The 114,143-nt window shown below is 64.0% G+C and carries 99 protein-coding genes and 1 tRNA gene (2 of these 100 running past the window's edge); 38 read left to right on the top strand and 62 right to left on the bottom strand.

Annotated elements, in window-relative coordinates:
- The 4 genes from fabG to glyA form a co-directional block, all read left to right on the top strand.
- On the top strand, positions 1 to 440 hold the 3' portion of the coding sequence (gene fabG, locus BerOc1_RS06005; RefSeq protein WP_071544830.1) for a 3-oxoacyl-[acyl-carrier-protein] reductase. 304 nt of this gene lie to the left of the window's left edge; 440 of the gene's 744 nt are visible here — the last part of the coding sequence; its start codon lies off the left edge, out of view; its stop codon occupies positions 438 to 440.
- Positions 441 to 476: 36 nt separating this feature from the next.
- Positions 477 to 710 (top strand): acyl carrier protein, encoded by a 234-nt coding sequence (locus tag BerOc1_RS06000; RefSeq protein ID WP_071544829.1) that lies wholly within the window; start codon positions 477 to 479, stop codon positions 708 to 710.
- 106 nt (positions 711 to 816) lie between these two features.
- A complete protein-coding gene (gene fabF / locus BerOc1_RS05995) occupies positions 817 to 2,055 on the top strand; it encodes a beta-ketoacyl-ACP synthase II (protein ID WP_071544828.1) in 1,239 nt (412 codons plus the stop codon).
- A gap of 552 nt (positions 2,056 to 2,607) precedes the next feature.
- On the top strand, positions 2,608 to 3,846 hold the full coding sequence (gene glyA, locus BerOc1_RS05990; RefSeq protein ID WP_071544827.1) for a serine hydroxymethyltransferase: 1,239 nt from the start codon (positions 2,608 to 2,610) through the stop codon (positions 3,844 to 3,846).
- A gap of 168 nt (positions 3,847 to 4,014) precedes the next feature.
- On the opposite strand, the gene BerOc1_RS05985 is transcribed toward glyA, so the two are convergent.
- The 19 genes from BerOc1_RS05985 to BerOc1_RS05895 all read right to left on the bottom strand — a co-directional run bounded on the left by BerOc1_RS05985 (position 4,015) and on the right by BerOc1_RS05895 (position 25,530).
- The gene (locus BerOc1_RS05985) at positions 4,015 to 4,716 is read right to left on the bottom strand and encodes a M15 family metallopeptidase (RefSeq protein ID WP_084641139.1); all 702 of its coding nucleotides are present in this window, start codon (positions 4,714 to 4,716) and stop codon (positions 4,015 to 4,017) included.
- 88 nt (positions 4,717 to 4,804) lie between these two features.
- On the bottom strand, positions 4,805 to 5,752 hold the full coding sequence (locus tag BerOc1_RS05980; RefSeq protein ID WP_071544826.1) for a hypothetical protein: 948 nt from the start codon (positions 5,750 to 5,752) through the stop codon (positions 4,805 to 4,807).
- Positions 5,753 to 5,917: 165 nt separating this feature from the next.
- Positions 5,918 to 6,658: a dienelactone hydrolase family protein gene (locus BerOc1_RS05975; protein ID WP_071544825.1), complete on the bottom strand. Its 741-nt coding sequence runs from the start codon at positions 6,656 to 6,658 to the stop codon at positions 5,918 to 5,920.
- 148 nt (positions 6,659 to 6,806) lie between these two features.
- Positions 6,807 to 8,447 carry a radical SAM protein gene (locus BerOc1_RS05970; protein WP_242652879.1) on the bottom strand — a complete coding sequence of 547 codons (1,641 nt, stop codon included), beginning with the start codon at positions 8,445 to 8,447 and terminating at the stop codon, positions 6,807 to 6,809.
- Positions 8,448 to 8,508: 61 nt separating this feature from the next.
- Complete coding sequence (gene ftsZ / locus BerOc1_RS05965; protein ID WP_071544823.1) at positions 8,509 to 9,762, bottom strand: cell division protein FtsZ; 1,254 nt, start codon at positions 9,760 to 9,762, stop codon at positions 8,509 to 8,511.
- Positions 9,763 to 9,828: 66 nt separating this feature from the next.
- A complete protein-coding gene (gene ftsA, locus BerOc1_RS05960) occupies positions 9,829 to 11,067 on the bottom strand; it encodes a cell division protein FtsA (RefSeq protein ID WP_071544822.1) in 1,239 nt (412 codons plus the stop codon).
- 40 nt (positions 11,068 to 11,107) lie between these two features.
- Positions 11,108 to 12,001, bottom strand: a complete 894-nt coding sequence (locus BerOc1_RS05955) for a cell division protein FtsQ/DivIB (protein WP_071544821.1) — start codon at positions 11,999 to 12,001, stop codon at positions 11,108 to 11,110.
- Complete coding sequence (gene murB, locus BerOc1_RS05950) at positions 11,998 to 12,879, bottom strand: UDP-N-acetylmuramate dehydrogenase (RefSeq protein ID WP_071544820.1); 882 nt, start codon at positions 12,877 to 12,879, stop codon at positions 11,998 to 12,000. The genes BerOc1_RS05955 and murB overlap by 4 nt, the downstream gene beginning before the upstream one ends.
- The gene (gene murC / locus BerOc1_RS05945; RefSeq protein WP_071547022.1) at positions 12,880 to 14,292 is read right to left on the bottom strand and encodes a UDP-N-acetylmuramate--L-alanine ligase; all 1,413 of its coding nucleotides are present in this window, start codon (positions 14,290 to 14,292) and stop codon (positions 12,880 to 12,882) included.
- Between the two features lie 54 nt (positions 14,293 to 14,346).
- Complete coding sequence (gene murG / locus BerOc1_RS05940; RefSeq protein ID WP_071547021.1) at positions 14,347 to 15,429, bottom strand: undecaprenyldiphospho-muramoylpentapeptide beta-N-acetylglucosaminyltransferase; 1,083 nt, start codon at positions 15,427 to 15,429, stop codon at positions 14,347 to 14,349.
- 2 nt (positions 15,430 to 15,431) lie between these two features.
- Positions 15,432 to 16,553: a putative lipid II flippase FtsW gene (gene ftsW, locus BerOc1_RS05935; RefSeq protein ID WP_071544819.1), complete on the bottom strand. Its 1,122-nt coding sequence runs from the start codon at positions 16,551 to 16,553 to the stop codon at positions 15,432 to 15,434.
- Entirely contained in the window at positions 16,546 to 17,850 is a 1,305-nt protein-coding gene (murD, locus tag BerOc1_RS05930; RefSeq protein WP_071544818.1) for a UDP-N-acetylmuramoyl-L-alanine--D-glutamate ligase, read from the bottom strand. Before murD ends, ftsW begins: the two co-directional genes overlap by 8 nt.
- A gap of 4 nt (positions 17,851 to 17,854) precedes the next feature.
- Positions 17,855 to 18,931, bottom strand: coding sequence for a phospho-N-acetylmuramoyl-pentapeptide-transferase (gene mraY, locus BerOc1_RS05925; protein WP_071544817.1), 1,077 nt, complete (start codon positions 18,929 to 18,931; stop codon positions 17,855 to 17,857).
- Positions 18,928 to 20,316, bottom strand: coding sequence for a UDP-N-acetylmuramoyl-tripeptide--D-alanyl-D-alanine ligase (locus BerOc1_RS05920; RefSeq protein WP_071544816.1), 1,389 nt, complete (start codon positions 20,314 to 20,316; stop codon positions 18,928 to 18,930). The genes mraY and BerOc1_RS05920 overlap by 4 nt, the downstream gene beginning before the upstream one ends.
- Positions 20,313 to 21,836, bottom strand: coding sequence for a UDP-N-acetylmuramoyl-L-alanyl-D-glutamate--2,6-diaminopimelate ligase (locus BerOc1_RS05915; RefSeq protein WP_071547020.1), 1,524 nt, complete (start codon positions 21,834 to 21,836; stop codon positions 20,313 to 20,315). The genes BerOc1_RS05920 and BerOc1_RS05915 overlap by 4 nt, the downstream gene beginning before the upstream one ends.
- Positions 21,811 to 23,772 (bottom strand): penicillin-binding transpeptidase domain-containing protein, encoded by a 1,962-nt coding sequence (locus BerOc1_RS05910; protein ID WP_071544815.1) that lies wholly within the window; start codon positions 23,770 to 23,772, stop codon positions 21,811 to 21,813. The genes BerOc1_RS05915 and BerOc1_RS05910 overlap by 26 nt, the downstream gene beginning before the upstream one ends.
- 52 nt (positions 23,773 to 23,824) lie before the next feature.
- Entirely contained in the window at positions 23,825 to 24,106 is a 282-nt protein-coding gene (locus BerOc1_RS05905) for a hypothetical protein (RefSeq protein WP_014322273.1), read from the bottom strand.
- Positions 24,103 to 25,083, bottom strand: a complete 981-nt coding sequence (gene rsmH / locus BerOc1_RS05900) for a 16S rRNA (cytosine(1402)-N(4))-methyltransferase RsmH (protein ID WP_071544814.1) — start codon at positions 25,081 to 25,083, stop codon at positions 24,103 to 24,105. Before rsmH ends, BerOc1_RS05905 begins: the two co-directional genes overlap by 4 nt.
- Positions 25,084 to 25,530 carry a division/cell wall cluster transcriptional repressor MraZ gene (locus BerOc1_RS05895; protein WP_071544813.1) on the bottom strand — a complete coding sequence of 149 codons (447 nt, stop codon included), beginning with the start codon at positions 25,528 to 25,530 and terminating at the stop codon, positions 25,084 to 25,086.
- Between the two features lie 278 nt (positions 25,531 to 25,808).
- On the opposite strand from BerOc1_RS05895, the gene pyk reads away from it, so the two are divergent.
- Both pyk and BerOc1_RS05885 read left to right on the top strand, forming a co-directional pair.
- Positions 25,809 to 27,251, top strand: coding sequence for a pyruvate kinase (pyk, locus tag BerOc1_RS05890; RefSeq protein WP_071544812.1), 1,443 nt, complete (start codon positions 25,809 to 25,811; stop codon positions 27,249 to 27,251).
- 7 nt (positions 27,252 to 27,258) lie between these two features.
- Positions 27,259 to 28,269: an HD-GYP domain-containing protein gene (locus tag BerOc1_RS05885; protein WP_071544811.1), complete on the top strand. Its 1,011-nt coding sequence runs from the start codon at positions 27,259 to 27,261 to the stop codon at positions 28,267 to 28,269.
- Between the two features lie 83 nt (positions 28,270 to 28,352).
- Here the strand turns inward: BerOc1_RS05885 and BerOc1_RS05880 are convergent, their stop codons facing one another.
- Complete coding sequence (locus tag BerOc1_RS05880; protein ID WP_071544810.1) at positions 28,353 to 28,844, bottom strand: CBS domain-containing protein; 492 nt, start codon at positions 28,842 to 28,844, stop codon at positions 28,353 to 28,355.
- Positions 28,845 to 28,984: 140 nt separating this feature from the next.
- On the opposite strand from BerOc1_RS05880, the gene BerOc1_RS05875 reads away from it, so the two are divergent.
- Positions 28,985 to 29,749, top strand: a complete 765-nt coding sequence (locus BerOc1_RS05875) for a DUF3108 domain-containing protein (RefSeq protein ID WP_071544809.1) — start codon at positions 28,985 to 28,987, stop codon at positions 29,747 to 29,749.
- Here BerOc1_RS05875 and BerOc1_RS05870 read toward each other — a convergent pair.
- Together BerOc1_RS05870 and BerOc1_RS05865 are read right to left on the bottom strand one after the other, a co-directional pair.
- On the bottom strand, positions 29,746 to 30,021 hold the full coding sequence (locus BerOc1_RS05870) for a hypothetical protein (RefSeq protein ID WP_071544808.1): 276 nt from the start codon (positions 30,019 to 30,021) through the stop codon (positions 29,746 to 29,748). The genes BerOc1_RS05875 and BerOc1_RS05870 overlap by 4 nt on opposite strands.
- Entirely contained in the window at positions 30,018 to 30,326 is a 309-nt protein-coding gene (locus tag BerOc1_RS05865) for a hypothetical protein (protein WP_071544807.1), read from the bottom strand. The genes BerOc1_RS05870 and BerOc1_RS05865 overlap by 4 nt, the downstream gene beginning before the upstream one ends.
- 118 nt (positions 30,327 to 30,444) lie before the next feature.
- On the opposite strand from BerOc1_RS05865, the gene rlmD reads away from it, so the two are divergent.
- The 3 genes from rlmD (at position 30,445) to BerOc1_RS05850 (ending at position 34,378) form a co-directional block, all read left to right on the top strand.
- Positions 30,445 to 31,827: a 23S rRNA (uracil(1939)-C(5))-methyltransferase RlmD gene (gene rlmD, locus BerOc1_RS05860; protein WP_071544806.1), complete on the top strand. Its 1,383-nt coding sequence runs from the start codon at positions 30,445 to 30,447 to the stop codon at positions 31,825 to 31,827.
- Positions 31,828 to 31,910: 83 nt separating this feature from the next.
- Positions 31,911 to 32,888 (top strand): ABC transporter substrate-binding protein, encoded by a 978-nt coding sequence (locus BerOc1_RS05855; protein ID WP_084641134.1) that lies wholly within the window; start codon positions 31,911 to 31,913, stop codon positions 32,886 to 32,888.
- 128 nt (positions 32,889 to 33,016) lie between these two features.
- Complete coding sequence (locus tag BerOc1_RS05850) at positions 33,017 to 34,378, top strand: class I SAM-dependent methyltransferase (RefSeq protein WP_084641132.1); 1,362 nt, start codon at positions 33,017 to 33,019, stop codon at positions 34,376 to 34,378.
- A 13-nt stretch (positions 34,379 to 34,391) separates the two neighbouring features.
- Here BerOc1_RS05850 and BerOc1_RS05845 read toward each other — a convergent pair whose 3' ends face one another.
- Entirely contained in the window at positions 34,392 to 35,639 is a 1,248-nt protein-coding gene (locus BerOc1_RS05845; RefSeq protein WP_071544803.1) for an HD domain-containing protein, read from the bottom strand.
- A 202-nt stretch (positions 35,640 to 35,841) separates the two neighbouring features.
- Here BerOc1_RS05845 and cbiM point away from each other — a divergent pair, with 202 nt between their 5' ends.
- The 5 genes from cbiM (at position 35,842) to trhA (ending at position 38,806) form a co-directional block, all read left to right on the top strand.
- Entirely contained in the window at positions 35,842 to 36,438 is a 597-nt protein-coding gene (cbiM, locus tag BerOc1_RS05840) for a cobalt transporter CbiM (protein ID WP_071544802.1), read from the top strand.
- Positions 36,439 to 36,480: 42 nt separating this feature from the next.
- A complete protein-coding gene (locus tag BerOc1_RS05835; protein ID WP_084641130.1) occupies positions 36,481 to 37,110 on the top strand; it encodes a NikL family nickel/cobalt ECF transporter subunit in 630 nt (209 codons plus the stop codon).
- 127 nt (positions 37,111 to 37,237) lie between these two features.
- Positions 37,238 to 37,540, top strand: a complete 303-nt coding sequence (locus BerOc1_RS05830) for a hypothetical protein (protein ID WP_071544801.1) — start codon at positions 37,238 to 37,240, stop codon at positions 37,538 to 37,540.
- Between the two features lie 45 nt (positions 37,541 to 37,585).
- Positions 37,586 to 38,038 carry an RrF2 family transcriptional regulator gene (locus BerOc1_RS05825; RefSeq protein WP_071544800.1) on the top strand — a complete coding sequence of 151 codons (453 nt, stop codon included), beginning with the start codon at positions 37,586 to 37,588 and terminating at the stop codon, positions 38,036 to 38,038.
- A gap of 126 nt (positions 38,039 to 38,164) precedes the next feature.
- Positions 38,165 to 38,806: a PAQR family membrane homeostasis protein TrhA gene (gene trhA / locus BerOc1_RS05820; RefSeq protein WP_071544799.1), complete on the top strand. Its 642-nt coding sequence runs from the start codon at positions 38,165 to 38,167 to the stop codon at positions 38,804 to 38,806.
- Between the two features lie 323 nt (positions 38,807 to 39,129).
- Here the strand turns inward: trhA and BerOc1_RS18800 are convergent, their stop codons facing one another.
- From BerOc1_RS18800 to BerOc1_RS05780, 9 genes are all read right to left on the bottom strand, one after another.
- Complete coding sequence (locus BerOc1_RS18800) at positions 39,130 to 39,972, bottom strand: hypothetical protein (RefSeq protein WP_071544798.1); 843 nt, start codon at positions 39,970 to 39,972, stop codon at positions 39,130 to 39,132.
- Between the two features lie 352 nt (positions 39,973 to 40,324).
- Entirely contained in the window at positions 40,325 to 40,426 is a 102-nt protein-coding gene (locus tag BerOc1_RS18795) for a MetS family NSS transporter small subunit (RefSeq protein ID WP_129586492.1), read from the bottom strand.
- A 9-nt stretch (positions 40,427 to 40,435) separates the two neighbouring features.
- Complete coding sequence (locus BerOc1_RS05810) at positions 40,436 to 41,920, bottom strand: sodium-dependent transporter (RefSeq protein WP_071544797.1); 1,485 nt, start codon at positions 41,918 to 41,920, stop codon at positions 40,436 to 40,438.
- A 345-nt stretch (positions 41,921 to 42,265) separates the two neighbouring features.
- Entirely contained in the window at positions 42,266 to 42,607 is a 342-nt protein-coding gene (locus BerOc1_RS05805) for a DsrE family protein (RefSeq protein ID WP_071544796.1), read from the bottom strand.
- A 124-nt stretch (positions 42,608 to 42,731) separates the two neighbouring features.
- A complete protein-coding gene (locus BerOc1_RS05800) occupies positions 42,732 to 43,142 on the bottom strand; it encodes a bacteriohemerythrin (protein ID WP_071544795.1) in 411 nt (136 codons plus the stop codon).
- Positions 43,143 to 43,183: 41 nt separating this feature from the next.
- Positions 43,184 to 43,630 (bottom strand): DUF1499 domain-containing protein, encoded by a 447-nt coding sequence (locus BerOc1_RS05795; protein ID WP_071544794.1) that lies wholly within the window; start codon positions 43,628 to 43,630, stop codon positions 43,184 to 43,186.
- An 82-nt stretch (positions 43,631 to 43,712) separates the two neighbouring features.
- Positions 43,713 to 43,789 (bottom strand) — tRNA-Pro (locus BerOc1_RS05790).
- Between the two features lie 195 nt (positions 43,790 to 43,984).
- Positions 43,985 to 45,004: an AmmeMemoRadiSam system radical SAM enzyme gene (amrS, locus tag BerOc1_RS05785; RefSeq protein ID WP_071544793.1), complete on the bottom strand. Its 1,020-nt coding sequence runs from the start codon at positions 45,002 to 45,004 to the stop codon at positions 43,985 to 43,987.
- Positions 45,005 to 45,059: 55 nt separating this feature from the next.
- Positions 45,060 to 45,428, bottom strand: a complete 369-nt coding sequence (locus BerOc1_RS05780; protein ID WP_071544792.1) for a hypothetical protein — start codon at positions 45,426 to 45,428, stop codon at positions 45,060 to 45,062.
- Positions 45,429 to 45,579: 151 nt separating this feature from the next.
- On the opposite strand from BerOc1_RS05780, the gene purM reads away from it, so the two are divergent.
- On the top strand, positions 45,580 to 46,641 hold the full coding sequence (gene purM / locus BerOc1_RS05775) for a phosphoribosylformylglycinamidine cyclo-ligase (RefSeq protein WP_071544791.1): 1,062 nt from the start codon (positions 45,580 to 45,582) through the stop codon (positions 46,639 to 46,641).
- A 370-nt stretch (positions 46,642 to 47,011) separates the two neighbouring features.
- Here the strand turns inward: purM and BerOc1_RS05770 are convergent, their stop codons facing one another.
- From BerOc1_RS05770 to rplM, 3 genes are all read right to left on the bottom strand, one after another.
- A complete protein-coding gene (locus BerOc1_RS05770) occupies positions 47,012 to 48,274 on the bottom strand; it encodes a radical SAM family protein (protein WP_071544790.1) in 1,263 nt (420 codons plus the stop codon).
- 167 nt (positions 48,275 to 48,441) lie between these two features.
- Positions 48,442 to 48,831: a 30S ribosomal protein S9 gene (rpsI, locus tag BerOc1_RS05765; protein ID WP_071544789.1), complete on the bottom strand. Its 390-nt coding sequence runs from the start codon at positions 48,829 to 48,831 to the stop codon at positions 48,442 to 48,444.
- Between the two features lie 12 nt (positions 48,832 to 48,843).
- Positions 48,844 to 49,272, bottom strand: a complete 429-nt coding sequence (rplM, locus tag BerOc1_RS05760) for a 50S ribosomal protein L13 (protein ID WP_071544788.1) — start codon at positions 49,270 to 49,272, stop codon at positions 48,844 to 48,846.
- A gap of 361 nt (positions 49,273 to 49,633) precedes the next feature.
- Between rplM and BerOc1_RS05755 the strand changes: the two genes are divergently transcribed.
- From BerOc1_RS05755 to BerOc1_RS05745, 3 genes are all read left to right on the top strand, one after another.
- Positions 49,634 to 50,824 (top strand): MFS transporter, encoded by a 1,191-nt coding sequence (locus BerOc1_RS05755; protein ID WP_242652877.1) that lies wholly within the window; start codon positions 49,634 to 49,636, stop codon positions 50,822 to 50,824.
- A gap of 412 nt (positions 50,825 to 51,236) precedes the next feature.
- A complete protein-coding gene (locus tag BerOc1_RS05750; protein WP_071544787.1) occupies positions 51,237 to 51,812 on the top strand; it encodes a methyltransferase domain-containing protein in 576 nt (191 codons plus the stop codon).
- Positions 51,813 to 51,952: 140 nt separating this feature from the next.
- On the top strand, positions 51,953 to 53,002 hold the full coding sequence (locus BerOc1_RS05745; RefSeq protein WP_071544786.1) for a hypothetical protein: 1,050 nt from the start codon (positions 51,953 to 51,955) through the stop codon (positions 53,000 to 53,002).
- A 189-nt stretch (positions 53,003 to 53,191) separates the two neighbouring features.
- On the opposite strand, the gene BerOc1_RS05740 is transcribed toward BerOc1_RS05745, so the two are convergent.
- The 10 genes from BerOc1_RS05740 to recA all read right to left on the bottom strand — a co-directional run bounded on the left by BerOc1_RS05740 (position 53,192) and on the right by recA (position 65,995).
- Complete coding sequence (locus BerOc1_RS05740; protein WP_165610790.1) at positions 53,192 to 54,574, bottom strand: surface carbohydrate biosynthesis protein; 1,383 nt, start codon at positions 54,572 to 54,574, stop codon at positions 53,192 to 53,194.
- Positions 54,555 to 55,763, bottom strand: coding sequence for a UDP-N-acetylglucosamine 2-epimerase (neuC, locus tag BerOc1_RS05735; RefSeq protein ID WP_071544784.1), 1,209 nt, complete (start codon positions 55,761 to 55,763; stop codon positions 54,555 to 54,557). The genes BerOc1_RS05740 and neuC overlap by 20 nt, the downstream gene beginning before the upstream one ends.
- Before the next feature lies 1 nt (position 55,764).
- Positions 55,765 to 56,817, bottom strand: coding sequence for a GNAT family N-acetyltransferase (locus BerOc1_RS05730; protein WP_165610789.1), 1,053 nt, complete (start codon positions 56,815 to 56,817; stop codon positions 55,765 to 55,767).
- Positions 56,801 to 57,478, bottom strand: coding sequence for a class I SAM-dependent methyltransferase (locus tag BerOc1_RS05725; RefSeq protein WP_071544782.1), 678 nt, complete (start codon positions 57,476 to 57,478; stop codon positions 56,801 to 56,803). Before BerOc1_RS05725 ends, BerOc1_RS05730 begins: the two co-directional genes overlap by 17 nt.
- A 286-nt stretch (positions 57,479 to 57,764) precedes the next feature.
- Positions 57,765 to 58,826, bottom strand: coding sequence for an N-acetylneuraminate synthase family protein (locus BerOc1_RS05720; RefSeq protein WP_071544781.1), 1,062 nt, complete (start codon positions 58,824 to 58,826; stop codon positions 57,765 to 57,767).
- A 27-nt stretch (positions 58,827 to 58,853) separates the two neighbouring features.
- The gene (locus BerOc1_RS05715; protein WP_071544780.1) at positions 58,854 to 59,972 is read right to left on the bottom strand and encodes a DegT/DnrJ/EryC1/StrS family aminotransferase; all 1,119 of its coding nucleotides are present in this window, start codon (positions 59,970 to 59,972) and stop codon (positions 58,854 to 58,856) included.
- A gap of 48 nt (positions 59,973 to 60,020) precedes the next feature.
- Entirely contained in the window at positions 60,021 to 60,824 is an 804-nt protein-coding gene (locus tag BerOc1_RS05710; RefSeq protein ID WP_084641122.1) for an SDR family oxidoreductase, read from the bottom strand.
- 84 nt (positions 60,825 to 60,908) lie between these two features.
- Positions 60,909 to 61,739, bottom strand: a complete 831-nt coding sequence (locus BerOc1_RS05705) for a Gfo/Idh/MocA family protein (protein WP_242652875.1) — start codon at positions 61,737 to 61,739, stop codon at positions 60,909 to 60,911.
- Between the two features lie 466 nt (positions 61,740 to 62,205).
- Entirely contained in the window at positions 62,206 to 64,845 is a 2,640-nt protein-coding gene (gene alaS / locus BerOc1_RS05700) for an alanine--tRNA ligase (RefSeq protein WP_071544778.1), read from the bottom strand.
- 91 nt (positions 64,846 to 64,936) lie between these two features.
- The gene (gene recA, locus BerOc1_RS05695; RefSeq protein WP_071544777.1) at positions 64,937 to 65,995 is read right to left on the bottom strand and encodes a recombinase RecA; all 1,059 of its coding nucleotides are present in this window, start codon (positions 65,993 to 65,995) and stop codon (positions 64,937 to 64,939) included.
- A gap of 228 nt (positions 65,996 to 66,223) precedes the next feature.
- Between recA and BerOc1_RS05690 the strand changes: the two genes are divergently transcribed.
- From BerOc1_RS05690 to BerOc1_RS05680, 3 genes are read left to right on the top strand one after another with little or no spacing between them, the layout of a single operon-like run.
- Complete coding sequence (locus tag BerOc1_RS05690; protein WP_071544776.1) at positions 66,224 to 66,991, top strand: substrate-binding periplasmic protein; 768 nt, start codon at positions 66,224 to 66,226, stop codon at positions 66,989 to 66,991.
- A 54-nt stretch (positions 66,992 to 67,045) separates the two neighbouring features.
- Entirely contained in the window at positions 67,046 to 68,110 is a 1,065-nt protein-coding gene (locus BerOc1_RS05685; RefSeq protein WP_071544775.1) for a tRNA(5-methylaminomethyl-2-thiouridylate) methyltransferase, read from the top strand.
- 36 nt (positions 68,111 to 68,146) lie between these two features.
- Complete coding sequence (locus tag BerOc1_RS05680) at positions 68,147 to 69,076, top strand: calcium/sodium antiporter (RefSeq protein ID WP_071544774.1); 930 nt, start codon at positions 68,147 to 68,149, stop codon at positions 69,074 to 69,076.
- A 36-nt stretch (positions 69,077 to 69,112) separates the two neighbouring features.
- Here the strand turns inward: BerOc1_RS05680 and BerOc1_RS05675 are convergent, their stop codons facing one another.
- Positions 69,113 to 69,883, bottom strand: coding sequence for a class I SAM-dependent methyltransferase (locus BerOc1_RS05675; protein WP_071544773.1), 771 nt, complete (start codon positions 69,881 to 69,883; stop codon positions 69,113 to 69,115).
- Positions 69,884 to 70,213: 330 nt separating this feature from the next.
- Here BerOc1_RS05675 and BerOc1_RS05670 point away from each other — a divergent pair, with 330 nt between their 5' ends.
- The 8 genes from BerOc1_RS05670 (at position 70,214) to BerOc1_RS19035 (ending at position 79,193) form a co-directional block, all read left to right on the top strand.
- On the top strand, positions 70,214 to 71,683 hold the full coding sequence (locus tag BerOc1_RS05670) for an alkaline phosphatase (RefSeq protein ID WP_071544772.1): 1,470 nt from the start codon (positions 70,214 to 70,216) through the stop codon (positions 71,681 to 71,683).
- A 72-nt stretch (positions 71,684 to 71,755) separates the two neighbouring features.
- A complete protein-coding gene (locus BerOc1_RS05665) occupies positions 71,756 to 72,907 on the top strand; it encodes a YibE/F family protein (protein WP_071544771.1) in 1,152 nt (383 codons plus the stop codon).
- A 57-nt stretch (positions 72,908 to 72,964) separates the two neighbouring features.
- Positions 72,965 to 73,402, top strand: coding sequence for a YccF domain-containing protein (locus BerOc1_RS05660; RefSeq protein WP_071544770.1), 438 nt, complete (start codon positions 72,965 to 72,967; stop codon positions 73,400 to 73,402).
- A gap of 134 nt (positions 73,403 to 73,536) precedes the next feature.
- Positions 73,537 to 74,271: a Bax inhibitor-1/YccA family protein gene (locus BerOc1_RS05655; protein WP_071544769.1), complete on the top strand. Its 735-nt coding sequence runs from the start codon at positions 73,537 to 73,539 to the stop codon at positions 74,269 to 74,271.
- 339 nt (positions 74,272 to 74,610) lie between these two features.
- A complete protein-coding gene (gene lpxK, locus BerOc1_RS05650; RefSeq protein WP_071544768.1) occupies positions 74,611 to 75,768 on the top strand; it encodes a tetraacyldisaccharide 4'-kinase in 1,158 nt (385 codons plus the stop codon).
- Complete coding sequence (gene rnr, locus BerOc1_RS05645) at positions 75,761 to 77,956, top strand: ribonuclease R (protein WP_071544767.1); 2,196 nt, start codon at positions 75,761 to 75,763, stop codon at positions 77,954 to 77,956. Before lpxK ends, rnr begins: the two co-directional genes overlap by 8 nt.
- Positions 77,957 to 78,132: 176 nt before the next feature.
- A complete protein-coding gene (locus tag BerOc1_RS05640) occupies positions 78,133 to 78,795 on the top strand; it encodes a LexA family transcriptional regulator (protein ID WP_071544766.1) in 663 nt (220 codons plus the stop codon).
- 233 nt (positions 78,796 to 79,028) lie between these two features.
- Positions 79,029 to 79,193, top strand: coding sequence for a hypothetical protein (locus BerOc1_RS19035; RefSeq protein ID WP_165610788.1), 165 nt, complete (start codon positions 79,029 to 79,031; stop codon positions 79,191 to 79,193).
- Between the two features lie 489 nt (positions 79,194 to 79,682).
- Here the strand turns inward: BerOc1_RS19035 and BerOc1_RS05635 are convergent, their stop codons facing one another.
- Positions 79,683 to 80,696, bottom strand: coding sequence for a diguanylate cyclase (locus BerOc1_RS05635; protein ID WP_071544765.1), 1,014 nt, complete (start codon positions 80,694 to 80,696; stop codon positions 79,683 to 79,685).
- A gap of 248 nt (positions 80,697 to 80,944) precedes the next feature.
- Here BerOc1_RS05635 and BerOc1_RS05630 point away from each other — a divergent pair, with 248 nt between their 5' ends.
- From BerOc1_RS05630 to ychF, 4 genes are all read left to right on the top strand, one after another.
- Entirely contained in the window at positions 80,945 to 82,360 is a 1,416-nt protein-coding gene (locus BerOc1_RS05630; protein WP_071544764.1) for a DUF4139 domain-containing protein, read from the top strand.
- 14 nt (positions 82,361 to 82,374) lie between these two features.
- Entirely contained in the window at positions 82,375 to 83,571 is a 1,197-nt protein-coding gene (locus BerOc1_RS05625; RefSeq protein ID WP_071544763.1) for a trehalose 6-phosphate synthase, read from the top strand.
- A gap of 38 nt (positions 83,572 to 83,609) precedes the next feature.
- Positions 83,610 to 86,780 carry a beta-phosphoglucomutase family hydrolase gene (locus BerOc1_RS05620; RefSeq protein ID WP_071544762.1) on the top strand — a complete coding sequence of 1,057 codons (3,171 nt, stop codon included), beginning with the start codon at positions 83,610 to 83,612 and terminating at the stop codon, positions 86,778 to 86,780.
- Between the two features lie 524 nt (positions 86,781 to 87,304).
- Positions 87,305 to 88,402 (top strand): redox-regulated ATPase YchF, encoded by a 1,098-nt coding sequence (gene ychF, locus BerOc1_RS05615; protein WP_071544761.1) that lies wholly within the window; start codon positions 87,305 to 87,307, stop codon positions 88,400 to 88,402.
- Between the two features lie 569 nt (positions 88,403 to 88,971).
- Here the strand turns inward: ychF and BerOc1_RS05610 are convergent.
- From BerOc1_RS05610 to BerOc1_RS05565, 10 genes are all read right to left on the bottom strand, one after another.
- Positions 88,972 to 90,879, bottom strand: a complete 1,908-nt coding sequence (locus BerOc1_RS05610) for a methyl-accepting chemotaxis protein (RefSeq protein ID WP_071544760.1) — start codon at positions 90,877 to 90,879, stop codon at positions 88,972 to 88,974.
- Between the two features lie 324 nt (positions 90,880 to 91,203).
- Complete coding sequence (locus tag BerOc1_RS05605) at positions 91,204 to 92,469, bottom strand: class II fructose-bisphosphate aldolase (RefSeq protein WP_071544759.1); 1,266 nt, start codon at positions 92,467 to 92,469, stop codon at positions 91,204 to 91,206.
- A gap of 162 nt (positions 92,470 to 92,631) precedes the next feature.
- Complete coding sequence (locus BerOc1_RS05600) at positions 92,632 to 92,940, bottom strand: phage regulatory CII family protein (protein WP_071544758.1); 309 nt, start codon at positions 92,938 to 92,940, stop codon at positions 92,632 to 92,634.
- 201 nt (positions 92,941 to 93,141) lie between these two features.
- Positions 93,142 to 95,076, bottom strand: a complete 1,935-nt coding sequence (locus BerOc1_RS05595) for a SpoIIE family protein phosphatase (RefSeq protein ID WP_071544757.1) — start codon at positions 95,074 to 95,076, stop codon at positions 93,142 to 93,144.
- Positions 95,073 to 96,047: an ABC transporter substrate-binding protein gene (locus tag BerOc1_RS05590; protein ID WP_071544756.1), complete on the bottom strand. Its 975-nt coding sequence runs from the start codon at positions 96,045 to 96,047 to the stop codon at positions 95,073 to 95,075. The genes BerOc1_RS05595 and BerOc1_RS05590 overlap by 4 nt, the downstream gene beginning before the upstream one ends.
- A complete protein-coding gene (locus BerOc1_RS05585) occupies positions 96,044 to 96,568 on the bottom strand; it encodes a YqiA/YcfP family alpha/beta fold hydrolase (RefSeq protein WP_071544755.1) in 525 nt (174 codons plus the stop codon). Before BerOc1_RS05585 ends, BerOc1_RS05590 begins: the two co-directional genes overlap by 4 nt.
- Positions 96,561 to 98,582 (bottom strand): ATP-binding protein, encoded by a 2,022-nt coding sequence (locus BerOc1_RS05580; RefSeq protein WP_071544754.1) that lies wholly within the window; start codon positions 98,580 to 98,582, stop codon positions 96,561 to 96,563. Before BerOc1_RS05580 ends, BerOc1_RS05585 begins: the two co-directional genes overlap by 8 nt.
- A gap of 154 nt (positions 98,583 to 98,736) precedes the next feature.
- Complete coding sequence (locus BerOc1_RS05575) at positions 98,737 to 98,985, bottom strand: phage regulatory CII family protein (protein WP_071544753.1); 249 nt, start codon at positions 98,983 to 98,985, stop codon at positions 98,737 to 98,739.
- 531 nt (positions 98,986 to 99,516) lie between these two features.
- A complete protein-coding gene (locus BerOc1_RS05570; protein ID WP_071544752.1) occupies positions 99,517 to 100,140 on the bottom strand; it encodes a TetR/AcrR family transcriptional regulator in 624 nt (207 codons plus the stop codon).
- Positions 100,141 to 100,309: 169 nt separating this feature from the next.
- A complete protein-coding gene (locus BerOc1_RS05565; protein WP_071544751.1) occupies positions 100,310 to 102,082 on the bottom strand; it encodes a glutamine--tRNA ligase/YqeY domain fusion protein in 1,773 nt (590 codons plus the stop codon).
- Between the two features lie 178 nt (positions 102,083 to 102,260).
- On the opposite strand from BerOc1_RS05565, the gene BerOc1_RS05560 reads away from it, so the two are divergent.
- From BerOc1_RS05560 to BerOc1_RS05545, 4 genes are all read left to right on the top strand, one after another.
- Complete coding sequence (locus BerOc1_RS05560) at positions 102,261 to 103,079, top strand: nitroreductase family protein (protein ID WP_071544750.1); 819 nt, start codon at positions 102,261 to 102,263, stop codon at positions 103,077 to 103,079.
- A 50-nt stretch (positions 103,080 to 103,129) separates the two neighbouring features.
- Positions 103,130 to 103,918 carry a substrate-binding periplasmic protein gene (locus BerOc1_RS05555; protein ID WP_071544749.1) on the top strand — a complete coding sequence of 263 codons (789 nt, stop codon included), beginning with the start codon at positions 103,130 to 103,132 and terminating at the stop codon, positions 103,916 to 103,918.
- A 45-nt stretch (positions 103,919 to 103,963) separates the two neighbouring features.
- A complete protein-coding gene (locus BerOc1_RS05550) occupies positions 103,964 to 106,378 on the top strand; it encodes an acetate--CoA ligase family protein (protein ID WP_071544748.1) in 2,415 nt (804 codons plus the stop codon).
- A 120-nt stretch (positions 106,379 to 106,498) separates the two neighbouring features.
- Positions 106,499 to 108,538, top strand: coding sequence for a methyl-accepting chemotaxis protein (locus BerOc1_RS05545; protein WP_071544747.1), 2,040 nt, complete (start codon positions 106,499 to 106,501; stop codon positions 108,536 to 108,538).
- Positions 108,539 to 108,609: 71 nt separating this feature from the next.
- Here the strand turns inward: BerOc1_RS05545 and BerOc1_RS05540 are convergent, their stop codons facing one another.
- From BerOc1_RS05540 to BerOc1_RS05520, 5 genes are all read right to left on the bottom strand, one after another.
- On the bottom strand, positions 108,610 to 109,923 hold the full coding sequence (locus BerOc1_RS05540) for a TRAP transporter large permease (RefSeq protein ID WP_071544746.1): 1,314 nt from the start codon (positions 109,921 to 109,923) through the stop codon (positions 108,610 to 108,612).
- A gap of 2 nt (positions 109,924 to 109,925) precedes the next feature.
- Positions 109,926 to 110,411 (bottom strand): TRAP transporter small permease, encoded by a 486-nt coding sequence (locus BerOc1_RS05535; protein WP_071544745.1) that lies wholly within the window; start codon positions 110,409 to 110,411, stop codon positions 109,926 to 109,928.
- A 251-nt stretch (positions 110,412 to 110,662) separates the two neighbouring features.
- A complete protein-coding gene (locus BerOc1_RS05530; protein WP_071544744.1) occupies positions 110,663 to 111,670 on the bottom strand; it encodes a TRAP transporter substrate-binding protein in 1,008 nt (335 codons plus the stop codon).
- Between the two features lie 42 nt (positions 111,671 to 111,712).
- Positions 111,713 to 112,306 carry a TetR/AcrR family transcriptional regulator gene (locus BerOc1_RS05525; protein WP_071544743.1) on the bottom strand — a complete coding sequence of 198 codons (594 nt, stop codon included), beginning with the start codon at positions 112,304 to 112,306 and terminating at the stop codon, positions 111,713 to 111,715.
- 317 nt (positions 112,307 to 112,623) lie between these two features.
- On the bottom strand, positions 112,624 to 114,143 hold the 3' portion of the coding sequence (locus tag BerOc1_RS05520; RefSeq protein WP_071544742.1) for an FAD-dependent oxidoreductase. It continues 166 nt past the right edge of the window; only the last 1,520 of its 1,686 coding nucleotides appear in the window; its start codon lies beyond the right edge, outside the window — the gene reads right to left on this strand; the stop codon is at positions 112,624 to 112,626.

The following is a 114,143-nucleotide window of genomic DNA, read 5'->3' as shown; positions in this document are numbered from 1 at the left end:
TGAAGGACGAGGACTGGGACAAGGTCATTCACGTCAACCTCACCGGCTGCTTCGCCTTCCTCAAGGAGGCCTCCAAGATTATGGGCAAACAGCGCTCGGGCCGGATCGTCAACATCACCTCCGTGGTCGGCCAGATGGGCAACGCGGGACAGGCCAACTACTGCGCGGCCAAGGCGGGCCTCATCGGCCTGACGAAGTCCGCCGCCCGCGAGCTGGCCGGGCGCAACATCACGGTCAACGCCGTGGCCCCCGGCTTCATCGAGACCGACATGACCGCCGAGCTGCCGGAAAAGGTGGTCGAGGCCATGCTCGAACAAATTCCATTAAAAACCCTCGGGCAGTCCGGGGATATCGCAGCCGCCGTCTCCTTCCTGGCCGGCCCCGGAGCCGGGTACATCACCGGTCAGGTGCTGGGCGTGAATGGCGGCATGTACATGTAATCAAGCAAAAAACTCATTTGTGTAGTGGAGGAAACTATGTCCGACGTAGCAGCGAAAGTGAAAGAGATCATCGTGGATCAGCTGGGCGTGTCCGAAGACGAAGTCATCGAAACCGCCGCGTTTGTCGAAGACCTGGGCGCCGATTCCCTGGACCTGACCGAACTGATCATGGCCATGGAAGAGGAGTTCGACCTGGAAATCGACGACGAAGAAGCCCAGAAGATCCTCAAGGTCGGCGACGCCATCTCGCACATCGAGAAGGCCATCTAAGTTTGACCGAGTAAAAGTACATATATTGTGAGCGTCTTACGCACCTCGGTGGTGTAAGACGCTCCTTTTCGTTACCCCAACCCAGACACATCAACGGGCAGGTATTATGAACAGGGTAGTTGTTACCAGTGTTGCCGCCGTCACGCCGCTTGGCAATGACGTCGAGACCAGCTGGCAGAACCTCCTGGCCGGGAAATCCGGCATCGGCCAGATCACCAAGTTCGACACCTCGGACTATGCCACGACCATCGCCGGCGAGGTCAAGGATTTCGATCCGACCGAGTTCGTCGGCAAGAAGGAAGTGCGCCGCATGGAGACGTTCACCCAGTACGCGGTGGCCGCCGCCAGCATGCTCTTCAAGACCGCCGGCTGGACCATTCCCGAAGACGAGCGGCCCCGGGTCGGCACCATCATCGGCGTCGGGCTGGGCGGCATCCAGACCATCGAGGATTGCCACGAGAAGCTGCTCCATCGCGGGCCCAAAAAGGTCTCGCCCTTCTTCATCCCCATTCTGATCGCCAACATGGCCGCGGGCCAGGTCTCCATCGAGACCGGCGCCATGGGCCCCAACATCTGCACCACCACGGCCTGCGCCTCGGGCACCCACGGCATCGGCACGGCCTACACCGACATCGCCATGGGCCGCGTGGACGCCATGATCTGCGGCGGGTCCGAATCGACCATTTCGCCTCTGGCCGTGGCCGGGTTCAACGCCATGAAGGCCCTGTCCGTGCGCAACGACGAGCCCGAACGGGCCTCCCGGCCGTTCGACAAGGACCGCTCCGGCTTCATCATGGGCGAGGGTTGCGGCCTGCTGCTCCTGGAGAGCCTGGAGCACGCCAAGGCGCGCGGCGCCAACATTCTGGCCGAGGTGGTCGGGTACGGCGCGTCCGGCGACGCCTTCCACATGACCGCACCGCCCGAAGACGGCGCGGGCATGGCCTACGCCATGGCCGCCGCCATCCGCGAGGCCAAGGTCGATCCCTCGAAGATCGACCACATCAACGCCCACGGTACCTCCACCTATCTGAACGACCTCTGCGAGACCCGGGCCATCAAGAAAGTCTTCGGCGACCACGCCTACAACATCAAGATCTGCGCCAACAAGTCCCAGATGGGACATCTGCTCGGCGCGGCGGGCGGCGTCGAAGCGGTCTTCGCCGTCAAGACCCTGGCCGAGGGCATCATCCCCGGCACGCTGAACCGCGAAACGCCCGACCCCGAATGCGACCTCGACGTCAGCGCCGACGGGCCGAGGGAGATACAGGCCGAATACGCCCTGTCCAACTCCTTCGGATTCGGCGGCACCAACGCCTGCGTCCTGTTCAAACGCTTCACCGGGTAAGCGACGATTACAAAACTAAAAGGGCCGCTTGAGCGGCCCTTTTTGTTTGCCTCCGGCAGCCGGGGAAGGGAAGGAACCTTGAAAGGCTCCTTCCCCTTCCCCGGACCCCCATCCCCCTATCCCTCCTAAACTTTTTGTGCGCTTCGCGGGGGGCGAGAAAAAAGTAAATTCGGATTAATGGGGCAAACGTTCTTGCCTTATTGTCCACATGGCGGATACAAGGGGCGGGCGTGAGGGGTAGCGCCGCACCCCGCGAAGCGGCGACAAAAAGTTTTGGAGATTCTTAAGAACCTTTTTCAAAAGGTTCTTAAGCGGGTCCAGGGCAGCGCCCTGGCCGCCGGAGGCATTCCTCCTCATGGCGCAACCGGGACAGCTTGAACGAGTGTTCCGTATTGATATAAGGACGGATCTCCAGTGCACGGGGCACGGCGGGAGTGCCTGCCGGGAGCGGTGAAAAAGCCGTGACCGTCGAGGTGGCGCGAGGATCGCCAACCTCCCCGCTTGGGCTGGGAAGCCATTCGCATCCACATTTTACTTCACGAGGATATCACCATGGAAGAGCTGTTTATCCAGGACCCGGCGGTCGCCTCCGCCATTGCCGACGAGATCGAACGCCAGGTCTCCAAGCTGGAGCTCATCGCCAGCGAGAACTTCGTCTCCACTGCCGTGCGCCAGGCCCAGGGCTCGGTCATGACCCACAAATACGCCGAAGGCTATCCGGGCAAGCGCTGGTACGGCGGCTGCGAGTTCGTGGACGAGGTCGAGGATCTGGCCCGCGACCGCGCCAAGGAGCTGTTCGGCGCGGCCTATGCCAACGTCCAGCCGCACTCCGGCTCCCAGGCCAACATGGCCGTGTACTTCGCGGCCTGCCAGCCCGGCGACACCGTGCTCGGCATGGACCTGTCCCACGGCGGCCACCTGACCCACGGCTCCCCGGTCAACTTTTCGGGCAAGCTCTTCAACATGGTGCACTACGGCGTGGACAAGGACACCCAGACCATCGACTACGACGCGGTCGAAAAGCTGGCCAAGGAGCACAAGCCGACCATGATCATCGCCGGGGCGTCCGCCTATCCGCGCATCATCGACTTCGCCCGGTTCCGGGCCATCGCCGACGAGGTCGGAGCCAAGCTCATGGTCGACATGGCCCACATCGCGGGGTTGATCGCGGCGGGCGAGCACCCGTCCTGCATCGAGCACGCCCACTACACCACGACCACCACCCACAAGACCCTGCGCGGCCCGCGCGGCGGCATGATCCTGAGTTCCGACGACCTGGAGCAGGAACTCAACTCCAACATCTTCCCCGGCATCCAGGGCGGCCCGCTGATGCACGTCATCGCGGCCAAGGCCGTGGCCTTCGGCGAGGCCCTGTCCCCCGGTTTCGTGGAATACCAGCAGCAGGTGGTCAAGAACGCCAAGCAGCTGGCCGCCTCCCTGACCGAGGCGGGCTACAAGCTGGTCTCCGGCGGCACCGACAACCACATGATGCTGCTCGACCTGTCCGACAAGGACTACACCGGCAAGGACGCCCAGATCGCCCTGGACAAGGCGGGCATCACGGCCAACAAGAACACCATCCCGTTCGAGACCAAGTCCCCGTTCCAGACCTCGGGCATCCGCCTGGGCACCCCGGCCCTGACCACCCGCGGCATGATCGAAGAGGACATGATCGTGGTAGCCGAGGCCATCGTGGCCGCTCTGGACAACATGAACGACGACAAGACCCTGGCCAACATCGCCGAGGAAGTGGAGGAGTTCGCCCGCGAATTCCCGCTCTTCGCCTGGTAGGCCGAGCCTGATAAGTTATGATAAGCCGCCCTGCCGACGTTGTCGGCAGGGCGGCTTTTTTTGATGCCTCCGGCGGCCAGAGGGAAAACTTTTGAAAAAGTTTCCCCTCTGGACTCCCCTTCAAAACTTTTTGGCGCCGCTTCGCGGGGTGCGCGAAGGGAGGACGTCCTATTCCACCGGGAAGTCGAAGTAGGTTTCGGGGTAGGGCTCGTCCCTGAGGGTGAAATGCCACCATTCGGCTTCGTAGGGTTTGAAGCCGTGGCCGAGCATGACGGCGCGGAGCAGGGCGCGGTTGGCCCGGACCTGGGGCGGGAAATCGGGGTTCTCGGGCCAGGATTCCGGGCCGAAGAAGTCGAACGGAGTGCCCATGTCCAGCTCCCGGCCGGTGGCCTTGTCCACCAGGGTCAAATCCACGGTGGAGCCGCGCGAGTGCCCGGACCGCGCCGCGATGTACCCGTCGCGGAACAGATTGCGCTTGTCCACGTCCGGATAGTGCGCCGCCTTGGTCCGGGTATCGTCGAGGTCTTCGGCCCAGCGCATGAAGTGATTGACGGCCCTCTGCGGGCGGTAGCCGTCGAAGAGCTTGAGGCACAGCCCGAACCGAGCCACGTCCTCCTGGACCGCCTTCAGGGCCCTGGCGGCCTCCACGGCCACCAGGACCTTGGGGGCCTCGTAGCCGTCCACCCGCGCGCCCACGAAGTTGTCGCCGGTGTAGTACTTGACGTCGTAGACCGCGCCCGGAAGGAACTCGTTGAGCGTGACGAACCCCTCGGGCCGCTGTTCGGCAAACGCCGTGGCCGGGAGCAGCAGGAGGACCAGGAGGACCAGGGGGACGGGACGGAGGGCGAGCGTTGCGCGGCGGTGTTTCATGGCCGTCTATCTAGCCCCTTTTGGCGCGTAACGCCAGAGGGGAGCCCCGGGGAGGCCCCCCCTGAGCAAATGTTGTCGGCAGTTCTGCCTATTTTTCGGGTGCGGTAATCTGTTGGACCAGGTTGAGGGCCATGCCCTGAAGAATGTCCGCCATGCCGCTTGCGAATTCGCCGTACTTCTTGACCAGCGCCGTGTAGTCGTCGAATTCCGTCACCGTGATGTTCAGGACATAGGCCACGTCGTTGGTTTGCCGATCCTTATAATAGTTGACCGGGAACGGCGGGAACCAGGACACGTATTTTGGTTTTTTAGAATCGCCGAATAGGGCGTTAGCCGGGCAATGGCCGTCGATATGGTTCGGCTTCGGGGCTGGCTCCTCCAGGGAGTCCCCCCTGACTGGAACGCCGGGTGCAGGCAGGGCCAGCGCCCCGAGAATGGCGCTTCTCGGGTTGCCCTCCCAATCGAGCCAGAAGCATTGGATGGTGATGTCGATCTTCAGATCGATATAAGGAAAATTGGGTTTTTCCCTTACATTCTCCCTGTGGTCGATCCTGCACTTGGCGTAATGCACCTCGGCCTCTTTCACGGTAAAGGTGAAAGCGCCGTTTTTTTCCTCGTGCACGAGCAGGGTGATCACGCTGGCCTTCTTCCTGTGGTGCCCTGAAGGGGTCTTCTTGTGCGCGGCGTAACGGGTCAATTGGATTTCGGCCAACTGCTTGTTCTCTTCACCGTCCTTGACCAAAAGCAAATTTGACCCCGCCACTGTGGCCCCGTAGGTGGCGGTGTACTTCAAGTCCGATTCCTTGATTTTCTTTTGGATGGCACTGACCACCATGGGGATGGCCTGATTCAGGCCTGCGGCAATCAACTCGGCACCCATTATTTTTTGTCCCTTTTCGTCCTTAATAGATTCCCCGCCGATAAACACCATTTCGATGCATTCCTTCTGATTCCATTCCGACAGGTCATGCGGGGCGGCGTGCACCGGGGCGGCGAGCAGACACAGAAAGCTGATGGCGATGAGCAATATCTTCATCTCACTCTCCTTGTTGGGGTACGAGATGAAGATATCCGTCATAGAAAATTATGCGGTATTATTATTGTCAAAATCTATAATGAGGTAATGACAGGAAGATGGGTCGGGTTTTTCGGATACAGGGTGGGCGGTGTCTCCCCCGCCACCCTGCCGAATGTGTGGTGGTTATCGCAGCGTCTGGCTCAGAAACTCCGTGAACCGGGCCCAGGACTTCTCGTCCGCGTCCTTGCGGTAGCGGTCCGTGCCGAACACGGTGAAGGCGTGGGGCGCGCCGGAGTAGGTGGTCATCTCGTGGCGGATGCCCGTGGCCTCCAGCTCACTGGCCAGGGCCGCGAACTGGGCCATGGGCACGGACTGGTCCGCCGTGCCGTGGAAGACCAGGACGAATCCCTTGGCCGCCTTGTAGTCCTGGCCATCGGGCGTGGCCAGGCCGCCGTGGAAGGTCACGAACGCCTTGAGGTTCGCCCCGGATCGGGCCAGCTCCAGAACCGCCGTGCCGCCGAAGCAGTAGCCCATGGCCACGGCGTCGGACAGGTTGGCCCCGAGGTCGGCGGCCTTGTTCAGCCCGGCCATGAGCCGGGCGCGCATGGTCTGCCGGTCCGCGTACAGCTCGCCGGTCAGCCGCTTCTTGTCCTCGACCTTGTCGGGCCGCACGCCCTTGCCGTACAGGTCCACGGCGAACACGGCGTAACCCAGGTCCGCGAGCATCCCGGCCCTCTTTATCTCGTAGTCGGTCAGCCCGTCCCAGTCGTGGACCAGGAAGACCAGCGGGGCCTTGTCCGCCGGGCTGATGTAATACCCCTCGAACGTCCGTCCGTTGATCTCGTAGTCCACGGTCCGCCCGCCCGCCGCCAGGGCGGTATAGGGGATCAGCAACAATGACAATATGATGAATAGCTTGTTCATGGCATGCTCCTTGGTTTGCAAAGGGTCCAATGTGCGGAGGATACCACGGATGGGGCGGCAGGTGCGAGGAAAATCGGGAAGCCGGTACCGAGCCTCAGTGCGCCTGATGGCGCGGTTCCGGGCGGCGAAGAGGCGGATCGATCTGGGCCTATGCGCCGGACTGCGGCTCCATGCCGCAGCCCGCGCACTGCCCGCAGCCTCTGGCCGAGCAGCCGGGGCTGACCTTGGCGGCCTTGGCGCGCTCCCATTCCTTCCACAGGTAGTCGCGTCTGACGCCGATGTCCACGACCTCCCAGGGGAAGGGTTCGTCCTGTCCGCGTTCGCGGTCCAGGATGGCCGCCGGGTCGCCGTTCCACAGCTTGAGGGCCTTTTTCCAGCCGCCGTGTTCGGCCGCCAGGAGGATGAATTCGGCCAGTTCCTCGCCGCCGCGCGCCAGCAGGCCCTGGAGCCGGGCCTGGAACGGGTCGTCGTGCTGCAGGGTCACGCCCTTGTACGGCTTGGCCAGCTTCTCGAGCCCCTTCATGCGCGCGTTGAGGGCGTCCTCGGAGAGCATCGGGGCCCACTGGAACGGGGTGAACGGCTTGGGCACCAGCGAGCTGACCCCGATGGTGATGCGCATGAACTGTTTCTTGCGTCCGCCGGGCTCCTCGGAACGGATGCGCACGATCTCGGCCAGGAAATCGGCCAGTTCGGCGTAGTCCTCGTCGGTCTCGCCGGGCCAGCCCGCGATCATGTAGATCTTGAGGTGGTTCACGCCGTAGCGGGCGCACAGCCGGACCGCGTTCAGAAAATCCTTGGGGTCGAGCTTCTTGCTCATCATCCGGCGCAGCCGCTCGCTCGCCCCTTCCAGCGCCAGGGTGATGGTCCGGATGCCGCGTTCGCGCAGGTAGACCAGCAGTTCCTCGGTGATGCCGTCCGCGCGCATGGAGGACAGGGAAAATTTCTTTTTGCGTTCGTGCAGCCACTTGAGGAACGGGAGCAGCTCGGGCCAGTCGGTCAGGGCCGTGCCCACCAGCCCGACCTTGGGCGGGTCGGCCATTTCCACGATGCGCTTGAGCTCGTCGAGTTCGGCGTGGCGCGGGGGGCGGTAGATGTAGCCCGCCGCGCAGAATCGGCAGCCGTAGGGGCAGCCCCGGTTGACCTCGAGCAGCAGGGTGTCGCGGAAGGCGGCCCGCCCCGAGATGAAGCAGGAGAAGGCGGGGTCGGTCAGCGGGCCCTGGCCGCCCGAGGTGATCCGCCTGACCGGGGTTTTGGAGCGGCCCGGCGCGTACACGCCGTCCATGTCCTTGACCGCGTCGAGGATGGCTTCCCGGTCCGCGCCGTCAAAGACCAGCCCGCGCAGGGTGTCGAAAAAATGGAGAAAGCGGTCGTCGGCCTCGCCCACCCAGAAGCAGTCCACGAACGGGGCGATGGGGGCCGGGTTGAGAAAGGCCACAGGGCCTCCGGCCACGACCAGGGGAAGAGATGGGCGTTCCGCCGCAAGCGGCGGAACGCCCGCTGCCAGGAGCGTTCGAGGTAGGCTGAGGAAGTCCTCCTCGAACGTGATGCTCCAGGCTATTACAGGGAATGAGGATAGTGGGCTCTTTGATTCGCGCGTCCGGGGATCAACACCCTCGGTGGTGCCGAGCTTGTCGGGAAAGACCCGCTCCACGGCCAGCCCGGGCGCTTCGGCCAGGGTCCGGTACACGGATTGCCAGCCGAGCGCGGACAGGGCCGCCTTGTCGCCTCCGGGGACGGCCAGCGCCACGGGCAGCCGTCCGCCGAGGTCGGGAGCAGGGGGCTCCGACACGCCATGATACAGGGTACGGGTACCGATGAGGGCACCCCCTTACACGCGCCGCATATTGCGTCTAGTCCACGTTCTTGCGGATGAACGCGGGAACGTCGAGGTTGTCTTCCTCGAAGATGAACTCCTCCTCGCCGGGACCGGCCACGGCGCGCTGGGAGACCTGTCGCTGGGGCAGGTCCGTGGTGTTCAGTTCGCCGCCCGCCTTGCGCAGGTAGGCCGGGATGTTGCGGTCCGTGTTCAGGACCCGCTGGTGCCCGGCGCGGCGCGGCTGTTCGGCGGACTTGTTCACGCCGCGGGGTCCGAGCAACAGCAGCTTCTGCTGTTCGGCCTTGGACAGGGCCGGTTCCGGCTCCTCCATGGCGGGCTCGATGCCCGTGGCGATGACGGTGATGCGCATTTCGTCGCCCGCGTCCGGGTCGAAGACCGTTCCGAAGAAGATCTCGGCGTCGTCGTGGGCTTCCTTGTAGATGATGTCCGCGGCTTCGGAGACCTCGTCGATGAGCATGTCCGGGCCGCAGGTGATGTTGATGAGCACGCCCTTGGCGCCCTCGATGGACACGTCCTCGAGCAGCGGGGAGGTGATCGCCTTCATGGCCGCCTCCTTGGCCCGGGACTCGCCCGAGGCGATGCCGGTGCCCATCAGCGCCATGCCGGAGTTGGACATGGCCGCCTTGACGTCGGCGAAGTCCAGGTTGATCAGGCCGTGCACGGTGATCAGGTCGGCGATGCCCTTGACCGCGTAGTACAGGACCTCATCGGCCTTCTTGAGCATGTCCGAGAAGGATGCCTTCTTGGCGGCCAACTGGAGCAGGCGGTCGTTGGGAATGGTGATGATGGAGTCCACCACGTCGGCTAAAGCGCGGGTGCCCTCTTCGGCCTGCTCCAGGCGGCGCTTGCCCTCGAAGTAGAAGGGCTTGGTGACCACGCCCACGGTCAGCGCGCCCAGTTCCTTGGCCACCTGGGCCACCACCGGGGCGGAGCCGGTGCCCGTGCCGCCGCCCATGCCGGCGGTGATGAAGACCATGTCCGAGCCGTCCAGGGCCTCGCGGATCTGGTCCATGGACTCCATGGCCGCGGACCGGCCGATCTCGGGATTGGCGCCGGCGCCCAACCCCTTGGTCAGCTTCTCGCCGATCTGGATCTTGTGCTCGGCCAGGGACTTGTGGATGTCCTGGCTGTCGGTGTTGGCGACGATGAACTTCACGCCCTTGAGCGCGGACTGGATCATGTTGTTGACCGCGTTTCCGCCGCCTCCGCCGCAGCCCACGACCTTGATTTTGGCGTTGGATTCATGCTCGATTTCGAAATATTCCATTTCAATGTCCTCCTCAGTTTGTTCCCTGTTGCGTGTTTCCCTGTATCCTCATGATCACTTCCTCGTTTATGCGATGTCCGAGAACCACTTCTTCATCCTGCCGACGATGCGGTCGAAACCGGAGTCGTCGCGGATCTTGAAGGGCCGGACCTTGTTGTGGAGTCCTTCCTCCTCGGCCCCGTGGAGCAGCAGCCCCACGGCCGTGGCGTACTTGGGGCTTCTGACCTCCTCGGCCAGGCCGCCGATGCCCTCGGCCGGAAAGCCGATGCGCACCGGCAGGTCGAAAATCTGTTCGGCCAGCTCCTGCATGCCGTCAATGAGCACGGTGCCGCCGGTCAGGACAACGCCCGCGGCGATCATGTTCTTGAACCCGGACTTGATCAGCTCCTGGTCCACCAGGGCGAGGATCTCCTCGCACCTGGGCTCGCAGATCTCGGCCAGGACGCGCTTGCTCATCTTGCGCGACTCGCGCCCGCCCACGCTCGGGACCTCGATGATCTCCTCGCTGGTGACCAGGTCGGCCATGGCGCAGCCGTAGTCCATCTTGATCTTCTCGGCGGACATCATCGGCGTGCGCAGCCCGTAGGCGATGTCGTTGGTCAGGTTGTGGCCGCCCAGGGCCAGCACGCTGGTGTGCTTGATGGAGTCCTTGGAAAAGACCGCGATATCCGTGGTCCCGCCGCCGATGTCCACCAGGGCCACGCCGATCTCGCGCTCCTCGGCCGAAAGCACGGCCTTGGATGAGGCCAGGGACTCCAGGACGATGTTGGACACGTCCAGGCCTGACCGGTTGCAGGAGCGGATGATGTTCTGGGCCGAGGTCACCGCGCCGGTGACGATGTGGACCTTCACTTCCAGGCGGACCCCGGCCATGCCCAGCGGATCGGCGATGCCGCGCTGGTCGTCGACGATGAATTCCTGGGGCAGGGTGTGCAGCACCTCGCGGTCCATGGGGATGGCGATGGCCTTGGCGGCCTCGATGACCCGGTCCACGTCGCGCTGGGTCACTTCGCCGCCCTTGACCGCGATGACGCCGTGGGAGTTGAAGCCCTGGATGTGGCTGCCCGCGATGCCCGCGTACACGGTGCGGATGTCGCAACCGGCCATGAGTTCGGCGTCCTCCAGCGATTTCTTGATGCACTGGACGGTCTTCTCGATGTTGACGACCACCCCCCGGCGCAGCCCGGTGGAAGGGGCGGTGCCGATGCCGATGATGTCGACGCCGTTGTCCGTGGCCTCGCCGACCACGGTGCATATCTTGGTGGTGCCCACGTCCAGGCCCACTATGAGATCGTTTCTTGCCATGCTGACTCCTAGGTTGTTCCCTGTGAGATATTGTCGGGCGCTAACCCGCTGCCGGGTCGTTGCGCTTCTGTATCCATATCTTGTCGCCGCTGGCCGCGATGATCGAGGCCGCGTCGAATTCGTTGCGCCGCATGAGGTCGCGCCAGACCACCTTGAGCCGTTCCAGCTGGACCTCCCAGCGGTCCATGGACAGCTTCACGGTCAGCCCCTTGCCGCCCGCCGCGCCGTCCAGGTAGATTTCGAGCTCGTGGGCGCTGGTCAGCTTGATCCAGGCGGTCTGGGACTGGGTGAAGGGGGTCTGCTGGTCGGCCATCTTCTTGAGGATGCCGGCCAGTACCTCGGGCCCGTCGGGCAGGTCCTCGGCCACGCTCAGGATGGGCAGGGAAGCCTGCTCGCCAGGATGCATGGGCGCGATGACCCGGCCGCGCGCGTCCGCGAAATACAATCCGTCGCCCTGGCGCACCCAGAAGGCCGGGACCTTCTCGCGCACGTCGATCAGCAGCCGGTTGGGCAGCTCGCGGCGCACGGTCACGGAGTCGATCCACGGGTTGGCGTCCAGCCGGTTCTTGACCTCGCCCACGTTCATGTCCAGGCAGTTCAGGCCGAGGTCCACCTTGGCGGTCTTGAGGATGGTCTCGTAGCTCAGCCGGTCGTTACCGGCCACGCGGATGTCCTTGAGGTCGAAATAGGGGTGCGCGGTGATGTAGCGGTATCCGTAGAGCAGCCCCACGCCGAGCACGGCCACGATGGACAGGGCCAGGCTGAACATGACCAGGCGGACCATGAACCGGCCCGCACCGGCCAGCCTGCGCGTGGACCTGTCGGCGGCCAGCAGCGGATTGGCGGTTTTTCTGCGCTTGCGGGTGTTGCCGCGGGCGGTGCGCTTGCCGCCGATGTTCAGGCGGCTCTGTTTGCCCATGGTCAGGGTGCTCACAGTACGATGACCTCCGGTTCGAGAGTTATGCCGAATTGCTCCAGGACCCGCCGCCGGCCCATGTCCATGAGCTCGAGCGCGTCGGCGGCCTTGCCGCCGCCCAGGTTGACGAGAAAATTCGCGTGCTTGTCCGAGAAGGCCATGTGCCCCAGGCGCACGCCCTTGAGGCCAGCCTTGTCCAGCAGCCTGCCCGCGCTGTCGGCCGGCGGGTTCTTGAACACGCAGCCCGCCGTCCGGGCCGTGACCGGCTGGTTGGCCTTCTTTTTTTCGTAGACGTCGCGCATGGCCCGGCGCACCCCTTTGGGGTCGGATTCCCGCAGGGACAATTCCACCTCCCAGATCAGGCACTTGCCCGGCGTCCCGGCCGGGGTGAAATGGCGGTAGTCGAAGACGCACTGGCCGCGGTCCAGCCAGGCGAGGCCGCCGGTCGGGGACCAGATGCGCACCCGGGTGACCAGGTCGCCGATCTCCACGCCGTAGGAGCCCGCGTTCATGGCCACGGCCCCGCCCACGGTGCCGGGGATGCCGGTCATGCCCTCCAGGCCGGAGAAGCCCGCCCTCTGCGCCCAGCCGAGCAGGCCGGGCAGCCTGAGCCCCGCGCCGCAGCGGACGATGATCGCCTCCCCGTCGCGCTCCACGCGTTCCGGGCCGGGACAGTCGGCCACGCGGACCAGGGCCAGCTCCAGGGGACCGTCCCCGGCCAGCAGGTTGCTGCCCGCGCCCAGGACGAACGGCGGCAGGGTCTCTCTGGTCAGGAAGGCCGAGAGTTCGTCCAGGTCGGCCGCCTCGCGCACGACCGCCTCGACCACGGCGGGGCCGCCGAGGCGCAGGGTGGTGCGCTCGCGAAGCAGGGGATTGGCGGTCAATTCAAGCGGCATCTACAGCTCCTCGTCTCCGTTGCCGTCTTCGGGGCCGTTTTGCGATTCGTCGTCCTGTTCGAGCCAGTTCTCGCCGATCTTCCAGATGGAGCCCGCGCCCTGGGTCATGAACAGGTCGCCGGGCCTGAGGGTGTCCTTGAGCCGTTTTTCCAGGGACTCGAAGTCCGGGAAGAACTGCACCTTGGTCTCGGAGACCTGCTTGATGCCCTGGGCCAGGGAGAGGCCGGACACGCCCGGGATAGGCGATTCCGAAGCCGGATAGATCTCGGTCAGCAGGAGGACGTCGGCGTCGGTGAACGCCTTGCAGAACTCGCCGAACAACGCCTGGGTGCGCGAGAAGCGGTGGGGCTGGAAGGCGACCACCAGACGCCGGTCCGGGTAGCACTCCTTGGCGGTCTTCAGGTTGGCCATGATCTCGGCCGGGTGGTGGCCGTAGTCGTCGACCACGATGACGCCCTTTTTCTCGCCCTTGCGTTCGAAACGCCGGCCCACGCCGCCGAAATTGCCCAGCCCCTTGATGATCTCGTCCTTTTCCAGGCCGACCTCCAGGGCCACGCCGATGCAGGCCAGGGCGTTGAGCACGTTGTGCGTGCCGGGCTGGGCCACGGTGACCTCGCCCCACTCCTCGCCGTCCAGCCAGACCTTGAACAGGGAGCGCAGGTGGGAGCTGACGATCTCGCCGCGCAGCTTGTTGTTCTTGCCCAGGCCGTAGGTCAGGTAGGGCCGCTTGATCAGCGGGAGCAGCCGCTGCACGCCCTCGTCGTCGCCGCAGACCACGTTCATGCCGTAGAACGGGGTGGAGTTCATGAAGCGCATGAACGACAGGTCGATGGCGTCCTGGTTGTCGTAGAAATCCATGTGGTCCTTGTCGATGTTCGTGACCACGGTGATGATCGGCGCGAGCCGCAGGAACGAGCCGTCCGACTCGTCGGCCTCGGCGATGAGGTAGTCGCCTTCTCCGAGCCGCGCATTGGCCCCGTAGGTGTTCAGCTTGCCGCCGATGATCACGGTCGGGTCCAGGCCCGCCTCGGTGAAGATGGTCGCCAAAAGCGACGTGGTGGTCGTCTTGCCGTGGGTCCCGGCCACGGCGATGCCCGTGCGCAGACGCATGAGCTCGGCCAGCATCTCGGCGCGCGGGATGATCGGGATGCCGCGTTCTCTCGCCTCAACCAGTTCCGGGTTTTTGTCCGGGATGGCCGTGGACTTGATGAGCACGTCGGCCTCGCCCACGTTGTCGGCCCCGTGGCCGATGAAGACCGTGGCCCCGAGCTTTTCCAGCCTACGCACCGCGGCCGACGCGGACAGGTCCGAGCCGGTGATGTTGAAGCCCATGTTGATGAGCACCTCGGCGATGCCGTTCATGCCCGAGCCGCCGATGCCGACCATGTGGATATTGTTCACCCTGGCCCGCATGGCCGGGCAGGCTTCGCCGCCCACGGTGAGATACGGTCCCTGTGCTGCCATACTTTATAACTCCTGCCCGGACATGGCGGCCAACCCGGCCACGATGTCCCGCGCCGCGTATTGCCTGGCCATGCCCCTGGCCGCTGTTTCCATTGATTCAAGCCGCTCGCGGTCGGCGAGCAGTTCGAGCACGCGGTCGGCCAGGACCGTGCCGCTCAGGTCCCGTTGGGGCAGCAGCACGGCCGCGCCGAGGTCCGACATGGCGCGCGCGTTCATTGTCTGATGATCGTGGGTGGCCTGGGGGAAGGGCACGAACACGGCCGGGGCCCCGGCCGCCGCGATTTCGAAGACCGTGGACGCCCCGGACCGGCAGACCACCAGGTCGCAGGCCGCGTATTCGGCGTCCATGTCGTCGATGAATTCCCTCACCTGGGCCGGGTCCGCGCCCGCCGCCTTGTAGGCTGCGCGCACGCGCGAAAAGTCGATTTTGCCCGCCTGGTGGACGATCTCCACCCCGGCCTCCATGAGCCTGGGCAGGGCCTCGATGACCGCGTCGTTGATGGGCCGTGCTCCCTGGCTGCCGCCGAAGACGAACAGCCGTTTGCCGGGAATCCGGCCGCGCCGTCGCTCGCCCGCCTTGAATATCTCGGGCCGCACCGGGTTGCCGGTCAAAAAGGTCTTGTCCGGGAGGAACACGCCCATGGCGTCCGGGAAGCTCAGGAAAATCCGTTTGACCATCCTGCCGAGCACCTTGTTGGTCACGCCGGGCACGGAGTTCTGCTCGTGCACGGCCGTGGGGATGCCGAGGATGCGCGCGGCCAGCACCGGGCAGAAGCCCGCGTACCCGCCGAAGCCGATGACCGCCTCGGGCTTGAAGCGCCAGACTTCGTACAAGGCCTTGGGGATGCCCGTGCCGAGCCAGCCCAGGCCGGACAGGACGCCGGTGACGCCCCTGCCCATGACGCCGCTGGCGGGCAGCTCCAGAAACTCCAGGCCGTGCTTGCGGGCCAGTTCGCCCTCCACGCCGGGGCCGCCCATGAACAGGATGCGCACGCCCCTGTTGTACTCGCGCAGGGCCGTTGCCACGGCCAGGGCCGGGAAGATGTGGCCGCAGGTGCCGCCGGTGGTCAGTACGACGCGGTTCAGGCTCATGCCTTCACCCTCCGGGAGAGGTTGAGCAGGATGCCCGCGCAGATGAAGGACACGGTAAGCGACGATCCGCCGTAGGAGATGAACGGCATGGCCACGCCCTTGGGCGGCACGGTGCCCAGCACCACGGCCAGGTTCAGGACCATGCCCAGCGCCAGGATGCAGGTGGTGCCGAAGGCCGTGAACCGGTCCTGGAGGTCCTCCAACCGCATGGCCACGCGGAAGGCCCGGTACAGGAACAGGCCGACCAGGAGGAAGAACAGGGACATGCCCACGAAGCCGAGCTCCTCGCCGACCACGGCCATGATGAAGTCGTTGTGCGCCTCGGGCAGGAAGAAGAGCTTGCGCTGGCCCGCGCCGATGCCGGTGCCGAAGATCTTGCCCGAGCCGAAGGCGTACAGGGACTGGACCAGCTGGTAGCCCTCGTTCTGGGCCGATGCGAAGGGGTCGAGGAAGGCGGTCCAGCGTTTGAAGCGGTAAGGCGAGGACGAGATGAGCATCCAGCCCGCGCCGCCCGCGAAGAGCAGCGAGATGAACAGGTAGCTGAACCGGGTGCCGCCCACCAGGCACATGAAGAAGAGCAGGCCGCACATGACCACGGCCCCGCCGAAGTCCGGCTGGAGCAGGAGCAGGCCGCACAGAAAGCCGGTCACGAAGAACGGCGGCAGGAAGCCCACGGAAAAGGTCCGGACCAGGTCCTGCTTGCGGGCGAAGAAGTAGGCCAGATACAGGACCAGGGCCACCTTGGCGTATTCCAGGGGCTGGACGTTGACCGGGCCCACGCGTATCCAGCGGCTGGCCCCGTTGATGCTGGCTCCGAGCGGGCTGGCGCACAGGGCGAGCAGGACGATGGCCAGGCCGACCCATACGTAGGTCAGGGAATAGACGGCCTTGAGCGGAATCCGGGTCAGAAAGAACATGGCCGCGAGGCCCGCGCCCGTGAACATCAGCTGACGCTTGAAGAAATAGTAGGTGTCGCCGTAGGTGCGCTCGGCCATGATGCCCGACGAGGACAGGACCATGATCAGGCCGAATCCGGCCAGCATCAACGTGGCGGTCAGCAGCCAGTAGTCCATGCGGCCCTTTTCGCCGCCCGTCTTGGCGTTCAGGGAGCTAGCCATGGAGCCCCTCCACCGCGCGTTTGAAGTCCGCGCCGCGTTCGGCCATGTTCCGGTACTGGTCGAAGCTCGACGTGGCCGGGGAGAGCAGGATCACGTCGCCCGGCGCGGCCAGGGACGCCTGCCGCCGGACGGCCGCCTCCAGGGTCTCGTCCCAGGTCACGGAGAAATGTCTGGCCAGTTCCGGCTCCAGGATGTCGCGCGAGCCGCCGAACAGCCCGACCGAGGCCACGTGGCCGTCGATGCCCTCGGCGAACCGGGCCACGTCGCCGCCCTTCCACACGCCGCCCATGAGAATGCGCACCGGGCGGTCGAAGGCGTGTACCGCGGCCTCGGCGGCGTCCAGGGTAGTGGCCTTGGAGTCGTTGACGTAGAGCACGCCGTTCTTCTCGGCCACGGGCTCGATGCGGTGGGGCAGGGGGCGGAATTCGCGGATGGCCTCGGCGGCCTGTTCCTCGGTTACCCCGAACCGCTTCACGGCCTGCCAGGCGGCCTCCACGTTGGAGCGGTTGTGTTCGCCCAGCAGGTGCGGGGCCGCGAACCGGGAGGTCGGCCCGAACCACTCGATGCGCGCGCCGGTGAAGGTCCGGCCGTTGAGCGGCGGGCGCAGGGATTCGTGCAGCAGGGCGGTGTCGTCCAGGGTCATGCGGCTGAACAGGTGCAGCTTGGCGTCCAGGTACTCTTCCAGGTCCTGGTGGTAGTCCAGGTGGTTGGCCGCGAAATTCAGGAACACGCCGACGTGCGGCTTGAACAGGCGGCAGTTCTGCAGCTGGAAGCTGGAGACCTCGAGGACGAGGATCTCGGCGGGCTCCATGTCCAGGAGGTATTCGCACAGGGGAACGCCGATGTTTCCGCCGGTGAAGACCCGGCGGCCCGCCTTTTTCAGGATCTCCGTGATCAGCGTGGTGGTCGTGGTCTTGCCGTTGGACCCGGTCACGGCCAGGATCGGGGCCTCGATGAACCAGGAGGCCAGCTCCAGCTCGGCCACCAGGTTGCGCGCCGGGATGCCCTCGAGCACCGGGGCGAGCTTGCGCACCGCCACGCCCGGGGAAAAGACGACCATGTCCGCGTCCGCGAAGTGCGCCTTCTCGTGGGGACCGGTGACAAGTTCCACCTTGCCCGCCAACTCGCCGAGCTTCTCCCCGGTGACCGTCTCGTCGCGGTCGACCACGCGCACCTTGGCCCCGAGCACGTCGAGCAGCCGGGCGGCGGCCAGGCCGGACCTGCCGGTGCCGACGACCACGGCCCGTTTGCCGGTGAGGATGGCCTCGTTGATGAAGTTGCGGACGATGCGGTTCACGGTTCTACCTCAGTTTCAGCGTGGACAGGGCCATCAGGGCCATGAGTATGGACAGGATCCAGAAGCGGACGATGATCTTGGATTCCGGGATGCCCTTGAGTTCGAAATGGTGGTGCAGGGGGGCCATCTTGAAGATGCGCTTGCCCCCGGTGAGCTTGAAGTAGCCGACCTGCAGGATGACCGACAGGGTTTCGAAGACGAACACGCCGCCGACGATGGCCAACAGCAGCTCCTGCTTGGCCAGCACGGCCACGAAGCCGAGCGCGCCGCCCAGGCCCAAGGAGCCCACGTCGCCCATGAAGACCTGGGCCGGGTGGGCATTGAACCACAGAAAGCCGAGCCCGGCGCCGACCATGGCCCCGCAGAAGACCGTGACCTCGCCGATGCCCTGGATGTTCTGGACCTGGAGGTATTCGGCCATGGTCGCGTGTCCGGACACGTAGATGAAGATGGCGAAGCAGGCCATGGCCACGACCATGGGCCCGATGGCCAGCCCGTCCAGCCCGTCGGTCAGGTTGACCGCGTTGGACGCCCCGACCATGACGACCAGGGCGAAAGGCAGATAGAACCAGCCGAGGTCCGGGTTGAAATTCTTGAAGAACGGCACGGACAGCCGGGTGGAGTAGGCCGGTTCGCTGATGAGCAGGGCGATGGCCGTGGCCGCCACCAGGCACTGCAGGGAGAACTTGGCCTTGGCCGACAGTCCCTTGTTCCGCCGCTTGACCACTTTGATGTAGTCGTCCGCGAAGCCGATGGCGCTGAACCCGCCGAAGGCCAGCAGGGTCAGCCAGACGTAGATGTTGGTCAGGTCGGCCCACAGCAGGGTGGAGACGGAAACGGACAGCAGGATCATGAGTCCGCCCATGGTCGGGGTGCCCTGCTTGGCCTGGTGCTTGGGGCCGTCCTCGCGGATGTACTGGCCGCACTTGATCCGGGTCAGCCAGCGGATCATGGCCGGGCCGAACAGGATGGAGATGATCAGCGCGGTCAGCAGGGCCCAGACCGAACGGAAGGTGATGTACCGGAAGACGTTGAGGACGCCCACGTCCGTGCTCAGGGGGACGAGCAGGTTGTAGATCACAGTCCGCCTCCTTGGGGCAGGGCGTTCAGCTCCCGGCACAGAACGTTGGCCAGAAGCTCCATCTTCAGGGAACGGGACCCCTTGACCAGGACCACGCCCTCGGTGAGGCACAGCTCGCGCCACGCCTCGAGAAATTCCTCGGGTTTCCCGGCCTCGCGCATGTACCCGCCAAAGCCGCGCTCCACGTCCAGGAAGTGCTCGCCCTTGTAGAAGACCATGGCCGGCGCGACCTCGCGCAGGACCCGGCCGAGCTCCTCGTGGAGCGCCATGGCCTCCTTGCCCAGCTCGCGCATGTCGCCGAGGACCAGGACAAGGGGGCTCTCCCCGGCCATCTCCCGCGCGGTGCGCACGGACTGGGCCATGGACAGGGGGTTGGCGTTGTAGGTGTCGTCGATGACCGTGACGCCCTTGCCTATCTTGCAGCAGAAGCGCTGCGGGTCCGTGGCCATGGTTTGCACCCCTTTGACCACGTCGTCGCGGGACAGCCCCAGGCAGTGGGCCGCCGCGGCCACGCAGGCCAGGTTCTCGGCATAGTGGGCCCCGCGGAACGGGGCGGTTATCTCGCCGTCGCCGTCCGGCGTTCTCAGCCGGAAACGGCCCTGCCCGTCGGGCGTGGACCCGAGGAACACGGCGGAAAAGTCGGTGTCGGCGCCGTCGCGGCCCGAGAAGCCCACGGGCGCGTCCACCAGTTCCAGGGCCGCGTTCCAGAGCAGGGGATAGTCCCGGCAGATCACGGCTTGGCCGTTCTGACGCAGGTAGCGCAGCAGGGCGGTCTTGGCGCTCGCCACGCCCGCCTCGTCGCCGAGTCCCTCCAGGTGGCCGGGGCCCACGTTGGTGATGACCGCCAGGTCCGGACTGGCCACCGGAGCCAGCTCCTCCATGTCGCCCCGCCGCGAGATGCCCAGCTCCATGATCCACAGCTCCTGGTCGGCCGAGGCCTTGAGCATGGACAGGGGCAGCCCGATCTGGTTGTTGAAATTGCGGTAGTTCTTGGCCGTCGCGAAGCGCTGGGAAGCCACGGCGTGGAGCATCTCCTTGACCGAGGTCTTGCCCGCCGTGCCGGTCACGGCCACGAGCCTGGCCCCGCAGGTGTCGCGCCAGCAGGCGGCCAGCCTGCCCAGGGCGACCTTGGTGTCGCGGACCATGATGATCGGCGCGTCCACCTCGCCGATCATGCGCGAGGCGACCACGGCGCAGGCCCCGCTCGCGGCGGCCTGCCGTGCGAATTCGTGGCCGTCGAAATTCTCGCCCGCGATGCAGAAGAAAAGGTCGCCGGGCTCCACGGTGCGGGAGTCCGTCTTCACCTCGGTGACCACGGTCTTCTCGAACCCTTCGTCGGCCAGGGTGCCGAGGCAGCGTGCGACTTCAGCCAGGGTCAGGTTCACGAATACACTTCCTCGATGGCTTTGAGCGCGGCTTCCCTGTCCGAAAAGTGGCGCTTGGTGGTGCCGATGATCTGGTAGTCCTCATGCCCCTTGCCCGCGATGAGCAGGGCGTCGCCCGGCTCCATCTCGGCCACGGCCATCCTGATGGCCTCGGCCCGGTCCGGGTTCTCCATGACGCGCTTGGCCCCGGCCAGTCCGGGGCGGGCGTCGTCCATGATCGCGGCCGGGTCCTCGGTGCGCGGGTTGTCCGAGGTCAGGACCGCCACGTCGGCGAAGCGCGCGGCGGACGCGGCCATGAGCGGGCGCTTGGCCCGGTCGCGGTCGCCGCCGCAGCCGAACACGGTGATCAGCCGCTTGAAATCCAGTTCCTTGAGGGTGCCCTGCACGTTCTCCAGGGCGTCCGGGGTGTGGGCGTAGTCCACGAAGATGTCCAGCCCCTTGTCGTTCATGACCCGCTCCAGCCGCCCGGGCACGCCCGGGAAGGTGGACAGCCTGCGCATGTCGCGGCAGTTCAGGCCGAGCTGCAGCCCGACGGCCTGGGCGGCCAGCAGGTTCATGGCGTTGAACGAACCGACCAGCGGGGACTGGACCACCCAGGTCTTGCCCTTGAAGGCGGTCTCGATCTCCATGCCCTGGCCGGTCATGGACAGGATGCGCCCCTGGACCAAAGGCCGGTCGCCGACCTCCTGGCGCACCAGGGCGGTGTCGCCGATGCCGTAGCCGATGCCGCCCTCGCAATCCCTGAGCAGGCGGCGCCCGTACGGGTCGTTGAAATTGATCACCCCGGCCTTGTTCCTGCGCGGGTATTCGGCGAAGAGCTTGGCCTTGGCCCGGAAATAGGTCTCCATGTCGCCGTGGTAGTCCAGGTGGTCCTGGGTCAGGTTGGTGAACACGGCGGCGTCGAAGTCCAGCCCGGCCACGCGGTACTGGTCCAGCGCGTGGGAGGAGACCTCCATGACGGCCACGTCCACGTCCGCCTTCTTCATGTTGAAGAGCAGTTCGTGGATCATCCAGCAGTCCGGAGTGGTCAGGGGGGCGTCCATCATGAAGCCGGGCCAGCGGTAGTTGACCGTGCCGAGCACGCCCACCTTGAGCCCGCTTTTGGCCAGCAGGTGCTCGATGATGTAGGAGGTGGTCGTCTTGCCGTTGGTCCCGGTCACGGCCACCAGCTTGAGGTCGCGGTCCATGACCTGGAAGTGGGCCCGGGCCAGTTCGCCCAGGGCTATGGCCGGGTTGGGCACGTACACGGCCACGGCCCGCTTCTCGACCACCGGGGCGACCAGGTCGCGGGCCGCCTCCGGGGCCACGATGTAGCGCGCGCCGTTGTCCATGGCGCCCGGGATGTAGTCGATGCCGCGCACGGCCGTGCCGGGCATGGCCACGAAGCATTCGCCGTCCTGTATCTTGCGCGAATCCGTGCGCACGACCAGCCCTTTTCCCGCCTTTTCCAACAGGGTCTCGAAATCCATGACGCCCCGTACCTTTTCCTTTTCGCTATGAGAGCCAGAGAACAAAAACATCATCCGCCCCCTCCTTGCTGCGGTTTTCGGGCCAGGGCTGCCCCGCCCGGGGCTCCTGGCGCTTGACCGTCATTCCCTTCCCTTTGAGCACCGGGACAATCCCCATCCGGACCAGTGTTTCCAGCGCCCGGCGCACGGACATGCCCTCGATGTTCGGCACCCTGCCGTCGTCGATGCGGGCCACGGGCGCGGGCACTGCCCGGTCGAGCGGCTCGTCGGCCAGCTCGTCCACGGTGGGGTTGTCCTCCACCGTGGCGTGCAGGGTCTCGGACAACTGGCCGTGGTAGGCCAGGGTGCGCACGGTCACCTCGCGGCAGACCGGGGCCGCGACCATGGAGCCGTAGTTGGCCTTCTGCGGTTCGTCGATCATGGTGATGACCAGCAGCTCCGGCTCCCGGGCCGGGACCAGGGCCACGAAGGAGGACAGGTACTGGTCGCCGTAGCCCCCTTCCTTGGAGGCCTTCTGGGCGGTGCCGGTCTTGCCCGCCATGGTGATGCCCTCGATGCGCGCGCTGCGGCCCGTGCCGTCCTCCTGGACGACCTCCTCCATCATCTTCAGGACCGTGGCCGCGGTCTCGGGGGTGAAGACCTGGATGGAGGCGTTTTTGCGCTCGGCCCTGGGGGAGAGGATGAGATTCAGGTCGCGGGTGGCCCCCTGGTTGGCCAGGCAGAGGAAGGCGTGGGCCAGCTGCACGGCGGTCGCGCCGATGGACTGGCCGAAGCTGATGCAGGCCAGGTCCACGGAGGTCCAGGAGCCCGGCGCCCGGAGGATGCCCGCGGACTCGCCGGGCAGGCCGAGGTGGGTCTTCTCACCGAAACCGAGTTTGGTCAAATAGTCGTGGTACACGCCCGCGCCCAGGTTCATGCCGATCTTGGCCATGCCGATGTTCGAGGAGTAGCGCAGAACCTTGTGGACCGGGAGCCACTTGGAGGGATGGGTGTCCCGGATGACCCGGCGGGCCACTTTCCAGCGGCCGTTCTCGCAGTCGATCAGGGTGTCCGGGGTGATGGTTCCTTCCTGAATGGCGGCGGCGATCAGGAACGGCTTCATGGTCGAGCCGGGCTCGTAGATGTCGGTCAGGGGGCGCAGGCGGCGCTGGGACGGCTTGGACGAGCGCACCGTGTTCGGGTTGAAGAACGGCTCGCTGGCCATGGCCAGGATGTCGCCGGACTTGACGTCCACCACCATGACGATGCCCGCCCGGGCCTCGTACTTGGCGATTGAGTTGGCCAGGGCCTGCTCGGCGGCGTGCTGGATGTGGGTGTCGATGGTCAGGCGCACGTCCTTGCCGTTGACGTCCATCTCCCGGCCGTGGGCGTCCAGGTAGAGGTGGCGGCCCGTGGCGTCGCGCTGGACCTCGAACTCGGCCTTGCTCGGGGCGAGCAGCTTGTCGAAGACGCGCTCGACGCCCTCGCGGCCCCGGCCGTCGATGTCGGTGAAGCCGAGCAGCTGCCCGGCCAGGTGGCCGTTGGGGTAGATGCGCGAGTATTCGGTGGTCAGCCGGATGCCCTTGAGGTCGGCCCGGTTCAGGGCGGCCGCCTCGCGGTCCGAGACCTGCCGTTTTATCCAGATGAATTTCTTGCGGGACTTGAGCTTGCGGTAGACTTCGCGGCGGGAGAGCTTGAGGTCGCGGGACAGGGTGTCGGCGGCCACGTCCACGTTCTCGATCTCGTGGGGACGGGCGAACACGGACTGGGCTTCCACGGAAGTGGCCAGCATCTCACCGTTGCGGTCGAAGATGCGGCCCCGCTCGCCGTATTCGTATTCGGCGGCGAGACTCTGCCTGGATGCCTGGTCGGCCAGGGCGTCGCCCTCGTAGAGCTGCACCCAGCCGGTACGCACCCACAGAGCACCGAGGGCGATCGCGAAGAGGGCCGTGACGAACCCCATCTTGATCCCGCTGTGATCCGTGCGCCTTGTATTGTCCTGTGCCATCGTATTCCCTGTTTCCCACTATGGCGGCGCGTTGTATGGCGTAAACGCGTCGCTATTGCGAGGCTATGCGCCGTATCTGGCCCGGCGCCGCCACTCCCAGGCCGAGTTGGCCCGCGAGCTTTTTCAGCCTGTAGGGCGAAACCAGGTTGTTCCTCTCAACCGTCAGTTTCGCGGCCAGATCCTCTTTCCGGCCCAGGCTCTGCTCCATCTTGCGCAGGTCGTATGCCAGATCCATGCGCTCGATGTTCAACCAGACCGCTCCCAAACCGAGGAACAGCGCCATGCCCAAGAGGCCCAGCACCATCCAGAGGAGCGTTTTGTCGGTCTTGCTCATGCTTCTTCTCCGTCGGGGCCGAGCCTTTCCGCGACCCGGAGCTTGGCGCTCCTGGCGCGGGGGTTCGCATCCCTCTCGGCATCCGAGGCGGCCTCCGGTTTCCTGGTCAGCACTTTTATCTCGGGCACGCCGCCGCAGGTGCAGTGGAGTTGATGCGGGGGGCATTTGCACCCTTTGGCGGCATCCCGAAATGCGTGCTTCACGGCCCTGTCCTCCAGGGAGTGAAACGAGATTATGGCCAGCCTCGCGCCCGGTTTCAGGCGTCCGACTATGGTTGCAAGGTAATGTTCAAGTTCCTCAGTTTCCCTGTTGACCGCTATGCGCAGTCCCTGGAAGGTCCGGGTCGCCGGGTGGTTGCGGGCCGTATGCCGCATCTTCGGCGGGTAGGCCAGCCGCACTATCTCGGCCAGCTGGAGCGTCCTCGTGATCGCTCCCTTTTCCCGTTCCCTCACTATTGCGGACGCGATCTTCCCGGCCAGGGGGTCTTCCCCGTAGACCCGGATGATGCGCGCCAACTCCCCGTGTTTCAGCGTATTGACCAGCACCTCGGCCGGGGGGCCGACGTCCGGGTCCATGCGCATGTCCAAGGGTCCGTCGTGGATGAAGCTGAATCCTCTATCAGCCTCGTCCAGCTGGAGGGAGGAGACGCCGAGGTCCAGGACCGCGCCGTCGATCTGCTCCCAGCCGATCTCGTCGAGCGCTTCCTCAAACCGGGAAAAGGGCAGGTGAAAGAGGTGCACGCGGTCCTTGAACGGCTCAAGCCGCCTGGTTGCGAGCGCCAACGCCTCCCGGTCCCGGTCGAGCCCAACGAGCTCGGCCCCCTCGCCCGCCGCTTCCAGAAGCGCCAGGCTGTGGCCGCCCATGCCCAGGGTGCCGTCCATGTAACGGCCTCCGGGGCGGGGATTCAGCCACCGAACCACTTCATGTAAAAGAACCGTGGTGTGCAGCGAGGCGGGATCGACCTCTCCCGGCTTCATCTAGAAGGGCAGGGAGACGTTGTTTTCCGCCAGCTCCGAGGACACGTCGTAGTCCTGGTCGAGCAGTTCCTCGAAGGCCTCCGCGGACCAGATCTCCAGCCGCCTGCCCGCGCCGATGACCACCACTTCCTTGTCCAGCTTGCCGGACTTTCGCAGGTGCGCGGGAATGGCGATGCGCCCCTGCTTGCCCACCGGGGTCTCGGTGTACCCCAGATTCAGCAGCCGAATGGTGTTCTGCAGCTCGCGGCTGGGCGACTTGATGGACTCCAGTTCGCGTTCGAGCTTGTTCCACTGGTCCGGGGTGATGCCCACGACATGCTTGTCGAAGATGGTCAGCACGATGACACCGTCCGGCAGTTCCTCCCGGATCGCGTCCCGGAACTCGGGCGGCAGGATCAGCCGTCCCTTGTCGTCCAGGCTTCTGTGTGCGTGACCTCTGAATTTCATCGTTTTCCCCGGAGCTCCCTCTTGCTCCACATCTTTACACTGTCTCTACACTAAATTCCACTTCTTCCCACCTCTGCGCGAAAATCAAGGGAAAGTCAACCGTTCACCCGGAAATGGCGGCCAAAATTCACCGAGTATCATTGATTTTTTGTCGGGCCGCGCCTAGACTTGCACCATTCTTGAACGAATGCCCGTGGCAATTGTTCTGTAAAATCAAAACACAAGACGAGCCCCGGTCGGGGCGCCCGCGGGGCGCGGACCGGGGCGGGGAGGCTGTCATGGACAGGCACATCAAGATCATCGCCACCCTCGGCCCGGGCACCGAGTCCTACGAGGCGGTCAAGGAGCTGGTCGAGTCCGGGGCCAAGATCTTCCGGCTCAACTTCTCCCACGGTGGCAAGGAGTTCTTCGCCAAGATGGTCGAGATCATCCGCCGACTGGAACAGGAGACCGGCCTGACCCTGACCGTGCTCCAGGACCTGTCCGGGCCCAAGATCCGGACCTGCGACGTGGGGCTGGGGGCCATCGAGGTGACCAAGGGGACCGAGGTCCTGCTCGGCACCCCGGACAAGGCCGAGGGCGTGACCGAGCCGTTCATCTGCCTGAACATCCCGGAGATGTTCCAGGGCGTGAAGGTCGGCGACCCCGTGGCCCTGTCCGATGGCATGATCCGCTTCAACGTGGTCAAGATCGAGGGCGAGAACCTCATCCGCCTCAAGGCCGCCAACTCGGGCATGTGCCCGCCGCGCAAGGGCATCACCTTCCCCGGCACCAAGACCCCGCTGGCCCCGCTGACCGACAAGGACAAGGCGGACCTGGCCATCGGCATGGAACTGGGCGTGGACGTGGTGGCCATGAGCTTCGTCCAGAAGCCCGAGGACATTCGCCACTTGCGCAAGGAGATGCTCAAGCACGGCAGAGGGCTGCCCATCATCGCCAAGCTCGAGCGCACCGCGGCCCTGGACTGCCTGGATCAGATTCTTCAGGAGGCCGACGGCATCATGGTCGCGCGCGGCGATCTCGGCCTGGAACTGGACCTGGCCGAGCTGCCCGTGGCCCAGAAGCGCATCATCAAGCAGTGCAACCAGGCGGGCAAGCCGGTCATCGTGGCCACCCAGATGCTGCTTTCCATGGTCAACTCACCCATGGCCACCCGGGCCGAAACCACGGACGTGGCCAACGCCATCCTGGACGGCGCGGACTGCGTCATGCTTTCCGAGGAGACGGCCATCGGCAACTATCCGGGCGAAACCGTCCGGTTCATGCGCAAGATCGCCTACCAGATCGAGGCCTTCATGTTCGAGTCCGGGCCCGAGGAGCTGGACCGGGGCGGGGCCAGGGACAATCCCTCGACCTTCCTGGCCTACGCCGCGGCCATGCTGGCGCGCAAGACCAAGGCCCGGGCCATCGTCTGCCACTCCACCTCCGGAGCGACCTCCAGGCTGCTCTCGTCGTGCAGGCCCGGCCAGTCGGTCTACGCCCTGTCGTCCGACCCCATCGTCAGGCATTTCACCAATCTGTCCTGGGGGGTCATTCCCGCCATCCCCCTGGACGTCATCCACGACCATCAGGAACGCGCCGAGGTCTTTGTCCGGCAGTGCCCCGATTTCGTGGAAGGGGACATCGTCATCATCACGGCCGGCCAGCCCGAGCAGGGCAAGTCCACCACCCAGACCAACGTGGTCAAACTGTACGAGAAACTGATCAAGGAAGAGGATTAGCCCAGCGATGCGAGCCGACCAGAAGCACGACATTCCCGACGGACTCAACGAAGAGTATTACCAAGTCAGCGAGGACATCCTGGGCAGCTTCAACAAATACAGGCCCCCCCTGAACATATTCACCTTCAAGGAGGACGTCGCCCGGGTGGTGCCGTACTACAAGGTCGGCGGCAGGCTGTCCAACGACCAGGTGGAGGAACTGGCCGGGCTGACCAACGAGGGGCTGGTCTTCGTCTCCCGCGAGGACCATCCGGTCTACGTCAAGCACATCAGCTACCAGCTCGACCTGGTCCTGGTGGACGGGAACCTCAAGGAAAAGGAGATCGCGGACATCTTCACCCAGGCCCTGACCCGCAGGCTGGCCGAGTTCTTCGAGCAGCCGGTCAAGGCGGTCTTCGACAAGCTCTGGGTGGACCTCATGGTCCTGTCCGAATACCTCTACGCGGACATCCGCCGCGCCCGCGCCCTGGTCCGGAGGCTGCACCGGGAGCATACCCTGGAGAACCACTCCATGAACACCGGCTTCCTCGGCCTGGCCCTGTGGGGCAAGATCAAGGAGAAGGGGTTCGCCGAAGGGGTCAAGCGGGCAAACTTCGACCGGGTCCTGGCCGGGCTCTTCCTGCACGATCTGGGCATGGCCAAGGTGCCCGTCTTCATCCGCACCAAGGACAAGCCGCTGACCGGCGACGAGCGCGGCAAGGTCAACGCCCACACCAAGGTGGGCTTCGAGATGCTCGGCAAGCTCGGCCTGCGCTACGCCGAGATGGACCAGTGCGTGACCGAGCACCACGAGCGCATGAACGGCTCGGGCTATCCACTCAAGTCGGTCAAGCAGGAGTTCCCGGGCAGGCTGACCGCCGTGGCCGACTCCTTTTGCGCCATGATCACCAAACGGCCGTACGCCGAACCCATGGGCCCGGTCCAGGCGGCCAATGCCCTGGCCCAGGACCCGCGCTACGATCCGGAGATCACCAAGGCGTTGCAGATGCTCCTGCTCATCGACCTGAAGATGAAGTAGCCGGGCACCACGGCTTTTCCCATTCCGCAAAAAAGGCCCGCTCCAACCGGAGCGGGCCTTTTCGTCTCAGTGGATCGCGGAAACTACTTCTTGAAGATCTGGACCATGTCGCGGGTCATGTCGCGGTACACGTCGGTCACGTAGACCACGCCCATGACCTTGTCGGCCTCGACCACCAGGGCCCAGTCGCGGCGGGACTTGAGGAACACGTCCAGGACCACCAGGATGGGATCGTTGGGCTTGAGCAGCGGCGGGTTGGGGATGATGTATTCGTCGAGCCGCAGCTGGGTGCAGATCAGGCAGGCGTTGGCGAACTGCTGGTCCCAGTCGACCTCGCCGTCCAGGGTCAGGTTCTCGTCCTTGAGCACGGATTGCTTGACCGCCTTGAAGAGCTGCCAGAGGTTGATGGTCCCCTTGAGCTTGCCGCCCTTGGTCTGGACCACCACCACCTGCGAGTCCGGGGCCTCGACCATGGCCTCGCGCATGACGCGGATGGCCTCGGCCAGGCTGGCGTCTTCCTGTACGGTCGGGTATTCGTCGCGCATCATGTCCCAGGCGCGTTTTCTGAGCATCATAGGGGCATTCCTCCGATAACAAGCTTGAGTCAGGGCCTCTCCTCTCATCCTCGTAACGCGTGTGGGGATATTTGTCCATGACAACGGCGTGGTTACGGGGGTCTCCTTGACTCGGGCGCGGTTCATGACGAATATGAAGTATGCGTAAGATTTTCCTGACCGCCGTTTTGCTGCTGTTCCTGGCCGTCCCGGCCCGGTCGGCCGAGGACCCGGCCCCGCCCTTCGGGCCGGGCGAAAGGCTCTACTACGACATCTACTGGACCGTGATCCACGCGGGCCGGGCCGAGCTGACTTGCATGGACGACACGGAGATGGACGGCCGGCCCGCGCGCTATTTCCTCGCCAAGGCCAGGACCCAGGGCTGGGTGGACAACTTCTACAAGGTCCGGGACACCATGGAGGCCTGGACCGACATGGATGTGAATTACGCCCTGCGCTACAAAAAGGACCAGAACGAAGGGTCCTATCACAAGAAGGTGGAGCTCGTCTTCGACAAGCAGGCCAACCAGTCGTACCGCTATGCCCGGGGCAAGCTGCAGCACACCCTCGACCAGCCGGAAAACGTCTTTGACCCCATGTCCATCCTGTTCGCCTTCCGCAAGGAGGCTCTGTACAAAGGCATGGAGTTCGACGCCAACGTATCGGACGGCAAGGTCTCGGTGGTGGGCAAGGCGTTCGTGGAGGACAGGGAGACCGTGGAGACCGGCATCGGCGACGTGGAGGCCTATCGCGTGCGCCTGGACATCAAACACCTGTCCGGCGTGTTCAAGAAGTCCAAAAAGGCCGAGCTGTACGTCTGGTTCTCCGCCGACGAGCGGCGCATCCCGGTCAAGGTCAGGTCCAAGGTGGCGGTGGGCCACTTCTCCATGACCCTGCGCGAGTATTACCCGCCAGCCAGGGGCTAGCGTCCTTCCGTCCGGCGTTCCCGGAGATGGACCTTGTTGGACCGGGGGAACTCCCGTTTGAGAATGGTCTTGAGCCGTTTCTTGAGCCCGGGCCGGTCCTCGGTGGCCGTCTCGTCCCGGTAGCCGAACTCGCGGACCTCGAAACCCGCGCCGACCTTGCGCACGGCCACGCCCCGGTCGCGCTTGAAGGTCAAAAGCTCCAGCACCGCGCCGTCGGGCAGCTTGTCCAGCCGGGAGAGGGCCGTGGGCAGGGCCGCGCCAAGGTCGATCATATGACCTTGCGCCCGGCGGGCAGGTCCTGGCCGTCGGCCGCGCCCAGGTCGTAGACCCGGATTTTCGTCGAACGGGGGAATTCCCTTTTCAGCAGGGTCCTGAGCAGTTTTTTCAGGCCGGAGAGAGGGACGCTGAAGTCCTCCTGGTGGAATCCGTCCTCGGTCACGGCAAAGGCGTCCGTGCCCGTGCGCCGGATGAGCACCGAGCGGTTGCGCTTGTACGTGCGCAGGTCCAGGGCATGGCCTTGGGGCAGCTTTTCGAGTTTGCGCAGCAGGGCGGGCAGGGCGGTGGCCTTGTCGAGCATGGGTAAAACATAGACAGGGGGGCGAAACCATGTCAAACCCGCTTTCCGCGACCAATCATTGTATACGGTGTTCCGGCGTGCCACAGTATGGGACGAACGGAAACACAGGAGGCGCTCCATGCCCTTGCAGAAAGACGAAGTCATAGAATGTTCCATCGAGTCCCTGGCTTTTGGCGGCCGGGGCGTGGCCCACGTGGACGGCATGGCCGTGTTCGTGGCGGGCGGATTGCCCGGCGACACGGTCACGGCCCGCGTGGTCAAGGCCAAGAAGCGGTTCGCCGAGGCCGCGCTCGAATCAGTGGTCACCCCTTCGGACCGCCGCGTGAAGCCTAAGTGTCCCCACTTCGGGCAGTGCGGCGGCTGCGCCGCGCAGGATCTGGAATACGGCGAGCAGGTGGCCCAGAAGGCGGCCCAGGTGGAGAACGCCCTAAGGCGCATCGGCGGGGTGGAAGGGTTCGCCATGGACGCGCCCGCGCCGTCGCCCGTGGTCTGGAACTACCGCAACAAGATGGAGTTCGTCTTCGAGCAGCGGGCCGACGGCCTGCATCTGGGGCTGCGCGCCAACCTCCCGGCCGGGGAAAAGGGGCTGGCCCCGGTCCTGGACATCGAGGAGTGCCACCTTTGCGCCCGGCGGGACGTGGAAATCCTGCGCGCGGCCCGCGAGTTCGCCCGTGCCTCGGGGCTGCCCGCCTTCGATCCCTCGGAGAACAGCGGCTTCTGGCGGCACCTGGTCGTCCGCCACACCTCCCTCAACGAAATCATGGTCCATGTGATCACCGGCGAGGAGACGCGCCACTACGCCCGGGCCGAAGAACTGGGCAAGGCCCTGGTGGACCGTTTCCCGGACCTGACCTCGTTCGTCCATTCCTCGCGCGCCCGCCGCTCCCTGGCCGCCTCGGGCGAGAAGACGGTCTTCCGCCTGGGCGCCCGCGCGGTGGAGGAAATGGTCGAGCACGACGGCCGCCAAGCGCGCTACCATATCGGGCCCAACGCCTTTTTCCAGACCAACACGGCGGGAGCGGGCGAGCTGTTCGGCACGGTCCGCGAGTTCGGCGGGTTCACCGGGACCGAGACCGTGCTCGACCTCTACTGCGGCATCGGGGCCATCGGCATCTTCCTGGCGGACAAGGCGGCGCGGGTCATCGGCTTCGAGATCAGCGAGGAGGCCGTGGCCAAGGCGTGGTCCAGCGCCAAGCTCAACGGCCTGGACAACTGCGAGTTCGCGGTGGGCACCCTGGATACCGACGCCAACCTCAAGGCCTTGCCCGAGAACGACGTGCTGGTCATCGACCCGCCGCGGGCGGGCATGCACGAGAATACGGCCCGGGCCATCCTCGAACTGGCCCCCCCGAAGATCATCGCCGTGTCCTGCGATCCCGCCACTCTGGCCCGCGACGTGAAGCGGCTTTCGGAGAGGTACGAGCTCAAGCGCGCCCGCGCCGTGGACATGTTCCCGCACACCCACCACATCGAGACGGTGGCCCTGCTGGAATTGAAATAGGACGGGAAAAGGTCTTCTGTCTGGAGGGCGGCGGGAGAGCGAATATAATGGCCCAAGCGGCCAAAAGGTGACAGTTCTCTTGTATGATGGATAGCCCGAGACAATCCCGCGCCGGAAGCGGCGTCCACGCCGGGGGATTGCCCCTGCTGAAGCTGTTGTTGTGTTGCGCCTTCTGGCTTTCCCTGCCCCTGGCCGCCCTGGCCGGGGAGTTCAGGATACTGGTCGTTCCCAAGGCCGAATCGACCCGCTACTGGCAGGCGGTCAAGCAGGGCGCACTGGACGCGGGCAGGGAGTGCGGCGCGGAGGTCGTCTTCCGGGGGGCACTGCTCCAGGAGGAGGTCAAGGCGCAGCAGGCCATCCTCGCCGAGGCCATGCAGGATAGGCCCGACGCCATCGTCATCGCGCCTACCCACACCACGCTGCTGGCGGACGCCCTGAACGAGGCCCGGCAACGGGGCACCCTGGTGCTGGGCATCGACTCGTCCATGGAAGGGGTGGAGCTGACCAGCTACATCGCCACGGACAACGAGGCCGCCGGGCGCGAGGCCGCGGAGTACCTGCTCGGGCTCACCCACGGCAACGGGGCCGCGCTGCTCCTGCGTCACGCGGACGACAACGGGTCCACCCTGGACCGCGAACGGGGCTTTGCCGAAACCCTGGCGGCCCGGGCACCGGGCATGAAGCTGATCGACGCCGGGTTCGTCGGCGTGAGCATCGGCAACGCCTACCATCGCACCCTGACCCTGCTCCAGGAGCACCCGGACGTCAGGGCGGTCTTCGCCTCGTCGGAAAAGATATCCATCGGCTGCATCCAGGCGTTGCGCGAGCTGAACCTGGGGCGCAGGGTGCGGGTCCTGGTCTTCGACGAGACCCCGGAAGTCCGCGAGGCCCTGCGGGACAAGCTCATCGACGCCTTCATGATCCAGCAACCCTACCGCATGGGCTACCTCGGGGTGAGCACCGCCTGCGACGCCCTGAAGGGCAAGCCGGTCCCGGAACGCGTCGTCACCAGGGTGAAGCTCGTGACCGACGCCGGGGCGTTGCGGCCAGAGACCGAGTAGCCTTCTGAAGCCCACTCCGGGCCCGGCCTGTTTGGCACACAATTAGCATTTTGCGGAAATCCCTTCTGGTGGGAAAATTTTGCACGCTCACGCTGAACCTCGAGTAACCTTTGCGCACGTGGTGAATCATGATTACCAGAGTCTACATCCCGATGGATGAGTATGTTGACCTGCTCCCCGCCATCCTGGAAGCCGGCATCCCCAATCATAAGGCCAGGCCCCGGCCCGTGCTCGATCTCTGTGGCCTGCGCTGCATGTTCCTTACCTTCGAGGGGGTGGACGCCTACGTTCGGACCCCGTTCGCCTTCCCCTTCGTCATTTCGGTGCTGCGCGGGGAGTTCCGCCAGCCCATGCACCGCCTGGAGGAGGTGGACTGGCTGTATCTCGGGGGGGATAAGGCGGGCTTTGTCTCGGCCCTGGCCGAGCACGCCAGGGCCACGGGCGAGGAGGCCGAACTGATTCCGTTCCGGGAGTTGTCCGGGGCCGTCCCGCAGCAGCCGCGCGAGGGTGAGTTCCACGTGACCATCCCGCGCAATACGGTCAACTACAACGAGAACAGCTGGGTTAAGAACAAGGATGTCCTGTCCGGCGTCCCACCTGAGTCGTGGGGCCGGAAAACGGCCAACAACACCGGCAGCTACGCGCGTCTGATCGAGCGCCTGGCCGTGCCGCACCTGCCCCGGCCGCCCCGGGTCATCGTCGACCTCGGCAGCGGCCTGGGCTACACCACCGCCGAACTGGCCCGGCTCCATCCCGAGGCGCGGGTCTTCGGGCTCGAACTGTCGGACTCGGCCCTGGAGGTGGCCCGTGCCTCCTTTGACGAGCCGAACCTGACCTTCCTCAAACACGATATTTCCGAACCGTTGGATTTCGGCGAAGGAGCCATCGACCTCCTGGTCAGCGTCAACGCCCTGGCCTACGCCCGTGACCAGAAACGGAGCGCGGACGACATCTTCGCCAAGCTTTCGCCCGACGGCATCTTCTTCAACCACAGCCGGATCGGCTATTCCCACGATTTCTGGGAGTTCCCCTACAGCCTGGTCTGGCCCCTGATCTTCCAGATATATCCCGAGACCTGGGCCGGGGCCGCCAGTGAGCGCGGGCTCAATACCCGGATGCTGCCGCCGCAGCTGAGCCGCCGCCTGACCCCCTGGAGCTTCATGCACCCCATGTCCCAGGGAACCATGCGGGCCCTGGAACGGTGCAGCCTGCGCTATCAGGAGGAGGACGTGGCGGAGTACCTGCCGTGCACCACCCATGCGTTGCTGCTCCATTCGCGGCACGTGGAGGACAACATGGAAAGCCACCTGAGCGGCGGCCCGTCCAGGGGGGAGACCCTGGCCCACTGCCTGGGCCTGCTTTCGGAAATGCCGGACTACATGCAGGACATGGCCCTGCGCAGCCGCCGGGAAAACGCCAAGTCCATGGGGCTCGGCGACGTGGGCATGGATTACTGCCGCCGTTTCGTCGCCGGCGGTGTCGCCTTCTAGGCCGGGAGCGGCCCTAGTCGAAATCCGCCAGCAGGGCGCTGACCTGGACCCCGGCCACGACCGGGCGCTCCTTGTAGGTCTGCTGGATGCGGTACAGGGCGTGGTGCAGCTGGTCCGAGGAAATGCCGTTCTTGAGCGCGGTGTGGGCCTCGATATAGGCCGCGATGGAGTCCGAGACCTTGAGCAGGGGGCCGTCCTTGGGGTCCAGGGTGTCGTGGTTGTACTTCCCGGCCAGATCGGCCTCCGGGGCCTCGGTGACCACGCCGTCCAGGACCACGGTGGCCTTGAACTCGCTGCCCACCTCCAGGCCCAGGAAATACTCCAGCCGTTCGGTGATGTCCGTGTACCCGCCCTGTTTGAGCGGGTTGAGGACCACCCGGTGCAGCTCCAGGATCTCGTACTCGTGGATCAGCTCGCTGATGTCGCGCGACGCGCCCTTGACCGGGGAGATGATGTCCCGGGTCAGCAGCTCGGGCAGGTCGTGGAACAGGCCGGAGAAGAAGTTGTTCTGGCTGCGGGCCCGGCACGCGCCCACCTCCATGGAGAAGAACCAGGAATAGGCGGCCACGATGAACATGTGGCCGAGCACCGAGGTCTCGGGCACGCGCGGGGTCTGGGACCAGCGCTTCTGGAAGCGCAGCCGCCCGCACATGCGCGCGAACCCTCCGAGCACCGAGCCGTCCTCGTCGAGCAGCTCGGACACGCCGTTCAGGTCGCGCATGGCCTCCAGCCGGTCGATGAAGCTCTGTTCTATCTCGGTCAGCTCGTGGTCCATGCGGTTGATGGACTTGAGCAGCTTGAACTCCGAGTAGCTGGCGTACAGGTGGGCGGCGTGCAGGATGCGCCGGGCCAGGCCCTTGTCCTCGGGGTGCATCAGGTACTCGTTCATGCGCCGCATGAAGTCCGCGCCCAGCGGCATGATGCGCGGGGTCAGCTCCTTGAGCACCCAGTTGGTCAGGGTGGCGTAGTCCTCGGCATTCTCCTTGATGCGGTAGAAGACCGGCGGCTTGATGTCCGTGATGACCAGGCGGTAGAGGTAGTCGAAGATGCCGCCCTCGATGATCGATTCGCCCAGCGCCCGCTTGCGGGCCACGTCCATGTCCCGGGAGTTGAGCAGGAAGAGCAGCCAGGCGACGATCAGCTTGTGCCCCTGCTTGTCCACCTCCACCAGCTCCATGGGCCGCAGCTTGTCGTTCCAGCGCTTCATGAACGCGCCGGAAAAGATGAGTTCGAGCAGGCTTTTTCGAATGATGACCGACATGGAGGCTCCCTTGGCTTGCGGTGCGCCCCAACAGTGCCGGAAAGGGCAGGGGAAGGCAATACGCCGCTCGCCGCCACGGCCCAAACACCGCTTGTAAAAACCATCCCGCAGGTGTATACAAATTTTCGATTGTTAACACGCTGGCGAAATCTTCCCGAAATCCGGGTGGTTGCTTGGCTGGCTATGACCAAGAGCGGGTCCTATGCACATTTCGGAAGGGGTTCTATCCTGGCCTGTCCTGGCGGGCGGGGCGGTTCTCGCCGTGGCCGGAACGGCCATCGGCCTGAAAAAGATCGACTATGACCGGATCATGTCCGTGGCCATCCTGGCCGCCACCTTTTTCATCGCCTCGCTGATCCACGTGCCCATCGGCCCGTCCAGCGCCCACCTCATCCTGGGCGGCCTGCTCGGCGTGATCCTGGGCTGGGCGGCCTTTCCGGCCATTCTCGTGGGGCTGGCCCTCCAGGCCGTGCTCTTCCAATACGGCGGCCTGACCGTGCTCGGGGTCAACTGTTTCGACATGGCCGCGCCCGCCGTGCTCTGTCATTACCTGTTCCGGCCCATGCTCCGGCGGGGCGCGGGCAGCCGGTTCGCCGGGGCCTTCGCCTGCGGGTTCCTGGCCATGCTGCTCAGCGCCACCCTGACCGCTGCGGCCCTGGCCCTGTCCGGGGACGAGTTCGTGGAGGCGGCCCAGGTGCTGTTCATCGCCCACCTGCCGATCATGGCCGTCGAGGGCGTCATCACCGGTTTCGCCTATTCGTTCCTGTCCAAGGTCAAGCCCGAGGTCCTGGGCTGCTGAACCGGCCCGCAATTTTTCACCCGACCAACCCGAGGAGTTGTCATGAATCGTCTGATCATCGCCGTCTGTCTGGCCCTGGCGGCGACCCTGTGCATGGCCATCGTGTCCGAGGCCCACAAGGTGAACATCTTCGCCTATGTCGACGGCGACCGGATCGTCACCGACAGCGGCTACAGCCGGACCAAACGGGTCCACGACGGCGAGGTGGAAGTCTACGACGCCGCCACCGGGAAGAAGCTGCTGAGCGGCAAGACCGACACCGACGGCAAGTTCGCCTTTGTCATCCCCGAGGCGGCCCGGGAAAAGAAGATGGACCTGCGTCTGCTGCTCAAGGCCGGGCAGGGCCATCAGGCCGAATGGACAGTGGCCTACGCCGAGTTCGCCGACGCTCCCCGGCCCGCCTCCGATATGGTCGTGGAGGAGAACCCGGCCGAGGCGGCAACCGATTCCGTCGGCCCGGCTCAGTCCGCGGCCACTGCCGCGCCCGCAACGGGCGGGCTGACCGCCGCCCAGGTGGACGCCATCGTCAGGCGCGAGGTGGAGCCCATCAAGCGCATGCTTGCCGAGCTGCACGATTCCGGCCCGTCCATGACCGATATCTTCGGCGGCATCGGCTGGATCTTCGGCCTGTTCGGCGTGGCGGCCTACATGCGGAGCCGCCGCAGGCCGTAAGCCGCACGATTCTGCAAAAAATCAGACCTCAAAGGTCGCGATTGTTGTCGCGGCCTTTTTTTTGTGATAATTCCCCTACGGGAAGATTCGGAATTATCCGGATGTACAATTTGCGGGGAGATGGAGAATGAGTTTGATTGGGAGAATCTGGAGAGGCGAAGAGGGCCTTGCCCTCACCTTCTGGGGATACGGTTTCGGTGCCAATATCCTGTTTACGATGATAATGCTCTTGGTCCTTACGCTGAACATATCAATCTGGGGATTTGTGGCTGTCTTTTTGTTCCGGCTCGTCTACATGGTGTTCATTTCCGTGGGAATCTGGCGCAGCGCCAGCCGCTATACAGGAAGTCAGGGCTGGGCCTATCTTGCAAAGATAATGGTAATCTTGGGGTATCTCAATGCTTTTCTGTCCCTGGGAAGGGGAGTCTGAGACCAGGGCTCGGGTATCTAGATAGTAATCAGAAAGGAGTCGTTCATGAAACTGACCACACGCAGCCGCTACGGCACGCGCATGATGCTCGACATCGCCCAGCATGGGAAGGAGGGGCCGGTGCGCATCCAGGACATCGCCGACCGCCAGGGCGTCTCGGCCAAGTACCTGGAAAAGCTGATCCGCAAGCTCAAGGACGTGGGTTTCGTCAAGTCCAAGCGCGGCCCCCGGGGCGGCCATTCCCTGGCCAAGCCCGCGGCCGAGATCCCCATCGGCGAGGTGGTCCACGCGCTTGAGGGCGACGGCTCCCTGGTGGAGTGCCGGTCCGGCGACAAGGGGTGCGCCCGCATCAGGGAGTGCCTGACCCGCCGGTTGTGGCAGGAGGCCGCCGACGCCATGTACGCCCGGCTGAACACCTTTACCCTGGCCGACCTGATCGACGACGCCGAGCAGTGTTCGAGTTCGGACATCGAACCGTGGAGCCGGGGCGGATTCTGATCCGGCGCGACCCATGCCCGGTGTCCCTTCGCCCGCCCGGCCGTCACGGAAAGTCCGCCGTCAAACGCTTGTTTGCTTCCGGCAACTGTGCGACAGTTGAGTCGGCATCAATGCCAGGGAGCTCTCATGATCCTATCGCTTCGTGACCCGGTCAGCGGATTGACCCATTGCATCGCGGCGGCCCTGGCCGTGCTCGGCACGGTCCTGCTCATCGTCCGCGCGGCCAGCCCGGCCCTGCCGTGGCACATCGTCGCCTTCTCCGTCTTCGGCGGGGGCATGATCCTGCTCTACACCGCCTCCACCCTGTATCACTGGCTGCCCGTGAGCGAGCGGGGCGTCAGCCTCCTGCGCCGGGTGGACCATTCCATGATCTTCTTCTATATCGCGGCCACCTACACGCCCATCTGCCTCATCCCTCTGCGCGGCCCCTGGGGCTGGTCCCTGTTCGGGGTGGTCTGGGGAATCGCCATCGGCGGCATCGTCATGAAGGTCTTCTGGATCACGGCCCCGCGCTGGCTGTCCACGGGCATCTACCTGGCCATGGGCTGGCTCGTCCTGGTGGGCATCTACCCGCTGGTCCAGGCCATGTCCGCCGCCTCACTGGCCTGGCTCGTGGCCGGGGGGCTGGCCTATTCCCTGGGCGCGGTCATCTACGCCGTGAAGTGGCCCGACCCGCTCCCCAGGCGTTTCGGCTTCCACGAGATATTCCACCTCTTCGTCATCGGCGGCAGCGCCTGTCACTACGTGGTCATGTACTGCTACGTGTAGTTGGCGCGGCGGCTTCCGATAGCGGCGTGTCAGCACATTTTCCGAGGGCGCGGCTGATCCTCACGTAGGGGGACTACGCTGCGGTCAGCCACGCCCTCGAAAAATGCACTGCCACACCACTCTCGAAAGCCTCTGTGCGGGGGGAAGAGCGTCGGGGCGCTGCGCTGCCGACGCTTTGGGGGGCGAGGGGGGCGTCAGGGCGCTACGCTGCTGACGCTTTTGGGCGTTGTGGGAGTCGGATGGCGTCGGAATCCCCGACGCTTTTTTTGTGTCTAGCGGTCCGGGGTGAGGGGGTGTTGGGCGCGGAATTCCCGCATGCGGCGTTACAGGCGTTCGTCTTCTGTTTCCGGGCGGAGTTTTGGTTTTTTGGGGCGGATGCGGAGCGCGGCGTTGAGCATGTCCGGGCCGTAGGCGGCCGAGGCCAGGAGCGGGAGCATGAGCCATGTGTCCATGGCCGGGCCGTGGCCGAACAGGATTTCGAGCGCGCGGGGCAGGACGAAGATTAGGGCCAGGTACAGGGCTGCGTGGATCCAGAACCGCTTCCAGCGCTGGCCGCGCGTCAGGGAGGCGAACCGGATGTTGGGCCGGGCCACGGTCAGCCGGTAGAGCATCCACAGGGCCATACCCACCACGGACAGGGAGAACAGGGTCAGCGCCCGCAGGGTGAACGGCTCGGGGACCAGCATGGCGATGAGCAGCCCTCCGGCAAAGGGCACGGCCAGATATAACCCGTAATAGGTCAGCCACCGCCTGGGGCCGTCGTCGGCCAGGACTTTTTTCACTTCCCGTTCGTCCGGGTCCTCCTTTTCCACGGGCGAAAAGAGCATGCCCAGGAAGAGCAGGGCAGGCACCGGCAGAATTATGCGGAACATCCCGGAATCATGGGACAGCAGGAGCAAGGCGGGCAGCAGGACCAGCCCGATGTACAGGGTCAGGTACATGAGCCAGCGCAGGGTCCGGTGCGTCCAGGACTCGAAGGCGAACCGCGCCTGGGGCCTGAAGACCACCAGGTTCAGGCTCATGACGGCGTAGAGCAGACCCATGATGGTATGGGCCACGGCGTGGGCCTCGCCCGGCTGCGCGCCGTTGCCGTCCACCCAGCGCACCAGCAGGGCGTAGGGCAGGTAGTAGATGACCAGGGTGAAAAGATATCGCTTCAGGTACATGGACAGCTCCACGGACGGCGCAAAACGCCGGACAGAGGGCCGGAAGCCGAAGGGAATGCAGTGATACGCACAAAAGGACCCTTTTACGCCAGAGCAGAAGCATTATCTACCCGCGCCGCCCCCCGATTGTCAATATGCCGCTCGCCCTGTACCCAGGAGGATACGAGGGTGCACACCCCCGCGAAGCGGCACCAAAAAGTTTAGGAGGGAAAGGGGGATGGGGGGCCGGGGGAAGGGGGAAAGGGAAGCCCTTTTCAAAGAGTTCCCTTTCCCCCTTCCCCCGGCCGTCGGAGGTAAAAAAGAGGGCGGCATCGCAGATGCCGCCCTCTTTTCAGTGCGAACGTAACGCCGTCTAGTGGCGTTTGCTGTTGATGGCCAGGCGGATGCAGTAGATCGCGCCGCCCCAGGTGACGCCGAGGCCGACGCAGAGCATGATGATGGCGGAAGTGGTCATGGTGTCTCCTTAGTTTTGGCGGACGAAGCCGTAGCTGGCCTGGCGGCGGCTCACGACCAGGGCGAGGACAAAGGCCACGGGCAGCAGGGACCAGCCGAGCAGGGCGAGGTCGGACTGGGCGTAGCCGCCGTAGGGGGTGCCCAGGTCGGTGACGATGTTCATGACGAAGGTGTAGCCGAGCACGGCCACGGTGACGAGCTTGAGGCAGAGCCGCCAGGCGAGGCCGACCTTGAAGTCCGAGACCGCGTTGACGTGCGCGTTCAGATCGTCGAGGCCGACTATGTAGCTCATGAGCAGGATTTCGGCCAGGGCCAGGCCGAGGATGCACAGGTTGTTGACGAAGTGGTCGACGATGTCGAGGATGAGCAGCCCGCCGCCGGTGGTGAAGACCAGGGTCATGAGGAAGCCGAAGCCGCAGACCATGGTGGCGGTCCGCTTGCGGCTCAGGCCGAATTTGTCGATGAAGGACGAGCTGACGGCCTCGACGATGGAGATGTGCGAGCTGACCCCGGCCATGGTCAGGCAGAGGAAGAACAGGGTGCCCACGAACGCGGGGGCGGGCATGGTGTTGATGGCCGCCGGGATGGTGATGAAGGCCAGCCCCACGCCCGCGCCGGCCACGTCGGACACTTCCTGCCCGGTGGCGTGGGCCATGTTGCCGAGCACGGAGAAGATCATGATGCCCGCGAGCAGGGAGAAGCCGCAGTTGATGAACACGGTCATGGCCGCGTTGTTGTTGATGTCCGAGTCCTTGGGCAGGTAGCTGGAGTAGGCCAGCATGATGGAGAAGCCGATGGACAGGGAGAAGAATATCTGGCCGTAGGCGTCGGCCCAGACCGTGAAGTCGGCCAGCTTGGAGAAGTCGGGGTGGAACAGGTAGTTCAGGCCGGTCATGGCCCCGGGCAGGTTGACCACGCGGGCGATGAGCACCAGAACCAGGACGAAGAGCAGGGGGATGAGGATCTTGCAGGCCCGCTCGATGCCCTTGCGCACGCCCGAGGTGATGGCCAGCCAGGTGACGGCCCAGGCCAGGGTGCACGCGGCCAGGATGGGCCAGCGGATGCCGCCCAGGGCCAGCGGCGACGAGCTCAGACCGAGGTAGTCGCCGAAGAAGAACGCCTTGGGATCGGCCCCCCAGGTCTGGTTCAGGGCGAACCCGGTGTAGTTGATGGTCCAGCCGATGACGGCCACGTAGTAGATGGAGATGACCAGGGCGACGACGACCTGCATCCAGCCGAGCCACTCCCATTTCCCGCCGAGGGCGCGGAAGACCTTGGGCGCGGAGCCCCGGAACTTCTGGCCCATGCCGAATTCGAGGATCATGAAGGGGATGCCTGCGGTCAGCAGGGCGAAGATGTACGGGATGAGAAAGGCGCCGCCGCCGTTCTCGTAGGCCATGTAGGGGAAGCGCCAGATGTTCCCCAGACCGATGGCGGATCCGACCGCGGCCAGGACAAAGCCTGTGCGGGAGCCCCATTGTTCACGTTGAGCCATATTTCACCTGCGTTTTTTAGCGTGGGCCGCGCGGACGCGGCGCGGCTGCCGTTCGGGCCGGAGGGGCGGCGCGCCCCTGTGCCCTGGAGCGGAAAAAGAGAACGGGACCCCTTTCGGGCGCCCCTTCCCTTAGTCCGCGAACGGATAACTGTACAAAAGCGAGTTGTCTGTAAGCCAAATTCCCCGGTCTGTCCACATTTGAGGCCGCATTTTGCCGGGTAAAATTCGATTTTTCGGGGAAATTGGTGAAGTTTTTACCTGTTTTTTTGAAAAATCGCCGAAAAAACAACGTTTGGGATTCCGCGCGTGCGGCAGGCCCTCCCGCCGCACGCGCGGACCGGTCGGCTAGAAGGTCAGGATGGTGTATCCCTTGTCCATGTAAGCGGCCATGGACGGATGGCCGGACATGTCGTCGAGCAGGGGCAGGTTTGCCGACTTGACCGCGTCGAGCACGCCGAGCTTGGACGAGCACGCCTTGCACGCGCCCGCGATCAGCCCTGCATCCTTGGCCTTTTGGTAGAGGACGTGGAAGGGGTTGTCGGGTTTCTCCAGTTCGGGCACGAGCTTCACGGCCATGCCCTCGAAGACGATGATCGCCTCCTTGCCCTTTTCCTTCATGTCCAGCGCGTTGAGCAGGACGTGCACGAAACACATCAGTTCGCCGTTGAATGCGTAGAGACAGTACATGGTCGCTCCTTGGTATTCGCGGATCCCCAAAGACAGGCCCCTCGACCGTAGCCGGAGGGGTGTGACGACGTCAATTCGGGACCGGCCCAAGGCGCGGGCCGCGCGCGGTGAATCGGGGAAAAGGCTATTTGGCGTTGTGGGCCATAAGAAAGTCCGAGTACCTGGAATCGGACCGGCTCATGTGCTCTGTGGTCCAGTCGCGCAGGAAGACGTAGACCGACAGGTCCAGGTTGGCGGAATCTTCCCGGTACCGGGCAATGTACCGGTAGACCTCGTCGGTCAGGGCCTTGTGCTCGGCCCGGTGTTCTTCGAGGAGGTCCTCGGGATAGCCGTGCATGCGCAGCAGCTCCTCCTCGTGGGTGAAATGGTAGGCGGCGTAGTCGGCCAGTTCGTTGAGGATGCCTTCCAGGGCCGTTTCGCCGGCCTCGTCCATGATGGCCTGGAAGAGCCGGTTGGTCAGGGCCATGAGCCGCTTGTGCTGCTCGTCGATGGAGGGAACGCCCACCGAGTGGGATTCGTGCCATTCAATCTGCATATGCGCCTCCATAGCCGGTTTTTCGCGTCCGGAAAAGCTGTCTACCGTCCGGCCAGCATCTCCCGCAGCCGTTCCACCCGCTTGCGGTTGACCCCGAAATCCGAGTAGCCGACCCGGGACGCGGAACGCACCTCGATGCGCCCCGCCGCCTGGTCGTACAGACACTCCAGGTCATCCCGGAACCGCCACAACCGGCTGGTGAACACGGCGCGCAGGTAGTTGCCGCGCACCTGGACCACCTCTCCGTCCATGTACCCGACGGCCTCGGCCAGCCGGTTCATGACATCGTCCACCGGCCCGCTTGCGGCCAGGGGCGCGATCCGCCGGTCCGGGTTTTCGGCCTCGGACGACACGCAGTTGTCCGGGCCCGGGCAGCTCATGAGCCTTCCGTCCACCGGCCCGATCCGGTCCGGTGTCCTTGCGGACATGCGCGCCAGCCCGAACAGGGCCGCCAGGACCGCCACGGCGAGGATGAGAAGGTACTTCATACATTACACGATAATGCTGAATGGGGGTGAATGGCAAGATGGGAAAAAAGGCCCCGGACCGAAGTCCGGGGCCTGTGTCGGCTGGTCGGAGTGGAGGGATTTGAACCCCCGGCATCCTGCTCCCAAAGCAGGCGCGCTACCAGTCTGCGCCACACTCCGTCAGGTGATCGAGGATTCCCCCTGGCCGCGTTGCCGCGAAAGATTCAGACCCTTGCGTATTAAGATACGCGGCGGTCCTGAATCATTCTTGCGCCTTGCCAGGAGAAATCCTCGATCACCTGACCAGGCTCGCTGCCAGTGGCTGCTTGCGCAAGGTGTGCATACCTACTGAAAAAGCGGTCCGTTTGCAAGCCGTCAACCGAGGTCGACCCCGTGGATGGTCCGGCCGCAGGCCCGGCATTTGCCGTTCTCGATGCCCCGCACCCGGGCCGAGAAGCCGGAGCGGGTGATCAGCTCCTTGCCGCAACCAGGGCAGATCGTATCCTGCCTGTTGGAGCCGGGCATGTTGCCGATGTACACGTACTCAAGCCCCTTGGCCTTGCCCATGGCGTAGGCCGTGTCCAGCGAGCCGCCGGGCGTGGGCGGGGCGTCGGTCATCCGGTAGTCGGGATGGAACCGGGAGATGTGCCACGGCGTGTCCGTGCCGATCTCGTTGGCCAAAAAGTCGGTCAGCCGGTCCAGCTCCCCGGGCGAGTCGTTCCTGCCCGGGATGAGCAGGGTGGTCACCTCGAGCCACCACTTCAGCTCGTGCTTGATTCTTTTCAGGTTTTCCAGCACGGGCTGAAGCCGCGCGCCCGAGACGTCCTTGTAGAACTCCTCGGTGAAACACTTGAGGTCCACGTTGATGGCGTCGATGTCGGCCCCGAGCGCGTCCAGGCACTCGCCGCTCATGAACCCGTTGGAGACCATGATGTTCTTCAGCCCGGCCTCGTGGGCCAGCCGGGCCGTGTCCTGCATCAGCTCGAAGAAGATGGTCGGCTCCGAATAGGTGTAGGAGATGGACGCGGCCCCCAGGCGCACGGCCTCGGCCGCCAGCTCCCCGGGCGTGGCTTCCTGCCCCCGGATGGGCGCGCCGTCGCGCGGCGGTTGGGACAGGGACCAGTTCTGGCAGAAGGTGCAGGCCAGGTTGCAGCCCATGGTGGCAAGGGAAAAGGTCATGGTCCCCGGCTGGAAGTGGTAGAGCGGCTTCTTCTCCACCGGGTCGAGGTTGACGGCCGCCACCTTGCCGTAGTTCAGGGAAAACAGCGCGCCGCCGCGGTTCTCGCGCACGCCGCACTGGCCGCGCTCGCCCGGCTTGACCGTGCAGTAGTGGCTGCACAGGCGGCATTGCACCACCCCGTCCCTGAGCGGTTTCCAGAGTCTCGCCTCGATCATGATCGAACCTCCCGGAAGATTTGCTGCAAAGGGCCGGACCGCCGGGCGGCCCCGGTCATTCCTGCGTGGTCGTGGTGGTCGTCGTGGATGTGGAGGTGTTCACGCCGTCCGTGGTCGTGGTCGTGGAGGAGCTGGACTTCTTGTTCGGCCAGGACACGTCCGGGTCCACGGCGATGATCACCTTGTCGTACCAGTCCACCTCTTCCTGCTTGGGCTGGTGCGAGTCGATGGTCGTGTCGCCCCGCTGGTTGGTGCCGAAGGTGGTCACCGGCTCCTCGCCCTCCACGGGCCGGGTGCCGAAGGTGTTGGTCTGCCGGTCCTTGGCCGTGTCCTCGTTCTTGAACTTGTTCTGGGCCGGGCCCATGGTCGGCGTCAAAAGGACAACGGCCAGCATCAGGACGGCTAGGACGCTGAAATGGCGCATGGTTTCCTCCTTGGCATTACGATACCGCCACATTCCTATACTATAGGTACCGGATACTCCCTTGGCAATGCAAATGGCGGGCCGCTCACTTGTTGCTTGAACTTGGCCCGCCTTCCATCTATAAGCGACCAAAGCCAACCAGGAGAGACCCATGAGCGAGAGCGCCAAGCGATCCCAGGCATACACCGAAGCCGGTGTGGACATTGAGGCGGGCAACGAATTCGTCCGCCGCATCAAGGACATGGTCAAGTCCACCTTCACGCCCGGCGTGGCCACGGACATCGGCGGCTTCGGCGGCCTGTTCAAGCCCGAAATCGCGGGCATGGAGGCCCCCATGCTGGTGGCCGGGACCGACGGCGTGGGCACTAAGCTCAAGCTCGCCTTCCTGTTCGACCGCCACGACACCGTGGGCATCGACCTGGTGGCCATGTCGGTCAACGACGTGCTCGTCCAGGGCGCGGCCCCGCTCTTCTTCCTCGACTATTTCGCCACCGGCAAGCTCGAACCCGGCGTGGCCGCCCAGGTGGTCTCCGGTGTGTGCGAGGGCTGCCGCCAGTCCGCCTGCGCCCTGCTCGGCGGCGAGACTGCCGAGATGCCCGGCTTCTACCCGGACGGCGAATACGACCTGTCCGGCTTTGCCGTGGGCATGGTCGACACCCCCAAGCTGGTCACCGGCAAGGAGATCGCCCCGGGCGACGTGCTCATCGGTCTGGCCTCCTCGGGCGTGCACTCCAACGGCTGGTCCCTGGTGCGCAAGCTCCTGGCCGAGTCCGGACTGGACCACGACGAAACCTTCCCCGGCACGGACAGGACCGTGGCCGAGGTGCTCATCGAGCCGACCAAGATCTACGTCAAGCCGGTCCTCGAATTGCTCAACGCCCTGCCCGTCAAGGGTATGGTCCACGTTACCGGCGGCGGGTTCTACGACAACGTGCCCCGCGTCCTGCCCGAAAACGTGGCCGCCTCGGTTCAGTTCGGTTCCTGGCCCATGCTTCCGGTCTTCGAATGGATCAAGGCCCAGGGCGACCTGTCCTGGCCCGAGATGCTCCAGATCTTCAATTGCTCCATCGGCTACATCCTTATCGTCGACCCGGAACACGCCGACGAGGCCTTTGAACGCCTCGACGCCCGCGACGACGTCGAAGCCTACCGCATCGGCGAAATCATCACACGCCAGGAAGCCGCCGAACAGGTCGAGGTCGTCTTCCCGTAGCCGGGATTGTATAGTTCACGAAAAAAAGGGCCGCTCCTCAAGGAGCGGCCCTTTTTTTCGCGCCTCCGGCGGCCGGGGGAAAGGGGAAAGGAAACCCTTTGAAAAGGGCTTTCCTTTTCCCCTTCCCCCGGACCCCCATCCCCCTTTCCTTCCTAAACTTTGTGTATGCGCATTCGCGCGGGCGAGGGTGCGCGGAATGTTGTGCGTTCAAATAGCAAAGGGAGGGGCTTGGAAAAATCTAAGAGGGAAAGGCCGGAATGTGCGGACACACGGCTCTGCCGAAGGCACACAAAAAGTTCTGGAGGGGGAGTCCAGAGGGGGAACCTTTTCCAAGAGGTTCCCCCTCTGGCCGCCGGAGGCATTCTTCCTCCTAGCCCAGGTACGGGTTAAAGTAGCCGTATTCGATCCAGGGGAGGGCTTTTTTGAGGCGTTTTTTGAAGTTGTTGAAGCCCATGGACGGGGAGTGGCCGAAGGGTTCCATGAGTTTGAGGTAGAGTTCGGGGTCGAGGTTGAGGTTGCGCAGCTGGATGAAGTCGTAGCGGCAGGTCTCGCCCAGTTCGACCAGGGCGTCGAACTCCTCTTCGGTGTCGGTGATGCCCGGGAAGAAGAGCAGGTTGAGGGACACGAACAGGCCGACGTCGTGGGCCTTGCAGATGGTCTCGCGCACATCCTCGAAGGAGTAGGCCTTGGGCCGGTAGTAGGCCTCGTAGGGGGCCTTGCGCGCGGAGTTCAGGCTGACCCGGATGGAGTTGACCCCGGCGATCTTGAGCGCGGGCATGGCCTGGTGGCGCGAGCCGTTGGTGTTGACGTTGACCGTGCCCAGGCCGCCCTCGCGGCGGTACTGGGTGATCGCCTCGCAGATCAGCTCGGCCTCGAGCAGGGGCTCGCCCTCGCAGCCCTGGCCGAAGGAGAAGATGGGGCGGCGTTCGCGCGACTCGTGGCGGCGCATGATCTGGACGATCTCGTCCGCGGTGGGCCGAAACGAGATGCGGCACTGTGGGGAGGGGAAGCCGGATTCCTCGGGCTGGTAGGAGATGCAGCCCACGCACTCGGCGTTGCACGCCTGGGAGGTGGGCAGCGGGCATTCGAACCGGCCCAGCGCCAGGTTCTTGGCCGCCGGGCAGCCGCTGGTCAGGGCGCAGCCGGCCAAATGGTTGACCAGCCGGTTTTCGGGCATTTCGGAGAGCAGTTCATGCGCGCCCGCCTCGATGCGGTCGGGCGGGACGTGGGTGAAGACCTGGCGCTTGTCCTCGTCCACTTTCTTGGCGCAGACCCAGAACTTGCCGTTGGCGTAGCCGATGGCCGCGTAGGAGAGCAGGGGCAGGACCGGGGCGTCGTCGTCGGATTCATAGGCGGCCACGCCGGTGACCGTGTGGGCCGGGCAGGCGAAGGCGGCCACGGCCAGCTCCTCCATGACCTCGGCCCGGCCATCCTCCTGGCTGTATCCCATGGCGTGGCGTCCAGGCAGCATGAAGAACTCGGACTCGTCGGGCAGGGGCATGATCTCGTCCGGCCTGGGCAGGCCGAACTCGTCGCCGCGCCGGACCATCAGCAGAAGATCGGGGTGATCGAAGATTTCCCCGTCAGGGGAGGCGAAGAGCATGCGCGGCTGCGGTTTTTTCTTGGATGGCATAGTGAAGGTATCCTAGGGGCAAATGCGAGCCCGGGCAAGAATTGAATGGGAGTTTTCCCCTGTTCGACGCAAGACAGGGCCTTTTGCGCGTGAAACGCCGCGCTCCAACGAGAAAAGGCCGACACCTTGCGGTGCCGGCCTGTGTGGTCTGGTGTCCCAGTCTCGGCTTAACGCTTGGAGAACTGGAAGGAGGCGCGGGCGCCGCGGAGACCGTACTTCTTGCGCTCTTTCTTGCGGGCGTCGCGGGTCAGGAGACCAGCGGGCTTGAGCACGGAACGCAGTTCCGGGTCCAGGGCGCAGAGTGCGCGGGTGATGCCGTGGCGCAGGGCCTCGGCCTGTCCGGACACGCCGCCGCCGGAGCAGTTGGCCTTGATGTCGAAGCGGTCGAGCATCTTGACCAGCTTCAGGGGCTGCTGGACAACCATCTGCAGGGTCTTGCGGGGGAAGTAGTCCTCGAAGGGACGGCCGTTGACGGTGATCTGACCGGTACCGGCGTACAGGCGGGTACGGGAGATCGCATTCTTACGTTTGCCAGTGGCGTAGGTGAAATCGCTCATGATAATCCCCGATTAGAAATCCAGAGTTTTGGGAGCCTGGGCCGCGTGCGGGTGCTCGGGACCGGCGTAGACCTTCAGCTTCTTCAGCTGCTGGGCGGCCAGCTTGTTCTTGGGCAGCATGCCCTTGACAGCGGCGGTGATGACGTTTTCGGGCTTGATGTCCAGCATCTGGCGGAGGGTCTTTTCCTTCAGGCCGCCGGGATGGTTGGTGTGCTTGTAGTACATCTTGGCGTCCATCTTCTGGCCGGTGACCTTGATCTTCTCGGCGTTGATGACCACCACGAAGTCGCCCATGTCCATGTGGGGGGCGAACTCAGGCTTGTGCTTGCCGCGCAGACGGGTGGTGATCTCGGTGGCCAGGCGGCCCAGGATCTTGTCCGTGGCGTCGACGACGTACCACTCGCGGTTCGCGTCTTCCGGCTTCGGGCTATATGTCTTCATAAAAATGCTCCTTACAAATTCTCAAGAAGGGGACCTTTACGGGCATTGCGCCCGCCTGTCAACCCAATTCAACTATATAATAGTAGTCGCGCGATCAGGCCGCCGGACCCGGGAGAACGGGGTTGTAACGGGTTGTTCTCCTAAGCCGATGGTACAGACCGGGAAGAGGTACTTACATGAAAAGGGAGAGGCCCACAAGCTTTTTGTTGGCCTCTCCCGCTACGACAGGTCCGGCCGGTCCGCCCGCGCGGACCGGCCAACTAGCGCTTTTCCTGGCGGGCGGAGCGTGGTAAGGCAGGCCTTCCGTGGGACATCCCGTCCCGCCCCAAGCCGCATGCCCACGGGCATGATGCGATTCCACATGCGAACCAACTCCGCCGCCGTGCTCTTCTCCCTGTCCGTGTCCATCGGCGTGACCATGGTCGGGCTCGGCATCATCTGGCCCATCCTGCCGATTCTCGCCGCCCAGATGGGCGTCGGCGGCTTCGTCGTCGGCACGATCATCGCCAGCTTCAACGTCTCCCGCACCGCCTGCGCACCCTTTGTCGGCCGTTTTTCCGACCGCATGGGGCGCAAGTCGTTCATCCTCATCGGGCTGGTGCTCTACGCGGCCGTGTCCTGCGCCTACCTGGCGGCCCACTCCGCCGAGGCCCTGATCGCGGTCCGCCTGGCACACGGTTTTACCTCCCTGCTGGTGGTGCCCATCGCCATGGCCCTGGCCGCCGACATCGCCCCCCAGGGGCAGCTCGGGTCCTACATGGGCACCCTGAACATGGCCGCCATGATCGGGCTGGGCGTGGGCCCGACCCTGGGCGGCGTCATCCAGGAACACTTCGGCATGCCCGCCGCCTTCTACGCCCTGTGCGCGGTCTCCCTGGGCACGGCCGCCTTCGTGGTCTTCTTCGTGCCCCCGGACCGGGAGAGCGGGGCGATCACCCGCCGGACCGGAACGGCCACTTTCCGCCAGATCCTGGCCGACCGCACGGCCTTCGCCATCGTGCTGATGCGCTTCTTCAGCGCCTCGGGCCAGGGCTCGGTCTATACCTTCCTGCCCATCTACGCCCACCAGATCGGCATGTCCGGCTCCCGGTTCGGCATCCTGCTGTCCGCCAACGTCTTCCTCATCGCCCTGATGCAGCGGCCCGTGGGGCGGCTGGCCGACCGGACCAACCCCAAGCGCGTGGTCATCCTGGGCATGTTCGGGGTGGCCGTGGCGGTATTCTGCATGCCCTTCAGCTCGGACTTCTGGCCGCTGCTCGCCTTGAATATCCTCATGGGCATGTCCACCGGCTTCATCCTGCCCGGCAGCCTGGTCATCACCGGCCACCTCGGCCGGACCATGGGCATGGCCTCGCTCATGAGCGTGACCGACGCGGCCTACAGCTTCGGCATGATCGTCTCGCCCATCCTGTCCGGGGTCATCTTCGACGCCCTGGGCGTCTCCTGGGTGTTCACGGCCGGAGCCGCCCTCATCGCGGTGGGCGGCGTGGTCGTGGCCGTGCTGCTCAGGAACTACTGCCCGCCGGTGGACTGCGGACCGCCCGGGCAATGAGCGTTGCCGGACGCCGGACCCGGGCGAAAAAAAGGGGCCCCGCGCCACTGCGGGGACCCTTTTTATTTGTATTGAACGCGCGCCAAGTCCGCGATGAACTCACGGAGTTTGGCCGGAGCCTTGCCTATCCCTATGGGATTGGAGCCGTCGGCGCGGGGCCGTTCCGGGCATCCGCCGCCAAACTGTTCTAACAACCACGGTAACCGCTTAGCGGGAACGCAGGTTGTCGACGTTGGACAAGACTCCGGCTGGAGGATATGAGCATCGCTACAAGTCCATTGAATTTGCTCAAGGCCGTTGGTTCGCTTCGGCACGGCACTGCCAAGGGCTGCTCTGAAGCGACATTATGATCCGCCAACTGGCGGAACTGTCGGATCCGGTCTGACCACAATACTTAATATAAGGGGTGGATATGTTGAGGCAATATAAAGAGTTGCATTCGGAAAGCAAAGGCTACGGAACAAGCTCCTTAGCTTTTTTTGACGAAGTATGTGATATTATAAAGAATAAAAAAGTAGCATCCGTTTTGGATTATGGTTGCGGGAAAGGCCTTTTGTCGGATGCGTTAGCAAAAGAATTTCCCGATATTGTTTTTTATAGGTACGATCCTGGGATGCAAACCTTCCGGGAACTTCCGAAAGACAAAGTTGATTTGGTTATATGTACGGACGTTATTGAGCATGTTCCAGGTGAAAAAATTGATGATTTTCTGCAAACCGTTAGTTCCTTCTCGCAAGATGCCTATTTCAATATTTCCTGCAGATTGGCCACGAAATTATTAAAGAATGGGGAAAATGCTCATTGCTCGGTATACCCCCCTAGATGGTGGCATGCGAAGTTGAAACAGTTCTATAAAAGGGTAATTGAAATCCCTACAAACGATTTGACGGCAGGGGCTTTTGTTACATTTGAATATGAGAGTAAGATGAGTTTGGAAGAAGAGAACGCCCCTGTTCTGTATATACCGGAAAAAAAGAATCTATATTAAAATCCATAAGAAAATCAATCATAAGGTTCCATTTCAAAAAAAATGGAAAGCTAATTAGGATATTTGGAATAACTCTTTTGGATAAAAAATAGATACTACAAAAGTGTTTGTAGATGGATACCAGCAGAGGAGAATGTGTCATGAGTTTTCTTGCACGTGAAAATGGTGCAATTACTATTTCTATTTTTGGTATCAATATCAAATTTACAAATCATTTAGGTATCGAGCATAACGATGCAGGGCCATACGCTATATGGGATTTGGTAAAATCACACGCCGAGGTGCCTTTCTTCACGAAGGGGATCAACGTACAGCATGGATGGTTTCCCTTCAAAATTTACCCTGGGGACATTGAGCGGTCAAAGTCGTTGATGCTCGTGTGGAACAAGCGGTATAAAGACAACTGGCACAACTTTAGTGATGTCCCCTGTGAAATCGTTGGCGCTCCATTTGTTCACTACAGGAGAGACAATAATATCACCATTGCGCCAGAGGCTCAGGGAACGGTGGCTTTCCCCGCGCACTCCTGCGACAGTATCAAGGCCGAGTACAATATTTCCCAGTATTGTGATGAATTATCCTCATTGCCGTCTGAGCTTAAGCCGATAACGGTGTGTTTGCATCCCAAGGATATACGCAATTATCACTTGGATGAGGTATACCGCAGTCACGGTTTTCAAGTCGTCTGCGCCGCACTGACTCCGGATAAGCTGTTTCATGAGGCATTTTACGACATACTGAGCAAGCATAGATTTGCCACATCCAATGGCATAGGCACACACGTTTTTTATGCCGTCGAGATGGGCATCCCCTTTTTCATTTCAGGCAATCCTCCGGAGTATGTCGACCACGGTGGTGTTTATTCGGAAAACGACGATGACAGATTGCATCCAACCGAGCAGCACGCATACGAGCTGTTCCGCAATCAACCCCTGGGTGTCATCACCGAGGAGCAAAGGGAATATGTTTTGTCGGAGATGGGGGTGAACGACTGCCTCTCCCAAGAGGAATTGAATCTCGTCATACGCAGGGCCGCCTTGAAGGAGTATGACGCCTTAAGTCCGGCCGCCAAATTGGGGCGCTTTTGCAAACTTTGTCTGCGGCATCCTCTCCGTGTCGGCGAATTGTTGCGATACCAGCGCTTCGTCAGTGAGAGTCGGAAGATGCTCCTTGAGAAAGGCGCGGCATAGGGGCGGCAAGTCGGAGGCCGGAAAGCGGGCGACCGGTGCGGAGTCCGCAATGCGATCAAAAGGATTGCTAAACGGGAGTTGGTGGCTTTCTTATCCCACCTTTAGCGTCTTTTGACCAAAACTCTTCGTCCGATCAATCGCCCAAATGAGGGAGGCGCAACCGGCACCAGGGATTGTCCGTCTCCGCCCTCAGGCCTTGGTGATCAGAAAGGTGTTCAGGCACAATTTACGGACCTCGACGTGCGGCAGGTCCGGCTCTACGCGGCGCAGTTTGTCGAAAAGGGCAACCATCTGTCTCCGTTCGATCCTGGGGAATTTCTCGAGCGCGGTCCTGGCCCTGCGTTTCCTGTCGTCGCACCATCCGTCGGGGAGCCGTGACTTGATCGTCCTGCCGACGTATTTCATCCAGTTCCCGAATGCCACCCGAAACGCGGGTGAATCCGGAAGGACCCCGGGCACACCGCCCCCCAGGTCGGCGGCTATCCCGGCCAGAGTTCGGGAGGCGTTGCCGTTCACTGTCGCGAAATAGGGCGCGACGGTTTGCAGTTGTTCCCTGACGAAATCGGGAGAGGGTGAACCCGCTTCGATCAACTCCATAACCTGGGCCGGGGTTTCGGCCCTGGCGCCGACCAGCGACGGAATGGGAGCGGCGATGCCCGGCTCGAAAATCGGCCTGTAGTTGATGACGTGTTTCCCCATCAGCAGGGCCTCGACACCGGTGGTGCAGTCGTGGTGAATAACCGGCCCGGAGGTGGCGAGCCAGGAACGGACCGACCATCGGTTGGTGACGGCGATGTTCCCGTTGCGGTCGAACGCCTCGGAATAAAAGCCTACGTTCTCGGACGGATGCGGACGAAAGACGATCCATTTATCCGGGAATCGTTCAGAGAGGATTTTGGTCATTTCCACGAAAGCGCCGACCAGGGTGGTCTGGTACTCGGCGAGATCGTACACGAATTTCCGGTGTTGTTCGTGGTGGAAATAATCAAGGTTGTCGGCTTGGCAAACCACTTCCAGCCAGCGTTCCAGCCCCATGGAATTGTTGCCGTAGCTGAAATTGGTGTTGATGAGGATGTAGTCCTCTCCGTAGGCGTCGACGATCTCCCGCTTCCGATAGTAGTCGATGAACCGGCTCGAGGCCAGATCGAATGAGGGATAGCCCGTCCCCTTCACCCTGGCGCGGTACTGCTCCTCGACATTTTGCGCGATGAGATCGGCCTGGGCCTGCCCCCAGACGCACATCGCCGAGGCGGAGTCGATATTGTCGATAAAAGGGGAGAGAATCGAAGGGGCGTCAAACATGTTGATGCCCTCGGAATGCAGATTGATGACCTTGCCGCCTTTGTCGAGAACCTTGCGGGCGCACTCCCGGTCATGGTCGGTGTCGAAATAGATGACGGGTTCCGGGGAACTCGAGACGATGCGGTTGACCATGCGTTCCCCGATCAGACAGGGAATGGAATGTCTGGCGAGGTGCAGCGCGAGATACAGCACTCCGTCCAGCTCGCGGACCGCGGTCTCCATGGGAATCGCACACAGCATTTTTCTTCCTTTACCCTTGCGCTCCTCCATTGCGGTCCTCCTCATCAAGAAGGCTGCAATCACGCAGGACAAAAGGTTTCTTGAGCAGGGTCGCAAGTTCCGTCTTTTTCAATATGGCGGCCACCCGACAAGCGGTGTGCCCGTCCCCATACGGGTTGACCAGGTCGCGCAGACCGGCCCGGAATTCGTTGTTCCCGGCCAACTCGAAGGCATTTTGCAGCGACTTTGGGTTCCCGGCCGCGGGGATGACGTTAACCGGAGACAGACGTCCTTTCTGCCTGTCGCCGACCAGTATGGCCGGGAGCTTTGCGCTGGGGGCCTCGAAAAGGATGCTGGAGGAATTGCCGACCATGCACCACGCCTGTTTCAGGATACTGATGAAACGCAGTTGACCCAGGCTCTTTTCCAAACGGTATCGGTCAGGCCGTTCGGCGTGTTTTTCCCGCATCAGGTCGACGATGCGTCCGGATCCTGGATCCGCATTCGGGTAGGTCATCATGACCTGGATCCCTTCCTGTTGATCCAGGACATGGAAAATATTGGCCAGGACGGCACTGTCGTCCCCACCGGTGCGGGTCTCGGGATGGTAGGTCAGCAGAACCCACTTCCTGTCCGGGGCCATGCCCAGATCCCGCCCCAGGGTTTCCCTATCCAGGCAGTCCAGGCGGTTGAAGTTGTCGAGTCCCGGTTCTCCAACCACAAAGATGCGGCTTTCGTCCTCGCCCAACTGGCGGAGTACCTTGGCGGAACGTTCAGTGCCGGGAAAGTGGAGGTGTGCCAGCTTGGTTACGGCGTGGCGAATGGCGTCGTCCACCGCGCCTTCCGTGATGTCTCCGCCGGAAATGTGGGCGATGGGAATGTTGAGCATGGTCGCGGCGCTGCATATGGGCAGCAGTTCGTAGCGATCGCCGAGCACGACCAACAGGTCCGGTTCGAGTCTGGCCATGGTTTGGGCCATGCCGAGGGCGCAACGGCCCATTGATTCGGCCACGGCGCGTGGGGTGTCGCTGTCGCACATCATGGGCACCCTGGCCGCGATGGGGATTCCATCCCGCTCGATCTCCTCGACCGTGAGGCCGTGCCGGGATTCCAGATGCGAGCCCGTGACCACCACCTGCAACTCCACATCGGGGTCGCCGGACAGCTCGAGCATGAGCCATTTGGACGCGCTGTATTCGGAACGCGCGGCGGTGACGATGCAAATTTTCCTTTTAGCCATGTCAGAATCTGTACTTGAAGAGCTTGCCGCTGTCAGGTGGTTCCGGATTCGCGTTGTTGCGCATATCCACCAGCTTGTCGTACACAGGCCGGTTGAGAACCCGTTCACCAACATGAAACATGCTCAATTGCTTTGAAAAATTCTTTTTGAATTTGAGCAGGGGATCATCGTCCCCGCGCGTACGCCCACCCCCGATGAGGAGCCTTTTGATGCCGTTCTCCTTGCACCACAAGATACACTGATGGTGCAGGAAATTGTTTATCCCGACCCGTTGGTATTGGGGATCGGTCCCGATCAGGTGGCAATAGGCGTACCGGTTGCCGTGAAGCAATATCATGCTGGCGCCGATGGTGCCGTCGATGATGGCGGAGGCCAGGGTGTGGTTCTCCGGCAGCCGCTTCCGAATGGCCTGGAAGTAGGCCTCGGAGAAATAATAGAAGCCGGTGGCCTTGTTGTGCCGCATGGTGCCGGAGTAGAGTTCGTCAAACCGTGCCCAGGCCTCGGGAGAGTCGGAGAACTCCACCTTCCCGTCCGCGCGCAGGGATTTCTTGATTCCCTTGCGGTTGGCCGCCGTATACTCCTTGGTCCAGCGATATTCCTCGTCGATGTCGATCTCCACGAAGACCGTGTTGCACACCGGGATGATCTCTCCCCGGAATACGGGCCGGAGCCCCTGGTGCATGCCGAGCAGAGGGTTGAACTTGATGAGTTCGGCCACGATATTCCGTTCTTTTGCGAGGGCGTCGAACGCGGCCAGGGCCTCCGAGAGAAAGACGCCATCCGGTGTGGTGTACACCGGCCCCCCATAGCCGTAGGCTGTGGTGATGTCGTAATAATCGTCCAGAAACGGCGTTTCCTGCCGGAGAAACGGATAGAGGAAAACCTCCCCGTCCTTTTTGAACAGGAAGCATTGGGGCGTCGTCTTCTCGTCCTCGTAGAGAGCGCCATATTCCGGCAGAAGATAGACGTCGTTCAACTCGTCCGGCAAGGCCCGCAGGCAGTCTCTCCAAATGCTGGTCTCCTCCATGCCCAGCCATTCAACCGTCGTACTCATCATATTCCTTCTTTTGGGCTGAAATCAGATAGTGTCCAATCGTTTTCGCGCCCCGCTCCGAGGTGCGGACCAGGGATTCAATGACAACGTTCTTGAATGGGGCGGTGAGCTCTTCCAGTTCGGCCTTTGAAAACAGGTGCACGAGCACGTCCTGGTTCAGGCTGTCCAAGTGAAGAAATGTATTTTTCTCCAACTCGTCCGCATGTTCCCTTCCGGAAGTGGCCTCGTTGATGGCGATGGAAAAGAAGAGCCCGCCAGGCTTCAGGACACGTTCGATTTCTTTGTATATCTTTCGGATGTCGGCCATCCTGTTGTGTTGGGCGACCCCGATCTCATACACGGCGTCAAAAAAATTCGGCGCATACTCCAGACCGACTATGTCACCCACGGAAAAAGAGGCCGTCAGGTTTTCCTCGGCCAGATAGGCCGACGCCTTGCGGATGGCGGAGGGGCTGCCGTCCACGCCGTAGACATCAAACCCCTCCCGCGACAAATACCAGCATGTGGCCCCTGCCCCGCATCCGAGGTCGAGAATGCGGATATCTTTTCTGGCTTGCCTATCCCTGAAATTTCGGGCGGTAAAACGAACCACCTCTTCGCTGGGATACCGGCCCCAATCTCTGCTTGAAAAAATGGTTTCCCACTGCTGGTCGAAAGCCATGCACTCTTCCTTTGCCTGCGGGCTCTTTCCGCCGACGTCAATAAATCCCGATGCCACGGCGGCGAACCGCCAATGACGATATGCGGCTGCCTGGAGCCGAGCCTGGAAGGGGCGATTCAGTACCGGTTGTGGCCGGAGCTCTTCACGTCCACCCGGGACCCGCCGGGACAGACTGCGCAGCCTGGCTCGTCAAAGACCGGAAGACCGTCCCGCACGGAGCGGGAATGGATCAATTCGAGACGCAACGCGTACAAAGCGTTCAGGCCGGCGCGACATGCGGCCGGAACTATGCGCCGTCGGGCGATGACAGGAGCTGGCTCCAATCGAAAAGCTCTCCCTCGGCGATATCCCTTGCCGCGACCCTGCCGACTATTTCATCCAAATGTTTGGGAGCGATTCCTTCGGACACCTTCTTGAACAAAAAGTCGTCCGGGGCAAGAACCTGCCCTTCCACGACGTCCCGCCCGAAGACGATATAGCGACGGAACGCGCCCCGGTTGCTTTCTTCGGAAGGCATCACCCTCTTGTGTCCGTCCCCCAGGGCTTTCCGAAGATTCCGAAGTGTTTTAACGTAGCATTCCAGGTCTTGCGGTGTCAAAGACGCCTGGTGGTCCGGTCCGTCCTGGTCGTGCGAGAGGGTGAAGTGCTTTTCAAAGATTCTGGCCCCCAACGCGAGGGCGGCGCAGGCCGCCTCCACGCCGACGGTGTGGTCGGAAAAGCCTATGGGCAGGCCCGTCAGGCGGCCCAGTTCCGGGATGACGTTGAGGTTGAGGTCCTCCAGGGGGGCCGGATAGGAGGAAAGGCAATGGAGCAGGATCAACTCGCGCGTTTCCTCAGTGACGGCGGCGACTCCTTCCAGGACTTCGTCCAGGGTGGAGGCCCCGGTGGAAAAGATCAACGGGATGCCTTTTCGGGCGAGATGGCGCAGGAAGGGAAGGTTGGTCACGTCCTGCGAGGCCGTCTTCATCATGGGCACATGCAGCTCATGGACCAGGAAGTCCGCGCTTTCCTGCTCGTCGGGCGTTGAGAGAAAAACGATTCCCTGATCGTCGCAATACGCCTTCAGCTCCCGAAAGGCGTCAAAGGGAAGCTCCAGCTTCTTGATGGTGTCGTATTCGCTTTCCTCCCGGCAGGTGACCGCCTGCTGGTATTCCGGCTTGACGGAGCGTTCGCGGCAATAGACCTTCTCGGTTTTCCACGTCTGAAACTTGACGGCATCGCAGCCGCAATCCTTGGCCACGTCCACCAGTTTCCTGGCCATGTTCAAGTCCCCGTTGTGATTGACTCCCGCCTCGCCGATAATGAACAGATCCGTTTCCGACTTTTTGATGAATTCGTTGTAATTCATTTTGAATTCCTTATCGTTTCCAGGATGTTAAATTTGGTTCATGGTTGCGACCATGTATTCCATCTCTTCGGAGGAAAGGAACTCGTTGACCGGAACAAGCAGATGGGAAGCCATGAATTCGGATTCGGCGGGGAATGCCGATTCCCTGCCCGGCGGGATGAAATTCCATTTGTCCACCAGGGTGGACAGCAGGATATTCCTCTCGAAAAGCCGGTCCGCGATCCTCTCCCGTTCCTCCGGCCGCACACGCACGGGCACGGCCATGGGAACGGTGCGGTCGTCCCATTGGGGGTACACGAACCGAAACGTCGTCTGCTTCAACCCGGCGTACAGCAGGGCGCAGTTCCGGCGTCGGGCTTCCGCCATTGCCCCGGGGGCGAGACGGCGCAACCGGTCCAGCGTTACGTCCGAAGGCGCGGAAAGTCCCAACTCCCTGTTGACGAAGGAGTAATACCGCTCATACGCCTCACCGGTCTCTTCCAACAATCTTCGATCCGGCGAGGTGGAGGTCAGCAAGGCATGGTTCAGCCGCAGATGCTCCTCGTAGGCCAGGATCGATTCCCGCCATCCCTCGGGCCCGCGGGCAAGCTGTCCGCAATCCACCGAGGTCCCCCGGCAGTGGCTTTGCAACACGGCGCCGTCCGGGACCGGGAGGAACTTGTTGAGGGAGAACAGGGAAAAATCTCCTTCCTGTCCGAGCGTCGTTCCGTCCTCGGTGCGGCTCAAGAGGGCTTGGGCGCAGTCTTCGAGAATGGCGATCCCCCGCCCCGACAGCATGTCGCGGATCGGACGTACGGGTTGTTCGAAGCCGAAGGGATGAATGAGGACAACCAACCGGACGGAGGGGTCTTTCTCCACCTGTCGGCTCAGCCTTTCCGGATCGGCGAAGAGCCTGTGGTCCACGCGGTAAAAATCGACGCGGATTCCGCTCATCCTGAGCGGCTGGACCACCCCCTCGGGCACATAGGCCGGTATGAGACAGGTGTGGTCGGACGAGAGCCCGAGCGTGTCCACCAGAAACGCCACCAGGGAGCGGCCCGTGGAGGCGAAGCACGAACTGGAGCACCGGGGCGTCCACTGCTCCACGCCGCCGCCCGTTTCGGGCGGCGGGGTTGTCGGATCGAACTGCCGAAGGAGGTGAATCATGCGTGCTCCGCGTAAGAAGTGCCCAAAGAAAGAGGCGGTTCCGCCCTGCTACCAGGCGGTCCACCCGCCGTCGACCATGATATTCTGCCCGGTGACGTAGGCGGACAGGTCGCTGGCCAGAAAGAGGAGGGCGCCCTTCATGTCCTCTTCAGTCCCCATGCGCCCGAGTGGAGTATTCTTCTCATAGCGCTTCACGAATTTCGGGTCCTGGTTTCGGAAAACACCACCGGGGCAGATGGAGTTCACGCGGACTTCGGGGGCGAGCACGGTGGACAGCCAGCGGGTGAGTTGCAGGAGGCCGCCCTTGGTGGCCGCGTAGGCAGCGTCGTTGCCCATGCTCGTCCCCTCGTAAAGGGACATGTCCGGACCGGACACGCCATAAATGGAGCCGATGTTGATCACCGTCCCGTGTCCGGACCGGCGCAGCAGGTCGGTGGACGCCTGGATCAGTTCGAACGGCGCGGTCAGGTTCACCTCGGCCACGAGCCGCCAGGTGTCCACGCTCTGTTCTTCGAAACCGCATCCCCAGCCCGGCAGCTTGGAGGTGCCTACGAAACCCGCGCAGTTGACCAGAATATCCATGCCGCCAAGGGCCTCCTCAACGCGTCCAGGCACGGCGAGAACGTCATCCTGCACGGCGAGGTCGACGGCCAGCCCCAGGGTGGAAACCCCGAAGCGGTCGGCAATATAGCCCGCCACCTCGTCGACCCTTTCGGGGTCGATGTCCAGCACCACGACGTTCGCTCCGGCTTCGGCCAGAGTCTCACAAAAAGTACGTCCTATGTAGCCAGCACCGCCGGTCACCAGCGCCACTCGGCCGGTGAGATCCATGAGTTCTATGTTGCTCTTCAAAATTTCAGCTCGTTTATGGGTTTGCACCTAGTCGAAACAGGTGGAATGGTTGTTCGCGTTAAATCCAACGAATACAACAGGCCCTCAGGAAGCGGTCACCCACTCGCGCCGCTGTGCGGCGGCTTCGGCGCCGTCCACAAGGGCGACGACCTCCGCGCCCTGCGCAAAGGTGCATGGATCGCCCGGGCCTGAGCCGAGCAGCGCCTCCAGCTGGGCTTTGTAAGTCGTATCCCGGTCCGTGGCAAAAGATTCCTTCTCTCCGTTGACGAGGAGGGTATTGGCAATAAAATCACCGGTGAGGGTAAGCTCCTCCGCAATGATGTTGAACCCCCGCCGCACCCCGAAGTTCAGGTAGTCCAGGTGGACGGACACGGCGCGGCAACGCTCGGTCTTCATCAGCAGCGAGTAGGAGTCGTCCGAGGAAATTTCCAGCCGGCTGAAATGCCCGCCCACCGCGGTAACGTCGGTCCATGAGCCGAGCATCCACAGCACGAGGTCCAACTCGTGGGACAGATCCCGCAGCACTCCGCCTCCCTGCTCCTTGATGGCGGAATATCCCTTGCGGTAATCGGTCCCGGGCCGCCAGTCGGGAAGGAATTGACCAACGAAAAATTCGGCGCAAATGGCCTTTCTGCCCTTTAAAAGGGCAAAGGTCCGCTGCACCAAGGGGTGGAACCGGAGGTTGTAGGCCACAAAAATTGGCCCGGCTCCCTCGACGGACACTTTGTGAGCCGTCTCGAATAAGGGCTTTTCCACAAGGATTTTCCCTGTGTACCCTGTAGCCAAGACCTCTGCCAGAGTGTTCTTGTGGTATGTCGTGGCGTTGGAGATGATGACCAGGTCAAAGGCGTGGGACGCGACAGCCTGCGCTATGGAGGCGGATTGGGGGAAAGGGCAGTCGCGATTGCCTGTCACGCAAACAACGTCCGCGCCGGTTGCGGCAAGCAGCCTGGCATGACGGGCCCCGATAGACCCATATCCGACAATAAGCGCATGCATTTCATACCTGAATTCGTAATGGAGGATTAAAAAGGGGGAGGCTCACCAAAAACTGAAGTAAATATACGTTGAAAATGTTCTCTTTTCAAGAAGGGCGTACGCCTTTGCCCTGCGGAGGAAATGCGGCTTTCCCTTGTTGTCGGACCTGGGCGATTCGTCTCAACAGGTGATAACGCTGCTGTAGTAATTGCATACGGCGGTCGATGATCCATGTCCCAGCCCTGGCGACATGGCCTTGCCCGCCCCTTTCGCGTGTGCGGTTTACACACGATGACAAAACGGCTTGCAGGCATCGAGCCTGCAAGCCGTCGAAAACCAAAGGGAAGACCGGACAGACATACACGGAACGCGAGTGTTCTCGATGCCCCGCCGGAGGCTGCCTTTACGCGGCGACCAACTCCTTGAGCTTGGCCAGCGCGTTCTTGACGCCCGCCGGGTTGGAGCCGCCGGCGCGGGCCAGGTCCGGGCGGCCGCCGCCTCCGCCGCCGACTTCGCCGGCCACGGGCTTGATCAGGTCGCCGGCCTTGAATTTGCCGTGCAGGTCCTTGGTCACGGACAGGGCCACCGAGACCTTGCCGTCCTCGTGCGGGGCGACGAGACAGATGATCCCGGACGGCAGCTTGGAGCGCAGGGCGTCCATCTGCTCGAGCATGACGCCCATGTTCGGGGCTTCAAGTTCCACGGCCAGGACCTTGACGCCGTTGATCTCCTCGACCTCGCCCATCATGTCGCGGCCAGCGCCCGAGGCGAGCTTGGCCTGGAGCGACTTCATCTCCTTGTGCATGTCCTTGACCTGCTGCTGGAGGTCCCTGACCTTGCCGGGCAGGTCGGCGGGCTGGGCCTTGAGCATGGCCCCGGCCTCGGCCGCCGCCTCGCGGCGCTCGTTCAGCCAGGCCACGGCGTTGTGGCCGGTGGCGGCCTCGATGCGCCGGATGCCCGCGGCCACGCCGGACTCGGAGGTGATGACGAAGGACCCGGCGATGCCGGTGTTGTCCAGGTGGGTGCCGCCGCAGAATTCCATGGACACGCCGGGCACCTCGATGACCGAGACCGTGTCGCCGTACTTCTCGCCGAACAGGGCGGTGGCGCCCTTGGCCTGGGCGGCCTCGATGGACATGACCTCGCGGGTCACGGGGATGGCGTCGAAGATGGCCTGGTTGACCAGCTTTTCGACCTCGGCGATCTCCTCATGAGAGAGGCCCTTGATATGCGTGAAATCGAAGCGCAGCCGGTCCGGGCCGACCAGCGAGCCCGCCTGCTTGGCGTGGTCGCCGAGCACCTTCTGCAGGGCGGCGTGGAGCAGGTGGGTGGTGGTGTGGTTGCGCATGGTCGCCAGCCGCTGGGTGCGGTCCACGTTGAAGAACGCCTGGTCGCCGGGCTTGAGCGCGCCCTCGGTGACAACAATCTTATGCGCGGTCAGCTTCTGGGACGGCTTGACCGTGTCGAGCACGTCCGCCTTGCCGCCCGAGGCCGCGATGGCCCCGGTGTCGCCCACCTGGCCGCCGGACTCGCCGTAGAACGGGGTGACCTCGGCCACCAGCCAGCCGGACTCGCCCTGCTTGAGCTCGTCCACGACCTCGCCCTCGGGGGTGAGCACATAGGCGACCCCGGACTGGTCGGCCATGGTCTCGTAGCCGGAGAATTCGCTGGTCACGTCCTGTTCGAGCAGGGTCTGGAAGATGGAGGCCACGTCCTTCTCGCCGGAGCCCTTCCAGGCGGCCTTGGAACGCTGTTTCTGCTCCTGCATAAACTTGTCGAACTCGGCCTCGTCCACGCCCATGCCCTGCTGTTCGGCGATGTCGCGGACGATGTCGATGGGAAATCCGTAGGTGTCGTAGAGCTTGAAGGTGGTCTCGCCGGGCACGACGGCGGAACCCGCCTTCTTCAGTCCGGCCAGTTCCTCCTCGAGCATCTCCAATCCCTTGTCCAGGGTCTTGGCAAAGGATTCCTCCTCGCCCCTGACCACCTCGACCATGAAGTCGCGGGTCTCTTCCAGTTCCTTGTAGTGGCCGCCCATGTCGTCGATGACCTTGGAGGCGGTCTTCCACAGGAAGGAGCCCTCAAGCCCCATGAGCTTGCCGAAGCGGTAGGCGCGGCGGATCAAGCGGCGCAAAATGTAGCCGCGTCCCTCGTTGGACGGCAGGACCTGGTCCGGGATGAGAAAGGCGATGGCCCGCGAGTGGTCGGCGATGACCTGGAGGGCGGTGTCGACCTCCTCGCTCTCGCGGTACTTCACGCCCGCCAGTTCGGCGGTGTACTTGATGATGGATTGGAACAGGTCGGTCTCGTAGTTGGAGTGCACGCCCTGGGCCACGGCCGCGATGCGCTCCAGCCCCATGCCGGTGTCGATGGACGGCCGGGGGAGGTCGGTGCGGGTGCCGTCCTCGGCCTGGTCGTACTGCATGAAGACCAGGTTCCAGATTTCCAGGTAGCGGTCGCAGTCGCACTTGCCGATGCCGCAGTCCGGGCCGCAGCCCACTTCCTCGCCCTGGTCGTAGTGGACCTCGGAGCAGGGGCCGCACGGGCCGGTGTCGCCCATGGACCAGAAGTTGTCCTTTTCGCCGAGCCGGTAGATGCGTTCGGCCGGTACCCCGGCCACCTTCCGCCACAGCTCGCCCGCCTCGTCGTCGTCCTTGTAGATGGTGATGTACAGGCGGTCCTTGTCCAGCTTGAGCTCCTCGGTCAGAAACTCCCAGCAGAACTTGATGGCGTCTTCCTTGAAATAGTCGCCGAAGGAGAAGTTGCCGAGCATCTCGAAAAAGGTGTGGTGGCGGGCGGTGCGGCCCACGTTTTCCAGGTCGTTGTGCTTGCCGCCCACGCGCAGGCACTTCTGGGCCGTGGTGGCGCGGATGTAGTCGCGCTTCTCCTGGCCCAGGAAGAGCTTCTTGAACTGGACCATGCCCGCGTTGGTGAAGAGCAGGGTCGGGTCGTCCTTGGGCGTCAGCGGAGAGGACTCGACAACGGTGTGTCCGTTTCTCTCGAAGTACTCAAGGAAGCGTTGGCGGATTTCATTGGCTTTCATCGTGTTGTTGTTCTCCAGGGAAAGGTATTACCGATATAAAAGCGCCCCGGGGCTTGCGGCCCGGGGCGCTCGGTTCGGGCTGAAAGACGGTTTATTCGCCGGCGTCCGGCGCGGGCGCGGCCGTATCCTCGGGCGCTTCGCGGTATCCGAGGTGGGTCATCAGGGCCTCTTCGATGGAATGGGCCAGGTCCGGATTGTCCGAGAGCAGGGCGCGGACGTTCTCCTTGCCCTGGCCGAGCTTTTCGGAGCCGTAGGCGAACCAGGAGCCGGACTTCTCGATGATGCCGTTCTCCACGCCCATGTCGATGAGCTCGCCCATGCGGGAGATGCCCTCGCCGTAGAGCACGTCCACCTCGGCCTGCCTAAAGGGCGGGGCGACCTTGTTCTTGACCACCTTGATGCGGGCGCGGATGCCGTAGGCCTCGTCCTTGTCCTTGAGGGTCTGGATGCGGCGGATGTCCAGGCGGCAGGAGGCGTAGAACTTGAGCGCGTTGCCGCCCGAGGTGGTCTCGGGGTTGCCGTAGCCGGTCATGCCGATCTTCATGCGGATCTGGTTGATGAAGATGACCACGCAGTTGGACTTGTGGATGGTGCCGGTCAGCTTGCGCAGGGCGTGGGACATGAGCCGGGCCTGGCCGCCCACCTGGGTCTCGCCCATCTGGCCTTCGAGCTCGGACTGCGGGATGAGCGCGGCCACCGAGTCGATGACGATGACGTCCAGCGCGCCGGAGCGGACCAGCAGGTCGGCGATTTCGAGCGCCTGCTCGCCGTAGTCGGGCTGGGAGATGAGCAGGTCGTCGGTATGCACGCCCAGCCGCTTGGCGTAGCCCGGGTCGAGCGCGTGTTCGGCGTCGACAAAGGCCGCCGAGCCGCCCGCCTTCTGGGCCTGGGCGATGATGTGCAGGGCCAGGGTGGTCTTGCCCGAGGATTCGGGGCCGAAGATCTCGATGACCCGGCCGCGCGGCACGCCGCCGATGCCCAGGGCGATGTCCAGGCCGATGGAACCGGTGGGGATGAAGGGAATGGTATGGGACGCCTCGCCGTCCAGGCGCATGATCGAGCCTTTGCCGAACTTGCGTTCAATGGTGGTCAGGGCGGTGCCCAGCGCCTCTTTGCGCAGGGCTTCGGGGTCAACGGCTTTACGGGCCATGGGATCTCCTCCGGAATTTACGGGCGGCAACAAACGAGCAACACGTTCAGATACCAGATACGCCCTTCGCGGGCAACACCCATATATATGGATAAAAAAAGCTGGACGCGCAGGCGGTTGCACCCTCTCGACCGCATCCCCCGGCCCTTGACCGGGGCGGCTATAACGGTCTTGCGGGCCGGTATGGCCCCGGGTATGTTCGCCAATAGGCACACTCAGGGAGGCACGATGGAAAACGGATGCGCACGATTCGGCGGCGCGCTGCTCGCGGCGGCGCTGGTCATCAGCCTGGCGGCCGGGACCGCCCGCGCCCGGGGGCCTGTCCTCGAGGTGGCGGCGTACCTGCTGCCGCCCGCGTCCCACCTGGACGAAAACGGCGTCCTGCGCGGCGAGACCGTGGAATGGATGGGGCGGCTCCTGGCCGACATGGGCTATACCCCCAAGTTCCGCGTCCTGCCTTTCCGGCGCTGCCTGGAGGCCATGCGGGACGGGGCCGTGCCCATGATGCTCCCGTGCGTGGTCAGCATCGAGCGGCAGGCCTTCATGCGCTTTTCCGATCCCGTGGAGTACATGCACACCGTGCTCTGGAAAAAGGGCAGGGACCCGGCCGGGTGCTGGGAGACCCTGGACGACCTGGCGGGCCTGCGCATCGGGGTCATCGAGGGGTATTACTACGGGTCCAAGTGGCAGGAAGCCCTCGCCGCCGGGACGTTCCGGGTGGAGGGCAGCATCGGCCGCGACCCGAACCGGGCCAATTTCCGGATGCTCAGGGAAGGCCGCGTGGACATGGTCGTCTGCGACCGCAGTCTGGGGCGGTTCCTGCAGCGGCAGGACGCTCCCCTGTTCGACGACATGATTCCCTGCCCGGGCGAGATCGGCGAGAGCACGCCCCTGTGCGCCCCGGTCTCCCTCAAGTATTTCAAGGACCACGGCCTTTCGCCCGACGAGTTTCTGAGCCGCTTCAACGCACTGCTCAGGAACCGGAGCGGATTCTAGCCCTCCTCACTGCGGGGTTGCCCTCGGCCCCGATCTCACATAAGTGACCCTCCCATGGCGGAACGAAACTCATACGACGCACTGGCGCTGCTGTCCGGCGGCCTGGATTCCATCCTGGCCGTGCGCACGGTCATGGACCAGGGACTGACGGTCCTGGGGCTGCACTTTGTCACGCCCTTCTTCGGCAAACCCCACCTCATCCCGTTCTGGCGGGACCACTACGGCATCGAGGCCGTGGAGGTCGACATCCGGCAGGAGTACGTGGACATGGTCCTGGACGGCCCGTCCCAGGGGTTCGGCAAGTGGCTCAACCCGTGCGTGGACTGCAAGATCATCATGCTCGAGCACGCCCACGCCCTCATGGCCGGGTACGGCGCGAAGTTCCTGATCTCGGGCGAGGTCGTGGGCCAGCGGCCCATGAGCCAGCGCGAGGACGCGCTCAACCTGATCACCAAGCGGGCCGAGGTGCGCGACGTGCTCCTGCGTCCCCTGTGCGCCCAAAATCTCCCGCCCACGCCCATGGAGGAATCCGGGCTGGTGGACCGCGAACGGCTGCACGACTGGCACGGCCGGGGCCGCAAGCCGCAGTACGCCCTGGCCGAGCACTACGGGTTCACCGAGATTCCCACCCCGGCGGGCGGCTGCTGCCTGACCGAGGCCCAGGGCGCGGCCCGGTTCGTCAAGCTCCTGAGCCACCGCGACCGCCCGGCACCCAATGATTTCACCCTGGCCCGTACCGGGCGCCAGGTCTGGGCCGGCGGACACTGGCTGGCCTTCGGCCGGACCGCCGAGGACAACGACGCGCTCGCGGCCTGCGCCGAAGCGGGCGACTACGTGTTCAAGCTGGCCGACTTTCCCGGCCCCCTGGCCGTGGGCAGGCCGCTTTCGGGCGACTGGGACCCCGAGGTCGTCCGGGACGCCGCCGCGTTGATCAGTTCCTATTCGGGCAAGGCGCGCAAACGGTTCGAGTCCACGGGCGAGCCCGTCCGGGTGTCGGTCAGCCGCCAGGGAAAGACCGGGACCGTGGCCGTGGCCCCGGCCCGCGAGACCGCGTTCGAATGGGCCGAGCCCCAGCCCGGGATCGTCCGCGAGTGGAAGAAGGAACGCGCGCAGGGGTAGCTTGCGCCTGTTCGCCCCATCCCGTACAGTCCGCCAATGTTCATCGACATCGTCACCTTCAGCGTGTCCGCGCTGCTGCTCTGGTTCGGGGCCAACTGGATAGTCACCTCGGCGGCGCTCATCGCCCGCAAGTACAACGTGTCCGAGCTGGTCATCGGGCTGACCATCGTGGCCCTGGGCACCTCGGCTCCGGAGTTCCTGGTGACCGTCAACGCGGCATTCAGGGGGCAGAACGACATCTCCCTGTCCAACGTGGTCGGGTCCAACATCTTCAACCTCGGCTTCATCCTCGGGCTCATGGCCGTGATCAAACCGCTGGTCTCCAACAGAACCATCGTCTACCGCGACGGGCTGCTCCTGTTCCTGACCACGGCGGGCATCCTGGCCGTGTCCTTCACCGGCGTGCTTGGGCGGGTCTTCGGGGCGTGCCTCGTGGCCCTGCTCATCGGCTACCTGGCCTACCTGGGCATGAAGCGCGAACCCGTGGGCGGGGAGGAACTGGAGGAGACCCGGGGCAAGACGGCCACCTGGCGCGACGGGATATGGCTTGTCGCCGGATTCGTGGCCATCGCCGCGGGCGGGGACCTGATGGTCACGGCGGCCACGTCCATCGCCTCCAAGCTCGGCGTGTCCTCCTGGGTCATCGGCGTGACCATCGTGGCCGCGGGCACCTCGCTGCCCGAACTGGTCACCTGCCTGGCGGCCTCCATCCGGGGCAAGAACGAGATGCTGCTCGGCAACCTCATCGGCTCGGATTTCTTCAACTTCGCGGGCGTACTCGGCCTGACCTGCCTGCTCAAGCCGCTGCCGGTCTCCCCCGAGGCCTTGTCCGGTCTGATCGTCCTGGTGGGCATGGTCGCCCTGGTCCTGGTGATCCTGCGCACGGGCTGGAAGGTCCGCCGCTGGGAAGGGGCCCTGCTCATCGCCGTCAATCTGGTCCGCTGGGCCCACGACTTCATGCAATAGCCCCGGGGCCGGGCGTCTGCCCGGGCCGCTTTCCGCCTACGCCGCCTTGTTCCAGATGAGCAGGTCGATCTTGTACTGCGTCCGCTCCACGAACACGCCGGGCCCCTCCTCGAATCGCGCGAGGTGGCGGCGCAGGTGGTCCTGGTCGGCGGTCACGCCGTATTGGGACAGGAAGGTGTTGCAGGAGTCGGTCAGCTTTTCCAGGGGACTTTTCACCGTCCAGGTGCCCTCCACCGGGTGGGCGGAGTAGGGGACTCCCTTTTCGTCCAGCCAGTCGCGCATCTCCGTGCCGTTGACGAACATCCTGGGGGTCACCCCGTAGCGGGCGTACAGGCCGGTCATGACGTCGGATCGCATCAGCCCGGCAAAGCCCATGAACACGGTCTTGCCGTGCGCGTGGCGAAGCAGCTTGAGCCGGGATTCCTCGCTCTGGATGGCCGGGGTCATGGAGCAGAAGACGATGTCGAAGGTCGTATCGTCGGCGTAGTCCATCCAGTCCGAGCGCACGTAGTCGATGTTGGCGAGCCCCAGCGTGCCGGCGTCCTGGCGCAGGATGTCCAGCATCACGTCCGAGACGTCCAGGGCCGTGACGCGGGCGGCCTCGCGGGCGATGCGGATCGTGTACATGCCGCTGCCGCAGCCCACGTCCAGGACCGTCGCGCCGCGAAAGTCCACGCCGTGCTCCTTGATCATCCGCATCACGCCCGCCTCGTAGTTGTCCTCTCCCTCCTCGAACCGGGGAAAGCTGCGGGCGTGGTTGTTCCAGTATTCCTTGCTCCGGGGAGGAGTCTGCGGGTTCGATTCCATGTCTGTTCGCTCCAGAGGGGTTGCCGCCGCGGTCCGCGCGGCTGGTGTTGGATAACTAATAGAAAATGATGGCACGCAATATGTTTAAATATGAAATCAGTATTCACCAATCGCGGCCGGTTTACAAGCGCTTCCCGGCGGGACCGGGCCGCGACGGGAGACAGGGGGGCTGAGGAATCGCCGTTTAGCCCGGAAAATCCGATCGATGCGCCCGTGACATACTTGTCACCGGGCCGTGACCTGTTTTCCGTCTTGTCTCATGTTTCTGTAACCTTCCGGGCGTAGACAATGGGTACTTAACCAACACCCAACGGACCGAGGAGGTTTGACATGTTGAAAGCTCGGAAACTGATTGTCAGGTGCGCCCTGGCGCTGGCGCTGGCCGTGGTGTTCATGGCCGGTTCCGCCTGGGCCAAGGACGCGAAATACGTATTTTTCTTCATCGGCGACGGCATGGGCCTGCCCCAGCGCGCGGCCAGCTCCGCGTACCTGGGCAAGAAGATGGCCATCGACGCCATGCCCGCCCAGGGCATCACCACCACCTTTGCCAACGACCGGTTCATCACCGGTTCCGCGGCTTCGGCCACGGCGCTCGCCACCGGCGTGAAGACCAACATCAACTACATCGGCGTGGACCCGTCCTTCAGGCCGGTCAAGACCATCGCCGAGATGGCCAGGGACAAGGGCATGAAGGTCGGCATCGTCTCGTCCGTGTCCGTTGACCACGCCACCCCGGCCGCGTTCTACGCCCACGTCAAGACCCGCTCCATGTACCACGAGATCGACCACGCCCTGGCCGATTCCGGCTTCGACTTCTTCGCGGGCGGCGGGCTCAAGGATCCGCAGGGCAAGAAGTCCAAGGCCCCCATGGGAGACGCCCTGGAAAAGGCCAAGGCCAACGGTTACAAGGTCGTCACCGACAAGAAGGACTTCATGGCGCTGAAGCCCGGCGACGGCAAGATCATCGCCTGGAACGCCTGGCTCCAGGACGGCAAGGCGCTGCCCTACGTCATGGACATGACCGACAAGGACATCACCCTGCCCGAGTTCACGGCCAAGGCCATCGAGATGCTCGACAACGACAAGGGCTTCTTCCTGATGGTCGAGGGCGGCAAGATCGACTGGGCCTGCCACGCCAACGACGCGGCCGCCTCCATCGACAACACCGTTTCCTTCGACAAGGCCGTGCAGAAGGCCATGGCCTTTTACGACAAGCACCCGGACGAGACCCTGATCGTGGTCACCGGCGACCACGAGTGTGGCGGCCTGACGCTCGGTTTCGCGGGCACCAAGTACGGCTCCCACTATGATATCCTGAGCCACCAGAAGGTCTCCTTCCAGAAGTTCACCGACGAGACCCTGGCCGACTTCAAGAAGAAGGGCGGCGACTTCAACGCCATGAAGCCGATCATCACCGCCGACTTCGGCCTGAAGTTCGAGGGCGACGCCAAGACCGATCCCATGGTCCTGGCCGACTACCAGCAGGCCGACATCGAGCAGGCCTTCAAGCGCTCCATGGCGGACGAGAAGATTCAGGGCGGGGACTACCTGCTGTACGGCGAGTACGACCCGCTGTCCGTGACCCTGACCCACGTGCTCAACCAGAAGGCCGGCCTGGGCTGGACCTCCTACAAGCACACCGGCGTGCCGGTCTCGACCTCGGCCATCGGCGTGGGTTCCCAGGCCTTCAACGGCAGCTACGACAACAAGGACGTGGCCACCAAGATCATGGCCTCCATGGGCATGCCCGCCAAGGCCGTGTACGCGGACGCCGCCAACGTGCGCGTGGCCGCCAACTAGAAGCAGGCAACCAAGCAAACCTTCGGCGGGCGGTCCGGCAGCGGTCCGCCCGCCCCTCTTTTCGGGAATTCCATGTACGCACCCAGCAAGACGACCCGCGACTGGCTTCTGGTCCTCATCTTCATCCTCATCTCCGTCGGGCTCTACTACCTGCCCACCGGGTTCGAATCGACCAAGGACCGGGACGCGGTCCACTGCACGGCCCGGGTCACGGCCGTGGACGACGGCCACATCCAGAACCTGGGCATGATCCGCGCGGGCGAGCAGGAGGTCACCCTGGACATCCTGGACGGCCCGTTCAAGGGCAAGACCTATACCGCCAACAACCAGCTTTTGGGCCAGCTCGACCGCGACAAGCTGTTCAAGGCCGGGGACACGGCCTACGTCATCCTGACCGTGGACGGCGCGGGCGAGGTGGCCTACGTCAACCCCCAGGATCATTACCGCCTCGGGCTTGAACTGTTCCTGCTCGGGCTGTTCGCCGCGCTGCTGCTCATCTTCGGCGGGCTGACCGGATTCAAGGCGCTGCTCTCGTTCGTGTTCACCGGCCTGCTGCTGTGGAAGGTCCTGGTGCCCATGCTGCTCAAGGGCGCGGACCCGGTCTGGCTGACTCTGTGCGTGGTGGCGGCCTTGAGCGCCGTGATCATCTTCCTGGTGGCCGGGATCAACCGCACCGGCCTGACCGCGTTTCTCGGGGCCTTTCTCGGGGTGGTCGCCAGCTGCGCGCTGGGCATCCACTTCACCGGGCGGTTCCACGTCCACGGCGCGGTCATGCCGTTCGCCGAGACCCTGCTCTACGCGGGCTACGGTCACCTGAACCTGACCCGCGTGTTCATGGCCGGGGTGTTCCTGTCGTCCTGCGGCGCGGTCATGGACCTGGCCATGGACGTGGCCTCGGCCATGGCCGAGGTGGTCGACAAGAAGCCGGGCATCTCGCGCGTGGAGGCGGTCTGGTCGGGCATCCGCGTGGGCAGGGCCGTGGTCGGGACCATGACGACCACCTTGCTGCTGGCCTACTCGGGCGGGTTCGTGACCCTGCTCATGGCCTTCATGGCCCAGGGCATCCCGCTGGATACCACCTTCAACTTCATCTACGTGGCCGCCGAGGTCCTCAAGACCCTGGTGGGCAGCTTCGGGCTGGTCACCGTGGCCCCGTTCACGGCCCTGGTGGGCGGCCTGCTCATGACCTCGGCCAAACCTGTGCAGAGTTCGTTGCGCCATTGACGAACGCGACGGGATGGGCCAATACGATAGCTGGAAAATCAAGCCCAAGGAGTTTTCATGCTTTCGTTTCTCGGCAACGTGATCTGGTGGCTCATCGGCGGGGCGTTCATGGCCCTGGGCTGGCTCTTTGCCGGCTGCATCTTCGCCATCTCCATCGTCGGCCTGCCCTGGGCCCGGTCCGCCTTTGTCATCGCCGGTTTCTCGCTGCTGCCCTTCGGCCGGACCCTGGTTCGGCGCGACATGGTCACCGGGCGGCCGGACATCGGCACCTCGGGCTGGGGATTGGTGGGCAACGTCATCTGGTTCGTGTTCGCGGGCTGGTGGCTGGCCCTGGGCCACATCCTGTCGGCCCTGGGCTGCTTCATCACCATCATCGGCATCCCCTGGGGCTGGCAGCACCTCAAGCTGGCCGCGGCCACCCTGGCCCCCATCGGCATGACCGTGGTCACGGTGGACCAGGCCGAGCGGCTGCACGGCGTGCGCACGGGCCGCTGACCCGGCGGATCGTTGGCCCGCGCGAATTGTGCAATTTGCTGCATTCCCTTGCCACGACCCCAAAAGCTGATTAGATAAAAGCAATGCCGGGGGATTCCCGGCCATAAGCACGTAATCAATTCGGAGGAATATCAATGACTCAGTATCCCAGCATGCAACGCACGGAGACTTCCCGGGCCGAAGTCCTGAACGCCTTCATGCGCGGCGTCTACGGCTGGATGAGCGCGGGCCTGGGCCTGACCGCCCTGATCGCGTTCGCCACCCTGACCGTCCCCGCCCTGACCCAACTGGCGTTCGTCTACAACCCCCAGACCGGCATGCTCGCGCCGACCATGCTGCCCATGATCGCCCTGCTTCTGGCCTTCGGCATGGTCTTTTTCATGAGCTTCAAGATATCCACCATGAACCCGAGCACGGCCACCACCCTGTTCATGGCCTTCAGCGCGCTGAACGGTTTTTCCCTGGCGCCGATCCTCTACGCCTACACCACGGCCTCGGTGGTCTCGACCTTCATCACCACCGCCGGTATGTTCGGGGCCATGTCCATCTACGGCCTGGTCACCAAAAAAGACCTGACCGGGTGGGGCAGCCTGCTCTTCATGGGGTTGATCGGCATCATCATCGCCATGGTGGTGAACATGTTCCTGCAGAGCCCGGGCATGTCCTTCGCCATCTCGGTCCTGGGCGTGATCATCTTCGTGGGCCTGACCGCCTACGACACCCAGAAGCTCAAGACCATGGGCGAGAACGTGCCCATGGGCGACACCGCCGCCGTCCGCCGCGGCACCATCCTGGGCGCCCTGACCCTGTACCTGGACTTCTACAACCTGTTCCTCATGCTGCTCCGCCTCATGGGCGACCGGCGGTAATCCCGGCAACCCAGCCACGCCGAAGGCCGTACTCTCCCGAGTACGGCCTTTTTTTGTCGAATCCCGGCAGCCAACCTCAACAACCACGCCCAATCCCGACCTCTTCCAGCCTCCTTTTCAAGTCCGCACGTCCTCCGGAGAAGCCGCACGTCATTCGGCTGCTTCCCGCCCTCGCGCATGCGTATGCAAAAAGTCTAGGAAGGTTGAGGGTATGGGGGGGCGGGGGAAGGCCCGAAGACCCGCCAACGGCTGGAGGCCCGGTGGCGTCCATCTCCCTCTTGCCAGTCCGCTGCGGGGGACGTATGCTTCTTCAATGACGAATCTTTTCCCTGGAGCCACATGCCCGAAACCGTGACCCATCTGCAACGCATGCTGTCTCCGCTGCTGCGTCCTTTTTCCTGGGTCTACGCCGGGGCCATGCGTTTTCGCGCCGGGCTCTACCGCCGCGGGCTGCTGCCCCGTTGGGAAGCGCCCGCGCTGACCGTGTCCGTGGGCAACATCGGCTGGGGCGGCTCGGGCAAGACGCCGGTGGCCGACTGGCTGCTCGGCTGGGCCGAGTCCAAGGCCATCCCGGTGGCCCTGCTGACGCGCGGGTACAGGGCCAGGCCCAGGCACCTGCCCTATGAGGTCAAGCCGGGCGCGTTGGCCGAGGAGGCCGGGGACGAGCCGCTGATGCTCGCCCGGGCCCACGAGAAGGCGCTGGTCATGGTCGACCCGAACCGCACCCGGGCGGGCAAGGCGGCCGTGCAGAAGACGCATCCCGAGCTGATCATCCTGGACGACGGGTTCCAGCACATGGCCGTGCAACGGCACGTGAATCTGGTGCTGCTTCGGCCCGATGACCTGCGCGAGGAGTGGAACCGGGTCATCCCGGCGGGCTCCTGGCGCGAACCCGAGTCCGCGCTCGGGCGGGCCGACGCGTTCCTGATCAAGGTCGGGCCCAGGGGATTCGGTCAGCTTCGGCCGCGCATCGACGAGCGGCTGGCGCGGTTCGGCAGGCCGGTGTTCAGCTTCAGGCTGGCCCCCACCGGGCTGCGCAACGTCATCGGCGGGCAGACGGTCCGGGACTTCGAGGGCGCGCCGTACCTGCTGGTCACGGGCGTGGGCGATCCGGCCCAGGTCAGCGCCACGGCCGAGGCGTACTTCGGGTATCCGCCCAAACGGCACCGGGTCTTTCGGGACCATCATTCCTACACCAAGCAGGACGCCCTCGACCTGGCCCAGGAGGCCGCCCGGCTGGGCTGCATCGCGGTGCTGTGCACGCCCAAGGACGCGGTCAAGCTCGGTTCCATGTGCACCGAGGTGTTCTGGCATTTCGACCTGAGCCTGGAGTTCGGGCCGTCCACCCTGGGCGAGAGGGCGAAATTTTCCACCTGGTGGGAGCGGCGCTACAATTCATTCAGGCTGCGCCGCGCGGACCGCGCCCAACACGCGGCGGAATACAGAGCCCGGCACGAGGCGGGGCTGCCGCCCGCCAAGGGAGGCAACCATGGCTAAAAAGAAACGCAGTCAACCGAGGCCCTCGGCACCGCCCCTGTCCCCGGCCGCGCTGCTCAAGCTGTTCAAGGAAGTGAAGCGGCCCATGTCCAGGGCCGAGGTCATCCGCCAGCTCAAGCTCAAGAAGAAGGACAAGGCGCTGGTCAAGGACCTGCTCAGGGAGCTGGTCCAGAAGGGCAAGCTGGTGCGCATCCGGCGCGGCTACGGGCTGGCCGAGGCCATGCACTGCATCACCGGGCGGCTGGAAATCCAGCGCCAGGGCTATGGCTTCGTGGTGCCCGAGGATTCCCGGCGCAAGGACGTATTCGTCAACCAGCGCGACCTGAACGACGCCTGGCACGGCGACCGCGTGGTGGTCTCGGTGGTCGGCGAGCCCAAGGCGGGGCGCAACGCCGAGGGGCGCATCGTGCGCATCCTGGAGCGCGGGCGCAAGGTCCTGCCGGTCAAGGTGGTCAAGAAGATGACCGGCGGCGAATGGCTTTGCCGCCCGTCGGACCCGAGGCTCAATTTCGGGATCATCGCAACGCTCAAGGACGAATCCGTCCAGGTCAAGCCGGGCGAGATCGCCCTGTGCGCACCCGGCGACCGCATCGACCCGACCATGTGGGAAGGGCAGATCACCAAGCGGCTCGGGGTCGAAACCGACATCGCCGTGCAGGAGGCCCTGGTCAAGTCCAACCACAATATCCGCACCCGGTTCCCGTCCGGCTCCGTGACCCAGGCCGAAGGGCTGCCGCCCGAGCCGTCCCAAAAGGATTTCGCGGGCCGCCGCAACCTGACCGGAAAACCGTTCGTGACCATCGACGGGGCCACGGCCCGCGACTTCGACGACGCCATCCTGGTGGAGCGGCGGGGAAAGGGCTACCGGCTGTGGGTGGCCATCGCCGACGTTTCCCACTACGTGCCCGAGGGCTCGCCCCTGGACCGCGAGGCGTTCGAGCGCGGCAACTCCTATTATTTCCCCCGGTCCGTGGAGCCCATGTTCCCGGAGAAGCTGTCCAACGGATTGTGCTCGCTCAACCCGGACGTGGAGCGGCTGACCATGGTGGCGTGCATGGATACCGACCCGGACGGGCGCACGGTGAAGACCGAGCTGTTCCCGGCGGTCATTCGCAGCCACGCCCGGCTGACCTATTCCCAGGTGCGCGACGCGATCATCGAAAAACAGGCCGAGGCCCGCAAGGCCATCGCTCCGGACCTGATAAACATGCTCGAACTGTCCGAGGAACTGGCCCGCAAGATCAATCTCCTGCGCGTCAAGCGCGGGTCGCTCGACTTCGACCTGCCCGAGCCGGAGATATTCTTCGACGTGCACGGCGAGACCGAGGACATCCGGCCCAAGCAGCGCAATTTCGCCAACCAACTCATCGAGGAGTTCATGATCGCGGCCAACGAGGCCGTGGCCCATTTCCTTGTGGAGCGCGGCCTGCCCTGCATGTTCCGCATCCACCCCCCGGCGGACGAGGAGAAGCTCAAGAATCTGTTCCGGCTGCTGTCGCGCACGGACAAGTCCGTGGTCATGCCCAAGGAGATCACCCCCAAGAAGCTCCAGATGCTGGTGGCCTCCATGGAGGGCACGGACAAGGAGTACATCGTCAACCGCATGCTTTTGCGCTCCATGAAGCAGGCCAAGTACTCGCCGGACAACGAGGGCCACTTCGGCCTGGCGTCCGTGGAATACGCCCACTTCACCTCGCCCATCCGGCGCTACGCCGACCTGGTGGTCCACCGGCTGGTCAAAGCCGCGTTGCACGAGGGCGAGGGCGTGCCCGCGCCCATTCCGGGCCGCAAGAAGCTGCTCAACGTGGCCAACCACCTGTCCGGCCGCGAACGGGTGGCCATGGACGCCGAGCGCGAGATCCTCAAGCGCGTGACCGTCCTGTTCATGCGCGACAAGGTCGGCCAGACCTTTGACGCGGTCATTTCGCACATCACCGACTTCGGCTTCTTCGTGGAACTCAAGGAGGTCATGGCCGAGGGGCTGGTCCGGCTGTCCACCATGGACGACGACTACTACACCTACTGGCCCCAGCGCGAGATGCTCGTGGGCGAGCGTACCGGCCAGTCCTTCTATCTGGGGCAGACTGTGGAGGTGGTCCTGGAAGAGGCCAGCGTGGAGCGGCTGGAGCTGAACTTCAGCCTGCGTTCCGTGACGGCCGCGTCCATGGACTACAAGGATTTGATCTAGGCTGGCCCCGGCCCCGCCCGCGCCGTTTTAGCAACAATAAGCATGCGGAAGGCCCTGCCCTCCGCATGCTTTGTTTTTGTCCGGCATCAGACGACAAAAATTGCTTTCATGATTGACAACTCGGTTAATCAATAGTAAACAATTTCTCAGCAACATTCATTAACCAAGGCGCAACGATGAGCAACGGATTTGAAGCCTTTTTCAAACGACTCTGTTCGGAAACGGAGATCAAGAACCAGTCCCAGCTGGCCCGCGAGCTGGACGTGGGGCGGGCCGCAGTGTCCCTGGCCAAGCGCAAGGGCACGGTGCCCGCCCGCTGGATTCTGGATCTGTCCGCCCGGTTCGGGCTGAACCCGCTGTGGCTGGAGCAGGGCAAGGGGTTTCCCCGGCCCGAGGCCGCCCTGGCGGCCGCCGCCGAGGACGGGGCGAGCTACGCGGAAATCCCCAAGGTGCGCGCCCGGCTCTGTGCGGGCGGCGGCTCGTTCGAAACCGAAGGCCAGGTGGAGGGGTACTATTCCTTCCGCTCCGACTGGCTGACCCACCGGGGCAACCCGGCCAACATGGTTCTCATGGAGGTCATCGGCAATTCCATGGAGCCGGAGATCAAGGAAGGGGACATGGTCCTCATCGACCAGTCGCGTACCGACGTTCTGTCCGGCGGCATCTACGCCGTGGGCGTGGAGGACACGGTCATGGTCAAGCGCGTGGAACGCCTCCCCGGCACCTTGGTGCTCAGAAGCGACAACGTGGACTATTCCCCCATCCACCTGTCCGGCGACGAGCTCGACAACGTGCGCGTCATCGGCCAGATCCTGTGGGCATCGCGGGAATACCGCTAGTCTCTTTTTCCATCGCCGAATCAGGCCCCCGCAACGCGCCGCGTTGCGGGGGCTTTCTCGTATCCAGCAGGAATTAAAGATTGTTTTGTGAAGTAGACATTTTGTAGGGGAAAACACAACAAAGTGTAAAATATTAGTTGACATAAAGTTCAATGCTTGTTTATTAAAGAGTCACGTTCAGTCAACGAATATGACACACGCACCTCGGTGCGATACAAGGCAAGGAGAGAGTCATGCAGGAACGTTTTTGCAAGTGTGGTCACAGGCTGATGGTGCAGTACACCCTTGACGGATTCATTCCCTGGGAAGCGGTCATCCGCGACGACGAGGGGAGGCCCACCCCGGTCAAGGTTTGCCCCTGTTGCGGCAGCTACCTGTCCATTCATTTCCTTCGCTAGTTTTCGACAAGCCTCATAGTTCCTCGCGGTCGGTTGATCCTTGCAACCGGCCGCCCACATCCCTGTGGCCATGCGCTTTCCTCCCCGGAGCGCATGGCCCCTCTTTTGTGGGTGGCGCGCGGCTTTCGATAGCGGGCCATCTGCACATTTTTCCAGGCGGGCTTTCGTCCTCACGTAGGGCCACTACGCTGCGGCGAAAGCCCGCCTGGAGAAAATGCACAGCTGACCCACTCTCGAAAGCCTCACATTGTGCGTGCACGAAGAGCCGCTGTCGGTTGGTGAGGCCAACCGAGGTGCTCCAGGTAGGAGGAGGGAGCAAGAGCCGCTGTCGTGTGCTGCGCACCCGAGTCGCTCCATGATGTAAGCGGTTTTATTGGGGCGCGGGCACCAATCATAGGGTCTAGACGAACCTCCGCGAAGCGGCGGCAAGAAGTTTAGGAAGGGAGAGGGGATGGGGGTTCGGGGGAAGGGGAGAGGGGAACCCTTTCCTCAAAGGGTTCCCCTCTCCCCTTCCCCCGATTCCTGCTGCCGCACCCGGTCCGGATCGGGGAGGCAGATGGCTTCGGTGCGGTTCCGGCCGGACTGTTTGGCTTGGTAGAGGGCGCGGTCCGCGGCCTGGATGAGGTGTTCCGGGGTGGTCTCGCAGGTGGGTACGGTGGCGGCCACGCCGATGGACACGGTCACGTTGCAGGCCACCCGGGAGTCGGGGTGGCTGATGCAGGATTTGGCCAGGTTGGCGTGGATGTTCTCGGCCACCACGCGCGCGCCGTCGAAGTCGGTGCCGGGCAGGATGATGGCGAACTCCTCGCCGCCGTAGCGGGCCACCAGGTCGCCGGGCCGGTTGGTGGCGTCGCGGATGGCGTCGGCCACCCCGCGCAGGCAGACGTCGCCGTCCACATGGCCCAGGGCGTCGTTGTAGGCCTTGAAGTGGTCGATGTCGATCATCAGCAGTCCCAGGGAGTTGTCCTCGCGGCCGTTGCGCACCCATTCGCGGATGAGCGTGTCGTCGAAGCAGCGGCGGTTGGCCAGGCCGGTCAGCCCGTCCTGGTTGGACATCCGTTCCAGCTTGCGGGCCAGCCGTTCCAGTTCGCGCTCGCGCAACATGCGCTTGAGCATCTCGCGGCGCAACTGCAGGGCGGACCGGACGCGGGCGCGCAGTTCGGTGCGGCCCACGGGCTTGACGATGTAGTCGGAGGCCCCGGCCGCAAAGGCGCGGTCCAGGTCGTCGGACCCGTCGTTCGGGGCCACGGCGATGATCGGGATGTCCTCGAACTCGCGGTGGGACTTGAGGGTCAGGATGGCGGCGATGCCGTCGGTGTCGTGGTTGTCGAGATCGATGAGCACCAGGTCCACGGGCGCGTCCCCGGCCACGGAGCGCTGCAGGGTCCGCATGGCCCGTTCCAGGGAATCCACGTTCGACACGTCGGTGTGGCCGGCGCTCAGCAGCATCTCGGTCAGCTGGGTGGCGGTGGCCTTGGAATCATCGATGATGAGGATTTTCATGCGGGATGATTAATAACAGAAACCGTTCCTGATTGCGAGATGGGAAACGGGTGTCCGGTTTCTCCGGACCGGCGGGAGACGGCGCTTTTGGCGACCTGAGAGCGGGCTGGTGCGCGGGTTTTACGCCATGAATGGCCGCAGTGATATTCTTTGTTATATTTTTGCAAAATAGGTCGGGGCCGTGTATCTTGAAGGCTAGGCACTGATACTTTGTCCCTGCGCAATCTCGACTCAACCCCGGAGGACCGATGAATCGGCCATGTTTCCCCGCCGCCCAACTGCTCGCCGCAGTGCTTTTTCTTCTTGCTCCCCTTGCCGGTGGCGTTCATGCCGCCGGATCGGTGCTGGCCGTGTACAATTCCGGCCAGGCCCAGGTGACCGAATCCCGCGTGGTGACCCTGCCCGAGGGGGCCGCCGCCGTGGTCTTCACCGACATACCCTCGACCATCAATCCCGCCTCCATACGGGCCACGGCCCCGGACATGACCGTGGAGGAGGTGCAATACGCCTACCGGCCCATCACTCCGTCCAACCTTCTCGACGCCTATGTGGGAAAGGAACTGTCCGTGATCCTACCCGACCCGGCGGACGCTAATGCCCGAATCCTGAAGAAAGCCAAGCTGTTGTCCAACGAGGGCAAGCCCATCTTCGCCATAGGCAAGGAGGTCTACGTGGGTTCGTACGAGGCCCTACTCCTGCCCGAGATGCCCCAGGGGCTCGACACCAAACCCACCCTGACCCTGACCACGCGCAGTTCGGTCGCCGGGCGCAAAAACGTGGCCCTGAGTTACCTCATGGGCGGACTGGACTGGCATGCGGACTACAACCTGACCGTGAGCCAGTCCCGCGAGACAGCCGATCTGGACGCCTGGGCCACGATATCGAACGAATCGGGCCAGGCCTTTCCCGGCGCTGACCTGCGTCTCGTGGCCGGTGACGTGCAGCGTGTGGCGGCACTCAAGAGGTCCGGCCGACATGAAGTGTTTGAGAACATGATGGAGATGTCGATGGATGCATCCCGGGCTCCGGCGGCCACAGAAGAATCCCTGTTCGAATACCACGTCTATGATCCGGGCCGGTACGTGTCGGTTCCGGCTTCCGGGACCAAGCAGGTGGGGCTGTTCTCGGCCGTGAACATCCCGGTGAAGACCGAGCTGTCGAGCCGTTTTCACAATACGTCGAATCAGCGTTCCGGCGAAATCGGCCAAAACGTCGATGCGACCCTGATTTTCACCAACAGCGAGGGCAACAACCTCGGCAAGCCCATGCCCGGGGGCGTTGTGCACGTTTTCATGCCCACATCCGACGGGACCAAGCTGCTGGCTGGCGAGGCCGGAATCGGGCACGTGGCCAACGGGGGAGAAGTCCGGCTGTCTGTCGGCCGCTCCTTCGACGTGAACGTCAAGCGCGTGCAGACAAGCTTCCAGCGCATCGGCAAGAACGCGGCCGAGGTCGGCTGGAAAATCACGGTGCGCAACGGCTCGGCCGAGCCCAGGGACATCCGGCTCGAGGAGGCTCTGTCCGGGCAGTGGACCGTGCTCAACGCGGACACCCCGTACACGGCCAAGGATTCGGGCACCATCGAATTCGACCTGAAGGGCGTGGCTCCCTCCGCCGGCAAGGAGGGGAAGGTGATCAACTACACCGTGCGTTTCGAATACTAATAAAAGGAGGGCGGATGGCCGGCATCGACCAGGTTGAACTGAAGACGCTGAAGGATTTCTACGCGCTCATGGCCGCTTCCCGGGATATCCGGAAGCGGGCCGCGGCCGCGATCCTTGACGGGGAAACGGTCGACGGCGACATCCCGAAATCCCTGTCCAACCTCCTGGAATCCCTGGAAGCCGTGCCCGAGGAAGAGGGCGGCAAGCGCCTCGGCCTGGGCGGCGGCCGGACCATCACCCTGGACATGGGCTACGAGATCGACGAGACCCGCAAGGACCTCTTCTACCTGGAGGAGGGCGAGGAAACCTTCCTCGAGATGTTGGCCGATTTCCATCCGGGCTTCGGCGAATACGTGGAAAACGGCCGGGAACTGCTGCGCGGGGCCGACCTGGACAGTCTGGTCACGGACCGCGACGGCACGGTCAACAACTACTGCGCCCGCTACCTGACCTCCATCCAGTCCATCTACAACGCGGTCTTCCTGACCCGCTTCGCCCGGACCCACGTGGACAGGCCGGTCATCCTGACCTCGGCCCCCCTGGACGGGCTGATCGAGATTTCGGTCAACCCGGACGGCGAATTCTACTACGCCGCGTCCAAGGGCCGCGAGTGCCTGGACCGCGACGGCCGGATCCGGCGCCTGGAGATCACCCCGGACAAGCAGGCGGCCATAAACGCCCTCAATGCGCGGCTGAGCGAACTGACCTCGCGGCCCGCATACGAGAAGTTCACCCTCATCGGCTCGGGCCTGCAGTTCAAGTTCGGGCAGTCCACAGTGGCCCGGCAGGACATCGGCGGGTCCATCGACAAGGCCGAGTCCGAGGCGTTCCTGGCCACCCTGGAAGCCCTGGCCGCCGAGCTGGACCCGGACGGGCGCAACTTCCGCATCGAGGACACCGGCCTGGACGTGGAGATCATCCTCACCGTGGAGACCGAGGGCGAGGGGCTCAAGGATTTCGACAAGGGCGACGGCGTGAAGTTTCTCGACCAGGAGCTCGGTCTGGGCATGGCGGACGGGGTCGGGCTGATCTGCGGCGACACCGGCTCGGACGTGCCCATGCTCGAGGCGGCCCTGAGCCTGTCGCCGCAAACGCGCGCGATTTTCGTGACCCGCAAGCAGGAGTTGGCGCAGCGGGTCACCGGGCTGACCGGCGCGGCGCTCATCGTTCCCGAGCCGGACATGCTCGTGACCATTCTGGGTACCCTGTGACCCGGACACCGGAGAATAAACATTCAAAGGAGTGATCCGTGGCAGCAATCACACTCAAGGGCGTCGTCTTCGATCTGGACGGCGTCATCACCCGGACCGCAAAGGTGCACGCCCAGGCGTGGGAATCCTCCTTCAACGAATTCCTCAAGCATCACGCGGAGGAGACGAACACCCCGTTCGAGCCGTTCGACCGTACCAGCGACTACCAGAACTACGTGGACGGCAAGCCGCGTTTCGAGGGCGTGCTCAGCTTTCTCAAGTCCCGGAACATCCGGCTCGACCCCGGCACGCCCGAGGACGAACCCGGCTTCGACACGGTCTGCGCCATCGGCAACAAGAAGAACGCGCTCTTCCAGGAGATCCTCAAAGAACAGGGGCCCGAGGTCTTCGATACCTCCGTGGCCCTGGTCAAGGACCTCAAGCGCAACGGCGTGCTTGTGGCCCTGGCCACCTCCAGCCGCAACGGCATGCTCGTCCTGGAACTGGCCGGGCTGACCGATCTGTTCGACGCCCACGTGGACGGCGTGGTCTCGGCCGAGCTGGACCTCAAGGGCAAGCCCGAACCGGACATCTTCGTCACCGCCGCCGACAAGATGGGGTTGGTGCCCGGCGAGTGCGTGGTGGTGGAGGACGCCCTGTCCGGCGTCCAGGCCGGTTGCGCGGGCAACTTTGGCCTGACGCTCGGCGTGGCCCGGAACATCGGCGGCGAGATGCTCAAGCGGTTCGGGGCCGACATGGTCGTGTCCGACCTGGGCGAGATCACCGTGGACGACCTCATGGAGTGGTTCGAGTCCGGCATGGCCACGGACGAATGGTACCTGACCTACCACGGCTTCGAGCCGGGCGACGAGAAGCTGCGCGAGACCCTGACCTGCGTGGGCAACGGCTACCTGGGCACGCGCGGGGCCTACGAGTGCGAGTGCTCGTCCTATTACTTCTATCCCGGCACCTACATCTCCGGCATCTTCAACAAGACCCCCAGCGATGTGGAGGGGCGCGAGATCTGGAACAACGACCTCGTCAACTGCCCCAACTGGCTGCCCGTGTCGTTCAAGATCGGCAACGGCGAGTTCGTCTCGCCCCTGTCCATGGAGATACTCGGCTACTCCCACCGGCTGAACATGCGCGAGGCGGTCATGGAACGCCACTTGGTGGTCCGCGACCAGGTGGGCCGCATCACCCGCATCTCCTCCAGGCGCGTGGCCTCCATGGCCGACCCGCACCTGCTGGCCCTGCAGTTCGACTTCACCCCGCTCAACTACGCCGCCAAGCTGACCTTCCGCTCGTCGCTGGACGGCAACGTCAGCAACGAGGGCGTGGCCCGCTACTCCAGCCTGAACACCCGCCACCTGAACCGGGTGGGCGGCGGCAAGGGCGGGGAGGGCATCTACCTGCACATGGAGACCTCTCACTCGCGCTACCAGATCGTCATGGCCGCCAAGACCCGCATGCTCGAGGACGGCAAGCCCATCGAGGTGCGCAAGGAGGTGGTCCAGAGCCGGTCCAGGGTGTCCGAGGAAATCTGCGTCCAGGTCCGCGAGAACCACTCCTACGGCCTGGAGAAATTCGTCTACGTGCGCACCTCCCTCGACCGCGAGCCGGGCGACCTGCGCGAGATGTGCCAGGACGGGCTCAAGACCGTGAAGACCTTCAAGGGCGTGTACGGCCCGCACGCCAAGTCCTGGAAGGGGCTGTGGCAGAAGGCCGACATCCGGGTCAAGGGCGACCGCTTCGTCCAGCGGGTGCTTCGGCTGCACGTCTACCACCTGCTGGTCACGGCCAGCCCGCACAATGCATTCCGCGACGCGGGCATGCCCGCACGCGGCCTGTCCGGCGAGGCCTACCGGGGCCACATCTTCTGGGACGAGGTCTACATCCTGCCGTTTTTCGACGCCAACTTCCCGGACATCTCCAGGGCGTTGTTGATGTACCGCTGCAACCGGTTGGACGCGGCTCGCGAATACGCCCGCGAAAACGGCTACCAGGGGGCCATGTTCCCCTGGCAGACAGCGGACGACGGCAGCGAGGAGACCCAGGAGGTCCACTACAATCCCGAGGCCAAGTCCTGGGGGCCGGACCTGTCCCGCCGCCAGCGGCACGTGTCCATCGCGGTCTTCGTCAACGCCTGGCGCTACGTGTCCTGGACCGGCGACCAGACCTTTCTGCGCGAGCACGGCGCGGAACTGATGCTCGACATCGCCCGGTTCTGGGGCAACATCGCCACCTTCGACGAGGCCACCGGCAAGTACCACATCGACGGGGTCATGGGCCCGGACGAGTTCCACGAAAAGCTGCCCGGCTCGGACGAGCCCGGCCTGCGCGACAACGCCTACACCAACATCATGGTCGTCTGGCTGCTCGAAAAGGCCCTGTTCATCCTCGACGCCCTGCCGCCCAAGCTCGCAAAGCAGGTCACCGCGCACATCGGCCTGACCGACCGGGAGATCGAAAAGTGGCGCGACATGACCACCAAGCTCAACGTCATCATGACCGACGACGGCATCATCAGCCAGTTCGACGGCTACATGGACCTGCCCGAGCTGGACTGGGATTCCTACCGGCAGCGGTTCTACTCCATCCACCGCATGGACCGCATCCTCAAGGCCGAGGGCGATTCCCCGGACAACTACAAGGTCGCCAAGCAGGCCGACACGCTGATGACCTGGTACATCCTCGAACCCGACGAGGTGGCCCGTATCCTGCGCAAGCTCGGCCACAAGGTCCCGGATCCGGTCAAGCTGCTCAAGGACAACTACGACTTCTACGAGAGGCGGACCAGCCACGGCTCCACCCTGTCCAAGGTGGTCCACGCGGTCATCGCCAAGTACATCTACCCGAGCAACATCGCCTGGGACTGGTTCATGGAGGCCATGGATTCCGACATCCACGACACCCAGGGCGGGACCACCGTGGAAGGCATCCACACCGGCGTCATGGCCGGAACCCTGGAGGTCATCAAACAGGACTTCGCCGGGCTCAACCTGTCCGCCTCGCCCATGAAGGTGGACCCGGACCCGCCCGCGCACTGGGGCGAGATGCGCCTGTCCTTCCTGTGGCGGTCCATCTGGTTCGACCTGGTCATCGAACAGGACCGCGTGAACATGACCGCCTTCCACCAGGGCGACAAGGTCGTGCCCGTGGAAATCTTCGGCAAGACCTACGAACTCAAGCCCGGCAAGACCGTCGAGGCCAGACGGCCCGGAGAGTAGTGGAGATGCCTCCGGCGGGCCCTCGCCGGGCGGGCGTCTCCGACGGGCAGGCGCTGCCCTATCGCTGCTGTCGACGGCTCTAAGGCCGAGCGAGCTCGGCCTAAGACCCGACGCGCCCCCGCCAGGGAGCAAGGCCCCTTGGATCCCCATCGCCTCGCTGCGCTCGGGGACGTGCGGACGCGTCCCGCCGTGCCGGGTGTCCGAATCGCGGGGTTTGTTTTTGGGGAAGGCGGATTTCATACAGAATTCTTTTTTCGCCATGCCGTAACGAGTCTTCCTTACATCCAATGCACCTTCCGCATGTGCTCCCATCCTGCGAAGCGGCACCAAAAAAGTTTAGGAAGGGAGAGGGGATGGGGGCCCGGGGGAAGGGGAGAGGGACAACCCTTTTCAAAAGGTTTCCCTCTCCCCTTCCCCCGGCCGCCGGAGGCACCCTCCCCCTCCCTTGCCTCAAGGCGGGAAGACGGGTAAGGAGAGGGCCACGCCGGGGGTGTGTTCCGGCAATCTTTTTTTCGGGAGTTTCCATGTCGCTGAGTATAGGTATTGTCGGTCTGCCCAACGTGGGCAAGTCCACGCTGTTCAACGCGCTGACCAAGGCCCAGAACGCCGAGAGCGCGAACTATGCGTTTTGCACCATCGAGCCGAACAAGGCGGTGGTGCCGGTGCCGGATGTCCGGCTGGACGTCCTGGCCGGTCTGGTCAAGCCGCAGCGGGTGCAGAATTCCACCGTGGATTTCGTGGACATCGCGGGCCTGGTGGCGGGCGCGAGCAAGGGCGAGGGATTGGGCAACAAGTTTCTGGCCAATATCCGCGAGACCCAGGCCATCCTGCACGTGGTCCGTTGCTTCGACGATGACGACGTCGTCCACGTGGCCAACTCCGTGGACCCGCTGCGGGACATCGAGATCATCGAGACCGAGCTGATCCTGGCCGACGTGCAGGTGCTCGAGAACCGCATCGAGCGCATGGAAAAGATGCTCAAGGGCGACAAGACCCTGGCCCCGAAGATCGAGGCAGGCAAACAACTCATGGCCCATCTAGACCAGGGGCTGCCCGCCGCCACCTTCGAAAGCGACGCCAAGGCCCTGCCCGAGCTGCTCAGGGAGCTCCGGCTGATCACCGCCAAGAACGTCATCTACTGCGCCAACGTGGACGAGGACGGGCTGACCGAGGACAACGGCTACGTCGAGTCCGTGCGCGGCCTGGCCCAGGAGCGGGGTGCCGAGTTCGTCAAGATCTCCGCGCGCATGGAAGAGGAGCTCGTGGGTCTGGAAGACGAGGATTACCGTGAATTCCTGGAATCCTACGGCATCACCGAGTCCGGCCTGGACCAGATCATCCGCACCGGGTTCCACACCCTCGGGCTGATCAGCTACTTCACCGCCGGCGAAAAGGAGGTCCGCGCCTGGACCATCCACGACGGCGACAAGGCCCCGCGCGCGGCGGGCGTCATCCACACCGACTTCGAACGCGGCTTCATCCGCGCCGAGGTCATCTCCTACGACAACTTCGTCAAGCACGGCTCCGAAGCCAAATGCCGCAGCGAAGGCGTGCTCCGCGTCGAGGGCAAGGAGTACGTCATGAAGGACGGCGACGTGGTCCACTTCCTGTTCAACGTATAAGTTGGACGGGAGATAGATCAGAGAGAAAGCCGCTGTTGGCGGCGATGTAGGCTGATTTCGCCTTGATTCGCCCCGTTCTGGGGGGCACCCCTTCGGGGCGCCGGGAAGCCCTGCGTCCTCCGCTGTCCTGCGGAGTTGCCGACGGCCAGTGTGGCGGGCCCTCTTAGGGAAATAGCCACGGCCTCCCCCGTCCGCCGGGGAATGATCTGCCTATGGCGCGAACGCGCCACACAACAACCGACACGGAACAAATGAACGTCTCTTTCCCACTGAAGGAACAATCAGGAATCCATTGAATAAGGGGGGCCGCCACGCAGGCTCATTCGTCCTGCGCATGAAGCGGTGGCCGCTGGAGAATTGCGCCAACGACAGCGTTCTGGTTACCTGGGGTTTGTCCGAAATCAAACATGGAAAAGCTCCTGTGAATTTGTTCCACGGGAGCTTGATCTCAATTTGAGGCGACCCGGTGGAAGGTCTTGCCGAGCCGAGTCTGATTATTTTGTAGGGTAACGAAACAAGGCCCCGAATATAACGGGGCCCTGTTTTTGTCGCATGGTTATCGTCTGCGGCTAGAAACGTTCAAAGCTGTCTTCATTATTCCGGATTCCGTCATGACCGATGGCGGCAGGCTTCGCCCGGGAAGCTCCGCGCGTTGCCGGCACAACGGAGGTTGTGGCTCCAGTGTGCTTACTATCGATACGGAAGAAGGAAATCGCCTGCTCCAGAGAGGTCGCCTGCGACGCCAGTTCATCGGCGGTCGAGGCCACTTCCTCGGAGGCGGAGGCGTTCTGCTGGGTTACGTCATTGAGTCCCTGTACAGCCGTATTGACCTGTTGGGCTCCTGCGTTCTGTTCGCCGCTGGTGACGGAGATGGACTGCACCAGCTCGGCCGTTTGCTGGATGTCAGGCAGCATCTCGGCCAGCATCTTCCCGGCATTTTCGGCTACAGCCACGCTTGATGCGGACAGCTCACTGATTTCCGATGCCGCGGCACCGCTGCGCTCTGCCAACTTGCGGACTTCAGCCGCCACCACCGCAAAGCCTTTGCCGTGCTCTCCGGCGCGTGCCGCCTCTATGGCCGCGTTCAAGGCGAGCAGGTTGGTCTGCCTGGCGATTTCCTCCACAATGGATATTTTTTCAGCAATGTCGCGCATGGCCGTCACGGTCTTATTGACGGCCGCGCCCCCTTGTTCCGCGACCGAAGCGGATTTCGATGCAATGGAGTCCGTCCGGTGGGCATTCTCGGAGTTCTGGCTGATGCTGGCGGTAATCTGTTCCAGAGAGGCGGACATCTCTTCTATGGATGCGGCCTGCTTCGCGGCGCCCTCGGAAAGAGACGTGGAGGCGTTGCTCAGCGCACTGCTGCCGGCCGAGACATTCTCGGCGATAGTCTTTGATTTGCCTATGACATCTCCCAATCTCTCGATCATGGAATTGAGGGCCGATGCCAAGGCGCCGATTTCATCTTTCTGATTGACATTCAACTCGACACTGAGATCGCCTTCAGCGATTTCGGCAGTGGTCTTCTGGATTAACTTGATCGGCTTGATGACATTGCGCCGGAGTATGAAGAATATGCCAATCCCCATCAGAATGATAATGGTGATGCATGAAATGACGATGATTTTGGTCAGGGTGATTGATTCCCTAAAGAAATCGTCATAGAGGGCGGTCGAGAATACCATCCACCCCAACTCGTCGGACTTTTTGAAGTAAGTCAGCCGGCGTTGCCCTCCGAACTCATAGTCGACGCTTCCCGACTCCTGGCCCATGACCTCTTTGCCCCACGGGAAATCCTTGATGACATTCGCCTTGCCAACAAGAGAATTATCTTTGTGCGACAAGACCAGTCCGTCACTGTCGGTGATATAGATGTAACCGGATTTTCCGACGGATATGTTCTTAATAAAGCGATCGGCAAAGGTGTCTATATTGATGTCGGTCAATATGACGCCGGTAACTTGACCATTGACCCGAATGGTATGCAGGGCCAGCACCACGGCCCGGCCGGTGACGCTGCTTATCAGCGGATAGGAAAAATAGGTGCCTGTGGAGACAATCGCTTCCTTGAAATATTTTCTGTTGGACAAGTCGACGCCAACGGTGGCTGGGTCTGCACTGGCGACGACCAAGCCATCCTTGTTCAGGATGTGCATCCTGATCAGAATATTGTCCGTCTGAAGAGCTTCTTCCAATATCGAAGTAGCCTTTTCCAATACTTCCTTGGATGCCAGCTGGTTGTCGGTCGCCATTTTGACATATTCGGAATCGACGACCATGGTTAGGGCCTTGTCCACGCCGTCGCACCACGTTTCAATCAGAGAAACGACGGACGTCAATTTCGCGTCATTCAAGGCTTCTGCATTCGCTCTGGCTGAGCCTGCAGTTTTAAAATAGATGATTGATGCCAATATAGTCATGCACAACAAGATCAAGAGCAAGGCCGGAACAAGAAATTTAGCTGAAAGCGAGCGCATGTGATTCTCCTCCAAAAGTCGAGTGCGGATAAAAAATATTAGCCGAATGCAACCGTCTGATACAATTATTATATTATCCGCGAAGTTGAGAAGCGAGTTCATTCCCAAAGCGGGGACCATTTTTTCTAAAACGTGAGGGATACACATTGGGGGGGCCCCTTCGGGGCGGTTGCCCACGCCTTCAAGGCGGCGCATTTGACCCCGCGCTCCCACCATCCGCGAAGCGGCATAAAAAGTTTTGGAAGGATGAGGGGATGGGGGCCGGAGGCAAAAAAGAGGGCGCCCCGTCAGGAGCGCCCTCTTTCTTATTGTCGTTCGTACGGGCTAGTCGTCGAAGTTGCCGTGGGGGCCCTTGTCGGTGTCGATGGCGGCCGCCTGGGCCTTGATTTTTTCTTCGGTCCATTCGGCGGGATCTTCGATCCGTTCTGCCTTGAGGCCGAGATCGTAGGAGCCGGCCTCGAGGATGAGGTCGCGGGCGATGGGCGCGGTGTCCTTGGCGTTGAACACGTTGACCAGCAGGTCGTAGACGAAGTCCTGGACGGCCCCGGCCATGCGGTCGCGCACGGATTCGCTCTGCCCGAGCCAGCGGCGTTCGAAGACGAGGTTGAGTTTCTTGTAGTTGCCGCCCTTGATGCCGTTGGCGTCGGCGTAGGCGACCATCTCGTCCCACAGGGCGTCTTCCACGCCCTGGCCGGGGACCTTGGCGAACTTGTCGCCGTCCATGATGGCGTTGCCGAAGTCGTTGACCTTGACGCCCCAGGAGATCATCTGCAGGGCGGTGGCCACGTTGGCCTTGGTGGTGGCGGTCTTGGCGGCGATTTCGCGCAGCCGGGCGGAGTCGTTGCCCGAGGTGCCGTGCTGGGCGCCGGAGGTGCCGTAGGGCTTGAGGGCCTCGTGGATTTCGGCGGTCAGTTCCACCTGGATGCCTTCGCCCGAGGCCTCGATGCCGTGGGTGGTGCCGTTGTTCAGGGCGATCCAGTCCGGGCACAGGGAGTGGGCGTTGAGGCCCTGGATGAGATACTTGGCCTCCACCGGGCTGGACAGGCCGAACTCGCCCTTGATCTCGCCGATCTCGGTCTCGTAGCCTGCCCAGGCCGGGATGACCGGAGACACGGCCAGGTTGCCGAGCAGGTTGAGATCGTCGGTCATGTGCGAGGCGTCGATGGCGATGGAGGTCACGCCCGAGTCGAACACGGAGGGGATTTCGGCCTTGGCCTCGGCCACGTCTTCCCATTTCTTCATGAAGTAGTGGTCCGCGTGCACGGCCACCGGCACGGTGATGCCGAGCTTGTTGCACAGGTAGTCCACGCGGCGTGCCACGTTCCACAGAGTGGTCGGGCAATAGGTGGCCTCGGAGCGTGCGATCTCGATGATAATGGCGGCGCTGGCCTTTTGGGCGGCCCGGAGCGCGCCCTCGATGACGAAGATGTTCCGGCCGTTGGCCGCGATGGTCATGCACTGGCCCTTGGCGCGCATGGCCCGGTCCACGACCTTGCCGCTGACGATGAGCGCCTGCGAGTTGGGGAAATTTTTGACGACGTTCGGCGGACGGCCGACGGCGAGTGCTTTTTTGAATGTATCCTGGGACATGCCCTTCCTCCTTGGAGCGTTAGATTGCTTGTGACAGTAAAAACCAATCGATGGGCAAAGTCAAAATGAAAGGGCCGATGGACGGCTGGATCTTCAAGGAACACTGCCCGGGGCATGGCGTGCACGCCCCGGGCAGTGTGTGCTTGCGCCGGGCGCGACCGGTCACATGGTCGCCTCCTGCTCGTGGGCGTGGCGGGGCTTGATGCCCTGCCTGGTGTGCTGCAGGCCGTCGAGTGGCCTGAGCGTGTAGCCCAGTTCGCGCGCCATGAATTCGAGGACCGAGATGTTGCGTGTCGCCTTGACGATCTCGAACATGGTTTCCGCCCCCAGTTTGGCGTGCGCGTCAAAGGGATTGAGCTCGCGAAGCAGCGTCGAATACGGCTTCTTGATCACCCGAGACACCTCTTTTGCCGGGATGTGTCCTTCCAGGACGAGGTCCTGCATCTTCTTGGTCAGATTCTTCTCGAACATGTTTACCCCCCACATGTTGGATTTTCTGCCTAGTAGGGGAAGTTAGCGCGTTTTTTCAGTTTTCGTCAATGAAATTTGAAAATATGAGCAAAGAAAAGGGCCGAAGTTGGTTCTGCGGGGCCGATCGGGAAGAGAAAAGGCTGTCTTCCTGAGTTGTTGAGAAAACCCCTTCGGTTTTGCGGATTTTTACCCGCTATGGGGTCACGGCTCGCACTTGCCCATGAACTGCATGGCCAGCATGGTGATGTCGTCGGATTGCTCCGCGCCTCTGGCGAACACGCGGATGGCCCCGCCCACGTCCTTGACCAGCTTGGGGGCGAAGGGCTCCTTTTCGGCGGAGAGCATGGCCATGAGCCGGTCGTCGCCGAACAGGCCGCCGTCCGGGTCCATGGCCTCGGTCACGCCGTCGGTGTAGATGAACAGCAGGTCGCCCGGCTTCAGCGTCATGACCTTGGTGGAATACTCCATGCCCTCCATGATCCCGGCCACGGGCTCGCCCAGGGGAGGGATCCACTCGGGCTTGCCGCCGCAGGGCAGGAACATGGGCGGGTTGTGGCCCGCGTTGGCATAGCGGGTCTCGCCGCTCTCGATGTCGATGATGGCCAGGAACAGGGTCACGAACATGCACGATTCGTTTTCCGAGGACAGGTCCGCGTTGACCCGGGTGAGGATGTCGCCGGGGTCCAGGCCGCGCTCGGCCACGACCTTGAGCAGGGTCTTGGTCACGGCCATGAAGAAGGCGGCGGGTACGCCCTTGCCGGACACGTCGCCCACCAGGAAGCAGAAGTGGGTCTCGTCAACGAAGAAGAAGTCGTACAGGTCGCCGCCCACCTCCTTGGCGGGCTCGATGGAGGCGAAGACCTCGAACTCGCGGCGGTCCGGGAAGGCCGGGAAGAGCTTGGGCAGGATGCCCATCTGGATCTCGCGGGCGATGCGCAGCTCGGACTCGATGCGCTCCTTGGCCGCCGTGGTGTCGGTCAGGTCGCGGATGAACTCCTTGAGGGAGGTCTTCATGTGCTTGAAGGATTCGGCCAGGTCGCCGACCTCGTCGTTGGCCCGGATTTCCGGGAGCATGAGGTCCAGGTTGCCCGAGGCGATCTCGCGGGCGGAATCGGACAGTTCGCACAGGGGGCGGGTGATGCGCCGGGCGATGCCCACGGTGACCAGGACCAGGAGCACGAAGCCGACCACGCCAATGACGATCATGGATTTGGACAGGCGGAAGACGTCGGCCAGCATCTCGTCGCGGGGGAAGACCACGCCCAGGGACCAGCCGCCGTACTTGAGGCCGTCGCTGAACATGTAGCTGTCCTTGGACGACAGGAGCGTGCCCACGGGCATGAACGCCGCCTTGCCCGAGAGCATGCGCTGGCCCAGCTCGCGCAGTTCCCCGGAGTCTCGTTCCTCGGCCAGGGAGAAGATGGTCTGGTTCATGACCAGCCTTTCGTCAGGATGGGTGATGAAGGTGCCGTGCCGGGACAGCAGGAAGGCGTAGCCCGAGTCGTACAGGCGGATGGAGCCGACGAGTTTCTGGAGCCAGGCCAGGGAGACGTCCGCCGTGACCACGCCCGTGAACGCGGTCTTGCCGTTCACCGTGCGGTAGAATGGTACCGAGTAGGTGGCCATGGGCACGCCGCCGCCCCCTTGGTCGAAATACGGCTCGGTCCAGGTGCTGCGGCCCAATTCCTTGGGAATCTGGTACCAGTCCATGTGGAAATAGCGGTACTTGGCGTCGCCGAGCATGGAGAAGCCGATGCGCCCGCCGGAGCGGAAGTAGTAGGGCGCGAAATAGAGATGGTCCGGCTCCAGGGAATACGGCTCGAAGGCGAGGCCCATGCCGTATATCTCCGGGTTGTTGGCCAACACCCTTCGGTTCAGTTCGATGATCTCCCGCTTGGTCAGGGTGGCGTCCTCCAGGGCGAAGGCGACGTTCTCGGCCACCTTCTGCACTCCGGACAGGACCGAATCGATGCGCCCGGCGGTCCCGGCCACGAGCAGGCGGGAATTGTCCTCGGCCTGGCGCAGGATGATGTCGCGCGAGGAGATGTAGTTGTAGGCCACGATGGCGGTCACGATGACGAAGGCGCAGGACAGGATCAGGAAGGTCAGCTTGAAGGCGATGGGGTACCGTTTCATCGCGCAGTCCCCTTGTAGAAGTCCCCGTAGGCCGGGGCGGCGTCCACGAACCCGGTGTCGGTCAGGGCCTTGGCCACCCGGTCGAAGTCCCCGGGGCGCAGCACGCCCATGGCCCCGTCGTCGGTCATGGTCACGTCCTCCATGCGGTCGAGCATCCAGCGCTGGTGCGCCCGGCTGGCCGGGACCTTGGCCTCGGCCATGCGCGCAAGGACGATGTTCAGGGCCTCGTCCTTGTGGGCAAAGGCGTAGCGCCACCCCTTGAGAGTGGCCCGGACCAGCCCGCCGCACAACTCCGGGCGCTCGGCGGCGGTCTTCTCCAGACAGTAGATGCCGTCTTCCGGGAAGTTCAACCCCGCGTCGTTGAAGAACAGGGGCTGGAGGTCGGCCTCGTCCAGGCCGTAGGTCAGCAGGGTGTGGTATTCATTGTACCACATGGCCGAGCAGGCGGCCACGCCGCCGCGCATGAAGAGGTCGAGGGACGTGGTCTGCGTGACCACGGTGACGCTGATGTGCTCCCTGCTGAACAGGGCCCGCGCCTGGATCTGGAATTCGTTGTCCCACAGCCCGATCTTCCTGCCGTCCAGATCCTTGAAGCTGCGTATGCCCGAGGCCTTTTTGGCGATGAGCATGAGCGCCGAGTGCTGGACGATCTGGCCGATATTGACCAGGGGCATGGACTCGCGGCGCTGCAGCCCGGTGGTCAGGAACAGGGTGGCGAAGTCCGCCCGGCCGTCCTCGAGCCAGTCGCTGGCCAGGATGTCCGGGCCGCCGGGCAGGATGGCAAGATCGATGCCCTCCTCTGCGTAGAACCCCTTGTCCTTGGCCACGTAATAGCCCGCGAACTGGGCCTGGGGCAGCCATTGCAGGATGATGGACGCCTTTTCCAGGTCCTGCGCCCGGGCCGGAGACGCGGGCAGCGCGAGGGCGGCGTACAGGAGCGCCAGGCCGAGTGCCGCAAGGGCGCGGGTCATGCGCCTTCCTCGAGGTCGGCCATGGTCCGGGCAAGGAACCGGGCGAACAGGATGCACAGGGTCTCGGTGGACCCTTCCAGCCGGTGCCCGTCGGCCAGGACGTGCAGGGTGGCCCTGTGGGTCTTGGCGAAGCGGATGGCGTTGTCCACCGGGACCACGTCGTCGTTCCAGCCGTGGACCACGGTGACCCGGCCCGGCAGGTTGGGGAAGACGTGCACCGCGTAGCCGGGGAAATAGAAGGCCGGGGCCAGGAGGAAGGCGGCCGGGACGCGGGCCCGCATGGACGCGGCCGCGGCCACGTAGCCGCCCATGCTCGACCCGGCCAGGATGGCGGGCCGGTCGTCCTCGGCCAGGAGGGACACGAGGCGTTCCACCCGCTCGTCCGGGTCGGCGAGGTCGCTGAAATCAGGGCCCTCCATGGTCAGGCCGAACTCCTCGGCCACGTCGGCCAGGGCCAGGCTCTTGGCCCCCCAGGGCTGGCTCAGGGAGCCGTGACACCACAACAGACGGCAATCAGGCATGATTGGTTTCCTCGGGCCCGGCCGGACGTCTGGGCGCCAGCTTGCGCAGGGTCTCGAACAGGGTGCTCTTCTTGACCGGCTTGGGCAGATGTGAGTCCGCACCGGCCTTGATGCAGCGCCGGGCGTCCTCGTTCATGGCGTAGGCGGTCATGGCCACTATGGGCACCGGATCGACCCCCTGTTCCCTTTCCCACTCCCGGATGGCCCGGGTGGCCTCGAAGCCGTCCATGCCCGGCATCTGGATGTCCATGAGGACCAGGTCCCAGCCGCCCTTCTTGAAGAGCGTGAGGCCGGTGGCGCCGTCCTCGGCCACGGTCATGGTGCACGGGGTGGACTCGAGATAGGTCTGGGCCACGAAGGCGTTGTACCGGGAGTCCTCGAACATGAGGATGTTCAGTGGCGGCAGCGGGTCCTCTTCCGCGGGCCGGGCCGGGGCGGCGGGCTGGACGTCCTCCGACCCGCCCGCGGCCCCGAACCGGGCCGTGAAGTGGAAGATGCTGCCCTTGCCCGGCATGGATTCGGCCCAGATGCGCCCGCCCATCATGTGGACCAGCTCCTTGCTGATGGCCAGCCCCAGGCCGGTGCCGCCGAACTGGCGGGTGGTCGAGCTGTCCGCCTGGGTGAAGGCGTCGAAGATGGCCCCGAGCTTGTCGCCGGACACGCCCACCCCGGTGTCCGCGATGGAGAAGTGGAGCATGGCGGTCTCGCCGTCGGTGGAGGCCAGGTCCACGTTCAAGGCCACCGAGCCCGAATCCGTGAACTTGATCGCGTTGCCCATCAGGTTGAAGAGGATCTGGCGCAGCCGGGTGGGATCGCCGTTGAGCCGGCCCGGCACCATGGGAGCGGTGACGCAGCTCAGGCTGAGCCCCTTTTTCGCCGCCTTGCTCCGGATCACGTCGCAGGTCCGGTCCAGGATCTCGGCCAGCTGGAACCAGGTCTTTTCCAGGGTCAGGTGCCCGGCCTCGATCTTGGACAGGTCCAGGATGTCGTCGAGGATCTCGAGCAGGCTCTCGCCCGCGGTGCGGAAGACGTCCACATAGCGCGCCTGGTCCTCGGACAGTTCGGTCTCCCAGAGGATGTCCGCCATGCCCAGGATGGCGTTCATGGGCGTGCGGATTTCATGGCTCATGGAGGCCAGGAAGCTGCTCTTGGCCGCGTTGGCCATCTCGGCTGCCTTCTTGGCCCGGCGTACCTGGTCCAGGGCGCCGTTCAGGGATTCGTTCTTGCGCTTGAGCTCCTCGGTGCGCTCCTTGACCTTGGTCTCCAGCAGATTCTGGTGGTTCTGAAGCTTGGCGTTGGCCTCCTGGAGGTCGTTGATGAGGTGGCGCACGGACTGGCGCATGTCGTCGATGGCCCGGGCCAGGCTGCCCAGCTCGTTGGCGGCCGAGGTGTCCACGGGCGCGTCCAGGTCGCCGTCCGCGATGGTCGTGGCCGCCTCCTCCAGGTTGGTGAGCGGGGTCAGGAAGTGTTTGCGCGTGTAGCGGACCGCTGCCAGGGTCAGGGTCAGGGTCAGAAGCAGGCCCATGGCGAGGGTCAGTCCCACGTACATGGCCATCTCCTGAACGTATCCCTCGGTGGACACGGCCAGGTTGAAGGAGCCGATCCAGTCGCCGTACTTGCGGATCTCCACCGATTTGGTGAGGAACCGCCTGTCCTTGGTGAAATAGTCGAAGTCGTGCCCGGTGAAGCGCGGGCGGCTCTTGGCGGCCATGACCTCGCGGCCGGTGACCACCTGGGCGAAGGCCACGGTGTCGTCCTGGATCACGGCGTCGATGAAGTCGCGGGCCGAGGCGTAGTCCACCTGCCAGACCGCGCTGGCCAGACTGGTCCGGGCCAGGTGGGCGATGCTGTCCGCGCGCTCGGACAGGCGGACGTGCAACCGGTAGGCATTGAACAGGATCAGCGCACAGGAGAAGACGAGGACGATGGCCGAGATGAAGGCCAGCTGTGCGAATTTGGCCCGCCGGCCGAGAGAGTCGGCTCTGGGCAGCCTGGCCCCGGGATGTATGCTCATGTGTCGCTCGTCGTCCTCCGGTAAAGAGATACCTTTGTATTTCTAAGCTGAACGGGCAACATTGGCAAGGCGTCAGGCGGGATTCCCCGATGCCTGCAAAGGCAAAAAAAAGGCCGGGCGCGAGGCCCGGCCGAAAATCGGTTCCCGGGATCGGCTAGGCGTTGCCGGTCTCCAGGCTGAAGCCCATCTCGGAGGCCATGAACTGGAGCGGACGGATGTCGTGGGTCACCTTCATGATTTCAAGAAGGGTCTCCGCGCCCAGCTTGGCGCTGGCGTCAAAGGGATTGATTTCCCGCATCAGGGTCGAATACGGCTTGTTGATCTTCTGTGCAACGACCTTGGCCTGGATACCACTGTCGAGAATGCAGTCCTGAACCACCTTGGTTACGTTCTTTTCAAACATCGTGCCCTCCCGCAGAGTTTGTAGGTTGCTGGTGAAACGCTATGAGCAATAAAGCAACTGGCGTGCCAAAGTGGTTTTATTCTTATTATAATATGCTATTTCTATGAGTTATAAAAAGTCTAAAGAATTAAGCCTGAGCATGTTGGTGTCGCATGCATGTCGCATGTGTCGCACCAGGCGACACTATGCAACACATATGTCGCACGCGCGACACTTTTCTCAGGGCGCAAAAAAAGGGAGCCGCTTGCGCGGCTCCCTGATACCCGGCAGAGCCGGGGGTGTCCGAAACGTATCTATCAGGCTGTCAGGTGTGGGTTGCGGTCCATTTCTGTGCGCCTTTAGGAGGTGTTGATCCGTTCGGGACTAAGGGTGCTGTCTTTTGACCCGGTCTTCCGACCAGGACTTGAAGGAGTCTATGTAGTTGTGCCAGGCACTGGGGGGGCCCAGCAATACTGCCAGTATTCTGCGGGCGCTAAGATTCATGAACATATTAGTTACCTCTTGGGTTACATTATTTGCAGACGATCCGTTTTACTGAGCCAACGGCAACCTGTTCGATTCCCTGCCGGTCTCGGCCTGGTCCGCGTCGACGGTGATGCTGCGTTCCACGTGGTTGATGGTCTCGGCAAACAGCCCGGTCGACTCGTAGGGAGAGAGGAGGCTGGTACGGACGGAGCCGACGATGTTGCCGTAGATGATCAGCGCGGTCTGTTCCAGAGGCAGGGAGCGGATGGTTCCGTCCTCGATGCCCAGGGCGACGCAGCGTTTCAGTTCGTCGATGAAGATGCTGAACTTCTCCATCACCTTGGCGCCGTCCACACCGGGCTCCATGTGGCTGAAGGGAGAACAGCGCAGCAGGACGGGAAAGCCGACCCGATGCTCTTCGGTAAAGTCAAAATATGCGGTCATGTAGGCGCGGATGGCCTCCATGCCGTTCTTGGCCTTGGCCGTGGCCTCGCTCAGGCAGAGGATGAGCCGGTCGGCCATGTCGAATCCGGCGGCCAGGAAGAGCTCCTGCTTGCTGCCGAAGTAATGGGAAACCAGGCCGAAGGAAACGTCGGCGCGCCCGGCCACGTCCTTGACGGTGGCGGCGTGGAACCCCAGTTGCCCGAAGGCCTCCTGGGCGGCGATGAGTATGGCTTCCTTCTTGGTCATGCGCTGTTTTCCTTGTATCGATTGATTGTGCAATCAGTCGTTGAAAAAGGTATAGATTGATCGAGCAATCAGTGTCAAGCGAGAAATAAGCATTTTTTTGAAAGTGTCCAGTGCAACACCAAAAAAGGCCGCATAATGCGGCCTTTTCATTGGGTATTCTCTTTGTCGCCTAGTCGGTCTTTTTCTGGATTTTGGCCCAGGTGTCGCGCAGGGTGGCGGTCCGGTTGAAAACCAGGGCCCGCCCGGGCTTGTGGTCGCGCAGGTCCGCGCAGTAGTAGCCGGTGCGCTCGAACTGGAAGTTGGTTCCGGCGCCCATGTCGGCCATGGCCGGTTCCACCTTGCAGCCGGTCAGGGCCGTGAGCGAGTCGGGATCGACGTAGTCGGTGAAGGTCTTGCCCTCTTCCACGGCGTTGGGGTTGTCCCTGGTGAACAGCGGGCCGTAGTTGCGCACCTCGGCGTCCAGGCCGTGTCTGGCCGAGACCCAGTGCAGGGTGCCCTTGACCTTGCGGCCGCCTTCCAGCCAGCCGCCCTTGGACTCGGGGTCATAGGTGGCCCGGATCTCGGTGACCTTGCCGTCCGCGTCCTTGTCGTACCCGGTGCACTTGACGTAGTACGCCCCGCGCAGCCGGACCTCGCGGTCCGGGCCCAGGCGGAAGAATTTCTTGGGCGGCTCCTCCATGAAGTCGTCGCGCTCGATCCAGATTTCGCGGGAAAACGGCACCTTGCGCGCGCCGTAGGACTCGTCCTCGGGGTTCAGGGCGATCTCGAAGACGTCCTCCTTGTCCTCCGGATAGTTCTCGATGACCAGCTTGACCGGGTCCATGATGCCCATGTAGCGCGGGGCGCGCTTGTTCAGGTCCTCGCGCAGGCAGGCCTCGAGCAGGGCGTATTCGACCATGGAGTCCGCCTTGGCCACGCCGATCCGCTCGCAGAAGTCGCGGATGGATTCGGGCGTGAAGCCGCGCCGCCGGAACCCGGAGATGGTCGGCATGCGCGGGTCGTCCCAGCCGTTCACGAATCCCTCCTTGACCAGCTGGATGAGCTTGCGCTTGGAGAGCACGGTGCCGGTGATGTTCAGCCGGGCGAACTCGTACTGCCGGGGGCGGTCGGTGAATCCGGGGAGCGCGGCCAGTTCATTATATACGGGCGCGTTCTCGCCGAACAGCTCGGGGCGCTTGAGCCCCTCCATGAGGGTGTCCACGCACCAGTCGTACAGGGGGCGGTTGTTCTCGAACTCCAGGGTGCAGATGGAGTGGGTGATGCCTTCGATGGCGTCGGACAGCCCGTGGGTGAAGTCGTACATGGGGTAGATGCACCAGGCGGAGCCGGTCCGGTGGTGGTCGGCGTGCTTGATGCGGTACAGGGCCGGGTCGCGGAGCATGACGTTGGGCGCACCCATGTCGATCTTGCCGCGCAGGATGCATTCGCCGTCCGCGAGTTCGCCCGCGCGCATGGAGCGGAACAGGGCCAGGTTCTCCTCCACGGTCCGGTTCCGGAACGGGGAATCCGTGCCCGGTTCCTTGAGGGTGCCCCGGTTCTCGCGGATTCGGTCCGCGGACTGGTGGTCCACGTAGGCCTTGCCCATCTTGATGAACAGCTCGGCGATGAGATAGAGCTTCTCGAAGTAGTCCGAGGCGTAGAAATTGTTGTCCCAGTCGAAGCCCAGCCAGTGGACGTCCTCGCGGATGGAGTCCACGTATTCCACGTCCTCCTTGACCGGGTTGGTGTCGTCGAAGCGCAGGTTGCACTTGCCTTCGTAGTCGCGGGCCAACCCGAAGTTCAGGCAGATGGACTTGGCGTGGCCGATGTGCAGGTATCCGTTGGGCTCGGGCGGGAACCGGGTGTGCACGCGGCCGTGGTATTTGCCGCTTTCCATGTCCCTGTCGATGATCTGGCGGATGAAGTCCTTGCCCTTTTCCGGGGCCTCGGGTCTGCTGCTCATGAAAAACCTCGTTGTATGAATGGACCGTTTCCCGGTCGAGTCGTCGCAAAGCGGGCAAGACTCCCCATCCTGCCCGTGGCACAGGAAATACGGTAAAACCGCTTGCCGGTCAACGCAATGCTTGCCGGGACGGGCGCAACAGGACACACTGCGCGGACCATTTTGAAAAGGAGAGAATATGCCGTTGTTCACCATCGACGAGACCCGCTGCAAGCGGGACGGATTGTGCGCCGCCGACTGTCCGGTCGGGTGCATCGTCTTCGAGGAGGGCGGGCTGCCAGAACCCCACGAAAAGAAGCAGGACTACTGCCTGGACTGCGGCCATTGCATGGCTGTCTGCCCGGCGGACGCCATCCGGCTCACGCGCTTCGACGCGGGAAGCGTCCCGGTGGACCGTTCGCTGAACATATCCCTCGATCAGGGCGAGCAGTTTCTCAAGGCGCGCCGGTCCGTGCGCGCCTTCCGCGACGAGTCCGTGGACCGTGACCTGCTCGGCCGGGTCCTGGCCGTGACCGAATACGGCCCGTCGGGCCATAACGCCCGGCCCACCCGCTGGGTCGTGGCCGAGGGACGCGCCAGGGTGGCCGACGTGGCCGGGGCCGTGGCCCGATGGATGCGCGCAGAGTCCGAGGCCGAGTCGGATCTGGCCCGCGCCCTGCACCTGCCCGGCATCGTCCGCGTCTGGGACAACGGCACGGACATCATCTGCCGCGACGCCCCGGCCCTGGCCGTGGCCGTGGGCCCCGAGCAGGGCATCACCCCGCAGGCGGACGGGGTCATCGCCACCGCCTACCTGGAGCTGGCCCTGGCGGCCGCCGGGCTCGGCGCGTGCTGGTGCGGCTACCTGATGGCCGCCGCCGCGCACGCCGCCGGAGTGCGGGAACTCCTCGGCGTGGCCGACGGCGAAGCGGTCCACGGGGCGCTCTTGCTCGGCCGCCCGGCCCGGCGTTACGCGGCCGTTCCTCCGCGTCCGGCCCCGACCGTCGACTGGCTGTGAGCGGCGGTTCCCGGCTGGACTCGACAGTGGAGTCAATGTAGGGTCCCGGCATGATGTGGAGACTGCGCCCCCTGTTCGCCGCGGCCGCGCTGGCCGCGGTCCTGCTGCTCTCGACCGCGGCCCGGGCTCGCGAGATACGGGTCGGCGTGGGCTTCGCCATCGCGCCCTACGCCCTCAGGGAGCAGGACGCCGGGCTCGAGGTGGACCTCCTGCGGGCCGCCTTCCGCGCGGCCGGGATGGAGGCCCGTTTCGTCTATCTGCCCAACCTGCGGCTGCCCCTGGCCCTGGCCGAGGGGGACGTGGACTGCCTGGCCACCAGCGCGGGCTACGACATGGCCGAGCGCACCGGGCGTCCGGTCTTTTATTCCGGGCCGACCCTGACCTTCCGGAACTACGCCGTGACCCTGGCCGACCGAGATCTGCGCATCCGCTCCATCGCGGACCTGTCGGGATACGTGGTCCTCGGGTTCCAGGACGCGGCCAGCTATCTCGGCCCCGAGTTCGCGGCCATGGCCCGGGGCAACGACCTGTACAGCGAGCTGTCCGACCAGTCCCTGCAAGTGCGCATGCTCTTTTCCGGGCGGGTGGACGTGGTCCTTTCCGAGCGGCGCGTCTTCCTCTACTGGCGCAACCGGCTCAAGGGCTCCCCGGCGGGCCGGGCCGTGGACCTGGACCAGGCCGTGACCTTCCATGCGATCTTCCCGGCCCAGGACCGCCAGGTGGTCTTTGTCCGCAAGTCCCTGTGCGACGATTTCGACAGGGGCATGGCGGCCATCCGGGAGAGCGGCAGCTTCGACCGGATCGTCCGGGCCTACGACCGGGCGGAGTACGTCAAATAACCAGCAGCCGGGCGCGTTGCGCCCGATGAGTATACGGAGAGCGCCATGGCGGATGCCCAGTACGCCTTTGGTTCGGCCCAGGTGGAGATCAATTTTCAGGCCATCGACGCCCTGTTCGGCCAGGCCCGCGACCAGGGGCGCGAATCCCTGTTCGAATACGAGGTCTACGACCTGCTCAAGGCCTCGGGCGCGGAGACCCCGCCCCGGTGCGTGCTCCTGCCGCGCTCGGGCCGGTTCACGGACGAGCAGCTTTCGGTCCTGCCCGGCGACAGGGTGGTCCTCAAGATTGTCTCGCCGTCCATCGTGCACAAGACCGAGGCGGGCGGGGTGCGCGTGGTCGAGAATCGCCCGGACGCCATCCGCTCCGCCGTGCGGCGCATGCTCTACGAGGTCCCGGAGAACTACGGGGCCGCCCTGGAGCGCGATCCCGGCTCCGCGCCCGGCCCGTATCGCGGATTGAGGGGCGAGCCCCTGGCCTCGGCCGTGTCCCGCGATCTGCGCGGGGTGCTCATGGTCCAGTTCATGGAGCCGGACTCCATGGCGTTCGGCAACGAGCTTTTGGTCGGCATCCGCAAGACCCGCGAGTTCGGCATGGTCGTCACCGCCGGGCTGGGCGGCACGGACACCGAGCTGTACGCCCAACGCTTCCGCAAGGGACAGGCTCTGACCATCGCCTCCACGGCCCTGACCGACGGGGCGCGCTTCTTCGAGCTCTTCCGCAAGACCATCTCCTACCGCAAGCTGGCGGGGCTGACCCGGGGGCAGAGGCGCATCGTCACCGACGAGCAGCTCATCGAGTGTTTTTCCTCGTTCATCGACATGGCCAACCACTACTCCCCGGACAACCCGGACGCGCCCTTCCACATCGAGGAGCTGGAGATCAACCCGTTCGCCTACGCCGACTACCTGATGGTCCCTCTGGACGGGCTGTGCCGCTTCTCGAGCCCGACCACGGTTCGCGCGGCCCGGCCCGTGGAGCGCATCGCCAAGCTGATCCGGCCCTCGTCCATCGGCATCGTCGGGGTCTCGGCCTCGCGCATGAATTTCGGGCGGATCATCCTCAAGAACGTGCTCGAGGCGGGCTTCCCGGCCGAGGACGTGCGCCTGCTCAAGCCGGGCGAGACCGAGATCGACGGGGTGGCCTGCGTGCCGGACCTGAAATCCCTGGACCGGCGGCTCGACCTGTTCGTGGTCGCCGTGGGAGCGGAGCAGGTCCCGGCCCTGGTGGACGAGCTGGTGGCCCTGGACTGCGCCGAGTCGGTCATGCTCATCCCGGGCGGCATGGGCGAGACCGAGGAGAGCCGCGAGCGCGCGGCCGGGGTCATCGCCCGCATCGATGAGGCGCACGCGCGCGGCGCGGGCCCGGTCTTCCTGGGCGGCAACTGCATGGGCGTGGTCTCCCGGCCCGGCAACTACGACACCTGGTTCATCCCGGAGGAGAAGCTGCCCCCCCTGGCCCCGGGCGGCCATCACCGGGCGGCCTTCATCTCCCAGTCGGGCGCGTTCATGCTCACCCGGCTCTCCCAGTGTCCCATCCTGAACCCGGCCTACATGGTCTCCATGGGCAACCAGACCGACCTGACGCTGGGCGACATGGTCTCGCACTTTGCCGAGGCCGACGACGTGGACGTCATCGCCGTGTACGCCGAAGGGTTCAACGACATGGACGGGCTCAATTTCTGCCGGGCCGTGCAAAGGGCCGTGCGCGCTGGCAAGGACGTGGTCTTCTACAAGGCGGGGAGGACCCCGGAGGGCAAGTCCGCCACCAGCGGCCACACCGCCTCCCTGGCCGGGGACTACGCTGTCTGCGAGGCCTGCGTGCGCCAGGCCGGGGCCATCGTGGCCCATTCCTTCACCCAGTTCGAGAACCTGTTCATGCTGGCCGAGCGCCTCAACGGCAAGACCATCGGCGGCAACCGGCTGGCCGCCGTGTCCGGCGCGGGCTTCGAGGCCGTGGGCATGGCCGACTCCATCCAGACCGACGACTACTCCATGGCCCTGGCCCCGCTGGCGGACAGGACCCGCCGGTCGCTCAAGGCCCTGGTGGGGGCCAATCGGCTGGCCGGGCTGGTCACGGTGACCAACCCCCTGGACATCACCCCGGCGGCCGACGACCACGTCCATGCCGAGGCCGTGCGCATCCTGGCCACGGACCCGGGCGTGGACGCGGTGGTGGTCGGCCTCGACCCCCTGTCCCCGGTCATGCGCACCCTGGCCGACCCGGACGCGCCCCTGACCATGGACAACGAGCGGTCCATCGCCGCGCTTCTGGCCGACCTGCTGCCCCTGCTCGACACCCCGGTCATCGGCGTGGTCGACGGCGGCCGCCAGTACGACCCCCTGGTGGACCGTCTCAAGGAGGCCGGGCTGTGCACCTTCCGCACATCGGACCAGGCCGTGGCAGCCCTGGCCCAGTACATGGACGGGCGGCTCAACGCGGCGCGCATCCGCGCGCGCTGACCGCCGGACCGACCGCTTCCGCCGACTTTATAATACAAACGGCCGCCGCATTCTCCTATCCTTTATAGATGGGAGGACTCTTCCTTCCTGTGGACCGATCTAATCCGCTCGGAGGGTCTAATGAGATTGGCTGATATTCCCATCGGGACGAAAATAATTGGCGGATTCTCCATCATCGTAGTGATTTTTCTGGCCACCGGGGCCTACGTCAAGGTGGCCCAGGACGATATGGTCGCATCGGGCCACATCGTGGATGCCGCCCTTGAGATGAAGTACGCCGTGCGTTCGGACATGCAGATGGTCATGGAGTTTCTGGACGCGTCCGACACGAAGGTCCTGGAAGAAAACTGGGCCGAGCACGATCAGGTCGCCGCCGATTTCGACTTCTATGCCGCAGGCGTCCAGCAGGGCGTATCCGATCAGAGGGCCGAGATCAGGGCCGCGAGAAACCCCGCCATCCGTGACCTGACCGCGCGGGTCCGGACCCGGCACAAGGACGAGTTCCTGCCCGCCATCCGTCATGTCTTCGAGCTCAGGCAGGCCGTCTTCGGCGTCCTTCAGCGGCGCGCGGCGGCCATGGAGGCCATGGTCGGGGCCCACGAGTCCGTGGCCTCGGCCCTGGAGGAGTTTGAAAAATCCGTGGACCTGCTCATCGACAGGCGGCTCAACGCCGGGGCCGACGCCTTCGACGTCCTGTCGCGGGAGATTTCCTGGGCCGAAATGGGCTTTGAGATAAGGAACAACATCAGCGCGTCCCGCATCGTCGTCGAGGAGTACATCCAGCCCGGGTCGGCGGAACGGGAAGCGGCCCTGGCCAAGGAGTACGAGGCAACCATCCAGGACTTCGACCGGCTGGTCGGAATCCTGCTCAAGGGCGGCAGCGTGAACGGCCAGATCGTGGCCGGCATGAACGAGCCGGAGCAGGTCGAGCGGATCGGGAAACTGAGCCGGATTCACGAGGAGGTCTTTCGCGGCGCGGTCGGCCGGGTGATGGCGGCCCAGTCCGAGTACGGGAAGCTCGGGCGCGAGATCGATCTCGCGGACACCCGGGTCGATGAGGTCGGCAATGCGCTGATGGCCATGTTGGTGACCATCGGGCACGACGCCGACACGGACATGAAGGCCGACTCGCTCCATTCGGAGATGGTCGTCATTCTCGGCGTCGGCCTGTCCATGTTCCTGGCCCTGCTCGTGGGCTGGCTGATGGCGCGGATGATCACCCGGCCGGTGAAACAGGCCCTCGAGGTGGCCACGGCCATGGCCGGAGGCGACCTGAGCCGGGACGTGCGGGTGCCGGGCAGGGACGAGATCGGACGCATGCTCGAGTCCATGGGAGAGATGATCGTCCGGGTGCGCGGCGTGGTCTTCGGGGTCAACGGGGCCGTGCAGAACGTGGCCTCGGGCAGCGAGGAGCTCTCGGCCACGGCCGAGAGCCTGTCCCAGGGGGCCACCGAGCAGGCGGCCGGCGTGGAGGAACTGTCCGCGTCCATCTCCGAGATAACCGGTTCCATCGCCCGCAACGCGGGTCACAGCCGGGAGACCGCCGAGATCGCGTCCAAGGTGGCCGGCAAGGCTTCCCGGAGTGGTGAGACCGTTGCCCAGGCCGTGGGGGCCATGAAGGAAATCGCCGAGCGGATTTCGATCATCGAGGAGATCGCCCGCCAGACCAACCTGCTGGCGCTCAACGCGGCCATCGAGGCGGCCCGGGCCGGGGAACACGGCAAGGGGTTCGCCGTGGTCGCGGCCGAGGTCCGCAAGCTGGCCGAGCGCAGCGGCCGGGCCGCGGGCGAGATCAGCCATCTCTCCGAGTCCACGGTGACGTCCTCGGACGAGGCCGTGCACATGCTCGAGGAACTGGTGCCGGAGATCGAGAAGACTTCGGAGTTGATGTCCGAGATCAGTTCCGCCTGCGAGGAACAGGACCTGGTCATCAAGCAGATCGGCACGGCCGTGAACCAGGTGTCGGGCGCCACCCAGGGCAACGCCTCGGCCGCCGAGGAACTGGCCGCCACCTCGGGGGCGCTGGCCGGACAGGGCGAGAACCTGCAGCGGATGATGGCCTACTTCAACTGCGGGCAGGGCGGGGACGCGATTATGTGCACCAGGCCCGCGGCGCTGCCCGAGAGCGGCGGCGGGGACGACGAGCTTGAACGCTACTGACCCGAACCCTGCCGCGCGAAAAAAGCCCCGGGCCATATCCGGGGCTTTTTTCGCGTGTTGGTCCGGGCCCGTCAGTACATCAGCCCGGGCAGGAACAGGATGATCTGCGGGAAGAGGAAGAGCAGGGCGATGCCGATGACGATGGCGAGCATGAACGGCAGGATGCCCTTGAACACGTCCTCCAGGGTCACGTCCGGGGCGATTTTGCGGCACATGCCGTAGACCACATAGACATTGATGCCCACCGGCGGGGTGATGACCCCCATCTCGGTGACCAGGACGATGATGATGCCGAACCAGATGGGGTCGAAGCCCATGCCCGTGACCACCGGGTAGAAGACCGGGATGGTCAGCATGATCAACGCCAGCGAGTCCATGAAGCAGCCGCCGATGAAGTAGATCAGGATGATCGTGCCCATGATGGCGAAGGGCGGCATGTCGAAGGCGGACACCCAGTTGGCGATGTCGAAGGGGATGCGGGTCACGGCCAGGAACTTGCCGAAGACCACCGCGCCCGCGATGAGCACCAATACCATGCAGGAGGTGCGCAGGGTCTCGTACAGCGAGTTGACGAAGGCCTGCCAGGTGAGTTGGCGCTTGACCAGGGCCAGGGCGATCACGCCGATGACTCCGATGGAGGCCGCCTCGGTGGGGGTGAACCACCCCCGGAACAGGCCGCCGATGACCAGGGCGAAGATGAGCAGGGTGTCGACGAGGTTGGCCAGGGATTTGAGCTTCTCCGTCCAGGTGAAGGTGTCGCCCTTGGGGCCCAGCGCCGGGTTGATCCTGCACTGGATGTGGATGCCGGCGATGAACAGGCAGGTCAGCAGGACGGCCGGGAGGATGCCGGATACGAAGAGCGCGCCGATGGACTGCTCGGTGAGCACGCCGTAGATGATCAGGACTACCGAGGGCGGCATGATCATGCCCAGCCCTCCGCCCGAGGCCACCGAGGCGGCGGCCAGGGAGTTGGCGTAGCCGTAGCGCTTCATCTCCGGGATGCCCACCGTGGACATGGTCGCGGCCGTGGCCGGGCTGGATCCGCAGACCGCGCCGAAGGCGGTGCAGGCCGAGACCGTGGCCATGGCCAGCCCGCCCCGCGTGTTGCCCAGGAAGCGGTAGGCGGTCTGGTAGAGCCGCCGGGAGATGCCGCAGTTGAAGGCGATCTGGCCCATGAGGATGAACAGCGGGATGGTCGACAGTTCGTAGGAGGCGAAGGCGTCGTAGATGTTGCGGCTCATCAGGTTGAGCCCGCCCCGCCAGGAGGTCAGCAGCGAGAAGCCGACGAATCCCACGAGCATCATGACGAAGGCCACGGGCATCCTGGTCATGAACAGGAAGACCATGATGCAGATGCCGATGATTCCGGCGGTGGTCGGATCCATGGCTAGGCCCCCCGCTTTGTGAAGAATTTGACCACGTCCGCCAGCAGGCAGAGGGCGTAGACGAAGAAGCCGAAGGACAGGACGTAGACCACGTAGTACTCGGGCAGCTCCAGGTTCATGGAGACCTCGCCGGATTCGGCCAGGGTTCCGGCGTAGAGGAACATGCGCCAGGTGATGATCGAGACCAGGGCCAGGGTGGCCAGGTTGGTGGCCAGGCCCACCCCGTCGCGGACCCGCTTGGGCAGGCGGCGGACCAGGATTTCCACGCCGATGTGGCTCTTCTGGTAGTGGGCGTATGGCAGGGCGAAGCCCACGGCGACCACGCCGAGGATGGCCACGATCTCCTCGCAGCCGAAGATGGGGGTGTTGAACGCCCCGCGCAGGAACACGTCCGCGCCGGTCATGGCCGCCATGCCCACCAGGCAGGCGGCCGCGATGACGCGCATGATCTTTTCCGTGATGTGGAGCGGCCGCTTGGCTTCTTCCATTTTCAATCCTTTGCACCATGAGCGGGGCGGGAACCGGTCCCGCCCTGTCTTGTAATCGGTTGTTTCAGGGCGGACCGGGTGAATCCCGGGATGGCCGCATGGGGTCGGGGAGGAGTCCGCAGTCTCCCCCCTGCCCATGCAATGCCCGGGCCCTGCCCGCGAACGCTCTTCTCCGCAGTGCGGCCCCGGTTCCGTATTGCCGCTTGGAACCGGGGCGCATGTCCGCAGAGAAGCCGCTTCGTTGACTCGGCTTACGGGGTTTTGACCATCTCGGCCTGGATGAATTCGACCACGGCCTTGCCGTCCACGGCCTTGCCCTCGCCGTCGGCGTAGCCGTCGAGCACCGGCCGGGCGGCCTGCACCCAACGTTGCGCCTCGGCGGGATCGAGTTCGGTGAAGTCGCCGCCCTTGGAGGCCAGGAACTGCTTGCCCTCGGCGTCCGAGGCGTCCCAGGCCTGGCCGTGCTTGACCGACCATTCCCGGTTGATCTGCTCGATGATCTTTTGGTTCTCGGGCGAAATCTCGTTCCATTTGCGCTTGTTCATGACGATGAAGAAGGTGGTGGTGTAGCCCACGCACTGGGACTGGGTGCAGTGCTTGACCACTTCGCCGAGTTTCCATCCCTTGTTGGACTCCATGGGATGGACCGAGCCGTCGACCACGCCCTTTTGCAGGGACTGGTAGGAGGCGGGCATGGGCTGGGCCACCGGGGTGCCGCCCAGCGCCTCGATGAGCTTGGCCGAGTTGCCGGTGGAGCGGATCTTGAGGCCCTTGAGGTCGGCCAGGGTCTTGACCGGCTTCTCCACGGTGAAGAGCAGGCCCGGGCCGTGGGCGTGGAAGTACATGGGCACCACGTCGTCGAATTCGGCGGGCGAGAATTTGTCGTAGACCGCGTTGGCCACGGCCGTGGCCTGGACCCCGCTCTGGTAGCCCATGGGCAGGTCCACGGCGGCCATGACCGGGAAGCGGCCGCGCGAGTAGGCCAGGGCGCTTTGCCCGATGTCGGAGATGCCCTCGACCACGCCGTCGTAGCACTGCTTGGCGGGGCTCAGGGTGCCGCCGGGGTAGAAGTCGATGATGACCGCCTTGTTCGTGCGCATCTCCACCTCGTTGCACCACTGCTCGGCCAGTTTGGACTGGATGTGCGTGGGCGGGAAGAAGCTGGAATAGGTCAGGCGCACGGACTCGGCGCGGGCCGGGGAGGCCAGTCCGGCACCGATCAGGGCCAGGGCCGTCAGGGTCAGCAGGATCTTACGCATGATGCATCTCGCTTGTAATGAAGTGATATGGTCGCAGCGGGATCAGTCCCGCCTGGTTCCGTTCCTCACGGCCAGGTCGATGGCCGCCTCGCGCACTTCCGTGAGGGAAAGGGTCTCGGTGCCCAGCGCGCGGTGAATGAGAAAGCCTTCGAACAGGGCGGTGTTCAGGGCCCCGATCTTCTCGGGGGGAAAGTCCCCGGTCACGTGGTCGCGCACCAGGTCGGCGAAGACCCGGTCCGAGAGCCGGTAGTCGGACTGGTTCAGGAGGCGGCGCAGGGACTCGTTGGTGGCCGCGTGGATGGTGAACTCCAGGAAGATGGCCGACCAGTTGCGGTCCGCCACGATGGTTTCCAGGAAATCCCAGATGATGCCCATGGCCTCGCGCAGGTCGGCGGCCCGCTGCACCCGGTCGTGCCGGGTGGCCCGGTACTCCTTGAACTTCCGCTCCACGATCTGGAGGAAGAGCTCGTCCTTGGAGTTCCAGTGGCGGTAGAAGCTTCCCTTGGCGTAGCCCGCGTGGTCGGTGATCTCGGCCACGGAAGTGGAGGCGAACCCCTGGGTGCCGAACAACTCGATGGCCGAATCCATGAGTTCCCGCATGGTCTGCCGGGATTTTTCCTGCTGTCTGGTCGCCATACCCTGTCCTCGTTCCCCGGAATCGCAAGATTTTTATTGCGACCGCCGGTCGTTTTGCGACTTCCGGTCAAAAAGTGACCGATGGTCACATCGGAGAGTTCAGGGGTAGCAGCGCGCCCCTGTGGAGTCAAGCCGTTTTGCCTAAAAAACGGCTGAACCCGACATCGTCGTCAGGCAGGCAAATAACACGGGTACTCCCGCGAAGCGGCGCCAAAAAGCTTTGGAAAAGGATGGGGATGGGGGTCCGGGGAAGGGGAAGGAAAGAACCTTTCTCGAAAGGTTTTTCCTTCCCCTTCCCCCGGCCGCCGGAGGCAACTCTATTCTTTCCAGTAGGGGTGGGAGATGTCTTCGAAGGCGGACATGGCGGCCACCGAGCCTTCGCCGATGGCGGTGACGATCTGTTGCAGGCCGCCGGTCAGGTCGCCGGCCACGTAGACGCGCGGCACGCTGGTGCGCATGTCCGGGCCGGCCTCGACGTAGCCGTCCGCGTTCAGCTTCACGCCCATGGACTTGGCCAGTTCGGTGGCGGCCTTCTGGCCGATGGCCATGAACACGCCGTCCAGGGGCAGTTCGGTCTGCGCGTCGTCCTTGACGTTGCGCAGCTTGAGCGAGGTGGCCTTCCTGCCGTCGCCCTCTATGGATTCGACCACGGTGTTCCAGAGCACCGGGATGCCTTCGCGCTCCACGGAGTCGGCCAGGGATTTCTGGGCGCGGAACTCGTCGCGGCGGTGGACGATGGTCACGTTCACGCCGAGGTTCTTGAGGTGCAGGGCGTCGGTCAGGGCGGTGTTGCCGCCGCCGATGATGGCCACGGACTTGCCCTTGTACAGGTAGCCGTCGCAGGACGCGCAATAGTTGACCCCGCGCCCGAAATAGGTCTCCTCGCCGGGGATGCCGAGCTTGCGGTAGCTCGCGCCCGTGGCCAGGATGACCGCCTTGGCCGGATATTCGCCCCGGGCCGTGGTGATCACGATGGGCTCGTCCCTGGCCGGGTCGCCCACGGTGATGGACTCCACGCCCTCGCCCTCGTGCACGGGCACGTACTGGCGGGCGTGCTCGCTCATGATGTCCATGAGCTGCTTGCCGGGCACGTTGGTGAAGCCCGGGTAGTTCTCGACCACCGGGGTCAGGGAGACCTGGCCGCCGACGATGGACTTTTCCAGGACCACGGCCTTGAGCCCGGCGCGCACGGCGTAGATGCCCGCGGTCAGCCCGGCCGGGCCCGCGCCAATGATGACCAGGTCCACGGCCCCGGGCTCGATGGTCCCGTAGCCGGTGGCGGTCTGCAATCCCTCCACGCCGGGCAGTTTGCCCTCGTCCAGGAGTTCCTCGGCGGACTTGAGGTAGACCATCTCGACCACGAAGCGTTCCTCGGGCATGAGCCCCAGGGCGTCGTGCGCGCCGCTGTCGAAGATGGTGTGCGGCACGGAGCCGATGTTGTGCTTTTCGGTCAGTTCCCGGTTCTCGTTCATCTCCACGCACTCGGCCTTGACCTGGCCTGGCCGGGCGATGGCGGTCTTCACGGCGTGCATGACCTGGCCGGGACAGTAGGGGCACGACGGCGAGACGAAGACCTGGACCAGGCGCTCCTCGTCCAGGGGGTCGAGCAGGGAGAGGGAAGCCTCGGACAGCCCGTTCATGCGCAGGGAGACAAGCATGATGGAGGTGATGAAGGACTTGCCCTCCTCGCCCAGCGGCGCGCCCAGGAAGCGGATATGAAAGTCGTCCGGGTTGAGGCACAGGGTGGGCGAGGCGGTCACACCCAGTTCCGCGGCCCTGTCGGACGGGATGTCGAACCGTTTGAAGGTGATCTTGTCGGTCAGCCGGGCCAGATCGG

The organism is Pseudodesulfovibrio hydrargyri (assembly GCF_001874525.1).
GTDB lineage: Bacteria > Desulfobacterota > Desulfovibrionia > Desulfovibrionales > Desulfovibrionaceae > Pseudodesulfovibrio > Pseudodesulfovibrio hydrargyri.
Note: the sequence above shows the minus strand (reverse complement) of the source record. Positions and strands in the feature narration are given on the sequence as shown.

What these genes read in the sequence shown, in the direction of transcription:
- BerOc1_RS05830 (WP_071544801.1), top strand. Translation starts at nt 37,238, where the DNA reads ATGAGTTTGATTGGGAGAATCTGGAGAGGCGAAGAGGGCCTTGCCCTC.
- BerOc1_RS18795 (WP_129586492.1), bottom strand. Translation starts at nt 40,426, where the DNA reads ATGACCACTTCCGCCATCATCATGCTCTGCGTCGGCCTCGGCGTCACC.
- BerOc1_RS05750 (WP_071544787.1), top strand. Translation starts at nt 51,237, where the DNA reads ATGTTGAGGCAATATAAAGAGTTGCATTCGGAAAGCAAAGGCTACGGA.
- BerOc1_RS05825 (WP_071544800.1), top strand. Translation starts at nt 37,586, where the DNA reads ATGAAACTGACCACACGCAGCCGCTACGGCACGCGCATGATGCTCGAC.
- BerOc1_RS05715 (WP_071544780.1), bottom strand. Translation starts at nt 59,972, where the DNA reads ATGATTCACCTCCTTCGGCAGTTCGATCCGACAACCCCGCCGCCCGAA.
- pyk (WP_071544812.1), top strand. Translation starts at nt 25,809, where the DNA reads ATGGACAGGCACATCAAGATCATCGCCACCCTCGGCCCGGGCACCGAG.
- BerOc1_RS05885 (WP_071544811.1), top strand. Translation starts at nt 27,259, where the DNA reads ATGCGAGCCGACCAGAAGCACGACATTCCCGACGGACTCAACGAAGAG.
- BerOc1_RS05740 (WP_165610790.1), bottom strand. Translation starts at nt 54,574, where the DNA reads ATGGAGGAGCGCAAGGGTAAAGGAAGAAAAATGCTGTGTGCGATTCCC.
- BerOc1_RS06000 (WP_071544829.1), top strand. Translation starts at nt 477, where the DNA reads ATGTCCGACGTAGCAGCGAAAGTGAAAGAGATCATCGTGGATCAGCTG.
- purM (WP_071544791.1), top strand. Translation starts at nt 45,580, where the DNA reads ATGAGCGAGAGCGCCAAGCGATCCCAGGCATACACCGAAGCCGGTGTG.
- rsmH (WP_071544814.1), bottom strand. Translation starts at nt 25,083, where the DNA reads ATGAAGCCGGGAGAGGTCGATCCCGCCTCGCTGCACACCACGGTTCTT.
- BerOc1_RS05670 (WP_071544772.1), top strand. Translation starts at nt 70,214, where the DNA reads ATGTTGAAAGCTCGGAAACTGATTGTCAGGTGCGCCCTGGCGCTGGCG.
- BerOc1_RS05915 (WP_071547020.1), bottom strand. Translation starts at nt 21,836, where the DNA reads ATGTTTTTGTTCTCTGGCTCTCATAGCGAAAAGGAAAAGGTACGGGGC.
- BerOc1_RS05980 (WP_071544826.1), bottom strand. Translation starts at nt 5,752, where the DNA reads ATGAAGATATTGCTCATCGCCATCAGCTTTCTGTGTCTGCTCGCCGCC.
- recA (WP_071544777.1), bottom strand. Translation starts at nt 65,995, where the DNA reads ATGGCCCGTAAAGCCGTTGACCCCGAAGCCCTGCGCAAAGAGGCGCTG.
- BerOc1_RS05530 (WP_071544744.1), bottom strand. Translation starts at nt 111,670, where the DNA reads ATGCGTAAGATCCTGCTGACCCTGACGGCCCTGGCCCTGATCGGTGCC.
- trhA (WP_071544799.1), top strand. Translation starts at nt 38,165, where the DNA reads ATGATCCTATCGCTTCGTGACCCGGTCAGCGGATTGACCCATTGCATC.
- BerOc1_RS05610 (WP_071544760.1), bottom strand. Translation starts at nt 90,879, where the DNA reads ATGCGCTCGCTTTCAGCTAAATTTCTTGTTCCGGCCTTGCTCTTGATC.
- BerOc1_RS05525 (WP_071544743.1), bottom strand. Translation starts at nt 112,306, where the DNA reads ATGGCGACCAGACAGCAGGAAAAATCCCGGCAGACCATGCGGGAACTC.
- rlmD (WP_071544806.1), top strand. Translation starts at nt 30,445, where the DNA reads ATGCCCTTGCAGAAAGACGAAGTCATAGAATGTTCCATCGAGTCCCTG.
- ftsW (WP_071544819.1), bottom strand. Translation starts at nt 16,553, where the DNA reads ATGGCTAGCTCCCTGAACGCCAAGACGGGCGGCGAAAAGGGCCGCATG.
- BerOc1_RS05585 (WP_071544755.1), bottom strand. Translation starts at nt 96,568, where the DNA reads ATGCCTGATTGCCGTCTGTTGTGGTGTCACGGCTCCCTGAGCCAGCCC.
- BerOc1_RS05780 (WP_071544792.1), bottom strand. Translation starts at nt 45,428, where the DNA reads ATGCGCCATTTCAGCGTCCTAGCCGTCCTGATGCTGGCCGTTGTCCTT.
- BerOc1_RS05545 (WP_071544747.1), top strand. Translation starts at nt 106,499, where the DNA reads ATGAGATTGGCTGATATTCCCATCGGGACGAAAATAATTGGCGGATTC.
- rpsI (WP_071544789.1), bottom strand. Translation starts at nt 48,831, where the DNA reads ATGAGCGATTTCACCTACGCCACTGGCAAACGTAAGAATGCGATCTCC.
- BerOc1_RS18800 (WP_071544798.1), bottom strand. Translation starts at nt 39,972, where the DNA reads ATGTACCTGAAGCGATATCTTTTCACCCTGGTCATCTACTACCTGCCC.
- ftsA (WP_071544822.1), bottom strand. Translation starts at nt 11,067, where the DNA reads ATGGCAAGAAACGATCTCATAGTGGGCCTGGACGTGGGCACCACCAAG.
- BerOc1_RS05835 (WP_084641130.1), top strand. Translation starts at nt 36,481, where the DNA reads ATGAATCGTCTGATCATCGCCGTCTGTCTGGCCCTGGCGGCGACCCTG.
- BerOc1_RS05845 (WP_071544803.1), bottom strand. Translation starts at nt 35,639, where the DNA reads ATGTCGGTCATCATTCGAAAAAGCCTGCTCGAACTCATCTTTTCCGGC.
- rnr (WP_071544767.1), top strand. Translation starts at nt 75,761, where the DNA reads ATGGCTAAAAAGAAACGCAGTCAACCGAGGCCCTCGGCACCGCCCCTG.
- BerOc1_RS19035 (WP_165610788.1), top strand. Translation starts at nt 79,029, where the DNA reads ATGCAGGAACGTTTTTGCAAGTGTGGTCACAGGCTGATGGTGCAGTAC.
- lpxK (WP_071544768.1), top strand. Translation starts at nt 74,611, where the DNA reads ATGCCCGAAACCGTGACCCATCTGCAACGCATGCTGTCTCCGCTGCTG.
- BerOc1_RS05800 (WP_071544795.1), bottom strand. Translation starts at nt 43,142, where the DNA reads ATGCAGATTGAATGGCACGAATCCCACTCGGTGGGCGTTCCCTCCATC.
- BerOc1_RS05535 (WP_071544745.1), bottom strand. Translation starts at nt 110,411, where the DNA reads ATGGAAGAAGCCAAGCGGCCGCTCCACATCACGGAAAAGATCATGCGC.
- BerOc1_RS05895 (WP_071544813.1), bottom strand. Translation starts at nt 25,530, where the DNA reads ATGAAATTCAGAGGTCACGCACACAGAAGCCTGGACGACAAGGGACGG.
- murB (WP_071544820.1), bottom strand. Translation starts at nt 12,879, where the DNA reads ATGCCGCTTGAATTGACCGCCAATCCCCTGCTTCGCGAGCGCACCACC.
- BerOc1_RS05595 (WP_071544757.1), bottom strand. Translation starts at nt 95,076, where the DNA reads ATGAAACGGTACCCCATCGCCTTCAAGCTGACCTTCCTGATCCTGTCC.
- BerOc1_RS05870 (WP_071544808.1), bottom strand. Translation starts at nt 30,021, where the DNA reads ATGATCGACCTTGGCGCGGCCCTGCCCACGGCCCTCTCCCGGCTGGAC.
- BerOc1_RS05865 (WP_071544807.1), bottom strand. Translation starts at nt 30,326, where the DNA reads ATGCTCGACAAGGCCACCGCCCTGCCCGCCCTGCTGCGCAAACTCGAA.
- BerOc1_RS05550 (WP_071544748.1), top strand. Translation starts at nt 103,964, where the DNA reads ATGGCGGATGCCCAGTACGCCTTTGGTTCGGCCCAGGTGGAGATCAAT.
- ychF (WP_071544761.1), top strand. Translation starts at nt 87,305, where the DNA reads ATGTCGCTGAGTATAGGTATTGTCGGTCTGCCCAACGTGGGCAAGTCC.
- BerOc1_RS05810 (WP_071544797.1), bottom strand. Translation starts at nt 41,920, where the DNA reads ATGGCTCAACGTGAACAATGGGGCTCCCGCACAGGCTTTGTCCTGGCC.
- BerOc1_RS05805 (WP_071544796.1), bottom strand. Translation starts at nt 42,607, where the DNA reads ATGTACTGTCTCTACGCATTCAACGGCGAACTGATGTGTTTCGTGCAC.
- glyA (WP_071544827.1), top strand. Translation starts at nt 2,608, where the DNA reads ATGGAAGAGCTGTTTATCCAGGACCCGGCGGTCGCCTCCGCCATTGCC.
- murC (WP_071547022.1), bottom strand. Translation starts at nt 14,292, where the DNA reads ATGCGGGCCAGGGTGAACAATATCCACATGGTCGGCATCGGCGGCTCG.
- BerOc1_RS05540 (WP_071544746.1), bottom strand. Translation starts at nt 109,923, where the DNA reads ATGGATCCGACCACCGCCGGAATCATCGGCATCTGCATCATGGTCTTC.
- BerOc1_RS05975 (WP_071544825.1), bottom strand. Translation starts at nt 6,658, where the DNA reads ATGAACAAGCTATTCATCATATTGTCATTGTTGCTGATCCCCTATACC.
- BerOc1_RS05560 (WP_071544750.1), top strand. Translation starts at nt 102,261, where the DNA reads ATGCCGTTGTTCACCATCGACGAGACCCGCTGCAAGCGGGACGGATTG.
- amrS (WP_071544793.1), bottom strand. Translation starts at nt 45,004, where the DNA reads ATGATCGAGGCGAGACTCTGGAAACCGCTCAGGGACGGGGTGGTGCAA.
- BerOc1_RS05660 (WP_071544770.1), top strand. Translation starts at nt 72,965, where the DNA reads ATGCTTTCGTTTCTCGGCAACGTGATCTGGTGGCTCATCGGCGGGGCG.
- BerOc1_RS05910 (WP_071544815.1), bottom strand. Translation starts at nt 23,772, where the DNA reads ATGGCACAGGACAATACAAGGCGCACGGATCACAGCGGGATCAAGATG.
- BerOc1_RS05755 (WP_242652877.1), top strand. Translation starts at nt 49,634, where the DNA reads ATGCGAACCAACTCCGCCGCCGTGCTCTTCTCCCTGTCCGTGTCCATC.
- neuC (WP_071544784.1), bottom strand. Translation starts at nt 55,763, where the DNA reads ATGGCTAAAAGGAAAATTTGCATCGTCACCGCCGCGCGTTCCGAATAC.
- BerOc1_RS05905 (WP_014322273.1), bottom strand. Translation starts at nt 24,106, where the DNA reads ATGAGCAAGACCGACAAAACGCTCCTCTGGATGGTGCTGGGCCTCTTG.
- BerOc1_RS05565 (WP_071544751.1), bottom strand. Translation starts at nt 102,082, where the DNA reads ATGAGCAGCAGACCCGAGGCCCCGGAAAAGGGCAAGGACTTCATCCGC.
- BerOc1_RS05675 (WP_071544773.1), bottom strand. Translation starts at nt 69,883, where the DNA reads ATGGAATCGAACCCGCAGACTCCTCCCCGGAGCAAGGAATACTGGAAC.
- BerOc1_RS05685 (WP_071544775.1), top strand. Translation starts at nt 67,046, where the DNA reads ATGGCGGAACGAAACTCATACGACGCACTGGCGCTGCTGTCCGGCGGC.
- fabF (WP_071544828.1), top strand. Translation starts at nt 817, where the DNA reads ATGAACAGGGTAGTTGTTACCAGTGTTGCCGCCGTCACGCCGCTTGGC.
- cbiM (WP_071544802.1), top strand. Translation starts at nt 35,842, where the DNA reads ATGCACATTTCGGAAGGGGTTCTATCCTGGCCTGTCCTGGCGGGCGGG.
- BerOc1_RS05985 (WP_084641139.1), bottom strand. Translation starts at nt 4,716, where the DNA reads ATGAAACACCGCCGCGCAACGCTCGCCCTCCGTCCCGTCCCCCTGGTC.
- BerOc1_RS05725 (WP_071544782.1), bottom strand. Translation starts at nt 57,478, where the DNA reads ATGGCTTTCGACCAGCAGTGGGAAACCATTTTTTCAAGCAGAGATTGG.
- BerOc1_RS05690 (WP_071544776.1), top strand. Translation starts at nt 66,224, where the DNA reads ATGGAAAACGGATGCGCACGATTCGGCGGCGCGCTGCTCGCGGCGGCG.
- BerOc1_RS05635 (WP_071544765.1), bottom strand. Translation starts at nt 80,696, where the DNA reads ATGAAAATCCTCATCATCGATGATTCCAAGGCCACCGCCACCCAGCTG.
- BerOc1_RS05575 (WP_071544753.1), bottom strand. Translation starts at nt 98,985, where the DNA reads ATGTTTGAAAAGAACGTAACCAAGGTGGTTCAGGACTGCATTCTCGAC.
- rplM (WP_071544788.1), bottom strand. Translation starts at nt 49,272, where the DNA reads ATGAAGACATATAGCCCGAAGCCGGAAGACGCGAACCGCGAGTGGTAC.
- BerOc1_RS05570 (WP_071544752.1), bottom strand. Translation starts at nt 100,140, where the DNA reads ATGACCAAGAAGGAAGCCATACTCATCGCCGCCCAGGAGGCCTTCGGG.
- BerOc1_RS05555 (WP_071544749.1), top strand. Translation starts at nt 103,130, where the DNA reads ATGATGTGGAGACTGCGCCCCCTGTTCGCCGCGGCCGCGCTGGCCGCG.
- BerOc1_RS05625 (WP_071544763.1), top strand. Translation starts at nt 82,375, where the DNA reads ATGGCCGGCATCGACCAGGTTGAACTGAAGACGCTGAAGGATTTCTAC.
- BerOc1_RS05730 (WP_165610789.1), bottom strand. Translation starts at nt 56,817, where the DNA reads ATGAGTACGACGGTTGAATGGCTGGGCATGGAGGAGACCAGCATTTGG.
- alaS (WP_071544778.1), bottom strand. Translation starts at nt 64,845, where the DNA reads ATGAAAGCCAATGAAATCCGCCAACGCTTCCTTGAGTACTTCGAGAGA.
- BerOc1_RS05630 (WP_071544764.1), top strand. Translation starts at nt 80,945, where the DNA reads ATGAATCGGCCATGTTTCCCCGCCGCCCAACTGCTCGCCGCAGTGCTT.
- BerOc1_RS05855 (WP_084641134.1), top strand. Translation starts at nt 31,911, where the DNA reads ATGATGGATAGCCCGAGACAATCCCGCGCCGGAAGCGGCGTCCACGCC.
- BerOc1_RS05720 (WP_071544781.1), bottom strand. Translation starts at nt 58,826, where the DNA reads ATGAATTACAACGAATTCATCAAAAAGTCGGAAACGGATCTGTTCATT.
- BerOc1_RS05880 (WP_071544810.1), bottom strand. Translation starts at nt 28,844, where the DNA reads ATGATGCTCAGAAAACGCGCCTGGGACATGATGCGCGACGAATACCCG.
- BerOc1_RS05590 (WP_071544756.1), bottom strand. Translation starts at nt 96,047, where the DNA reads ATGACCCGCGCCCTTGCGGCACTCGGCCTGGCGCTCCTGTACGCCGCC.
- ftsZ (WP_071544823.1), bottom strand. Translation starts at nt 9,762, where the DNA reads ATGGAATATTTCGAAATCGAGCATGAATCCAACGCCAAAATCAAGGTC.
- BerOc1_RS05850 (WP_084641132.1), top strand. Translation starts at nt 33,017, where the DNA reads ATGATTACCAGAGTCTACATCCCGATGGATGAGTATGTTGACCTGCTC.
- BerOc1_RS05580 (WP_071544754.1), bottom strand. Translation starts at nt 98,582, where the DNA reads ATGAGCATACATCCCGGGGCCAGGCTGCCCAGAGCCGACTCTCTCGGC.
- BerOc1_RS05745 (WP_071544786.1), top strand. Translation starts at nt 51,953, where the DNA reads ATGAGTTTTCTTGCACGTGAAAATGGTGCAATTACTATTTCTATTTTT.
- BerOc1_RS05795 (WP_071544794.1), bottom strand. Translation starts at nt 43,630, where the DNA reads ATGAAGTACCTTCTCATCCTCGCCGTGGCGGTCCTGGCGGCCCTGTTC.
- BerOc1_RS05770 (WP_071544790.1), bottom strand. Translation starts at nt 48,274, where the DNA reads ATGCCATCCAAGAAAAAACCGCAGCCGCGCATGCTCTTCGCCTCCCCT.
- BerOc1_RS05640 (WP_071544766.1), top strand. Translation starts at nt 78,133, where the DNA reads ATGAGCAACGGATTTGAAGCCTTTTTCAAACGACTCTGTTCGGAAACG.
- BerOc1_RS05605 (WP_071544759.1), bottom strand. Translation starts at nt 92,469, where the DNA reads ATGTCCCAGGATACATTCAAAAAAGCACTCGCCGTCGGCCGTCCGCCG.
- BerOc1_RS05600 (WP_071544758.1), bottom strand. Translation starts at nt 92,940, where the DNA reads ATGTTCGAGAAGAATCTGACCAAGAAGATGCAGGACCTCGTCCTGGAA.
- BerOc1_RS05875 (WP_071544809.1), top strand. Translation starts at nt 28,985, where the DNA reads ATGCGTAAGATTTTCCTGACCGCCGTTTTGCTGCTGTTCCTGGCCGTC.
- BerOc1_RS05680 (WP_071544774.1), top strand. Translation starts at nt 68,147, where the DNA reads ATGTTCATCGACATCGTCACCTTCAGCGTGTCCGCGCTGCTGCTCTGG.
- BerOc1_RS05665 (WP_071544771.1), top strand. Translation starts at nt 71,756, where the DNA reads ATGTACGCACCCAGCAAGACGACCCGCGACTGGCTTCTGGTCCTCATC.
- BerOc1_RS05655 (WP_071544769.1), top strand. Translation starts at nt 73,537, where the DNA reads ATGACTCAGTATCCCAGCATGCAACGCACGGAGACTTCCCGGGCCGAA.